Origin of the sequence: Moraxella sp. FZFQ2102 (genome assembly GCF_024137865.1) — a bacterium.
In the GTDB taxonomy this organism is placed as follows: domain Bacteria; phylum Pseudomonadota; class Gammaproteobacteria; order Pseudomonadales; family Moraxellaceae; genus Moraxella.
The window spans coordinates 1,614,801-1,730,143 of record NZ_CP099960.1; the positions used below are offsets into that span (position 1 = coordinate 1,614,801).

General features: G+C 47.3%; 112 protein-coding genes, 2 tRNA genes and 7 pseudogenes (2 of these 121 cut by a window edge). 68 read left to right on the forward strand and 53 right to left on the reverse strand.

The features are described from left to right. Positions 1–574, forward strand: the 3' portion of a protein-coding gene (locus tag NGM44_RS07585) for a bifunctional aconitate hydratase 2/2-methylisocitrate dehydratase (protein WP_078253240.1). The gene continues 2,051 nt to the left of window position 1, outside the view; only the last 574 of its 2,625 coding nucleotides appear in the window; the start codon falls outside the window, past its left edge; it ends in the stop codon at positions 572–574. 113 nt (positions 575–687) lie between these two features. Here NGM44_RS07585 and NGM44_RS07590 read toward each other — a convergent pair whose 3' ends face one another. The 6 genes from NGM44_RS07590 to NGM44_RS07615 form a co-directional block, all read right to left on the reverse strand. Beyond that, complete coding sequence (locus NGM44_RS07590) at positions 688–1,179, reverse strand: protein disulfide oxidoreductase (protein ID WP_253223094.1); 492 nt, start codon at positions 1,177–1,179, stop codon at positions 688–690. 64 nt (positions 1,180–1,243) lie between these two features. Further along, positions 1,244–2,647 carry an FAD-binding oxidoreductase gene (locus NGM44_RS07595; RefSeq protein ID WP_253224655.1) on the reverse strand — a complete coding sequence of 468 codons (1,404 nt, stop codon included), beginning with the start codon at positions 2,645–2,647 and terminating at the stop codon, positions 1,244–1,246. Positions 2,648–2,814: 167 nt separating this feature from the next. Beyond that, on the reverse strand, positions 2,815–4,332 hold the full coding sequence (locus tag NGM44_RS07600) for an aldehyde dehydrogenase family protein (RefSeq protein WP_253223095.1): 1,518 nt from the start codon (positions 4,330–4,332) through the stop codon (positions 2,815–2,817). 130 nt (positions 4,333–4,462) lie between these two features. Next, on the reverse strand, positions 4,463–5,824 hold the full coding sequence (locus tag NGM44_RS07605; protein ID WP_253223096.1) for a VOC family protein: 1,362 nt from the start codon (positions 5,822–5,824) through the stop codon (positions 4,463–4,465). Positions 5,825–5,881: 57 nt separating this feature from the next. Continuing rightward, on the reverse strand, positions 5,882–7,150 hold the full coding sequence (locus tag NGM44_RS07610) for an aspartate aminotransferase family protein (RefSeq protein ID WP_253223097.1): 1,269 nt from the start codon (positions 7,148–7,150) through the stop codon (positions 5,882–5,884). A gap of 133 nt (positions 7,151–7,283) precedes the next feature. Continuing rightward, positions 7,284–8,183: a LysR substrate-binding domain-containing protein gene (locus tag NGM44_RS07615; protein ID WP_253223098.1), complete on the reverse strand. Its 900-nt coding sequence runs from the start codon at positions 8,181–8,183 to the stop codon at positions 7,284–7,286. 281 nt (positions 8,184–8,464) lie between these two features. On the opposite strand from NGM44_RS07615, the gene NGM44_RS07620 reads away from it, so the two are divergent. Further along, on the forward strand, positions 8,465–9,847 hold the full coding sequence (locus tag NGM44_RS07620; protein WP_253223099.1) for an FAD-binding oxidoreductase: 1,383 nt from the start codon (positions 8,465–8,467) through the stop codon (positions 9,845–9,847). Between the two features lie 230 nt (positions 9,848–10,077). On the opposite strand, the gene NGM44_RS07625 is transcribed toward NGM44_RS07620, so the two are convergent. Both NGM44_RS07625 and epmB read right to left on the reverse strand, forming a co-directional pair. Next, positions 10,078–10,154: transfer RNA gene (locus NGM44_RS07625), tRNA-Val, on the reverse strand. A gap of 61 nt (positions 10,155–10,215) precedes the next feature. Beyond that, on the reverse strand, positions 10,216–11,271 hold the full coding sequence (epmB, locus tag NGM44_RS07630; protein ID WP_253223100.1) for an EF-P beta-lysylation protein EpmB: 1,056 nt from the start codon (positions 11,269–11,271) through the stop codon (positions 10,216–10,218). Positions 11,272–11,427: 156 nt separating this feature from the next. Here epmB and efp point away from each other — a divergent pair, with 156 nt between their 5' ends. Then, positions 11,428–12,003, forward strand: coding sequence for an elongation factor P (gene efp / locus NGM44_RS07635; protein WP_253223101.1), 576 nt, complete (start codon positions 11,428–11,430; stop codon positions 12,001–12,003). 235 nt (positions 12,004–12,238) lie between these two features. After that, the gene (gene lpxC, locus NGM44_RS07640) at positions 12,239–13,147 is read left to right on the forward strand and encodes a UDP-3-O-acyl-N-acetylglucosamine deacetylase (RefSeq protein WP_253223102.1); all 909 of its coding nucleotides are present in this window, start codon (positions 12,239–12,241) and stop codon (positions 13,145–13,147) included. 364 nt (positions 13,148–13,511) lie between these two features. Here lpxC and NGM44_RS07645 read toward each other — a convergent pair whose 3' ends face one another. After that, positions 13,512–14,033, reverse strand: coding sequence for a hypothetical protein (locus tag NGM44_RS07645; protein ID WP_253223103.1), 522 nt, complete (start codon positions 14,031–14,033; stop codon positions 13,512–13,514). A gap of 283 nt (positions 14,034–14,316) precedes the next feature. On the opposite strand from NGM44_RS07645, the gene NGM44_RS07650 reads away from it, so the two are divergent. Next, on the forward strand, positions 14,317–14,979 hold the full coding sequence (locus NGM44_RS07650; RefSeq protein ID WP_253223104.1) for a CHAP domain-containing protein: 663 nt from the start codon (positions 14,317–14,319) through the stop codon (positions 14,977–14,979). A 58-nt stretch (positions 14,980–15,037) separates the two neighbouring features. Here NGM44_RS07650 and NGM44_RS07655 read toward each other — a convergent pair whose 3' ends face one another. From NGM44_RS07655 to NGM44_RS07670, 4 genes are all read right to left on the reverse strand, one after another. After that, positions 15,038–15,505, reverse strand: coding sequence for a hypothetical protein (locus NGM44_RS07655; protein WP_253223105.1), 468 nt, complete (start codon positions 15,503–15,505; stop codon positions 15,038–15,040). A 151-nt stretch (positions 15,506–15,656) separates the two neighbouring features. Further along, positions 15,657–16,049 (reverse strand): DUF2147 domain-containing protein, encoded by a 393-nt coding sequence (locus NGM44_RS07660; protein ID WP_253223106.1) that lies wholly within the window; start codon positions 16,047–16,049, stop codon positions 15,657–15,659. A gap of 246 nt (positions 16,050–16,295) precedes the next feature. Beyond that, positions 16,296–16,577, reverse strand: a complete 282-nt coding sequence (locus NGM44_RS07665; RefSeq protein WP_253223107.1) for a hypothetical protein — start codon at positions 16,575–16,577, stop codon at positions 16,296–16,298. Positions 16,578–16,589: 12 nt separating this feature from the next. Beyond that, complete coding sequence (locus tag NGM44_RS07670) at positions 16,590–17,570, reverse strand: DNA/RNA non-specific endonuclease (protein WP_253223108.1); 981 nt, start codon at positions 17,568–17,570, stop codon at positions 16,590–16,592. A gap of 72 nt (positions 17,571–17,642) precedes the next feature. On the opposite strand from NGM44_RS07670, the gene mutY reads away from it, so the two are divergent. Then, complete coding sequence (gene mutY, locus NGM44_RS07675) at positions 17,643–18,836, forward strand: A/G-specific adenine glycosylase (protein ID WP_253223109.1); 1,194 nt, start codon at positions 17,643–17,645, stop codon at positions 18,834–18,836. Positions 18,837–18,863: 27 nt separating this feature from the next. On the opposite strand, the gene NGM44_RS07680 is transcribed toward mutY, so the two are convergent. From NGM44_RS07680 to rnr, 3 genes are read right to left on the reverse strand one after another with little or no spacing between them, the layout of a single operon-like run. Then, on the reverse strand, positions 18,864–19,808 hold the full coding sequence (locus NGM44_RS07680; protein ID WP_253223110.1) for a polyprenyl synthetase family protein: 945 nt from the start codon (positions 19,806–19,808) through the stop codon (positions 18,864–18,866). 1 nt (position 19,809) lies between these two features. Beyond that, positions 19,810–20,163: a hypothetical protein gene (locus NGM44_RS07685; protein ID WP_253223111.1), complete on the reverse strand. Its 354-nt coding sequence runs from the start codon at positions 20,161–20,163 to the stop codon at positions 19,810–19,812. A 34-nt stretch (positions 20,164–20,197) separates the two neighbouring features. Then, positions 20,198–22,501 (reverse strand): ribonuclease R, encoded by a 2,304-nt coding sequence (gene rnr / locus NGM44_RS07690; protein WP_253223112.1) that lies wholly within the window; start codon positions 22,499–22,501, stop codon positions 20,198–20,200. Positions 22,502–22,594: 93 nt separating this feature from the next. Between rnr and NGM44_RS07695 the strand changes: the two genes are divergently transcribed. Beyond that, on the forward strand, positions 22,595–23,086 hold the full coding sequence (locus NGM44_RS07695; protein WP_253223113.1) for a GNAT family N-acetyltransferase: 492 nt from the start codon (positions 22,595–22,597) through the stop codon (positions 23,084–23,086). 71 nt (positions 23,087–23,157) lie between these two features. Here NGM44_RS07695 and infC read toward each other — a convergent pair whose 3' ends face one another. Both infC and thrS read right to left on the reverse strand, forming a co-directional pair. Further along, positions 23,158–23,655 (reverse strand): translation initiation factor IF-3, encoded by a 498-nt coding sequence (infC, locus tag NGM44_RS07700; protein ID WP_253224656.1) that lies wholly within the window; start codon positions 23,653–23,655, stop codon positions 23,158–23,160. Positions 23,656–23,874: 219 nt separating this feature from the next. Next, complete coding sequence (thrS, locus tag NGM44_RS07705; RefSeq protein WP_253223114.1) at positions 23,875–25,818, reverse strand: threonine--tRNA ligase; 1,944 nt, start codon at positions 25,816–25,818, stop codon at positions 23,875–23,877. A gap of 146 nt (positions 25,819–25,964) precedes the next feature. Between thrS and NGM44_RS07710 the strand changes: the two genes are divergently transcribed. Next, complete coding sequence (locus tag NGM44_RS07710) at positions 25,965–26,261, forward strand: antibiotic biosynthesis monooxygenase (RefSeq protein ID WP_253223115.1); 297 nt, start codon at positions 25,965–25,967, stop codon at positions 26,259–26,261. Positions 26,262–26,277: 16 nt separating this feature from the next. Here NGM44_RS07710 and trmB read toward each other — a convergent pair whose 3' ends face one another. After that, complete coding sequence (gene trmB / locus NGM44_RS07715; protein WP_253223116.1) at positions 26,278–27,081, reverse strand: tRNA (guanosine(46)-N7)-methyltransferase TrmB; 804 nt, start codon at positions 27,079–27,081, stop codon at positions 26,278–26,280. 182 nt (positions 27,082–27,263) lie between these two features. On the opposite strand from trmB, the gene NGM44_RS07720 reads away from it, so the two are divergent. Both NGM44_RS07720 and NGM44_RS07725 read left to right on the forward strand, forming a co-directional pair. Then, positions 27,264–28,205, forward strand: coding sequence for a DUF2628 domain-containing protein (locus NGM44_RS07720; RefSeq protein ID WP_253223117.1), 942 nt, complete (start codon positions 27,264–27,266; stop codon positions 28,203–28,205). A gap of 3 nt (positions 28,206–28,208) precedes the next feature. Continuing rightward, positions 28,209–28,943 carry a TraX family protein gene (locus tag NGM44_RS07725; protein ID WP_253223118.1) on the forward strand — a complete coding sequence of 245 codons (735 nt, stop codon included), beginning with the start codon at positions 28,209–28,211 and terminating at the stop codon, positions 28,941–28,943. 34 nt (positions 28,944–28,977) lie between these two features. Here NGM44_RS07725 and NGM44_RS07730 read toward each other — a convergent pair whose 3' ends face one another. The 8 genes from NGM44_RS07730 to gmk form a co-directional block, all read right to left on the reverse strand. Continuing rightward, complete coding sequence (locus tag NGM44_RS07730) at positions 28,978–29,559, reverse strand: CatB-related O-acetyltransferase (protein ID WP_253223119.1); 582 nt, start codon at positions 29,557–29,559, stop codon at positions 28,978–28,980. Between the two features lie 60 nt (positions 29,560–29,619). Continuing rightward, the gene (locus NGM44_RS07735; protein WP_253223120.1) at positions 29,620–31,905 is read right to left on the reverse strand and encodes a primosomal protein N'; all 2,286 of its coding nucleotides are present in this window, start codon (positions 31,903–31,905) and stop codon (positions 29,620–29,622) included. 18 nt (positions 31,906–31,923) lie between these two features. Beyond that, positions 31,924–32,832: a Dyp-type peroxidase gene (locus NGM44_RS07740; RefSeq protein WP_253223121.1), complete on the reverse strand. Its 909-nt coding sequence runs from the start codon at positions 32,830–32,832 to the stop codon at positions 31,924–31,926. A 128-nt stretch (positions 32,833–32,960) separates the two neighbouring features. Beyond that, positions 32,961–33,341 (reverse strand): RidA family protein, encoded by a 381-nt coding sequence (locus NGM44_RS07745; protein WP_253223122.1) that lies wholly within the window; start codon positions 33,339–33,341, stop codon positions 32,961–32,963. Between the two features lie 44 nt (positions 33,342–33,385). Beyond that, on the reverse strand, positions 33,386–33,562 hold the full coding sequence (locus NGM44_RS07750) for a hypothetical protein (protein WP_253223123.1): 177 nt from the start codon (positions 33,560–33,562) through the stop codon (positions 33,386–33,388). A gap of 92 nt (positions 33,563–33,654) precedes the next feature. Next, positions 33,655–35,853 (reverse strand): bifunctional (p)ppGpp synthetase/guanosine-3',5'-bis(diphosphate) 3'-pyrophosphohydrolase, encoded by a 2,199-nt coding sequence (locus tag NGM44_RS07755; protein ID WP_253223124.1) that lies wholly within the window; start codon positions 35,851–35,853, stop codon positions 33,655–33,657. A gap of 262 nt (positions 35,854–36,115) precedes the next feature. Continuing rightward, a complete protein-coding gene (gene rpoZ / locus NGM44_RS07760; protein WP_253223125.1) occupies positions 36,116–36,385 on the reverse strand; it encodes a DNA-directed RNA polymerase subunit omega in 270 nt (89 codons plus the stop codon). A gap of 128 nt (positions 36,386–36,513) precedes the next feature. Beyond that, positions 36,514–37,128 carry a guanylate kinase gene (gene gmk, locus NGM44_RS07765; protein WP_253223126.1) on the reverse strand — a complete coding sequence of 205 codons (615 nt, stop codon included), beginning with the start codon at positions 37,126–37,128 and terminating at the stop codon, positions 36,514–36,516. 111 nt (positions 37,129–37,239) lie between these two features. Between gmk and ispH the strand changes: the two genes are divergently transcribed. Beyond that, positions 37,240–38,178 carry a 4-hydroxy-3-methylbut-2-enyl diphosphate reductase gene (gene ispH, locus NGM44_RS07770; RefSeq protein WP_253223127.1) on the forward strand — a complete coding sequence of 313 codons (939 nt, stop codon included), beginning with the start codon at positions 37,240–37,242 and terminating at the stop codon, positions 38,176–38,178. Between the two features lie 3 nt (positions 38,179–38,181). Further along, the gene (gene recJ, locus NGM44_RS07775) at positions 38,182–39,927 is read left to right on the forward strand and encodes a single-stranded-DNA-specific exonuclease RecJ (protein WP_253223128.1); all 1,746 of its coding nucleotides are present in this window, start codon (positions 38,182–38,184) and stop codon (positions 39,925–39,927) included. A gap of 109 nt (positions 39,928–40,036) precedes the next feature. On the opposite strand, the gene NGM44_RS07780 is transcribed toward recJ, so the two are convergent. Next, positions 40,037–41,728, reverse strand: a complete 1,692-nt coding sequence (locus NGM44_RS07780; RefSeq protein ID WP_253223129.1) for an NAD+ synthase — start codon at positions 41,726–41,728, stop codon at positions 40,037–40,039. 344 nt (positions 41,729–42,072) lie between these two features. On the opposite strand from NGM44_RS07780, the gene NGM44_RS07785 reads away from it, so the two are divergent. After that, the gene (locus NGM44_RS07785; RefSeq protein ID WP_253223130.1) at positions 42,073–42,288 is read left to right on the forward strand and encodes a hypothetical protein; all 216 of its coding nucleotides are present in this window, start codon (positions 42,073–42,075) and stop codon (positions 42,286–42,288) included. 80 nt (positions 42,289–42,368) lie between these two features. Here NGM44_RS07785 and NGM44_RS07790 read toward each other — a convergent pair whose 3' ends face one another. Together NGM44_RS07790 and NGM44_RS07795 are read right to left on the reverse strand one after the other, a co-directional pair. Next, positions 42,369–42,716, reverse strand: a complete 348-nt coding sequence (locus tag NGM44_RS07790) for a cell division protein ZapA (protein ID WP_253223131.1) — start codon at positions 42,714–42,716, stop codon at positions 42,369–42,371. 30 nt (positions 42,717–42,746) lie between these two features. Next, complete coding sequence (locus NGM44_RS07795) at positions 42,747–43,106, reverse strand: hypothetical protein (RefSeq protein WP_253223132.1); 360 nt, start codon at positions 43,104–43,106, stop codon at positions 42,747–42,749. A gap of 223 nt (positions 43,107–43,329) precedes the next feature. Here NGM44_RS07795 and NGM44_RS07800 point away from each other — a divergent pair, with 223 nt between their 5' ends. Continuing rightward, positions 43,330–43,968, forward strand: a complete 639-nt coding sequence (locus NGM44_RS07800) for a UPF0149 family protein (protein WP_253223133.1) — start codon at positions 43,330–43,332, stop codon at positions 43,966–43,968. Positions 43,969–43,974: 6 nt separating this feature from the next. Continuing rightward, a complete protein-coding gene (ribF, locus tag NGM44_RS07805) occupies positions 43,975–44,955 on the forward strand; it encodes a bifunctional riboflavin kinase/FAD synthetase (RefSeq protein ID WP_253223134.1) in 981 nt (326 codons plus the stop codon). Positions 44,956–45,082: 127 nt separating this feature from the next. Here the strand turns inward: ribF and NGM44_RS07810 are convergent, their stop codons facing one another. The 8 genes from NGM44_RS07810 to lgt form a co-directional block, all read right to left on the reverse strand. Next, complete coding sequence (locus NGM44_RS07810; RefSeq protein WP_253223135.1) at positions 45,083–45,319, reverse strand: DUF2789 domain-containing protein; 237 nt, start codon at positions 45,317–45,319, stop codon at positions 45,083–45,085. A gap of 434 nt (positions 45,320–45,753) precedes the next feature. Continuing rightward, positions 45,754–46,740: a malate dehydrogenase gene (locus NGM44_RS07815; RefSeq protein WP_253223136.1), complete on the reverse strand. Its 987-nt coding sequence runs from the start codon at positions 46,738–46,740 to the stop codon at positions 45,754–45,756. 177 nt (positions 46,741–46,917) lie between these two features. Further along, positions 46,918–48,123 (reverse strand): 5-demethoxyubiquinol-8 5-hydroxylase UbiM, encoded by a 1,206-nt coding sequence (gene ubiM / locus NGM44_RS07820; RefSeq protein ID WP_253223137.1) that lies wholly within the window; start codon positions 48,121–48,123, stop codon positions 46,918–46,920. A gap of 65 nt (positions 48,124–48,188) precedes the next feature. Beyond that, positions 48,189–48,614, reverse strand: coding sequence for a hypothetical protein (locus NGM44_RS07825; protein WP_253223138.1), 426 nt, complete (start codon positions 48,612–48,614; stop codon positions 48,189–48,191). A gap of 96 nt (positions 48,615–48,710) precedes the next feature. Continuing rightward, positions 48,711–49,757 (reverse strand): FAD:protein FMN transferase, encoded by a 1,047-nt coding sequence (locus NGM44_RS07830; RefSeq protein WP_253223139.1) that lies wholly within the window; start codon positions 49,755–49,757, stop codon positions 48,711–48,713. 33 nt (positions 49,758–49,790) lie between these two features. Beyond that, entirely contained in the window at positions 49,791–50,327 is a 537-nt protein-coding gene (locus tag NGM44_RS07835; RefSeq protein WP_253223140.1) for a dihydrofolate reductase, read from the reverse strand. Next, positions 50,328–51,170, reverse strand: a complete 843-nt coding sequence (locus NGM44_RS07840) for a thymidylate synthase (protein ID WP_253223141.1) — start codon at positions 51,168–51,170, stop codon at positions 50,328–50,330. Beyond that, complete coding sequence (gene lgt / locus NGM44_RS07845) at positions 51,170–52,045, reverse strand: prolipoprotein diacylglyceryl transferase (protein ID WP_253223142.1); 876 nt, start codon at positions 52,043–52,045, stop codon at positions 51,170–51,172. Before lgt ends, NGM44_RS07840 begins: the two co-directional genes overlap by 1 nt. A 219-nt stretch (positions 52,046–52,264) precedes the next feature. On the opposite strand from lgt, the gene smc reads away from it, so the two are divergent. The 12 genes from smc to NGM44_RS07905 all read left to right on the forward strand — a co-directional run bounded on the left by smc (position 52,265) and on the right by NGM44_RS07905 (position 68,219). Next, on the forward strand, positions 52,265–55,885 hold the full coding sequence (smc, locus tag NGM44_RS07850; RefSeq protein ID WP_253223143.1) for a chromosome segregation protein SMC: 3,621 nt from the start codon (positions 52,265–52,267) through the stop codon (positions 55,883–55,885). Positions 55,886–56,224: 339 nt separating this feature from the next. Then, positions 56,225–56,974 (forward strand): 30S ribosomal protein S2, encoded by a 750-nt coding sequence (gene rpsB, locus NGM44_RS07855; protein WP_253223144.1) that lies wholly within the window; start codon positions 56,225–56,227, stop codon positions 56,972–56,974. 123 nt (positions 56,975–57,097) lie between these two features. Continuing rightward, positions 57,098–57,976: a translation elongation factor Ts gene (gene tsf / locus NGM44_RS07860; protein ID WP_253223145.1), complete on the forward strand. Its 879-nt coding sequence runs from the start codon at positions 57,098–57,100 to the stop codon at positions 57,974–57,976. 241 nt (positions 57,977–58,217) lie between these two features. Further along, positions 58,218–58,871 (forward strand): orotate phosphoribosyltransferase, encoded by a 654-nt coding sequence (gene pyrE, locus NGM44_RS07865; RefSeq protein ID WP_253223146.1) that lies wholly within the window; start codon positions 58,218–58,220, stop codon positions 58,869–58,871. A 52-nt stretch (positions 58,872–58,923) separates the two neighbouring features. Next, entirely contained in the window at positions 58,924–59,886 is a 963-nt protein-coding gene (gshB, locus tag NGM44_RS07870; protein WP_253223147.1) for a glutathione synthase, read from the forward strand. Between the two features lie 125 nt (positions 59,887–60,011). Next, positions 60,012–61,106: an undecaprenyldiphospho-muramoylpentapeptide beta-N-acetylglucosaminyltransferase gene (gene murG / locus NGM44_RS07875; RefSeq protein ID WP_253223148.1), complete on the forward strand. Its 1,095-nt coding sequence runs from the start codon at positions 60,012–60,014 to the stop codon at positions 61,104–61,106. Between the two features lie 74 nt (positions 61,107–61,180). After that, positions 61,181–62,614: a UDP-N-acetylmuramate--L-alanine ligase gene (gene murC, locus NGM44_RS07880; RefSeq protein ID WP_371923477.1), complete on the forward strand. Its 1,434-nt coding sequence runs from the start codon at positions 61,181–61,183 to the stop codon at positions 62,612–62,614. A 38-nt stretch (positions 62,615–62,652) separates the two neighbouring features. Then, a complete protein-coding gene (locus NGM44_RS07885; RefSeq protein ID WP_253223149.1) occupies positions 62,653–63,564 on the forward strand; it encodes a D-alanine--D-alanine ligase in 912 nt (303 codons plus the stop codon). Positions 63,565–63,821: 257 nt separating this feature from the next. Then, complete coding sequence (locus NGM44_RS07890) at positions 63,822–64,544, forward strand: cell division protein FtsQ/DivIB (RefSeq protein ID WP_253223150.1); 723 nt, start codon at positions 63,822–63,824, stop codon at positions 64,542–64,544. An 85-nt stretch (positions 64,545–64,629) separates the two neighbouring features. After that, positions 64,630–65,925: a cell division protein FtsA gene (ftsA, locus tag NGM44_RS07895; RefSeq protein ID WP_253223151.1), complete on the forward strand. Its 1,296-nt coding sequence runs from the start codon at positions 64,630–64,632 to the stop codon at positions 65,923–65,925. A 191-nt stretch (positions 65,926–66,116) separates the two neighbouring features. Further along, complete coding sequence (gene ftsZ, locus NGM44_RS07900; RefSeq protein WP_253224658.1) at positions 66,117–67,250, forward strand: cell division protein FtsZ; 1,134 nt, start codon at positions 66,117–66,119, stop codon at positions 67,248–67,250. A 72-nt stretch (positions 67,251–67,322) separates the two neighbouring features. Then, entirely contained in the window at positions 67,323–68,219 is an 897-nt protein-coding gene (locus tag NGM44_RS07905; RefSeq protein WP_253223152.1) for a PHP domain-containing protein, read from the forward strand. 155 nt (positions 68,220–68,374) lie between these two features. On the opposite strand, the gene NGM44_RS07910 is transcribed toward NGM44_RS07905, so the two are convergent. Together NGM44_RS07910 and NGM44_RS07915 are read right to left on the reverse strand one after the other, a co-directional pair. Further along, on the reverse strand, positions 68,375–70,396 hold the full coding sequence (locus NGM44_RS07910; protein WP_253223153.1) for a lytic transglycosylase domain-containing protein: 2,022 nt from the start codon (positions 70,394–70,396) through the stop codon (positions 68,375–68,377). Between the two features lie 266 nt (positions 70,397–70,662). Further along, a complete protein-coding gene (locus NGM44_RS07915) occupies positions 70,663–70,914 on the reverse strand; it encodes a RodZ family helix-turn-helix domain-containing protein (RefSeq protein ID WP_253223154.1) in 252 nt (83 codons plus the stop codon). 173 nt (positions 70,915–71,087) lie between these two features. On the opposite strand from NGM44_RS07915, the gene NGM44_RS07920 reads away from it, so the two are divergent. From NGM44_RS07920 to gloA, 18 genes are all read left to right on the forward strand, one after another. Next, positions 71,088–71,981 (forward strand): YafY family protein, encoded by an 894-nt coding sequence (locus tag NGM44_RS07920; protein WP_253223155.1) that lies wholly within the window; start codon positions 71,088–71,090, stop codon positions 71,979–71,981. Positions 71,982–72,507: 526 nt separating this feature from the next. Then, positions 72,508–72,729: a hypothetical protein gene (locus tag NGM44_RS07925; RefSeq protein ID WP_253223156.1), complete on the forward strand. Its 222-nt coding sequence runs from the start codon at positions 72,508–72,510 to the stop codon at positions 72,727–72,729. Between the two features lie 26 nt (positions 72,730–72,755). Next, complete coding sequence (locus NGM44_RS07930) at positions 72,756–73,409, forward strand: IS1595-like element ISEc69 family transposase (RefSeq protein ID WP_253222824.1); 654 nt, start codon at positions 72,756–72,758, stop codon at positions 73,407–73,409. Positions 73,410–73,472: 63 nt separating this feature from the next. Then, positions 73,473–74,189 carry a hypothetical protein gene (locus NGM44_RS07935; RefSeq protein WP_253223157.1) on the forward strand — a complete coding sequence of 239 codons (717 nt, stop codon included), beginning with the start codon at positions 73,473–73,475 and terminating at the stop codon, positions 74,187–74,189. Between the two features lie 69 nt (positions 74,190–74,258). Then, the gene (locus tag NGM44_RS07940) at positions 74,259–74,654 is read left to right on the forward strand and encodes a hypothetical protein (RefSeq protein ID WP_078318085.1); all 396 of its coding nucleotides are present in this window, start codon (positions 74,259–74,261) and stop codon (positions 74,652–74,654) included. Next, the gene (locus tag NGM44_RS07945) at positions 74,623–74,907 is read left to right on the forward strand and encodes a YkgJ family cysteine cluster protein (RefSeq protein WP_253223158.1); all 285 of its coding nucleotides are present in this window, start codon (positions 74,623–74,625) and stop codon (positions 74,905–74,907) included. Before NGM44_RS07940 ends, NGM44_RS07945 begins: the two co-directional genes overlap by 32 nt. A 197-nt stretch (positions 74,908–75,104) precedes the next feature. Beyond that, a complete protein-coding gene (locus tag NGM44_RS07950; RefSeq protein ID WP_253223159.1) occupies positions 75,105–75,743 on the forward strand; it encodes a HEPN domain-containing protein in 639 nt (212 codons plus the stop codon). Positions 75,744–75,868: 125 nt separating this feature from the next. Next, positions 75,869–77,338: a tRNA (N6-isopentenyl adenosine(37)-C2)-methylthiotransferase MiaB gene (gene miaB, locus NGM44_RS07955; RefSeq protein ID WP_253223160.1), complete on the forward strand. Its 1,470-nt coding sequence runs from the start codon at positions 75,869–75,871 to the stop codon at positions 77,336–77,338. A gap of 40 nt (positions 77,339–77,378) precedes the next feature. Continuing rightward, positions 77,379–77,885 carry a GNAT family N-acetyltransferase gene (locus NGM44_RS07960; RefSeq protein WP_253223161.1) on the forward strand — a complete coding sequence of 169 codons (507 nt, stop codon included), beginning with the start codon at positions 77,379–77,381 and terminating at the stop codon, positions 77,883–77,885. Between the two features lie 3 nt (positions 77,886–77,888). Continuing rightward, positions 77,889–79,775, forward strand: coding sequence for a pilus assembly protein PilM (pilM, locus tag NGM44_RS07965; protein ID WP_253223162.1), 1,887 nt, complete (start codon positions 77,889–77,891; stop codon positions 79,773–79,775). Between the two features lie 3 nt (positions 79,776–79,778). Beyond that, complete coding sequence (locus NGM44_RS07970; protein WP_253223163.1) at positions 79,779–80,411, forward strand: type 4a pilus biogenesis protein PilO; 633 nt, start codon at positions 79,779–79,781, stop codon at positions 80,409–80,411. Next, positions 80,408–81,064 (forward strand): pilus assembly protein PilP, encoded by a 657-nt coding sequence (locus NGM44_RS07975; RefSeq protein WP_253223164.1) that lies wholly within the window; start codon positions 80,408–80,410, stop codon positions 81,062–81,064. The genes NGM44_RS07970 and NGM44_RS07975 overlap by 4 nt, the downstream gene beginning before the upstream one ends. A 64-nt stretch (positions 81,065–81,128) precedes the next feature. Further along, on the forward strand, positions 81,129–82,556 hold the full coding sequence (locus NGM44_RS07980; protein ID WP_253223165.1) for a type IV pilus secretin PilQ: 1,428 nt from the start codon (positions 81,129–81,131) through the stop codon (positions 82,554–82,556). A 104-nt stretch (positions 82,557–82,660) separates the two neighbouring features. Next, on the forward strand, positions 82,661–83,266 hold the full coding sequence (locus NGM44_RS07985; RefSeq protein WP_253223166.1) for a shikimate kinase: 606 nt from the start codon (positions 82,661–82,663) through the stop codon (positions 83,264–83,266). A gap of 71 nt (positions 83,267–83,337) precedes the next feature. Further along, complete coding sequence (aroB, locus tag NGM44_RS07990; protein WP_253223167.1) at positions 83,338–84,426, forward strand: 3-dehydroquinate synthase; 1,089 nt, start codon at positions 83,338–83,340, stop codon at positions 84,424–84,426. A 36-nt stretch (positions 84,427–84,462) separates the two neighbouring features. Then, on the forward strand, positions 84,463–85,458 hold the full coding sequence (locus tag NGM44_RS07995) for a hypothetical protein (protein ID WP_253223168.1): 996 nt from the start codon (positions 84,463–84,465) through the stop codon (positions 85,456–85,458). 27 nt (positions 85,459–85,485) lie between these two features. After that, entirely contained in the window at positions 85,486–86,115 is a 630-nt protein-coding gene (locus NGM44_RS08000; RefSeq protein ID WP_253223169.1) for a carbonic anhydrase, read from the forward strand. Between the two features lie 39 nt (positions 86,116–86,154). Next, positions 86,155–86,691, forward strand: a complete 537-nt coding sequence (gloA, locus tag NGM44_RS08005) for a lactoylglutathione lyase (RefSeq protein WP_253223170.1) — start codon at positions 86,155–86,157, stop codon at positions 86,689–86,691. A 41-nt stretch (positions 86,692–86,732) separates the two neighbouring features. Here gloA and NGM44_RS08010 read toward each other — a convergent pair. Further along, positions 86,733–86,809: transfer RNA gene (locus tag NGM44_RS08010), tRNA-Arg, on the reverse strand. A gap of 247 nt (positions 86,810–87,056) precedes the next feature. Between NGM44_RS08010 and NGM44_RS08015 the strand changes: the two genes are divergently transcribed. The 4 genes from NGM44_RS08015 to queF all read left to right on the forward strand — a co-directional run bounded on the left by NGM44_RS08015 (position 87,057) and on the right by queF (position 90,492). Then, positions 87,057–87,680 carry a cytochrome c5 family protein gene (locus tag NGM44_RS08015; RefSeq protein WP_253223171.1) on the forward strand — a complete coding sequence of 208 codons (624 nt, stop codon included), beginning with the start codon at positions 87,057–87,059 and terminating at the stop codon, positions 87,678–87,680. Between the two features lie 157 nt (positions 87,681–87,837). Next, positions 87,838–88,791 carry an ABC transporter ATP-binding protein gene (locus NGM44_RS08020; RefSeq protein WP_253223172.1) on the forward strand — a complete coding sequence of 318 codons (954 nt, stop codon included), beginning with the start codon at positions 87,838–87,840 and terminating at the stop codon, positions 88,789–88,791. Positions 88,792–88,813: 22 nt separating this feature from the next. Continuing rightward, the gene (locus tag NGM44_RS08025) at positions 88,814–89,587 is read left to right on the forward strand and encodes an ABC transporter permease (protein WP_253223173.1); all 774 of its coding nucleotides are present in this window, start codon (positions 88,814–88,816) and stop codon (positions 89,585–89,587) included. Between the two features lie 62 nt (positions 89,588–89,649). Then, entirely contained in the window at positions 89,650–90,492 is an 843-nt protein-coding gene (gene queF / locus NGM44_RS08030; RefSeq protein ID WP_253223174.1) for an NADPH-dependent 7-cyano-7-deazaguanine reductase QueF, read from the forward strand. Positions 90,493–90,575: 83 nt separating this feature from the next. Here the strand turns inward: queF and NGM44_RS08035 are convergent. Further along, positions 90,576–91,513: pseudogene (locus NGM44_RS08035) on the reverse strand (IS30 family transposase). Between the two features lie 114 nt (positions 91,514–91,627). Here NGM44_RS08035 and NGM44_RS10900 point away from each other — a divergent pair. Then, complete coding sequence (locus NGM44_RS10900) at positions 91,628–91,744, forward strand: hypothetical protein (RefSeq protein ID WP_236564378.1); 117 nt, start codon at positions 91,628–91,630, stop codon at positions 91,742–91,744. 207 nt (positions 91,745–91,951) lie between these two features. Here NGM44_RS10900 and NGM44_RS08040 read toward each other — a convergent pair whose 3' ends face one another. From NGM44_RS08040 to accB, 6 genes are all read right to left on the reverse strand, one after another. Continuing rightward, entirely contained in the window at positions 91,952–92,815 is an 864-nt protein-coding gene (locus tag NGM44_RS08040) for an IS3 family transposase (RefSeq protein ID WP_371923540.1), read from the reverse strand. Beyond that, positions 92,776–93,099, reverse strand: a complete 324-nt coding sequence (locus tag NGM44_RS08045; protein ID WP_253222813.1) for a transposase — start codon at positions 93,097–93,099, stop codon at positions 92,776–92,778. Before NGM44_RS08045 ends, NGM44_RS08040 begins: the two co-directional genes overlap by 40 nt. A 241-nt stretch (positions 93,100–93,340) precedes the next feature. Then, positions 93,341–94,075, reverse strand: coding sequence for a 23S ribosomal RNA methyltransferase Erm (erm, locus tag NGM44_RS08050; RefSeq protein WP_253223175.1), 735 nt, complete (start codon positions 94,073–94,075; stop codon positions 93,341–93,343). A 252-nt stretch (positions 94,076–94,327) separates the two neighbouring features. Continuing rightward, positions 94,328–95,257, reverse strand: coding sequence for an ROB family class A beta-lactamase (gene blaROB / locus NGM44_RS08055; protein ID WP_253223176.1), 930 nt, complete (start codon positions 95,255–95,257; stop codon positions 94,328–94,330). Between the two features lie 75 nt (positions 95,258–95,332). Continuing rightward, positions 95,333–95,440 carry a DUF5713 family protein gene (locus NGM44_RS08060; protein WP_228143791.1) on the reverse strand — a complete coding sequence of 36 codons (108 nt, stop codon included), beginning with the start codon at positions 95,438–95,440 and terminating at the stop codon, positions 95,333–95,335. A gap of 50 nt (positions 95,441–95,490) precedes the next feature. After that, a complete protein-coding gene (gene accB, locus NGM44_RS08065; protein WP_253223177.1) occupies positions 95,491–95,967 on the reverse strand; it encodes an acetyl-CoA carboxylase biotin carboxyl carrier protein in 477 nt (158 codons plus the stop codon). Positions 95,968–96,128: 161 nt separating this feature from the next. Here accB and NGM44_RS08070 point away from each other — a divergent pair, with 161 nt between their 5' ends. From NGM44_RS08070 to NGM44_RS08105, 8 genes and pseudogenes are all read left to right on the forward strand, one after another. Then, the gene (locus NGM44_RS08070; protein WP_080947400.1) at positions 96,129–96,719 is read left to right on the forward strand and encodes a RepB family plasmid replication initiator protein; all 591 of its coding nucleotides are present in this window, start codon (positions 96,129–96,131) and stop codon (positions 96,717–96,719) included. 1,093 nt (positions 96,720–97,812) lie between these two features. Then, positions 97,813–98,628: a sulfonamide-resistant dihydropteroate synthase Sul2 gene (gene sul2 / locus NGM44_RS08075; protein WP_001043260.1), complete on the forward strand. Its 816-nt coding sequence runs from the start codon at positions 97,813–97,815 to the stop codon at positions 98,626–98,628. Between the two features lie 113 nt (positions 98,629–98,741). Next, a pseudogene (locus NGM44_RS08080) lies at positions 98,742–99,020 on the forward strand (AAC(3) family N-acetyltransferase); the annotation flags it as partial. Further along, positions 99,011–99,298: pseudogene (locus NGM44_RS08085) on the forward strand (DUF3363 domain-containing protein); the annotation flags it as partial. The pseudogenes NGM44_RS08080 and NGM44_RS08085, both read left to right, overlap by 10 nt. A gap of 184 nt (positions 99,299–99,482) precedes the next feature. Continuing rightward, positions 99,483–100,697 (forward strand): chloramphenicol/florfenicol efflux MFS transporter FloR, encoded by a 1,215-nt coding sequence (gene floR, locus NGM44_RS08090; protein ID WP_253223178.1) that lies wholly within the window; start codon positions 99,483–99,485, stop codon positions 100,695–100,697. Between the two features lie 54 nt (positions 100,698–100,751). Beyond that, positions 100,752–100,952, forward strand: a complete 201-nt coding sequence (locus tag NGM44_RS08095; protein WP_253223179.1) for a LysR family transcriptional regulator — start codon at positions 100,752–100,754, stop codon at positions 100,950–100,952. Next, positions 100,877–101,551: pseudogene (locus NGM44_RS08100) on the forward strand (APH(3'') family aminoglycoside O-phosphotransferase); the annotation flags it as partial. The gene NGM44_RS08095 and the pseudogene NGM44_RS08100, both read left to right, overlap by 76 nt. Further along, positions 101,551–102,387, forward strand: a complete 837-nt coding sequence (locus NGM44_RS08105) for an APH(6)-I family aminoglycoside O-phosphotransferase (RefSeq protein ID WP_253223180.1) — start codon at positions 101,551–101,553, stop codon at positions 102,385–102,387. The pseudogene NGM44_RS08100 and the gene NGM44_RS08105, both read left to right, overlap by 1 nt. Positions 102,388–102,484: 97 nt before the next feature. On the opposite strand, the pseudogene NGM44_RS08110 reads toward NGM44_RS08105, so the two are convergent. After that, positions 102,485–102,586 (reverse strand): annotated as a pseudogene (locus tag NGM44_RS08110) (IS5/IS1182 family transposase); the annotation flags it as partial. A gap of 136 nt (positions 102,587–102,722) precedes the next feature. Between NGM44_RS08110 and NGM44_RS08115 the strand changes: the two are divergent. Beyond that, the gene (locus NGM44_RS08115) at positions 102,723–103,511 is read left to right on the forward strand and encodes an APH(3')-I family aminoglycoside O-phosphotransferase (RefSeq protein WP_253223181.1); all 789 of its coding nucleotides are present in this window, start codon (positions 102,723–102,725) and stop codon (positions 103,509–103,511) included. Positions 103,512–103,647: 136 nt separating this feature from the next. Here NGM44_RS08115 and NGM44_RS08120 read toward each other — a convergent pair whose 3' ends face one another. Further along, positions 103,648–104,049: a LysR substrate-binding domain-containing protein gene (locus tag NGM44_RS08120; RefSeq protein ID WP_001183556.1), complete on the reverse strand. Its 402-nt coding sequence runs from the start codon at positions 104,047–104,049 to the stop codon at positions 103,648–103,650. Positions 104,050–104,088: 39 nt separating this feature from the next. Continuing rightward, positions 104,089–104,793, reverse strand: coding sequence for an IS6-like element IS26 family transposase (locus NGM44_RS08125; RefSeq protein WP_001067855.1), 705 nt, complete (start codon positions 104,791–104,793; stop codon positions 104,089–104,091). 113 nt (positions 104,794–104,906) lie between these two features. On the opposite strand from NGM44_RS08125, the gene aac(3)-IVa reads away from it, so the two are divergent. Further along, positions 104,907–105,683, forward strand: coding sequence for an aminoglycoside N-acetyltransferase AAC(3)-IVa (gene aac(3)-IVa, locus NGM44_RS08130; protein ID WP_001199192.1), 777 nt, complete (start codon positions 104,907–104,909; stop codon positions 105,681–105,683). Between the two features lie 25 nt (positions 105,684–105,708). Continuing rightward, positions 105,709–106,068, forward strand: a pseudogene (locus NGM44_RS08135) (phosphotransferase); the annotation flags it as partial. A 211-nt stretch (positions 106,069–106,279) separates the two neighbouring features. Here the strand turns inward: NGM44_RS08135 and NGM44_RS08140 are convergent. Further along, positions 106,280–107,253 (reverse strand): annotated as a pseudogene (locus NGM44_RS08140) (IS30-like element ISApl1 family transposase). Positions 107,254–107,417: 164 nt separating this feature from the next. Continuing rightward, positions 107,418–109,136 (reverse strand): proline--tRNA ligase, encoded by a 1,719-nt coding sequence (locus NGM44_RS08145; protein ID WP_253223182.1) that lies wholly within the window; start codon positions 109,134–109,136, stop codon positions 107,418–107,420. A gap of 182 nt (positions 109,137–109,318) precedes the next feature. Between NGM44_RS08145 and NGM44_RS08150 the strand changes: the two genes are divergently transcribed. From NGM44_RS08150 to folC, 7 genes are all read left to right on the forward strand, one after another. After that, complete coding sequence (locus NGM44_RS08150) at positions 109,319–109,990, forward strand: DUF4230 domain-containing protein (protein ID WP_253223183.1); 672 nt, start codon at positions 109,319–109,321, stop codon at positions 109,988–109,990. Between the two features lie 86 nt (positions 109,991–110,076). Further along, the gene (locus tag NGM44_RS08155) at positions 110,077–110,748 is read left to right on the forward strand and encodes a phosphoribosylanthranilate isomerase (protein WP_253223184.1); all 672 of its coding nucleotides are present in this window, start codon (positions 110,077–110,079) and stop codon (positions 110,746–110,748) included. A 71-nt stretch (positions 110,749–110,819) separates the two neighbouring features. Continuing rightward, on the forward strand, positions 110,820–111,563 hold the full coding sequence (locus NGM44_RS08160) for an SDR family NAD(P)-dependent oxidoreductase (protein ID WP_253223185.1): 744 nt from the start codon (positions 110,820–110,822) through the stop codon (positions 111,561–111,563). A gap of 27 nt (positions 111,564–111,590) precedes the next feature. Continuing rightward, complete coding sequence (trpB, locus tag NGM44_RS08165; RefSeq protein ID WP_253223186.1) at positions 111,591–112,805, forward strand: tryptophan synthase subunit beta; 1,215 nt, start codon at positions 111,591–111,593, stop codon at positions 112,803–112,805. A gap of 52 nt (positions 112,806–112,857) precedes the next feature. Continuing rightward, the gene (gene trpA / locus NGM44_RS08170; RefSeq protein WP_253223187.1) at positions 112,858–113,688 is read left to right on the forward strand and encodes a tryptophan synthase subunit alpha; all 831 of its coding nucleotides are present in this window, start codon (positions 112,858–112,860) and stop codon (positions 113,686–113,688) included. 179 nt (positions 113,689–113,867) lie between these two features. Next, the gene (accD, locus tag NGM44_RS08175) at positions 113,868–114,752 is read left to right on the forward strand and encodes an acetyl-CoA carboxylase, carboxyltransferase subunit beta (protein WP_078318106.1); all 885 of its coding nucleotides are present in this window, start codon (positions 113,868–113,870) and stop codon (positions 114,750–114,752) included. 99 nt (positions 114,753–114,851) lie between these two features. After that, positions 114,852–115,343, forward strand: the beginning of a protein-coding gene (gene folC, locus NGM44_RS08180; protein ID WP_253223188.1) for a bifunctional tetrahydrofolate synthase/dihydrofolate synthase. Its footprint extends 825 nt past the window's final position; 492 of the gene's 1,317 nt are visible here — the first part of the coding sequence; it begins with the start codon at positions 114,852–114,854; its stop codon lies beyond the right edge, outside the window.

The window sequence follows — 115,343 nt, forward strand, 5'->3', positions numbered from 1 at the left end:
AATCAAAGAGCCAATCCTATGCTGCCCGAACGATCCAGACGATGCTAAGCTACTATCAGAAGTCGCTGGCGACAAGATCGATGAAGTATTCATCGGCTCGTGCATGACCAACATCGGTCACTTCCGTGCTGCAGGTAAGCTACTATCAGAAGTCCCTGCAGGCAGCCTATCTACTCGTATGTGGATTGCGCCACCAACCAAGATGGATGAGCGTCAATTGATGGATGAAGGTTACTATAACACCTACGCACAAGCAGGTGCTCGTACCGAGATGCCAGGCTGCTCACTATGTATGGGTAACCAAGCGCGTATCGCTCCAAACTCAACGGCTGTTTCGACTTCTACTCGTAACTTCCCGAACCGTCTAGGTCAAGGCGCAAATGTTTATCTAGCATCAGCTGAATTGGCATCTGTGGCTGCGGTACTTGGCAAGCTACCAACTGTTGAAGAATATCAGCAGTACGCAGGCAAGCTTGACAATATGCAAGCAGAAGTTTATAACTACCTAAACTTCGACCAAATGGCAGATTACACTGGCAAAGCAGACAAAATCAATGTCGCTCAGCTAAGCTAATCGACCTATTGGTCAAACAAACACCGCTATCGCTATGATGGCGGTGTTTTTGATTTTATGGGATGATGATTGGTGTTTTGGCTAATGGCAGATTGGATGAATAAATTAGCCGTTCAAATCATCGCCCACCATAGCCGTACTTTGAGTGACCATAATGGCGCAATGCCTGTAAATCGCTGAACGACTTGCCCGTCTTTGATGATGACAAATGATGGCGTCACTTGTCCTTGCCAAGCATCAAAAATCCGCCCATCCATATCATGCACCACTGCAAAATCATAGCCGTGATTTTTCATAAACTGATGCACTTCATCGGCTGTACCTGATTGGATGGCGATGGTCTGCACGGGGTGGGTTTGGCTGATGGCTTGGACATTGCCACTGGTGATACTGCACACACCGCACCATGTCGCCCAAAAATAGACAAGCACAGGCGTCTGATGGCTTTGCTGTAGCACGGCAGGCGAGATGCCAAGTGTCGTGGATGTCTCAAGCGTACTCACTTGGGATAGTGGCACGGATGTTGGTGCACGCCAATAATTCACCACTGTATAGATGATGGTAAAGATAAGTGCATAGCTAGCTAAGGTTTTAATCCATTTCATGATAAATCTGATGGCTCAATAAAACAAAAGCCCTGACGAGCAGAGCTTTTGGGGGTATACAAGATTAATCAAAAATCTTGCCCGGATTGATGATGTTGTTCGGGTCAAAGATGGCTTTGACCGCTTTCATATAAGCAATCTCGGCAGGCGTGCGAGTGTAGGTGAGATATGGTTTTTTGGTCATGCCGACACCGTGCTCTGCTGAGATTGAGCCTTTGTATTTTTTGACCGTGTCAAAGACATATTGGTTCACGGTTTGGCATTTTTCAAAGAATTCATCTTTGGTCAGATTGGCAGGCTTTAAGATATTTAGGTGCAAGTTGCCATCGCCGATATGTCCGAACCAACAGATTTCAAAGTCAGGGTAGTTGTCCTTGACAATCGTCTCAATATCACTGATAAAATCACCCAAGTGGCTAATCAGCACCGATACATCATTCTTGTATGGAGTGAATACTGAGATGGTCTCCGAGATAGACTCACGCAGTTTCCATAGCTCGTGCAGCTGACCGACGCTTTGGCTCATCACGCCATCGACAATCAAACCTTCTTCGGCACAAGTTTCAAAGACACTCATTGCAAGCTCAAGCACTTCATCGTTCAATGCTTCAAATTCAAGCAAGACATAAAACGACGTTTCGCTCTCAAACGGCGCTTTGGTATGACCTGCTTCGATGACTTTGGTCACGGCAATGTGGTCAAAAAATTCAAAGGCGGTTAAGTTTAATGCCTTGCCAAATTTATCAAGCAGTCCTGTAATGCTGTTAAAATCAGGCACGCCAAGCACCATCGCAGTCAGATTGACTGGTTGTTTTTCAAGTTTAATCAATGCCTTGGTGACAAAGCCAAGCGTACCTTCAGCACCGATAAATAGATGGCGAAAATCATAGCCGGTGGCATTTTTTAGCATACCGCCGTTTAGCTCAAGAATATCGCCTTTGCCGGTGACGACAGTTAAGCCAAGAATTTGGTTGCGAGTCATGCCATAGCGGATGACCTTGATGCCGCCAGCATTGGTGCCGATGTTGCCACCGATTTGGCTTGAGCCACTCGATGCAAAATCCACGGCATAATATAGGTCTTTTGATTCGGCGAACTCTTGTAGAGCTTTGGTGACGACACCTGCTTCGACTTCGACCATGCGGTCAGCTTCATAAAATGTACCGATTTGGTTCATCTTATCAAAGCTCACCACCACTTCACCATGTGCTGCCACCGCACCTGCTGACAGACCGGTGCGACCACCACTTGGCACCAGTGCTGTGCCGTGTTCATTGGCTAGGCGGACGATGGTGGCGACTTCTTCGGTGGTCTTTGGAAATAGCACAGCGGTGCAATCGACCGAAAAATGCACGGTCCAATCACGACCCCAATGGGCAGTGCTGTCGGTATCTGTTTTGATGGTAAGCGATGGCAATTCGCTGCTTAGGGCGGTCAAAAAAGCTTGTGTGCTCATGGGGCTTCCTATGTGACGGCTAGATGATTTGTGAAATTTGTTAATTATACCTTATCTATGGCAAATGGGGTAGCTTATCCCATCAAAATAATCTTAAATTCATCAAAGAAATGAGCACCGATTTGATGCTCATTGTTAATATTCATGCCGAATGATTGGCTACTAAAATTTATAAACAATCAATCAAACACAATACCCTGTGCCAACGGTAGCTCTGATGAATAGTTCACCGTGTTGGTTTGCCGACGCATATAGTTTTTCCAAGCGTCTGAGCCTGATTCACGACCACCGCCAGTTTCTTTTTCGCCACCAAAAGCACCACCGATTTCAGCACCGCTGGTGCCGATATTGACATTGGCGATACCGCAATCACTGCCGCTAGCACTCAAAAAATACTCCGCTTCTTTGACACTATCACTAAAGATACATGATGATAAGCCTTGTGGTGCATCGTTTTGAAGGGCAATGACTTCATCAAAATCGCTATATCCCATCACATACAAAATCGGTGCAAAGGTTTCGGTCTTGACCGCATCAGTTTGGCTTGGCATCTCAATGATGGCAGGCTTGACATAATAGGCATCAGGGTGAGTGTCCGCAAGCACTCGCTCGCCACCTGTCAGCACGCCACCTTCGGCAACGGCACGGCTGATGGCGTTTTGCATGGCATCAAAGCTGTCTTTGTCAATGAGCGGCCCAACGAGATTACCCTGCATTGGATTGCCGATACTCACGCTGGCATAAGATTTTTTGACACGCTCAAGCACCACATCTTTGATACTATTATGAACAAACAGACGGCGTAGCGTGGTGCAACGCTGACCCGCCGTACCCACTGCCGAGAACAAAATCGCACGCACCGCCAGCTCCAAATCCGCACTTGGGGTAACAATCATGGCATTATTGCCACCAAGCTCAAGCAAGCACTTGCCAAAACGTTCGGCAACTTTTGGCGCAACCAAGCGACCCATGCGTGTGCTACCTGTGGCACTCACCAAGGCGACATCATGGCTCTCCACCAATGCATTGCCCACATCGGTTTTGCCAAGTAGTAGTGCTGATAGGCCTTGTGGCGTAGCGATGCCTGTGCTTTGGGTGAATTTGGCGGCTGCTTTTTCAAACAATGCTTGGCAAGCAATGGCGGTTAGCGGTGTTTTTTCGGACGGTTTCCAGACCACTGAGTTACCACACACCCACGCAAGGGCGGCATTCCACGACCAGACCGCCACAGGGAAATTGAACGCAGAAATCACACCCACCACCCCAAGCGGATGCCATGTCTCACGCATATGATGGCTTGGGCGTTCGGATGCGATGGTCAAGCCATACAGCTGACGAGACAAGCCAACCGCAAAATCACAAATATCAATCATCTCTTGGACTTCGCCCAAGCCTTCGGCGGTGATTTTACCTGCTTCAATCGACACCAAGGCCCCCAAATCATCCTTATGCTCACGGAGTACTTCGCCTAAAATACGCACCAACTCGCCACGCTTGGGCGCGGGTATGGTTCGCCATGCGATAAAGGCAGCTTTGGACTGTGCGATAGCCGTGTGGGCATCATCGGTAGAATGCAGGGCGACTTTGGCAATTTCACTGCCATCAATCGGGCTGTGGACGGCATAATCACCGTTTAGATGGGTATCCAAGACGCCCATTTTGGCAAGTAGGGCTTGGGTTTGATTAGCTAAAGACATAAAAAACTCCTTGTAAGTTACGGTTCGCTTGATACGAATAACTTATCGTGTTTTGCATAAAAGTGCAACCGTGGATAATTCATACACTCATTCCTAGGTGGAATGGTAAAAGGGCATGAACTAAAAGCGTTTACAATCTCTGCAAACACTCTGCCAATGATTGATCCATCATCGCTTGATACAGCTGACATTCATCATAGACAGCTGCACCCAAATCACGCTCAAAGGCAGCTTGGTTGGATGCACCATCATAGCCTGATTTGGCATCATCGCCAAGATTGGACTGAAAAATCCCTGCTGCCGACACAGGCAAAAAGTCTTCATAGACAATCGGCTCAAGTCGCAATACGCCATTATTCAGTAGCGTTTGTACCGATTTATCGCCCACATCTTTGCTGGCAAAATCATCGCTTAGCTGATAATAAAAATACGCCAAACCCTCATCATACAGCGTCTGATAGTCGTCGGGAAATGCAGTGAAACTCTCTGATAGTGCCTTGTAATACGCATCAGGGTCTTTTTCAGGTGTCGTAGCAAGATTGGCTCGTGCCTTGGCAAGTAGTTCGTCGTACAGCGCGCGACCCTTCGGTGTCAAGGCAATGCCACGCTGTTCAATCTCGCCAAATCGTGCGGTATGACTGCCAGCTTCTTCACCGTCACCTGTAAAGGTAATCGCTTCATTGAGCGCCTTAAAGCTTGTTTGGCGTAGCAAAATCGGGCAGGCGCGGCGCGGTGGCCCTTCGATGATTTCTTTGGCAGTGATACCACGGCGACCCATCTCGTCTTGCACTTCGTCAATATCTAGTGTGCGTGGCGTTAGGTGGTTGATATGCGGACCATAAAAACCCACCACATCCGCAATCAGGCGATGTTGTGATAATAGCTGTTCATAAAACGCCTTTGAAATGGGCGATGTTTTGTGCCATTGAAAGGTTTTGATGGCTTCACTCACAAATTTTTCAGCATCATCGGCGTTCAGTCCGCCGTCTTGTTCGCATTGATCAATCAAAGCCAACACGCCATCGCTAAAAATTTGGCGGTTTTGCAAGGTTTGTAGGGCAGTAGCACGCAAGGCGTCATCATCAATGAGCTCTGGGCGTAGTAGCGAGCAAAACACCCGAAACGGACTCATCTGTAGCTCGCTACCATCAATGGCACGAAACGCCGTTGAATGTACAGGCACACCCGCAGGGGCAAGGTCATAATAGCCGACAGGATACATCCCCATCACTGCAAATAGACGACGCATGGTAGCAAGCTCGCTCGGTAGCCCCAAGCGAATCGCCCCATGTCGCTCCAAATCAATGCGAGACAGCTCGCCTGTATTGCTAAGGTGTTGTTTTAATTCACTATCTTTGGTAAGTGTGTCGGCATTGATGTCAGCAACCAAGTCCATTAGGTCTTTGTACAATGGCACTTCGGTTTGGTACATTTTTGACATTGCCAGTGAAAAGGCGTGGCGAATATCGGCTTTTGGGATAAATTGACTCATAAAAAAACTCCATTGATTGATTGGCTATTTTACAATCACAATGACAACTGGTGATAATTACTGAACAAACTCATCAGGAATACTTGCCAAGACTTCTTTTAAAATTGCCAAGCCTTCTTGCAGGGTATCCATCTTGATGGTCAAAGGTGGCAATAGACGGATAATGTGGCGATATTTACCACTTGGCATCAACAGCAAGCCTTTGTCTCTTGCGGTGGTGAGCACATAGTCCATGACCTTAGGATGAGTGCCGTATTTGGGATGCTTTAGGATGATGCCACGCATCGCACCAATGCCTGTCAAGCCTGCCAGCCAGTCGCTGATACCGTCTTGTTGCCAAGTGCTGATGGTCATCTCAAGCGTATCGGCATAGCACTTGGCATTTTGCCATAGCGTATCATCCGCCATAATCTCAAGCACCGCCATCGCCGCAGCGCACGCCACAGGGTTGCCCGAATAAGTCCCACCAAGACTGCCTTTAATCAGCCCTTGCATGAATTTATCCCGTCCAACGACCGCCCCAAGTGGCATACCGCCCGCCATACTTTTGGCAAGTAAGAGTATGTCAGGCTCAATGCCTAAATGACTAAAGGCAAACGGCGTGCCTGTACGCCCAAAGCCTGCTTGAATTTCATCAAAAATCAGCACAATGCCATGCGTATCACAAAACGCGCGCAGATACTGGGCAAACTTATGATCCATCACCGCAAAACCACCTTCGCCTTGCACAGGCTCGACGATTATTGCACCGATGTTTGCGATGTCCACTTCAACACTAATCAGCCGTTCAAGCGCTTCAATCGCCGTCTGACTGCTTACGCCTGTATCAGGACTGGCAAAGGGAATATGATAGATACCACTGGCAAGTAGCCCTAAGCCTGATTTATAGGGTGCAACTTTGCCATTGAGATTCACCGTGGCAAGTGTACGACCATGAAACGCCCCATCAAAGGCAATGACGCCTGCTTTGCCTGTGGTTTGGCGGACGATTTTTAGGGCATTTTCGACCGCTTCGGCACCGCTATTGGTGAGCATGACGGATAAATCATCATCAATTGGAATGATGTCGGTCAGTCGTTGAATGTAGTCTGTATAAAGGGTGTGATAAGTGGCATTGTAAGCGGCATGGGTAAGCTTGCTCGCCTGTGTGCTGATGGCATCAACGATGGCAGGGTGGCAGTGCCCAAAATTCAGCACGCCAATCCCACCAAAAAAATCAATATATGCCTTGCCGTCCGTGTCCCATACACGGGCATTGTTGCCATGACTTAGGGTGATGGGGTGGACAATGCCCATACCATCGGGCAGATGTGCTGGTGTTGCCATGATATTTCCTTATACAAATACACAAAAAATTCAATCATGATGAGTGTAATAAGGGTATTTTGGCAAGTTTGATTCAGTGCATCAAACGAATATTTGGCGGTGGGGTATTCTATTTTGTCATGACGACAAACACTTAGCCATCATGCGTATGTGCAAGATAATTATGAATCCAATCTAACATCGTCAGCACCTTATGACTATGACCAAGCTCCGTGCGATACACCATATAATAGGCGCCACGACCTGCCATCTGATAAGGATGGGCTTGGATGAGCTCGCCTTTGGCCAGCTGATCTTTGACAAATCGTAATGGCACCAATGCGACACCACAGCCTATCTTGGCGGCTTTGATGCAGGCATTGAATGTATCAAATCGCACACCGGCCAGGGCAGATTCGACAGGGTGATTTTGCTGGATAAAATAATCATACCAAGCACGGGGGCGGGTGCGGACTTGTAGCAGATGTGCCTTGGCAAGATCAGATAGGCTATTGATATTTTCTAAATAATCTGGTGCAGCTACCGCCACCGAACATTCATCAAACAGCTTCACCGACTCCATACCTGCCCACACGCCATCACCATACACAAAGCCCATATCGATATTATCACCAAGTAGGGCACTGGCTTGCTCGGCGATGTCTAGGTGGATGAGTGGATGTGCCTGACGAAAGCCCTTGAGTGCAGGAATAAGCCACTGTGCGCAAAAGGTGGCGTGAGAGATGATGTGTAGTGTGTCAGCTTCGACGCCGTGTGCCATCAGATTGAGTGTGGAGAGTTCAAGCTGCTGCAGGATGTTTTGGGCATCGTGGTAGTAGGCTTGACCAGCAGGTGTCAAAAACAGCCCCGAGCTTGAGCGATGAAACAGCGAAACAGCAAGCAGCTCTTCAAGCTGAGCGACCTGTTTGCTCACCGCACTTTGGGTCATGTGTAGCTCTTTACTGGCTCGAGTGAAGCTAAGATGACGCGCCGTGCACTCAAAGCACTGTAAAGCGGTGGTGGATGGATAACGGCGGTAATTGAGCTGGGTCATGGTCGATAACTGCTGATGCTAAGTGGCTTATTGTGAGTGATTTAATATAACATAAAATATACCATAAAATCAGCATTCTGCACCATGATCTATGCATGATCAGAATAGAAAATTTATTAAAATTGCACTTTTTTATGCATCAAATATCGGTGATAAACTGGATTCATCGGCACATTTGCGTTATAGTGATGCATCGGGATTATGATGCCGTTTATCATATAAATTTTATAAAATTATTATGTAAATCATATAAATAACTACGCACTTATTAAGGAATGATTATGTCACAGAACACACGATTTCACGACGCCATCACCGCGCTTTGTGAGCGATTCGGCGATCAGCTATCGACCAATCTCACCACGCGACAGCAGCACGCACATACCATGACTTGGCTGGATAACGAGCCTGCCGATGCGGTACTGATGGTGAAGGATAAATACGATGTGGCAGATGCGGTGAAGATTTGCCATGAGTATCAGATGCCAGTGATTGCCTTTGGGATTGGCTCATCATTAGAAGGGCAGGTGAATGCGCCACAGGGCGGTCTGTGTATTGATATGTCGCAGATGGATCAAGTGGTCGCAGTCAATGAAGAAGATCTGACCGCGACCGTGCAAGCAGGCGTGACGCGCGAAGCACTGAACCAGTATCTGCGCGCCACGGGGCTATTTTTCCCATTAGACCCAGGGGCGAATGCGACCATCGGTGGCATGGTGGCGACGCGCGCATCAGGCACAAATGCGGTACGCTATGGCACGATGAAAGATGTGACGCTTGCGCTGGAAGTCGTGCTGCCGACAGGTGAGATCTTCCATACCGGCACGCGCGCCAAGAAGTCATCGGCAGGCTATGATCTGACGCGTCTGATGGTCGGTGCAGAAGGGACGCTTGGCATCGTCACCGAGATTACGGTGCGTCTGTTCGGTCAGCCTGAATGTGTCGGCAGTGGTGTGTGTCATTTTCCAAGTATTGACATGGCGTGTCAGGCGACGATCGCGACCATTCAGCTGTGCTTGCCGATCGCGCGCATTGAGCTACTTGATCCGATGCAGATCCGTGCGTGTAACCAGTATTCAGGCTTGACGCTGCCTGAGCAGGCGACGCTGTTTGTTGAGTTTCATGGTACAGACAGTGAAGTGTCTGAGCAGGCGGCGCGATTTGGCGAGATCATCAGTGACTTTGGCGGTACGGATTTTGCGTGGGATAGTGATGAATCCGCGCGCAAAAAACTGTGGACAGCACGGCACAATGCCTATTTCGCGAGCTGTGCATTACGCCCTGATGCACGCGCCTTATCTACCGATGCTTGCGTGCCGATTTCGCGTCTGGCTGAGTGTGTGGTCGCGACCCAAGAAGACATCGCAAGCTTTGGGCTGCTTGCACCGATTGTCGGTCATGTCGGCGATGGTAATTTTCATGTGCTGCTTTTGATCGATACCAATAACCCAAGTGAGATGCAGGCGGCTGAGACCATTTTGGAACGCTTAGCAAATCGCGCAATCGAGATGGGTGGTACTTGTACGGGTGAGCATGGCATCGGACAGGGCAAGCGCAAATATATGCAAACTGAGCATGGCGCTGCCATCGAAGTTATGAAAGCCATCAAACGTGCCATCGATCCCAAAAATATCATGAATCCAGGGAAAATTTGGTTTGAGTGATGGGGTGGTTGATATGGTTGTTTAACCAAAATCCACCAAAACCGTTCGTCCTTAAGTCAGTCAAAGGATGAACGGTTTTTTGTTATGGTTTAACTTATCTCACCACGAGCGAAAAAACTTAAGATGATATATTTGAGTTTAATTGACTATAAAAAAGCAAGAAATTTATAAACACTTTTATCCAAACAACAAAAAACCCTTGAAATCATTGACTTCAAGGGCTTTAAATATGGTAGGCGTAAACGGACTCGAACCATCGACCCCCACCATGTCAAGGTGGTGCTCTAACCAACTGAGCTATACGCCTAAATAAGTGATGGCTATTATACCGAAGTTTTTGTCTTTTGCAAGCACTTTTTGCATAAATTTCATATTTTTTCGGCGGTGTGTGGATTGGGGCGGTATGCGTGAATATCGACAGGGGTTTTGTAAGGTTGATTGGGCAGTTCTTGCGCAAGCTTTGGCACAAGATAGCCAGATAAGTTTTCTAAAAGCTGCCAATAAATCGCCACCGCCTGCTCAATTGGCAGATCAAAATGCGCCGCGCCCGCCACTTTGTCCAAGATGTGCAGATAATAGGGCAAAATCCCTGCGTCAAATAACGCATGGCTGAGTGCGCATAAAGTCTTAGCGTCATCATTGATGCCTTTGAGTAGCACGGTTTGATTCAGTAAGGTTAAGCCCGATGCGCGCAGGGCTTGGCATTTGGCGATCAGATTGTCATCGATTTCATTGGTATGATTGATGTGCAGCACCATCACAAGCTTTTTTGGGAAAGAGGCAAATAAGCCAAGCAGCTCATCATCGATGCGATTGGGCAGCACCACAGGCAGGCGTGTGTGCAGGCGCACGGTGCGGACATGGGGGATGGTGGCAAGCTTTTCTAGCCACAGCGCAAGCCTTTTATTATTGACATTGAGCGGATCGCCGCCGCTTAATAGTACTTCATCGACATCGTCGCAGGCGTTGATATAATCAATCACCGCATCAATCTCGCGGCTGCTTGGCTGATTGGCAGCATAATCAAAATGCTGGCGAAAGCAATAACGGCAATGCACTGCACACGCCCCTGTGATGGTCAAAAGCACACGCGAGCGGTATTTGTGCAGCAGTCCCTTGATGGGATTGTGGTGATTTTCTGCCAAGGGATCGGTGCTGTAGCCATCGGTTGCCAAGCGTTCGGCATGGCTTGGCAGGACTTGGAGTAGCAGCGGATCATTGGCATCACCTTTTTTCATCTTGGCGATGAATGCGTGTGGCACGCGCAGGGCGAACTGCTTGGGTGCATATACATCACGCGGCGCAGGCAGCTCAAGCAAGCGATACAGCTCATCGACATCACTTACTGCCGCTGCCAATTCGCTTTGCCAATCGGTAAAAGTGGGCAGATCGGCATCACTGAAAAATTTTTTTGTAGAAATCATGGTTTATTTTTTGACAAAATTCAGTAAAACTTTATATAATGCAATGTTTGCAGCGAAAATTGCGTTTGTCGTCATTATAACGCATTTTTTGACCACGAATTGAAATTTTAACTGAGCATTGCTCGATTTTTTATTGATAAGTTGCAGGTAATTCCTATGGCAAGTTTTTCTACTAACGATTTTAAAGCTGGCTTGAAAGTCATGCTAGACGGCAACCCATGTTCAATCATCGAAAATGAATATGTGAAGCCAGGTAAGGGTCAAGCGTTCAACCGCGTAAAACTACGCAACCTACGCACAGGCAAAGTGCTTGAGCAAACCTTCAAATCAGGCGACACGCTAGAAGGCGCGGATGTTGTCGATACCGAAATGAACTATCTGTACAATGATGGCGAGTTTTGGCACTTCATGCACCCAGAGACTTTTGAGCAGCTACAAGCGGACAAAACTGCGATGGGTGACGCAGCACAATGGCTAAAAGAAAACTCAAATGCGCTATGCACCATCACGCTATTTAATGGCGCGCCTTTGTCAGTGACTGCACCAAACTTCGTTGAGCTTGAGATCGTTGAGACCGATCCAGGTGTACGCGGTGATACTTCAGGTGGCGGTGGTAAGCCTGCACGCCTAGAAACTGGCGCTGTGGTGCGCGTACCGCTATTCGTCCAACAAAATGAAGTTGTGCGTGTCGATACCCGTACTGGCGAATACCAAACGCGCGTGTCTGCGTAATTCTTGCATTTTATCATGCGAACAGGTGCTTGATCGGCACCTGTTTTTTTATTGTGTTTTGGGCTGAATTTTTATTGATAAAATCAAATATTTTCTAATGATTTATATAAATTACAAATCATAAAACAAATTAAACACAATTATTGATAAAGCCGTAAGTGCAACTGATGACAAAATCAGCAGTCGATGATAAACTATCATGACACATTTTGAAATATTTTGATCGAGAATGAGTATGACACAGCTAAATCAACGCACGGTTGCGCAAGCCATTACGGCGACAGGGATCGGTCTGCACAGTGGCAAAAAAGTGACGCTGACGCTAAAGCCTGCCGAACCTGATACAGGCATCGTGTTTGAGCGCACGGATCTGGGCGCAAGCGTACCGATGCAAGCGGATCTGGTGGTTGATACCATGATGTCATCGAATCTGGTGCAGGGCGATGCGCGCGTTGGTACGGTTGAGCATCTGCTGTCAGCGGTGGCGGCGTGTGGACTTGATAATCTGATCATCCAAGTGGATGCTGCAGAGATTCCGATCATGGATGGCAGTGCTGCGCCGTTTTTGTTCTTGATCGACCAAGCGGGTATCCAAGAGCAGGACGCACCCAAAAAATTCATCAAAATCATCAAGCCTGTGGAAGTGGGCGATGGCGATAAATGGGCGCGCCTTGAACCGTATGATAATGGCTTTTTGATGGATTTTGAGATTGATTTTAGCCATGCTGCCATCGCTGCCACCGAGCAGAGTACACGCCTTGATTTTAATACGGCGAATTTCGCCATCGAAGTGGGGCAGGCGCGTACTTTTGGTTTTTTAAAGGATTTAGAATATCTACAAAAGAACAATCTTGCCCTAGGCGGCAGCCTTGATAATGCCGTTGTGCTTGATGATGACAAAGTGGTCAATGAAGGCGGTCTGCGTTATCCAAATGAGTTCGTGCGCCATAAGATGCTTGATGCGGTGGGCGATCTGTATGTCATCGGTCATCAGCTGCTGGGTAAGTTTTCTGCGTACAAATCAGGTCATGCAGTTAATAATAACCTGATCCGTGCGGTTCTGGCTGATGAAAGTAGCTATGAAATTGTAACATTTTATGACAAAGATGATTGCCCAATCGTCTATGTCGATGCAGGCGAATAATGATGTACTGAGTGAACGGCTGTACCGATGCCAAAAATGGTATAGAAAACTGCCAGAAAGATTGTCATATTGACCGTAGCATCAATAAGTTTCGCAAAAAATACCAACAGTTGCATATATAGCACCGTTGGTATTTTTTTTTGTGGGTCCGAAAAACACTGATAATAGTAAGGGATTACAGTGGTGGCGGTAAGGGTTTGGAAAATAGTAACTGTGCAATGTTGTCGATAGCGATGGTGTGAAAAATCACAGCAAGATTGTAAATTTACAAAACTTTACAAAAACCATGTAACATCATAACAATTAATCAACACAATCAAATGACTTTGATCGTTAAGACAACCATCAAAGTCATATTAACAAATCACGGTTTGTCTTGGGCTAATTTAAGTAAAGCTGCACGCAAGCGTTCATTTTTCGTGACAAATTGCGCAGATTGTGCTATATTTTGCCTTGTGTTTTCGCTTAGGGTTCTATGTGAACTGTCTTGGCGAGCGTCTGATTGGATCGGCTTTGGGGCTAAAATTACCTTGAGCGACTGCAGATGACAAAAACACGAATCATAAGCGCGCAAAGCTTGAACACAATTCACCATCATATAGCGCGCATGATTCACCGCGGTGGCTGAGCTGAGTGAGATACACAGTTCGGTCGGCGACGCAGTAGCGACATAGCAGTCGGCAAGCACTGATTCGGGCAGTAGCTCTGATAATGCTTGGCGTACTATGATGGTCAGCTGATGCAGATGATGATACTGCCTTGATAAATTCGCAGGCAGTGCAGCGCCTGCAGCAGCATGATGCTCCAAGCGACTCGCCAGATGATTGGGCTTATTTGTTTTTGCCAATAAATCATTGATCGTTGTGGTTTTTGTAGAATCAGACATATCTCACCAGATAAAACTGTAGAACCTATGGACATGGTGTCCGCAGAGCAAGTGTATCACGCCTAAAGAGAAAAGTGGTAATTCTTCTGAAGAATGCCGCTTTTCTAGTACGCAAAGGAAGTGTGCTGCGTCCACGAGCTTTAAACAAAACCAACCAACAAAACACGCACAAGGCAACGCAAAGGGGCAGTCAAATCGCCGTATTAAGGTATCGGCAGGACACATCGGCACTCACCATTTTAGCTGATGAGCCAAGCAAGCCATGCGCGTGGGAGAAACCTAAATGAAACGAGTATTTTGGCTAATGTCAGCCGTTGGCTTGACCATTGCACAATCAAGTGCCGCACAAAGCACTTATGCAGCCGAAGAAGCTTATGTTGCCAGCGTGCCTGATGTTGAAATCGACATTGACAGCGCCATCAACAGCCTAATCGCGAGCAGCAACCAAAATCCGCGCAGTAATTTACTCACTCAAGCCACCACAAATTACAGCTCAAATTTCTCTTCTGCACTAAGCAGCGTCGCTGCTAAGCTGACCAGCAACAGCGCACCAAGTATCGCTGCCATGCAGGCATCACGCGCTGCATTGGGTCGCAGTATCGGTCGTTGCGCTTTGTATGTGCGCCGTGCACTACAAGCCGCTGGTTATGAATTCACCCCACAGCCATCTGCTTATCAATATGCCAACGGCACACTAGCAGGCGCAGGCTTTGTAAAAATCAGCAATGACAACTATCAGCCGCAAGTGGGCGATGTCGTGGTATTTAACCGTACCAGCAAAAACCCACACGGTCATATCCAAATCTATGATGGCAACCAATGGGTGTCAGATTTTCGTCAGCCGAATTTCAGCCCATATCGTCAGCACAATGGCTATACCGTATGGCGTGATGCGCGTTATATCGATGCATCTGCGAATACAGGCACTGTCTTGGCGATGAACTGATTTATAATCAGATGATAAAAACCCAGCTTATAGGCTGGGTTTTGTTTTGGGTAATGGCTTATAAACCATACAGCTGACACTCATTCATTAGGCTTATAAATGACTTGCCTTCGTAAATCTCATCAGTATTCCAAATGTCAGCAATCGCGTAACGGCTGCCAGTTTTAGTCAGTTGAAATTCTAATTTTTCTAAAGAACTGTGATTGCGGTAGCTGACCAACACATTGCCTTTTTTATTAGTGGTGAATTTTGGGTTTTTAATCATGGGATCAGAGCCGCCCATCATATCCCAAGGTTGGCAGTTCATCTCGCCATCAGGAGTGCGCACATTGTCATTGCGTACTGCGCGCTGAAAGGTAGGTGTGGCATTTTTTAAAATATTCGTACTGCGATGATTATTGAAGTTTTGGAAAACCTTTTTTACCACCGCGATTTTCTTACTGTTTTCTGTGCTGGTTTTGGCAAAGGTGATGTTCGGTGCAACTAAGCTTGCTGCAGCCAGTGTACAAATCAGCGTGCGTTTCATTATCTTTCCTTGAAAGTGGATTGAGTTTTTTATCATATCACAAATGATTATTTGCACAAAGCTATTTTTAGTAATTATTGTTAATAAAAAAGACAGTCAAAAAAAATACCCAAAGCGAACTTCGGGCATTTTTGATTATCAGGCGAGAAGCTTATTTTTTCTGCCAAGTTTGGCTGCGACCAACCACTTTACCTGCGATCTTGTAGCCGCCTTTTAGGTCAAGCTTTGAGCCTTTTAGCGTTGCGTTCAGATCATAGGTTTTACCATTGACAGGGTCGGTGATTTTACCGCCGCTATACTTGCCGCCGCCATCAGCCTTTAGGCCAGTGATGACTGTGCGACCGACATAAGTTTTGGCTTTGGCGGTATTGCCTTCGACGATTTTACCTGTGAAGGTATTGCCTGATTGGCTGATTTGTACGACGGCTTTTGGCTGACCATCTTCATAAGTTTGCCAGTGACCGACGATACCGTCGGCGGCGAATGCTGATGCTGATAGTGCAAGACCAGCGCCGATTGCCATCAACTTGCTAGAGAATTTCATAAAACACTCCTTGGTGAAACACCTGTGATTAAAATCATTAAGAAAACCGCTTAAATCAGCCCAAAAGCTTAGCTGGCAGTTTCAAGCTTGAATTCATTATAACCAAGCGATTTGAGAATTGCAAACTGTCTAGACAAAGTTTTGTTATGGTTTACGGCTGATTTTGTTACAACGAGTGAACGAGTGTTTCTTTTGGAGAAATTTTGCACAAAATATAAGCAATTCAATCACTTAGCTGTACGATTCTTAGGCAAATGGATTGTTAATCGTCTCTTTCGTCTGTACAGCATCGCCATCTGTGACCGATAAGTCATTTGTAGAATCACCAGCTGATGGGCGGTTAAGTCTGTCTGTAAGCTTTGTGACCAATACATCGGCAAAAGCTTGCAGTGCTTTGGCTTGGTTAAGCCCATCGGCATTGGGATAAATGGTCAAATCACCATAAATAGCAATGCCATCCAAGCCATTTTCGACGCTTAAGCCGCCAATACTCAGCGCTTCATGATCATTGTCAAAGGGGTGAATCATGTCATTTTCTCATTAAGATTTTCTTAAAAAATTCACAGCATAATCGATAAGTTCACCGCCAAAGGCAAGCCAAGTGTCTCGATTGTTTAGGATGATGGCATCGGCTTGTTTTTGGGTCATCGGTGCAGGCAGATTAAAGGCGTGATGCTTGACATCGCTTGATAAATTTGGCATAGCATCAATGCCAGTGCGGGCAGACAGCTCAGATAAGCTGATGACTTCATAGTTGGCAGATGCACTATTGGCAGAGAAATACACCCCAGCTTGATTGATGCTTGGTATGTAGATTGCCTTAAAAAAGTGACTCGGAACTAAGACGCGTCCGCCGATGCGCTCACTCGTCGTACCAATGAACGCCACGCCCGTGACTACATAGACATCGTTATATTTGCTGGTTAGTGTGCGCGTGGCATTTTCGATGTGTCGCCACAGGTTACGGTTATGCTCACCGTTTTGTGGGACAATGTTAGCAAGGCTAAAGCTTGCGTACTGCTCATCATTGGTCGCCATGTCGCCATTGGGTGCGATGTGTCCGCGGTCAAATCCAGAGCGGCGATAGTCAGCAAGCTCGGCACGGTGATTGGGTGCAAGGCGTTTTTCGGCGCGAAAATTATCCACGCGTGTCAGGCTGCGCGCTTGTACTACGCGCTTGCGGTCTAGGTGTGATGCTGACCAAAATGGCGTACGCGACACGCCAGAGTACAGCGTAGCAAAGCCATCAAAGCATAGGGCATACAGCGATTGATTCAGCTTTTGCCCTTTATCACCGACCAAGACAGGCGCGGTACGCTGATAAAACTGCCCATCACATTGGGCGAAATTATTAAATTTATCTTCAAAATTATAAGCAATAACTTTGGGCGTGCTGATGGTGGGCGTGCCGGTTTTGGCAGGTGGTGTGGGCGGCGTTTGTTCAATGCTGACGCTGCAGCCTGCAAGTAAAACAGCAGTGCTTAGGGCGATGGTATAAAATTTGTGAAAAACTTTGGACATGGTATAGCTTGTAATTATGGGGCTTGTCGGTATAATGATTCGCTAAATCCTTGATTGTAGCAGTTATCCGCCATGACCACAAGCCAAAAATCCACTGATGCGCTGTCTGCCAGCTTTGCACCGCGCCTACTGACTTGGTTTCATCAGTTTGGACGCCATGATTTGCCATGGCAATACCATCACAAGCCTGAAGCTGACATCTATGCGGTGTGGCTGTCGGAGATCATGCTGCAGCAGACGCAGGTGGCGACGGTGCTTGGTTATTTTGGGCGGTTTTTGGAGAAATTTCCGACTGTACAGGCATTGGCGGCAGCCGATTGGCAAGATGTGGCGACGCTGTGGGCAGGGCTTGGCTATTATGCACGCGCGCGTAATCTGCACGCAGGGGCAAAGCAAGTTGCTGATTTTATTGATAAAAATGGTCACTTTCCGCAGACGCTTGATGAGTGGCAGGCGGTGCGCGGTGTCGGACGATCCACCGCTGGGGCGATCGTGGCGATGGGTGTGCGCGACTTTGGCGTGATCTGTGATGGCAATGTCAAACGCGTACTGACACGCCATCGTGCCATCGGTGATGACATCACCAAAAGCGCGACCGACAAGGCATTGTGGGAGCTTGCGACCTTATTGACGCCACAAACCGACAGCGGTAAATATGCCCAAGCGATGATGGATTTGGGCGCGACCATCTGCACGCGCACACGCCCAAAGTGCGATATTTGCCCTGTGGCAAGCGACTGCCAAGCGCGGCAGCTGGGGCGACAGACCGATTTTCCTGTTAAGAAAAAAGCTGCCGCCAAGCCGCATCGCCACAGTCTTGTCATTTCACTGATTCATAATGATCGCACGCTGTGGCTACATCGGCACAATGACGGCGGCATTTGGGATGGGCTGTGGTGCTTGCCGATGATGGCTTTGGATTATGGCGGGGATGGTGAGTTGTCTGTAGAAAATCTACAAAATCTGCTAGAAAAAGCATGGCAAAATTCAGCGAATGACAGCACGCAGTCTGTAGCACAATCCTTGGCAGAATCTCAGCTGATGACCACGCTTGATCTGCCCATCATCACACAGCCAATCAAACGCATCAAGCATACTTTGACGCATTTTCATTGGCATTTGTACCATTTATCAATACGCATTGATGATGCTGTCACAGCGCAGATTGATGATAAATTACGCGCCATCCATGCTGAGTTTGTGTGGTGTGTGGGTAGCCAAACGCTTGCCAAACCTGCTGCAATGGTAAAGTTGCTACAAGGGTAGCAAGACTAGCTGTAGGATTTGATAAAATTAGAACGAGCGCGCCTGTAACCAATCGACAATTTGTACCAATAAATTCTGCTCGCCAAATCCGTTTACCGCCGTGCGCGCATCGTCAAACAGCTGATCGGCATAAGCTTTTGCGCCATCGACACCCAGCAGCTTGACATAAGTGGATTTTTCCAATTTTTCATCGCTGCCAGCAGGTTTGCCAAGTGTTTCGGTATCAGCGATGACATCAAGGACATCATCCTGCACCTGAAAGGCAAGTCCCACCGCGCGAGCGTATTGACCAAGCTTTAGCATCATTGCATCATCAGCATCAGCACAGATGCCACCCATCAGCACAGATGCTTCAATGAGTGCACCTGTCTTGTCGCGGTGAATGGCTTCTAGTTCAGCTTGGGTCAGTGTCTTATTCTCACCTTCAATATCCAACATCTGTCCTGCGACCATGCGGCGCGCGCGCGGGGCAAGTGTGCCAAGTAGCTGCAGCCCGATGTCATCATCAGATGGCGTATCAAATATTGACTGTAAATCCATGCTTAATAATTCAAAAGCAATGGATTGTAGTGCATCACCAGCAAGCAGGGCAGTGCCTTCACTATAGACCACATGGCAAGTCGGCTTACCGCGGCGCAGCTCATCATCATCCATACAAGGCAAATCATCATGCACAAGTGAGTAGCCATGTATCATCTCCACGGCTAGCATCGCACGCAAGGTCATTTGTGCTTGCATCTGTAAGTCAGTATTTTCAAGGTTTGCAAGGCTGATAAAAGTCGCTGCGGTCAATAAAGGACGCACGCGCTTACCGCCATTGTGGATGGCATAGCGACAAGCGGCATTGAGTGGTTCTGGCAGATTGACCGTATCAAAAACGGTATTCATCACCCGTTCAAGTTCGGCACTTTGCCATGATTGTAGCTGGTTTAGTGTGTTAATTTTGCACAAAGTTTCGGTGAGATGAGTCATTTTATTTCTTAAGTTTATTTTGATAATATCGTACAGTCAGCACCGCTTGGGTCATGCCAAGTACAATCATGAGTACAAACAGCTCATTAATCGGCTGGTCGGCGGTCTTGATTGCGGTGTGAATCAAAAGAGCGATATATACCGCAAGACCAAAAGCGTAAATTTTAAATTTGCCCTTTGGGAAGTTCACCATTAGCGTCAAAAGTATGATCAAGATGATCGCCGTGCCAAACAGCAACCACAATCCGCCACCACCGATGACGATGAGCAATACGCCAGCGAGCATATACGCGGTCAGCACATCGGTGATGCCTTCTAAAAAGTTATAGCGCGGTTTGGTCTTTGAAGTTGCCATTTCATGTCCTTATGAATCTTTGTGTTGTGCCGATTTATGATTTGCGGCGGCTTTTGGTTTTGCCCGAGTTGCCTGATTTACCTGCTTTGCCTGTTGATTTGGGTTTGTCGATGACTTTGGCAACCCCATCACTGCCCAATTGGCTCAGCTGTTCGACCAGCTTAAAGTCAATTTGCAATAAATCCATATTCACACCTGCCACTTGGATCAGTAGGCTGTCACCCAGTCCGAATTTTGAGCCTTTATCGCCGATGAGCTTTTGTTCTCGCTCATCATAATCAAAGTATTCATTGCCAAGCCCTGAGATGTGAATCAAGCCTTCGATAAACAGCTCATTGAGAGTTACAAACAGCCCAAAGCTTGTCACCGTGGCGACAGTTGCGGTAAATTCATCACCGATATGACGCTGCATATAGTGGCATTTTAGCCAGGTTTCGACATCACGAGAGGCTTCTTCGGCACGGCGTTCGGTGAGACTGGTTTGCTCGCCAGCTTCATCGAGCGAGCCGTATAGTGTATCGGCAGGTTGTTGGGCAGTGACCTTGTCCTTGATAGCACGATGCAGCATCAAATCTGGATAGCGACGGATTGGACTGGTGAAGTGGCTATATTCATCATATGCCAAACCAAAATGCCCAATATTATCAGGGCTATAATTCGCCTGCATCATCGAGCGAAGTAGCATACTGTGAATGCTCACCGCATCAGGGCGATCGGCAGTGGCTTTGATGATACGCTGATAATCTTCATGCGTTGGCGACTCGCTTGGGAATGATAGGCCAAAGCTTTTGACATACTCGTGCAGGCGAGCGGATTTTTCGTCATTGGGCTTATCGTGGTTGCGATACAGCACAGGCAATTCGTGCTTGAGCGCAAAGTTTGCCGCACAGGTATTGGCAAGTAGCATCATCTCTTCGATGAGCTTATGCGCATCACTACGAGTGCGAGCGACGATATCGACGATATCGCCATCTTTACCAAATTTGATATAAGTCTCAGCGGTCTCAAACGCCATCGCACCGCGCTCTTCACGGCGGGCATCTAGGATTTGGTACAGCTGATGCAGTGTGTCAATCGATTTGAGCACATCGCCATTACGCACCAAATCATCAGGTAGGGTTTCGTTGGTTGGGTCATTAAAATAGGCATTGACTTGATTATAAGTCAAGCGTGCCTGTGAGTGCATCACCGCAGGGTAGAACTCGTAGCCAGTCACCTTGCCGCCACGAGAGACCTTGATATCAGCGACCATGCACAGACGGTCAACCTTTGGGTTCAATGAACACAAGCCGTTGGATAGGGCTTCTGGTAGCATCGGAATGACTCGATGTGGGAAATATACCGAAGTACCACGCTCATAAGCATCGATATCGAGTGCCGATCGTGGTGTGACATAATGGCTGACATCAGCAATGGCGACGACGACACGGAAGTTGCCACCGGCACGCTTTTCGGCATAGACAGCATCGTCAAAGTCACGAGAATCTTCACCATCGATGGTCACCAGTGGCAGATGACGCAAATCGACACGGCCAGCAAAGTCCTTGTCAGATGGCTCATCGAAGCTTGCCGCCTGTTTGAGCGTCTCTTTGCTAAATTCATGCGGAATGCCATAATTATACAGCGTGGTCTCGATGATTAATTCGCGATCATTCAGGTTGCTCAGTAGTTCGGTGATTTTGCCGGTGGCGAACTCTTGATAAGTCGGCAAATCGATGATAGCAACTTTGACATCATCACCGATACCAGCATTCATCGCCATCACATTGTCATCGCTGACGGTGATGGGCTGATGGGCGTTAGCACCAGATAACTGCACAAAAAAGCCTTCGCCGTCATAAGCAAGCTTGCCAATGAACTCTAGTTGATGGCGGTGTGTCACTGTGGTGATGCGTGCTTCTGCTTTGCCACGGTATTCACTGGCGACCACTTCGACTGTATCGCCATCAAAGACCAATCGCATTTGTTTTTCGTGCAAAAACAAGTCAGGCATATCAGGCAACACCACAAAGCCAAAGCCTTTTGGGTTGGCGGATACTGTACCAGTCAAGATGGTCGGCAAGGGAGCGACACTAAAATGAATGCCATCGCTACGCTCAAGCTGAGAATCTCTGAGCATGGCCTTTAGGCGATTGGTCAGGGCAAAAAATTTATCTTCATCATCCAAGATACCAAAATGCATGGCAAGCGATTCTTGGGTGGCAGGATTGCCTTGGTTGGTGATGTCTGCCACTGTCTGCAGAATCAGCAGGCGTGACGGAATTGGGTTTTGGTATTTTGTTGCTTCGACCGCTGCATTTGGGTCATTCCATTTGGTTTTTTTTGTTTTGTTGGTCATAACTTACCTAAATTACTATCTTTCGTGTTTGTCAATATTGTATCATAAAGCAGTGTATCATAACGCAAGTAAAATGATAAAAACTGGGGAAATATGTTGATTGTTGAATTTGATCAGTTGCAAGCAGAGTTAAAAACAGGCGTGCTAGAACAGGTGGCGATGCTTGAGTGTCTGTGCTTGGCTGATGATCATTGGGAAGTGGCGGCGATTGCGTCGATGCTTGAGCAGTATGGTACTGGGCTATTATTGGCGGTGGATGACTTTGATGGTCTTCATGATGGTGATGTGCCGATCATCAAGGGTTATTGTCTGTATCAAATCGTCTTTGAGACTGCCGAAATCCATCGCATCGCCACCAATCCAAGCCATGCCCGCCAAGGTGTGGCACAGGCACTGATCACATCACTGATGGATAAGATGCGGGCGGTACAAAGCGATCATCTATTACTAGAAGTCCGCTCGGATAATCAGCCTGCGATTAGCTTGTATCAAAAAATGGGATTTGTGACCATTGATGTGCGTAAAGGCTACTACCAGCTGCCTGCAGGTGCAGTGGATGCGATGATCATGCAGTGGCAATCATAAAGCACAACACCGAAAATGCTCACGGCATTCACGGTGCTGATGAATGGGAAATCAGGCTGGATATGCCGTGCTTATTTTTTCTTGGCAGGGCCAAGTAGCATACCCATTTGGCGACCTTCGACCTTCGGCGCTTGCTCAACGCTTGCAATCTCGGCAGTATCGGCGATGATGCGTTCAAGCTGTGTTTTGCCGATTTCTTGGTGAGCCATCTCACGACCGCGGAAACGGATACTGACTTTCACCTTGTCTTTATCTTCGATAAACTCAACGATTTTACGAAGTTTGACTTGATAGTCGGCTTCTTCGGTACCTGGGCGTAGTTTGATTTCACGCACTTGGGTTTGTTTTTGGTTCTTTTTGGCTTCTTTGGCTTTTTGTTTTTGTTCGTACAAATAGCGCTTATAATCCATCACTTTGCACACAGGTGGCTTGGCATCAGGCACGATTTCTACCAAGTCTAGGCCATCATCAGCGGCGGTTTTTAGTGCGGTTTGGATATCTACCACGCCAAGCTGTTCGCCATCTTCTTTGACTAGGCGGACTTCTTTGGCACGGATTTCTTCGTTAATATTTAAACGGTTTGACGGTTTAATGGGTCTTACTCCAATCTAATTGCTCTTTTGTCAATCGCTGATGCTCTCTTGGCAATCACTCATTGACCTGTCTGCCAATACTTTGGCATTAAAGTGTCTATTATTAACCATTTGCTAAATTTTTGTCAAATGGTTTTATGTACTTTTAAAAAAATTTGCCCAATATTTGGGGTATTGGGCAAATTTCATCAAGGCTTATTTTTCAGCTTTTTCAGCAGTCTTTGCCACATAATTGCCTTTTTGGGCGACGGCGTCATTCAGTAGTGTGATAAAGGCATCCACTGGCATGCTGCCTAGGTTTGCACCTTCACGAGTACGCACATTGACTGTACCTTCTTCGACTTCTTTATCGCCAAGCACCAGCATAAACGGAATACGCTCAAGGGTGCGTTCACGAATCTTAAAGCCGATTTTTTCGTTACGCAAATCGCTCACCGCACGCAGGCCAGCGGCTTTTAGCTTGGCGACGACAGCATCACAGGCATCGGCTTGCTTGTCGGTGATGTTCATCACCACTGCTTGAGTAGGTGCAAGCCAAGGCGGCATCAGACCTGCGTATTCTTCGATCAAGATACCGATAAAGCGTTCAAACGAACCTAGAATCGCACGGTGTAGCATCACAGGACGCTCTTTGTCACCGTTTTCGTTGATAAAGTCAGCATCTAGGCGTTCTGGCAAGTTGAAATCTAGTTGTAGCGTACCACATTGCCACATACGGCCTAGGCAGTCTTTTAGGCTAAATTCAATCTTCGGACCATAAAACGCACCTTCACCTTCTTGTAGTTCCCAAGCAAGACCTGCGGTATCTAGTGCATCTGCCAAAGCTTTTTCGGCATCATCCCACAGATGATCAGCGCCGACACGCTTTTCTGGACGGGTTGATAGCTTCATCACGATGTCGCTAAAGCCAAAATCTTTATAAACATCCAAAGTCAGCTTAATAAAGGCTTGGGCTTCGTCACGGATTTGGGCGTGTGTACAGAAAATATGCGCATCGTCTTGGGTAAAGCCACGCACACGCATGATGCCATGTAGTGCACCTGATGGCTCGTTGCGATGGCATGAGCCAAATTCTGCTAGGCGTAGTGGCAAATCACGGTATGATTTTAGCCCTTGATTGAACACCTGCACATGGCAAGGGCAGTTCATCGGCTTGATGGCATAATCACGGTTTTCAGAACTGGTGGTAAACATATTTTCGGCATAGTTTTCCCAGTGACCTGATTTTTCCCATAGGCTACGATCGACGATTTGTGGGGTTTTGATTTCAAGATAGCCATTGTCCTGCTGTACTTTACGCATATACTGCTCAAGCACTTGATAAATCGTCCAGCCATTTGGATGCCAAAATACCATGCCAGGGGCTTGCTCTTGTAGATGGAACAAACCTAGCGCTTTACCGATCTTGCGATGGTCACGCTTTTCGGCTTCTTCGATACGCTGAATGTAGGCTTTGAGCTCTTTTTTGTCCGCCCAAGCAGTGCCATAAATACGCTGTAGCTGTTCGTTTTTGGCATCGCCACGCCAGTAAGCACCGCTCATTTTGGTCAGTTGGAACGCTTTTAGGAAGCGAGTATTTGGCACGTGTGGGCCGCGGCACATATCGATGTATTCTTGATGATAATACAGACCCATCGCTGTTTCATCAGGCATATCATCGATTAGGCGTAGTTTATAATCTTCGCCACGAGATTTAAAGATTTCGATGACTTCATCTCGTGGAGTCATTTTTTTGATGACATCATAGTCTTGGTCGATGAGCTGTTTCATACGCTCTTCGATGGCTTTCATGTCTTCGGGGGTGAATGGGCGTGGGCTGTAGATGTCATAATAAAAGCCGTCTTCGATGACAGGGCCGATGACCATTTTGACATCAGGGTATAGCTGTTTGACCGCATGGCCAAGCAAGTGAGCACATGAGTGGCGGATAATCTCAACGCCTTCTTGATCTTTGGCGGTGATGATTGATACGCTGGCATCAGCGGTAATTGGGTCGCAAGCATCTACCAATTTGCCATCGACACGACCTGCGATGGTGGCTTTGGCAAGTCCTGGACCGATATCTTGGGCGATTTGCATGACGGTGGTTTGGCCGTCAAATTGACGAACACTGCCATCTGGTAAGGTGATTGCAACCATAATAACTCCTAGTGTTGGCGTTGGTAGTGATGTTTGCTACTTTCAAACATATAACCGCTACCGATTGGGAAAAAGAAAATAATCCGACCATTTTAGCAAATTTTGCTACAATAAGCAAAAATCACCAAGCTGGGATTTGTTGCGTTATGATTAACGAATTTGCGTATTTGACCATCAAGACGGGTCAGGCAACAGAATTTGAAGCAGCCTTTGATAAAGCCAAACGCATCATCAGTCAGATGTCGGGATTTATCAGTCTGAATTTATACCGTCACCATGATGGCATGGGGCGTTATTTGCTCCATGTGGTGTGGCGGGATATCGCATCGCATCAAGATAGGTTTAGAAAATCTGCTGAATACGAGCAATGGCGAGCATTGCTGCATCATTTTTATGAGCCGTTTCCAGCGGTTGAGTATTTTGAGACGGCGGTGACGCTCTAAGCCACCGCTTGTTGGTTTATGCCTTGATATAAATCAAATCCCACACGCCATGACCATGGGTGATGCCACGCTGTTCAAATTTGGTCAATGGGCGATCGTCAGGACGAGGTGCAAAATTCCCCACGCCATGCGGATTGGTCAAGGTTGGCATGGTGTCAAGAACTTCTAGCATCCAAAAGGCATAATGCTCCCAATCGGTCGCTGCATGGAATTTGCCACCTGTATTCAGTACGCGTACGACTTTGTCCATGCGGTCATGGGTGACGAAGCGGCGTTTATAATGACGCTTTTTTTGCCATGGATCAGGGAAATATAATTGCACGGTATCCAGATGATTATCAGGCAGATTATCCAGTAGGGCGATGGCATCACCGTTGATAACTTTAAGGTTGGTGAGACCCATCTCATCTGCCAGTAGTGCTAAGCGACCGATACCCGGCTCATGCACTTCGATGCCGATGAAGTTGGTCTGTGGGGCGTTTTTTGCCATCTCAAGCAGGCTGTCACCCATCCCAAAGCCGATCTCAAGGGTAAGCGGCGCATCACTGCCATTTGGCGTATCGGCGAATAACGCACGCAAATCAGTGATGTGGCTGACATCGCCAAGCTTACCAAGCTCGCCTGTGCTATTGACATAAATATGCCCAAGACTGCCACCCACCAGCACTTGCTCGACCTGCTGGCTCATGTGGGTACGGCGTTTCATAAAGGTATTGATTTTGCGAAACTGCTCAGGTGTCTGTGCAAGCTTGGCAAGTCGTGTGCTGATTTCGTCGGTATCGATGACAGGGCTGTCTGCTTGGGTGGTTGAATTTGTCATAAAAGGGCGTAAAATGTTAGCTTAAAAATAGCCGTCATTATAATGTGTTTTGTGATTTTGAACAAGCGGACAAACTTGTCTGCGATGCAATCGGCTTTTGCTGTTTTGCGTGCGTCTGTTCTGATCTTTATTTTTGCCAAATTTGCCAATCCAATCCAAGCCAAATTAAGTTAAGCCAAGTTATGTTTCGTTTACCGTTTTTAGAAGATACCACGCCACCGCCATTTTATCAGGCGACCATCAATGCTGCCAAGCGTCGCAAGCTTGATCAGTGGTTTATCGGTCATCGCTCGCAGGCGTATTATTTGAAGCGATTTGATGAATTTGATCGGGCAGGCAAGCTACACGCGCGTTGGCATTGGGCGGCGTTTTTTATGACTTTTGGCTGGCTTTTGTATCGCAAACGCTACTTGGACTGTGTGGTGTATTGTGTCGCTGGTTGGTCATTTATCAAGGTGAATATTGCCATCATCTTGGCGGTGAGTGAGTTTGTGCTGATTGGGCATTTGCCTGATGCTTGGCAGGTGATGGCTCGTGTGGGGATTGGGCTCTTGGTATGGCTATTTTGGGCAGGCATGGTGGCGAGATGGGCGGATGCGTATTATTATCGCATGGCTCGGCGTGAGATCGCTGATGCGCTAGAGCTGTACCCTGATGATGACGAAGCACAGCGGGCGCATCTACAGTACGAAGGCGGAGTGAGCTTGGTGGGCTTGTCGGTGGCGTTTGTGATTTTTGGGATTTTGTTGTCGGTGATTGCGACGGTGTTTGTGCCGATGTATGCCAAGCACCAAGAGCAACAAGTCCTGCATGAAGTCTATACCGAAGCCAGCGCCATCGCCAAACAGGTCGATGTGGTGATGGCAAGCACAGGGCAATGTCCGACCGACCGTCAAGTCACAAGTAGCACGCATCGAGCCGAGATTCACATCACTAAGGCACCAGCTGGCATACGCACTGACTGTGCGGTGGTGGCAAGGATTACAGGGGCGTATTATCCGATTCGCTATCTAAATGGGCGGACGCTGACGATTTATCACGACAAAACTAGTGACGGCACTGTGCTGTGGCGATGCCAGTCGTCTTTATCCAAGAAACAATCACCAAAGCATTGTTTGGGCTAGTTGATGATCAAAGCAAATGCGTTGACGACTTATCAGCTAAAGCTGATGATGCTTGTGGCGATGGTGATTGACCATGTGGCATGGGCATTCGTCCCCACCGAGAGTCTCGCAGGCGAGCTGATGCACACCATCGGGCGGATGGTCGCACCGATGATGGCGTATTTTTTGGCAATGGGTTTTGCCAAAAGTCGTGATGTCATGCGTTATCTTGGACGGCTATTTGGCTTTGCTGTGATGTCACAGCCGGTGTTTATGTGGTTTCAGTACCAAATTGGTACGGTAGATGCCATCGGTGATGTCATGTGGGGCAATGTGTTGTTCTCACTTGGTACGGCACTGTTGGCACTGATGCTATGGCAGTCACGGCTTGACAAGTGGCTCAAGCTACTCGCTATGCTACCACTGATGCTCTTGGCAGATCTGAGCGAATACGGTATGGCGATGATACTGTGGGCGATGATATTTGATCGCTTGCGACTGCACAAAGCACAGATGCTCATCGTGTATCTGCTTAGCCTGCCTATTGCCTATATACTGATTTATGGTATCAATATCACCGCAGGACTGGGCGTGATGCATTTTGGCATGGCACTATCTGCGGCGCTGATTGCACTGCATAATGGGCAACAAGGGCGAGCGATACCCTTATGGCTTGGTGGTCGATACTTGTTTTATGGCTTTTATCCTGTGCATTTGGCAGTGATTGCATGGATTGTGTCTTATGTTGATTGTTGCTAAAGATTTCATTCGATCAGCCTGCATTACCCAACCGTCAATCCGAACGATATTGCCGAAGTAGTTCTGAGAGTGTATGAGCAGTTGGACTTTGGCAGAGTGTTGGGGCAATCTGTTTGATGATATCAATGGGTAATTCCCACCATTTTAGCTGTAGTAATAATTCAATAATCTCCTCACTAAAGCGTGGTTTGATGATTTGTGCAGGATTGCCACCGACAATATGATAAGGGGCGACATCTTTGATGACGTGGGCATTTGCACCAATGATTGCTCCATCGCCAATTTGCACGCCTGACATGATGGTTGCACCAGTTGCAATCCACACATCATGACCAACGATAACATCACCGCGTGTGGTAGGATGTCCTGTGATATCCATCCCTCCTAGGTCGTCTTGATAGATATGTCCAAAGGGAAAAGTACTAATCCAATCAGCACGATGATTACCGCCCAAAAAGATGTTGATATTTTTTGCCAATGAGCAAAATGAACCAATTTGCAGTTGAGCACCCTCATCCCATTGATGAATGGATAAATTTTCTATGCCATAGGTATAGCGACCAATGCTGATTGGGCTGTTGCCGATTTTTCCTGTACGAATTTGACCGACGCTCATATGTTTCCTTGTTGATTTGATTGGTAAATGTATTAAAGGCGGGCATGGATTTGGTCTATATCACCACCCCACAGGATCGACATCAATACTCATCCGTACCGCCTTGGTGCTAGGCAGTGCCTGCACCGCTCCCCACCAAGTATCCAAAAAACTGTGCAAGCTTGGTCTGTGTTTGGCAAGAATGAGCATCTGCACTTGATAGCGGTTGTTCTTCTTGGTCATCGGCGCATCAATCGGGCCATTGATGGCAAAAGGATGCGGATTTGGCAGGCAGGCTTTGGCATCGCTAATGGCAGCTTTGGCGCGCGCATAGTGCGTGCTTTCGGCGCGGATCAGCACCGCATGGCTGTAGGGCGGCAGTCCCAATTTGGCACGCTCGCTAAGCAGATCTTGGGCAAAGCTGCCATAGCCATCACGCACCAGATGTACAAGCAGCGGATTGTGTGGCTGCATGGTCTGAATGAATACTTGACCTTGTTTTTGCGCGCGTCCAGCACGACCTGCCACTTGGATGATCTGCTGTGCGGTATGCTCAGGCGAGCGAAAATCGGGCGATAAAAAGCCCAAATCCGCATTGGCAATGACTACAAGCGTGACATTGGGGAAATGATGCCCCTTGGCGATCATCTGCGTGCCGACCAAGATCGCAGGGCGGTCGGTGTGAATCTGCGCGCCTAGGGCGTCCCATGCGCCTTTTTTGCGCATGGTGTCGCGATCGATTTGCAAGATAGGATAAACGGTACTGCTGACCTGTGGATTGGCAAATAAAGCGTGCAAATGCTCAACAAGGCGTGTCGTTCCTGTACCGACGCTATCAAGATTGCTGCTGTTACATTCAGGGCAGTGGCTTGGCAGTGGTGTGATGTAGCCGCAGTGATGGCAGCGCAGGGTGCTGTACATCGGCTGTAGATTGTTCTTATGCACAGTTAGGTGTGCATCACAGTTTGGGCAGTCGGCTTGATGACCGCAGGCGGCACAGATCAGAATCGGCGCATAGCCACGGCGATTGATAAAGACCAGCACCTGCTCGCCTTTGGCAAGCGTATCACGCATCGCGCGCACTGTCTCGGGCGAAAATGTGGTATCGCTAAGCTTGCCATCGGTGTGCATGATGGCTTGGCTGCCCAGTCGCATATCAATCAGTCGTAGTTTGGCTTGGTTGGCATTACCTGCTCTATTATGTAGTTTTAACAAACTAAGCTTGGCATCATTAACCAGCTTTAGATGCTCAAGGCTTGGGGTGGCTGTACCAAGCAGTACAGGGATTTTGGCAAACATCGCGCGTACCATCGCCACATCGCAGGCGTGATAGCGCAGGTGGTCTTGCTGTTTATATGAACTGTCGTGTGCTTCATCGATGATGATCAGACCCAGATGATCAAAAGGATATAGCACGCTTGAGCGCGTGCCGATGATAATCTGCGCTGCGCCTGTCTGACACGCACGCCATCCTGCCAAGCGTTCGCTGTCACTCAGATTAGAATGCAGCACACAAATGGCAGCGGTGAAGCGATTAGCAAAGCGTGATTTGGTCTGTGGGGTAAGCCCAATCTCAGGCACCAAAATCAGCACCTGCTTGCCTTGTGATAGCACATGAGCCATCGCCTGCAGATACACTTCAGTTTTGCCCGAGCCTGTCACACCATCGAGCAAAAACCCCTGATACTGACCGCGATCACAAGCAGAAGTAATCGTATCAATGGCGTGCTGCTGCTCATCATTGGCGGGCAGATGCGACTGTTTGAGCTGTGCTTTTGGTGGGATGGTGGTGGGGGTGATTTGCTCGGTTTGGCTGATTAAGCCCTTATCCAGTAAGGCTTTGAGCGTCTGCCGACTTGCGCCGATGGCGGTGAGTGCGGATAAGTCCATACCGTTATCATGCTGGGCAAGTGCGCTTAATAGTTGGCGTTGTTTTTTGGCAGTTTTGGGCAAGTGCTGTAGTAGCGTATCGATCGGTGTGCTTGGGTCAATCCGATAGACTGTCGATGGCGTGCTGATGGGCTTGCCTTGATTGATAAGTGTCAGCAGCATCACGCTATAGACATCACCCAATGGATGATGATAATACTTGCCAAGCCACTGCGCCAAGCGAATCAGATCATCGCCGATGATGGGCGCGGTATCGATGATATTACTGATGGCTTTGAGCTTATCGGCAGGCACTTGGCTGTCTTGTCGTGCGATGTGTGCAGTGACGATGCCGATTAGCTGCCGTCTGCCAAAGGGTGCGATGACGCGGCTACCGATGGCAGGTAGGGCGAAATTTTTTGGACATAAATAATCAAAAAAATCCCCCACAGGTACCGCCAAAGCGACTTGGATCAGCGTGTCATGAGTGCTTGTCATGGGGGATTGCCGTCTGATTTAGGCATCTAGCTGCGATAAGCGCTCGAGCGATGGTGCGAAATAATACGCCCCTGTCATTGCGGTGGTGACATTTTTAAGCAGTAAGTCAGTCTTACCATCAGTCTCACCAAACATCGATAGCAGCTGCGCTTCGATATTCCACAGGCGCGCAGCATAAGCGATGAACAGTAGGCCGTGCTCACCTGTCACCGTGCCATAAGGCAGGCTGCGGCGGACGATTTCAAGGGTTTTGCCGTCTTCTTTTAAATTGGTACGGCCTAAATGTGAATCAGGCAAGCGATCAGCTTTATCAAATTCGATGTTGTCCGTCTTAGAGCGGCCGATGCACGCTTCTTGCTCGCTGATGCTCATCTTGTCCCATTTTGGCAGATCGTGGCGGTATTTTTGCACCATCACATAGCTGCCGCCTGCATCCACGCCATCATTGATGACGGCGACCGAATTGATGTTTTCGCCTTGTGGGTTTTCTGTGCCATCGACGAAGCCTTCTAGGCCGCGATCTTCGATGTAGCGAAAGCCGTGCGTCTCACGCTCAATACTGGCAAGACCTGCAAAAGCCGCGACCACTTCACTGCCAAGCTTAAAGTTCACATCAGGGCGCAAAGACTGGATGTGAAATAGCAAATCGGCTTGTGTGGCAGGGGCAAGACCACCGCCCAAAGGACGAAATGGCTTAAGCTGACTGCCTTCGCCATCTTTGGCAATCTTCGCCCACAGATCCACCCCAAAGCCGATGGTTAGACCCAATTGTTCATTGGGAAATTTGTCCTGCAGTGCTTGTAAGCTTGTCAAAGCAGCACGGCAAGCGGCGGCAAGTTTGCCAAGATCGCTGTCGGTGATGGCTGCTTCCATGACGATGCTGGCACGGCAATGATCAGGAATGATGGCTGATTGGGGAGTTGGCATGAAGTATCCTTATGGGGTTAATTATCTTAAATAACTGATCTATTATAGCAAATTTTTAACAAATACCCAAAAACAAAAGCCCTTGAAAGTCAAGAGCTTATGCTGTATGTCTTAAGCTTTGGTGAGCATTAGGCGATGTGTAAAATCGCTTCAATCTCAACCACGCCACCTTTTGGCAAAGCGGCTACTTGCACAGCTGCACGCGCAGGATAAGGGGCTGATAGCTGCTCTTCAAAGACGGTATTTAGCAGAGCAAAATCTGCCAAATCGGTCAATGATACATTGAATTTCACCGTGTCGTTCAGGCTGCCACCAGCGGCTTTGGCGATGGCTGCAAGGTTATCAAACGCTTGGCGCGCTTGTGCTTCAAAGCCTTCTTTTAACTCCATTGTCTTAGGATCAAGACCTAGCTGACCTGAGATATAGACAGTGTTGCCAACTTTGATGGCTTGTGAATAAGTACCGACAGCCGCAGGTGCATCGTCAGTGTGAATGACTTGTTTTGACATATAAAATCCTAGAGTAATGCAAGCGCGCTATTTTAAGCTTCTGCTTAAGCTTTTTTGGCCTGGAAATAAGCGCGCAGCTTATCGAACAGGCTAACCGCCGTGCCTGTGTATTCAATGTTCGGCGCAACATTGTCTGCAGTTTTTGGCAAAAGTGTTGGCTCTACTTTGCCAAGAAAATGCGCAGCGTCTTTTTGGTTACTTAAATCAATTTTACAACACATGGCAGCCTCCTTAGCTTGTGGGGTTTGCCTTTATAATAAAACAAATCAGGGCGTAATTTCAAGTGCTTTTGTGCAGATTTGGCGACTTGTGATCACTGGTATAGGCGCATGATGTTCGGATAGCCAAGCAGTGGGCGTAATTTCTCAATCCCTTCGGCGAGATGTGAGCGCGAACGCACCACGATGTGCAGCGTGGTTGTGCCGATTTTATCATTTTTATCCGCTTTACCATCTGCCTTGACATGAGTGTACTCAACGCCGATATTGATCGCGCGCAGCTCATAGATGACTTGGCTGATCTGCTCTTCATTGAGCATCGCGTAGATTCGCAGCATGGCAGGAAAGCGCAGTGAGTTAGGCTGTTTTTCTAGGGCGCTGGCAGGTTTCCAGTTGAGCTGAATGACCTGATATGGGTTCTCGGCGCGGACATTTTGTAGCGAATAGCACTTATGGCGGTGCACGACCAAGCCTTGACGCGATAGATGTCCGACGATGTGATCACCATAGATCGGATTGCAGCAGCGCGCAAAATCAACTTCCACGCCCTTAATACCGGCAAGCAAATGCTTGGTCTGGGTGATTTCATTATCATCGGCATAATCGACTTCTTCGCTAAATAGGCGCGAGACGACCAACTGCGGCAACAAAATCCCTGTGGATATCTGCATGAACAGCTCATCATTGCTCTTGATGCCGCGCCATTGCAGGATGTCTGCCCAGTCGGCATCACTAAGATCATTGATGGATTTGCCATAAGTCTGTAGGGCGCGATCCAGTGCTTGTTTGCCGTATTGGATTTTTTGATCTTCGGGCAAGTGTTTTAGGAATTTTAAAATCTCACTGCGTGCTTTGTTGGTTGCGACAAAGCCAAGCCATTCAGCGCGTGGTGTGGCATTCTTATCCGTATCAATGCTGACGGTATCGCCATCGGCAAGCACCAAGCCCAGTTTACCATGTTCATTATTGATGTCGGCACCCGTGGCGATGTTACCAATCGCAGGACCGACAGCATAAGCAAAGTCAAGCGCTGTCGAACCGCGCGGCAACTCATAAGCGCGACCTTGCGGGCTGTAGCAGACGATTTTGCGCTCGTGCAGATAGCTGATCAGCTCTTCGATGATGGCGATGTGTGCATCGTCATCGCTGGCAGCGTCGATGGCTTCGGTATTGGCAAGATCTTGCATATTGCGAAGACTTGCTTGGATCACCGACTGGCTGATGTCGTTATGATCATTACTGATGATACCTAGGCGCGCTGCATCCTGCATACGGCGAGTCATTAGGGTTACTTTAATATGATTATAATCACGCTCATAAATCAGCGTCAATGACTGATTGCCACCTGCTAGGGGTTTGCGGATATGATCTTGGATATTGCGATCGCCGATTTGATATTTTTGGATTAGATAACTGGCAAGCTTATCACACGCTTCAATGGTATCAAGCACGACATCGAAATCGTATTGACGAATGAGCTGATTAATCTGTCCGCGGTTTTTGAAAAATTGACGGTACATCGATGCGCGATTATCCAATACTTGTACATGACCTTGTAAGTTTAGATGAACAAGTAGCTGCTGCAAATAGGTGCTGATTTCGGTTTTTTGGAAATTACGCCCAAGTCCGTGCTGTAGCAGCTTGTCGGTAAATTTATTGTACATCACAGGGTTTAGGTTGCGATAGCACAATAGCTCAATATAATCAGCAATGTTATTCAGACCCATCAAGCGCGCGAACGGCACATAAAAATCCAAAGTCTCACGCGCGGTGCGTTTTTGTTTCTCTTCACTCACCGCATCTAGCGTGGACATATTGTGCAGGCGGTCGGATAGCTTGACGATCAGCACACGCGGATCGATGAGTGTCGCAGTGAGAATCTTATGAAAAGTCGCCGCTTGGCTTTGCTGCTTGCTCATGCCTGATGATTTTAGCTTAGTCACGCCATCGACCAGACGCGCCACCGTCTCACCAAATTCAGCGGTGACAAGCTCTTCGGTAACTTCGGTATCTTCGACAGTATCATGCAAGATGGCGGCGATGATGGTGTCGCGATCTAGGCGAAACCCTGCCAAAATCTCCGCCACCGCGATCGGGTGCGTGATATAAGGCTCGCCCGATTTGCGTTTATCCTTGATGTGCGCCACATCGCCAAAATGACACGCGCGCAGCACATCTTGGCGTTCATTGGGCTTAAGATAGGCGACAGCGCGCATCAAACTGTCACGAGCATCGTCCACGAGCGGATGGCTTAAGTGTGTCGGAATATCGTGTGGATGATAGCTGTCTAACATAATGGCTCTCAAGGTTTGGTGGTTGGTGGGTAAAAATAACCGCAGTGCGGCTTTGGTTTACAGACTTATAAACACTACAAAATGCCATCAGTTGATTGGCATCAAATAATACAATCAGAATGTATAATAAAACACCGATTGGCTCGATTGTCAATATCTGACGATGAATTTTGTCTTTGGTTGTGTAAATGCAGCATCAAAGCACGCGAAAATAAAAAGCCACACATCAAAATGCATGGCTTATAAATGTACTTCGAGCTGATTACAGCTGATTACCCAATGACTCTGGGGTGATTTCGTAATTTTGTGGCTTGGCGAACAAATCGTCATCTGGCTCGTCTAGGATGTCGCGATTGACATTGCCAGCGGCGATTTCGCGTAGGGCAAGCACGGTTGGCTTGTCGTTATCGACGGTTACGGTCGGATCGACTTTGCCGTTTGCCAATTGGCGAGCACGCTTACTTGCCACCAAAATCAGCTCAAAACGATTATCAACATTTACAAGACAATCTTCAATGGTTACTCGTGCCATAGCTTACTCTCAATTAAAAAGGGAAAAATCAGATAATCGCTTATTATAGCAAGCTTTTTGTGCTTTTTTAAGTGATTTTTGCGTGATTTGCCAAAATTTTACCGATTTTACCCAATTGACCAAAACCATCAATCCGCCAACAAATCCGCGATCAAAGCTTGATTGCGCGTGGCTTGTACCGCTAGGCTTAGGCGATGGCTTTTGATGATGGTTTGTAAATCGCTCAAGGCATCGGCAAAATCATCATTGATGACGACATAATCGAATTTATCATATTGGCGCATTTCAGTGATTGAGCCTGCCAAGCGTTTTTCGATGACTTCATCACTGTCTTGACCGCGATTTGATAAACGAGAGCGCAGGGCATCGCGGCTTGGTGGTAGAATAAAAATCATCACCGCATCGCCAAATTGCTCTTTGACTTGCAGCGCGCCTTGCCAATCGATCTCCAAAATCACATCCATGCCTTTAGTAAGCAGATCGCTCACCGCTTGCTTGGATGTGCCATAATAATTGTCAAATACTTGCGCGTATTCTAAGAATGCAGATTGGCTGATCAAAGTTTCAAATTCATCTTTATTAACAAAATGATAATGTACGCCGTTTTCTTCACCTGGGCGTGGGCTGCGCGTGGTGTGCGAGACGCTGACGGTGAGATTGTCGGTATTGGCAAGCAGCTCTTTGACTAGGCTGGTTTTGCCTGTGCCTGATGCAGCGGTGATGATGAATAATTTGCCAGTCATGGTGGTTTTCCTGTAATTTTCTTCGGTTGTCAAATAACAATATTTTAGCACAAATTGGCTGAAATTTGCTAAAATAGATCAGATTGATTATGAGAGATTATTGAGAAAAATATGAAAATTTTATTAGCCAATCCCCGTGGTTTTTGTGCAGGTGTCGATCGTGCCATCGCCATTGTCAATGAAGCCTTGCGTCGATTCAGTCCGCCGATTTATGTGCGTCATGAAGTGGTGCATAATAAATTTGTTGTTGAAGATTTGGCGCGTCGTGGGGCAGTGTTTGTCGAAGAGCTGGATGAAGTGCCTGATGGGGCGATTGTGATTTTTTCGGCACATGGCGTATCCAAGGCAGTCGAAGATGAAGCGGCGCGCCGTGATTTGACCGTGTTTGATGCCACTTGCCCACTGGTGACCAAGGTGCATATCGAAGTGGGGAAATTTGCCAAAGAAGGCATGGATGCGATTTTGATCGGGCACGCAGGACATCCTGAAGTCGAAGGTACGATGGGGCGATTTGATACCAGCTTTGGCGGCCGTATTCATCTGGTCGAAGATGCTGATGATGTGGCAAAGCTTGATTTGGATAAAGAAAACTTGGCATTCGTCACCCAAACGACGCTGTCAATGGACGATACTGCGGTGGTCATCGATGCGCTCAAAAATAAATACCCAAGCATCAATGCCCCACGCAAAGATGACATCTGCTATGCCACCCAAAATCGTCAAGATGCTGTTAAGCTACTCTCAAAAGAGTGCGATGTGGTGCTCGTGGTCGGTAGCCCCAATTCAAGCAACTCAAATCGCCTAAGAGAGCTGGCCGAGCGTATGGGTAAGCGTGCGTATCTGATTGATAATGCAGGACAAATGGATAGGGCATGGTTCGATGGCGTCAGTCATGTTGGAGTGACGGCAGGTGCATCTGCTCCTGAAGTGCTGATCCAAGAAGTGCTTGAGACTTTACAATCTTGGGGTGCGGAGCCGCCTGTAGAATTAAGTGGTATTGAAGAGAATGTTACATTTAGCTTGCCAAAGTCATTGACAAAGGCAGGCTAACAGATGAATCGGCTGACACTTACGCCTCGTATGACCGATGAAGTCTCGCCAAGTCTTGTGCAGGCGTTGGGCTATCCAAGCCTTGCGCGCGTGCTGCAGGCGCGGCAGGTGGCGAGCGTCGATGAGCTGGATATGGCGATCGGTAAGCTGATCGCTGCTGATGGCTTGATGGGCATTGACCAGGCGATTGCCATCATTGATCAGGCGATCGATCATCATGATCAAATTTTGATCATCGGGGACTTTGACTGTGATGGTGCGACCAGTACCGCGCTGATGCTGCGTGCCTTGCGGCAGATGGGTGCGAAGGTGGAGTTCTTGGTACCTGATCGTTTTAAATTCGGCTATGGCTTGACGCCTGAGATCGTCAGCTATGGCGCGGCAGAGTATGACCCAAAGCTGATCATCACGGTCGATAATGGCATCTCAAGCCATGAAGGGGTGGCACAGGCGCATAAGCTTGGCATACGGGTGGTGATTACCGATCATCATTTGACAACCAAGCCATCGCCGCCTGCCGATGCGGTGGTCAATCCCAATCAGCTGGGCTGTAGCTTTGATAGCAAATGGTTGGTCGGTGTCGGTGTGGCGTTTTATGTCATGGGGCGTCTTGCCAAGCACCGCCGCGCACTTGGCAAGTCATCGGCAAATGTCGCGCGGTTTTTGGATCTGGTCGCGCTGGGGACGATTGCTGATCTGGGCGTGCTTGATCGCAATAATCGCATCTTGGTCAGTCATGGACTGATGCAGATTCGCGCGGGTAAGGCGTGCGCAGGCATCTATGCCATCTTGGAGCAGGCAGGGCGCGCGTATCAGAGCATCACCAGTGAAGATTTTGGCTTTGCCATCGCGCCACGCATCAACGCCGCTGGTCGTATGGACAATATGCGAATCGGCGTGGAGTGCTTGATTACCGATGATTGGGGTGAAGCGCATCGACTTGCCATTGAGCTTAATAAACTCAACCACTCGCGCCGCAGTGTCGAGATGGCGATGAAAGATGAAGCGGTGGCAATCATCGACAGCTTACCTGAGCTTGGCGCTGATGACAGCCCAAAATCCATCGTGCTGTACCAAGACAACTGGCATCAAGGTGTGATCGGTATCGTCGCAGGCAGGCTAAAAGAAAAGCTGTACCGTCCAAGTATCATCTTTGCCCCTGCTGATGTCAGCGAAACGGGCGATGATGATATGATCAAAGGCTCAGCGCGCTCGATCGCAGGCGTGCATATTCGCGATGTTATCGAAGCGGTGGCGGTGGATGAGCCGTCGCTGATTGAGCATTTTGGTGGTCATGCGATGGCGGCAGGGCTGACGATCAAAAAAGGCAATTTTGAGCGATTTGCCAAAGCGTTCGAAGATAAGATGGTAGGCTTTGATGCGTCGGTGTTTTGTGAAGAAAAATTCACCGATGGCAGTCTTTTGCCACAAGAGTTTAGCTTGCATTTTGTTGATACTCTAAAGAATTTAAGCGTCTGGGGTAATGGCTTTGCTGTACCAAGCTTCGATGGTGAATTTGAAGTGCTGAACCATCGCGTGCTAAAAGACAAACATCTCAAGCTCACCCTGAAGCTATCTGGCGTGCAGTATCCGATTGATGCGATTTGGTTTAATTATAATCCTGCGGTATGGGATTATCGCGCAAGTGGCGTGCATATTTTATACACCCTTGATATTAACGAGTGGCAGGGCAATCAAAGCCTGCAGCTGATCGTCAAAGACTTGGCGGTGTGTCAGGTGATGGGGTGATTTATCAGTCTAATTTTATTGTTTTATTTAATAAATTTTATCAAAAAAAACCGCCCAATTAAACATTGAGCGGTTTTTGTTTTGGTTCGATGGATTGATCTAGTGCCAATCAGCCCTTAATCGACCAACCATTGACCAATGGATAACGGCGTTCGCGACCGAAAGATTTCTTGGTGATCTTCGTGCCGATTGCCCCTTGGCGGCGTTTGTACTCAGCGCGATCGACCAAGCCCAGTACTTTTTCAACCGTCGCAGGATCAAAGCCTGCCGCACAGATTGCCTTGTAGCCCAAATCTTCGTCGATGTACATTTTTAGAATGCTATCAAGCAAGTCATAATCAGGTAGGCTATCTTGGTCTTTTTGGTCAGGACGCAGCTCAGCCGATGGTGCGCGCGTGATGACGCGTTCTGGGATGACTGGATTATCTTCTAGGCGGTTGCGGTAATTGGCAAGGCGATAGACATCGGTTTTGTACACATCTTTTAGCACATCGAAGCCGCCTACCATATCACCGTATAGCGTCGCATAACCGACCGCGTTTTCAGATTTATTGCCCGTTGAGATGACCATATGACCGAATTTATTTGACAATGCCATTAAGATCGTGCCGCGAGCGCGCGCTTGCAGATTCTCTTCGGTGACATCAGGCTCACTATTAGCAAGCAGTGGTGCAAGGGCTGAACGCAAGCCTGCCACTGCATCGTGGATTGGGCAGACGGTGTATGAGACATTCAGGCGTGCCGCTTGCGCTTCGGCATCATCTAGGCTGATTTGCGCGGTGTATTCGTACGGCATCATCACCGCATACACACGATCTGAGCCCAATGCATCGACGGCAATGCACAGCGTCAAGGCACTGTCGATACCGCCTGATAAGCCAACGATCACACCCTTAAAGCCTGAACGATTGACATAATCACGCAGACCCACGACTAATGCCTGATACATCTCAGATTCTTCAGACAACACAAGCGGTGCTTTGGCTTGGGTGTCAAATTGACGGCTTGCCACATCGTACTGTGCCATCATCAGTTGGTTCAAAAAGCGCGAACCTTCGTGCGCAATCGTACCATCTGCTTGCATGATGAGCGAACCGCCATCAAAGACGATGTCATCTTGCGCCCCGACGGTATTGACATAGATAATCGGCAAGTCATAAGTAGCTGACTGCTTGGTTAATAGCTCTTTGCGCGCGGCTTGTTTGCCGATTTCAAACGGCGATGCGTTGATCACCACGACCATGTCCGCACCTTCTTCTTTGAGTGCTTTGATCGGTGCATCGTGCCAAATATCTTCACAGATTAATAAGCCAATCGTTGCGCCTTTGTAATCGAACAGCACTTGATTGCGGCCTTTTTGGAAATAGCGGCGTTCATCGAAGATGCCATAATTTGGCAAGCATTGCTTATGATAAAAGCCTTTTTGGCTGCCGCCTTGCAAGATGGCTGCTGAGTTGAAGGTGCCATGTTGATCAATGTGTGGATAGCCTAGGATGATCACAATACCTTCGATCTCGGCAAGCTGCGCCATCGCACCGCGCACACGCTCGCCTAAGGTTGGGCGCAGTAGCAAATCTTCTGGCGGATAGCCGACTAAGGATAATTCTGGGAAAACCACGATGTCTGCGCCGCGATTTTTGGCATCGATGGCAAGCGCGTGCATTTTTTTGACATTGCCTGCGATGTCACCGACCCAAAAATTGGTCTGAATCAGTGCAAAAGTAATCTTGCCAGCGGCAGAATTGGCGGTGTGTAAAGTCGTCTCGACGCTCGCTGCGTCCTGTTGTTTGGTTCTTGGCATTTTTTATAATCCTAAAAAAGTTCATGCCTTGTGCTTCATGCTCAAGGGCATTGCATTTGTTTGTTATCGCCGAAATAGGGCGGTTTTGTGGGCAGAGCAAACTTCACTGTTTGCCGCCGATCTTGGGCAAAAATGACCCCAAATGATATGGTTTATCAAGATTTTGATAAACCTATTTAATAGTATAGCACAAAATCGGATGGGTTGTGGTATAGTATGGCAAGTGAATTAAAAAAACTCTCAAGTTCATTTGTTTAACGCATTAACTTTAAAATTTTCTTATGTTTGCATTTATTTTAAATATCATCATCATCGTAATCATCATGTGGTTTTTTTTCAAATTTATGTACCCAAAGCCACCCAAAGCTTTTTTTCCTAAAGATGGCGATGACACCACGCTGCGCACCTGCCACCACTGCGGCAATCAGCTTGCCACTTATCGTGGGCATTTGTTCCACGAAAAAGCCGAGAACGAACGCTTTTTTTGTAATGATGAGCATCTGGCGGTATATGCAGCAGCGCATCCAGAAGAAGATCTGCCTATGAATATAGAAAAATAGGATCTATAAAACCTAAAAAACAATAAGGGCGACATTCATCGCCCTTAATTTATGCTATAATTTTAAGAAAATCTATAAAATCACAGCATTGAGCGTGCTTGCTTATTGATCTTTTCGATCATTTCAGAGATTTGTTTTTGTTCAGCGGCATTGGCTGCCACTTGGTTTTGTAGTCCTTGGATTTGGTCGTACAAATCTAGGCAGACCAGCACCAAAAACTCTTCATTGCTCGGGGTTTTGTGCTTGATCTCACGGCGCAGATCGCGGATTTTTTGGTTGATGAATTCTGCACCATTTTCCAGATTTTTGATTTCATCGACAGGGCAGACGATGCGATGTGGTGTACCTGCGATGCTGATATCGACAGGGCGGAATTCTTCTTTAGCGATGATCGCCGACTGTGGGTTGGTGGTGGTTTCTTGACTCATGATAAATCCTTGATAATGATATGCTCAGCCTTAGCTTTGACGGTCGATTTTGCCCAACCAATCGCGAATCACTTCAGCGCGCGAAATCGCCAAAGCGTTTTTGTCTTTTAGATCTTGATTTTGTTGAATCAGCGTCTGATTGGCTTGATACAGTTCTTCTACTTGCTTTTGCAGGGCATTGCGCGTGTGCTCTAAGCTGTCCACTTGTTCGCAGTAGTTGTCAATTTCTTGGTTGGCTTTGTTTAGCTGTGCTTGTAAATCACTGATTTGTCTTGGGCTGTCGTCATTGGCAAGGCGTTGCTTAAGATTGGCAAGTTCGGTCGCGGTGACGGCATATTGTTTTTTCATCGCGATGATGGATTGTTCCAAAGCTTGAAGTTGGGCTAGCATAAGAAATCCTGTAAAAGTCATCAATAAAAAGTGTCCTATGCTAATCTTATCACGGTGCGGTGTATTGTCAAATATTTTTTCGGCTTTGGCGGTATTTTGGGCATAAGTTTGGCGAAATGTCGTATCTTTGCACGCTTTGCCCTTGTGATTTTGTATTTTGCACGCATTAAACCGTGTGAATATGGTATAATCCAAAGTTTGTTCAAAAACACAAGGCTAAACAATGACAACCGATTATTTATCAGGCTGGGACGACTGGACAAAGGCATTTGAACACTGGACAGATGTATCAATCAGTGAGCTGCACGGCATCATGACAGGCGTGATGACCGCGTGCAACGCCACAGACAGCGAAGGCTGGGCGCAGCTGTTAGAAGAGCTGAGCTTTGAAGTGCCTGATGAAGACGCGCTTGAGCTATTGACTGAGTATGCCGAAGATGTCAGCTTTGCACTAAAAGATAAAGACGACGCCTATGGCTACGAGCCGCTTGTGCCAGATGATGAGCATGAGCTGTATGAGCGCGTGCTTGCGCTCAAAGATTGGGCAGGGGGCTTTATCACTGGCATTGGCGTGACGGGCATTGCGCTGAGTGCTGATGAAAATGAGCTGATTCGCACACTGATGGAGATCGCCGCCATTCGCCTAGAAGACGATGAAAATCTGGAAGGCGGCGAAGAGATGTGGCTACATCTGTTCGAATTTGCGCGCATGGTGCCTGTGCATCTGGCGACGCGTAAACGCATGGATGTTAAGCAATTGCCACTATTAAAGGGCTTATCACCTGATGCCAAGACCGCCAAAGAAATCGCCGAAACCAAGCTTGCCGTCCCTGTCATTGATGCCATGGCAAAAAAGCAATAAAATCCTATGCAGCTAATTCATCTTACTCTTGATAATCTACCGTCCTTGCCGCCGCTTGCCTTGACCATCGGCAATTATGATGGCGTGCATCTGGGGCATCAAGCGCTATTATTGGCATTGGATCGTGATGCCAAGCAGATGGGCTATCAGTCGGCGGTGATGGTCTTTGAGCCGCAGCCGCGCGAGTTTTTTACGCCTGATGATCCGCCTGCACGCCTAACAAGCCTTGCCGAAAAAGCTAAGTACATCGGCGATCTTGGCGTGGATTATCTGATCGTTGCAAGCTTTGATCAAGCCTTTCGCTCATTGTCGGCGCAGGATTTCGCCACGCTATTACAGGGCTTGAATGTCCGTCATTTGGTGCTGGGTGATGATTTTCGCTTTGGGCATGATCGTGTGGGGGATAAGGCATTTTTGGCGGCGGCAGGCTTTGGTGTTGATAGCCTGCACAGCGTGCTACAAGATGGCGAGCGTATCAGCTCATCATTGGTGCGTAAGGCGTTGGCGGCAGGGGATTTGGCAAGTGCCAAAAGCCTGCTTGGGCGCGCGTATGCCATCACAGGGCAGGTGGAGCATGGTGATAAGATTGGGCGTACGCTTGATTTTCCGACGGCAAATATCGCCATCAATCGCATCAAGCCTGCTTTACACGGCGTGTATGGCGCGGATGTCATAGGCTTTGTCGATGGTCGGCAGATTGATTTGGCAAGTCTTGGCAAAGATGGACAAACAGGCGTAGCAGGTATAGCGCAAGGTAGTCTATTTGGTGCGGTGAGTGTCGGCAAGCGTCCATCGGTTAATGGGCAAGATTGGCGCGTGGAAGTGCATTTGCCACAGTTCGCAGGTGATTTGTACGGTATTGAGCTGCAAGTGACTTTCACCCATTATCTGCATGGCGAGCGTAAATATGATGGCTTGGATGCCTTAAAAGCAGGCATCAGTGATGATGTCGCGCAGCTGTTAAAATGGCGAGATGCGCAAGGGTGATTTTGTCAATCGTCAGAGCAAGCCAAGAAAAATCACCCATAAAAAAGAAGCTGAACTCACCATAAATTCAGCTTCTTTTACGAGTATTGGCTTGTGTTTTCGCGATCGCAAACCAACAGATGCTCAATCACTCACCATGCAATCGAGCGTTTAATTCATCTAAAATCAGTGACCAAACGGCGTCTTTGCGCCATTCCTCACGGATAAATCCTTGCTGTGCGTCATTCCAAAATGGTGCATTGTCAAGCTGCGTGTCTTCATCCAGCTGATGGGTGGCGATGAATTGCTCAATGGCAGCATCACTGTTATCAAGTCCCAATTGGGCAAACAGATCATTCATCGTGTATTCAATATTTCCAAGCATAATCAAATCCTTTGTTGTGGATTAGGGTCTATAAAATTCAAAATAATACAGCGCTGGCTTGTCTTGCTGTACTACTTGTACTACCTGCGACTCGCCGCCTAGTCTTATTTTGTTTTTATACGACCACAAGATGGTTTTGGATTTGGATACATCATTTCAAAACCATGACTTGATTGTAACAGCTTAGACTTAGGCAATCCCTACACAAGTGTATTGGCTGTGTAAATTTTAGTCTGCCAACTTTGAAATAATCCTGCGTCAAACTCACTCACAGTACTACTTGTGCAGCTTCACTCGTTTTCCTTGTCTTATTTTAAATTTGTTTGACTATATAAACTTATGTCGCTTTAATCTTAACATAGCTTATCATTAAGCACAAAAAATGCCCAATTCCTAAGAATTGGGCATTTTGCTTAAGTGTTTACACTTAAAGATTATGCAAACAGATGGTCGATCGCTGCGCGCTCTTCTTCCAGCTCATTTAGCGTGATGTTGATACGCTCTTGGCTGAATTCGTCAATTTCTAGACCTTGTACGATCTTGTATTCGCCGTTTTCGGTGGTTACAGGGAAGCCGAACATGACACCTTCTGGGATGCCGTATGAGCCATCAGATGGGATGCCCATCGTTACCCATTCACCGTTTGAGCCTAGCGCCCAGTCACGCATATGGTCGATCGCTGCGTTCGCTGCTGATGCTGCAGAAGACAGACCGCGCGCTTCGATGATCGCTGCACCGCGCTTACCAACGGTAGGTAGGAATACATTGGCATTCCATTCTTGGTCATTGATCATCTCTTTGACTGATTCGCCATTGATGGTCGCGAAACGGTAGTCGGCGTACATGGTTGGGCTGTGGTTGCCCCATACGGTTAGATTTTTGATGTCTTTGACAGCTTTGCCAGTTTTCTTCGCGACTTGGGTTAGTGCGCGGTTGTGGTCTAGGCGTAGCATGGCGGTGAAGTTTTTCGCTGGCAGATCTGGTGCTGACTTCATCGCGATGTAAGCGTTGGTGTTCGCTGGGTTACCGACGACCAGAACTTTCACATCACGGCTTGCTACATCGTTCAGTGCTTTACCTTGAACAGTGAAGATCTTCGCGTTTTCTTGTAGTAGGTCAGCGCGCTCCATGCCAGGGCCGCGTGGGCGTGCACCTACCAATAGGGCGTAGTCTGCGTCTTTGAACGCGACATTTGGATCGTCGGTACCGATCACATCGACCAATAGTGGGAATGCACAGTCATCCAGTTCCATGATGACGCCTTGTAGAGCTTGTTGTGCTTTTTCAACAGGGATTTCAAGTAGCTGTAGGATAACAGGCTGATCCTTGCCAAGCATTTCGCCAGAAGCGATGCGGAATAGTAGGCTGTAGCCGATTTGACCAGCAGCGCCAGTAACAGCAACACGAACAGGTTGTTTCATGGGTAAATCCTTCTTTGTTGGGGTTGTTAAGGTATGGAAAAACTTGTGCGATGACCCAAAAAAATGCCATCAGCACAATCACAGGCTAGTTTAGCACTTTTACACTCAAAATACAAAGCCAAAAATCGAAAAATCCAAATCGCCGATAGGATGATTTGGATTTTGCATAATGAATTTTCAGCCAACCAACTGCTTAGCGATCCAGTGCTTGACAGGGGGTAGATTGTTACTTAGGCGCAGTGCTGCATCGCGTAAGATACGCACAGGCTTGCGATCATTGGTAAATAGGCTTACCATCGCATTGGTGCCGTGATACAGTGGGCGCGTGTGTGCTTGATGGCGGCGATTATAAGTGCTAAGAAGTCGCTCGCTGCCGATATCACGCCCAGTACGGTGCGCATCGATAATCAGTGGCGCAAGGGTATTTGCGCTCAATAGACCCAAATTATACCCATGCGCTGTCACAGGATGCATACCGACTGCTGCATCACCGATGAGTGCAGCGCGCTTGGCATAGAAGCGGTGCGCGTGTACGCCCATCAGCGGATAATGATGCACGCTGCCTGCGATGGTGAACGCGCCAAATTGATCGCCGAACATCCGCTGCGCTTCGTGGGCAAGTGCTTGTGGTGATAGGCTTAATAGCTCATCGGCTTGGGTATTATCCAGCGTGATGACGCAGTTGGTCATGGTGTCATTGAGCGGTAATAGGGCAAGCGTGCGACCGTACAAGAAGCACTCTTGGGCGGTTGCGCTATTTGATAAAGGATGAGTGACACGAAAAACAATCACCGTACGCCCAAAATCATGCATATCCGCACCAATGCCAAGCATACGGCGCACATTCGATAAGCGAGAATCAGCCGCAATGACAAGACTTGCCGTCAAAACCTGCCCATCGGCAAGGCTGACGGTTGCGCTATTATCATCGGTCTTGACATCAGTAACGCCAACATCAGTGATGAGCGTGACATTGTCCATCGCCGCCACTTCATCATACACGGCTTTACGAATATTGTGATTAGAAATCAGATTGCCCAAGCGATCCAGTGAGCGCATTGATTTCATCAGGCTTGGCACTTGAAAATGCAAGGCATAATCAAGCTTGCCGCTATATACTTTGGCATCAACCAATGGGTAAATCTCATCGGTCGCGAATCGTTGCCATACGCCTAAGTTTTGTAAGATTTCTTTAGAAGTATTAGTAAGGGCGATTTCACGACCATCATAGGCAGGATTTTCGATGGCAGTAAGCGGTGCTTTTTCGATGATGGTGATCTTAAGCTCACTGCCCTTAAAAAACCGAGCAAAAGCCAATCCTGCAGGGCCTGCGCCGACGATGATGATGTCGCTGTGGGTGCTGTGCTTGGTGCTTATGCTCATAGTACTGCCTTTTTATTATTGTAATTAATTAAAAATCCTAATTATATCAATTAGTTAGGATTGTATCATTGGCGCTGAAAATTCGCCATTTCATTACGCACGGTGGTCGCCACCCATGCTTTTAGTTCTTGATTTAGCTGCGCCATGTGTTCTTTTAAAAACTCATCTACTTGACGGCTTAGATCTTGGGTTAGGCGCGCTTCTAGGACTTGTAAATCAGGGGTGTCTAGCGAATCTTTGGCATCGTCGATGAGCTGCGTGGTATCGATCGGATGCACCAAACGCATCGCTTCACCGTTTGAGCCTGCTTGCATATGCGCAGCCAGCGTAGCATTAAAATCACTGTGGCGAAAGCGAAATTCTGACAATGGCGCTTGGCTGTCCAATAGCTCAATGATGTCGTCCAATTCTTCATAAATCGCACGGCGTGCATCACTCGGTGCGCCAAGCCAACGGCGCGCAAACTGAATGCTTGGTGAGAAATTAGCCATAAAATTCCCTTAATAATCAAATTTGTCTATCAATAAAACTTTGCCTTATTGTAAAGCAAAAACCTAAGCCTGACAATCACCCAATCGGATAACTGCTCACTGTCCAAATTTGGCAATTATCGCATCGGTCTTGACGATGTCAAAGCCGGTTTTGCTTGCATTTTCGATGACGAAGATTGCTTGGATGTTTTGGGCGTTGGCAAGCTTGAGCGCATCATCATAAGGCAGAGCGGTCAGTGCTGTCGCCCAACCATCTGCCAAAGAGACGGTATCATGCAGGACGGTCACGCTTGGGGCGTTGCCTGCGACAGGATTGCCAGTATTGGGATTGATGGTATGGCTGTAGCGCACGCCGTTATATTCTACCGAATTGCGATAGCCGCCTGATGTGGCGATGTGCAGCGTGCCATCTTTGGGCTGAGTGAGTGTGGTGATGGTGCTGCGATTGCTCACTGAGCTGTCGATCACGGGCGCATCGATGGCGAGTGTCCATGGCTGTGATTTGTCATTGCTGCCGCTGGTGGCGACTTCACCACCGATTTCCACCATATAATTGGTAATGCCGTAGTTGTCCCTGAGTGTGTTTGCGATGACATCGACCGCATAGCCTTTGGCGATGGCAGAAAAGTCTAAGCCCACGCCATCGACCGATTTACTAAGCTGATTGCCATTTAAGCTGACCTTATCCAAGCCGATCAACGCCTTGGCAGCGGTGATCTCATCACTGCTTGGCGGGGCTTGTAGTCGCTCAACGCTCATCTTACCACCAAAGCCCCATAACTCCACCAAAGGCAGCACCGTCGGATCAAAGGCATGGTTCGATGCCTGAAAAATCGCTTGGCTGTCGCTTAGCACCTTGATAAAATCAGCATCAATCTCAAGCGGCGTGGCAGATGGCAGGCGGTTGAACTTGCTGATGGTGCTATCATCAATATAGGTGGACATACTGGCGTTGATGTCGTTCAGTCGCTTGTCAATATCGGCTTGGATGGCGGCTTGTGAAATGCTGGCATCAGGGTGTTGATAGCTGATGTGGTAGCTTGTCCCCATGGTTTCGCCTGAGATTTTTTGATAAGCAGGTTTATCTGCGCAGGCACTGATGATGACTGCGCTACAGACCATGGCAAGTGGGGCGTATTTCATGAAGCGTCCTAAGGTTAAGAATTTTTTAAACAACTATCGTTTTTTATAAGTGGTAAAGCGAAATGTTAAGCCGCTTTTTTCGCAAGTTTGCGTATCGCTTTGATTGGTCTTGATAAATTCATCGCCAATCACAGGATAAAACGCATCGCCATCGATGATGATATCGACTTCGGTGATCTCAAGGTGATCAGCCATCGCAAGCGACTGCGCATAAATCTCACCACCGCCAATGATATAGATGGCAGATTGTCCGCGCGCTTTGGCATCGGCACAAGCTTTATTGATCGCATCATCTAGGCTGTGCGACACTGTCACGCCATCGTAGTGAAAATTCGTATCGCGCGTGATCACATGATGGCTGCGATTGGGCAATAGACGACCTAATGACTCTAAGGTCTTTCGCCCCATGACGATCACACCGCCTGTGGTGATATTTTTAAAATGTGCCAAATCTGCAGGAATGTGCCACAGCAGCTGATTGTCCTTACCGATACAGCGGTTGGTACTGATGGCGACCACTTGCACGATTTCGATGTGATCGGCGGCTGATGTCTGAGTGCTGTTTGTCATTTATACCGCCACTTCTGCTTTGATCGCTGGGTGCGATTGATAATTTTCAATCATAATATCTTCAAATGTAAATTCAAAAATATCGCGTACATCAGGGTTGAGTTTCAGAGTGCAAAGCGGCAGCGGCTCGCGGCTTAGCTGTAGCTTGGCTTGTTCAAAATGATTGCTGTACAGATGCGTATCACCGCCCGTCCATACAAACTCACCCACGCCAAGATCACATACTTGCGCGATCATGTGGGTCAATAGCGCATAGCTTGCGATATTAAAAGGCACGCCCAAGAACACATCAGCACTACGCTGGTACAGCTGACAGGATAGCTTGCCATCCATGACGAAAAACTGAAACAGCGTATGGCAAGGCGGTAGGGCGACAGCACCCGCTTCAGACGGATTCCAGCCGCTGACGATCAGGCGGCGCGAGTTTGGGTTGGTCTTGATTTCATTGATCAGCCATGTGATCTGATCAAAGCCATCATTGCGATAATGACCATCATTATCTTTGGTCGCGCCAAAATTACGCCACTGATGACCATAGACAGGGCCAAGATCACCTGCCGATCGCCCAAAGCGCGCGGTCTGCTCAGCAGTCGCCCATTCATCCCAAATGGTTACGCCGCGCTCTTGCAGATAGGCGACATCGGTATCGCCTTTTAAGAACCAAAGCAGCTCGTGGATAATGGATTTCATGTGGACTTTTTTGGTGGTCAATAACGGAAAGCCTTGTGATAAATCAAAGCGCATCTGATGACCAAAGACCGAACGGGTACCAGTACCAGTGCGGTCACCTTTATCACCACCTGTTTGTAAAATGCGTGTCAGCAGCTCGTGATATTGTTTCATTAGGCTTTTTTCCAATCATAAATATTCTTTTGATATGCTATCACCATTAAGATAATGCCAATAATGATCATTGGTAAACTGTACAATTGACCCTTACTCATCCAACCAAAAATCAGCTCATAGCCGACATCAGGCTGACGGAAAAACTCGGTGCTAAAGCGGCTGATGCCATAGCCCAATAGGAACAGCGCAGAGACAGCATAGCGTGGGCGCGGCTTGGCAGAGAACCACCACAGCAGGATAAATAGCAGCACGCCTTCGGTGGCAGCTTGGTACAGCTGCGATGGGTGGCGTGGCAGTAGCATATAGCCGCCGATGTTGCTGGCGATGCTTTGTAGGCTTGGGTCCAGCTGTAGCAGTTCAAAATCGGCATTTGCCGCTTGGGGAAAATACATCAAATGCGACAAATCCGAGCTTGAGACGCGACCCCACAGCTCGCCATTGATGAAGTTGCCCATACGACCGAACAGCAAGCCTGTCGGCACACACGGCGCGATAAAATCCAGCACAGTAAATGGCGCGGTCTTATATTTGCGCGCAAAATACCACATGGCAAGCAGTACACCAATAAAGCCACCATGAAAACTCATGCCGCCTTCCCAGACGCGGAACAGATACATCGGATCGGCAAGTAATTCGCTAAAATTATACAGCAGCACATAGCCGATGCGACCACCCAAAATCACCCCAACTGAGCCGAAAAATACCAAATCAGACACCATCTCGGTGGTGAAATCATCACGCGACTTGGCGCGCATCCATGCCAAAAAATACGCCATACCAAAGGCAAGCAGATACATCAAGCCATACCAATGCAGCTCAATCACGCCCAAATCTAGGGCGACAGGGTTAAATTGTGGGTGTACGATAGCCATGTTATCCTCTTTTTTTATTCAATTAAATACCGACTATTATAGCCGATTTTGACCGATTTTAACATCAATCAATTGCGCGCGTATCATTTGCATGGATTATCAGGGTAAAGTGGGCGGATTTTAACCATTAATGATTTGGCACAAATACACACATTGCGATTAAAAATTTGCTAAAATACCCACCTTTGACCCTAATTTTATCCAAGTTACAAACACCCAATGCGACTAAAATCCCTAAAACTAGCCGGCTTTAAATCTTTTGCCAATCCAACCACTTTTACTTTCAAGCATGACATCACCGCCATCGTCGGGCCTAATGGCTGTGGCAAATCCAATGTCATTGATGCCATCCGCTGGGTGCTGGGTGAGACTTCTGCCAAGCAGCTGCGTGGTGGGGCGATGAGTGATGTCATCTTTGCTGGTGTGGAAGGGCGTGCCGCCAAAAGCCTTGCCAGTGTTGAGTTGGTGTTTGAACACACCCAAGATGAGACGCACGGCATCCGCCATGAGCTAAACCTGTACCAAGAACTGAGCCTACGCCGACAAGTCACCAAAGATGGCAAATCGGATTATTTCATCAATGGTCAGCGAGTGCGTCGCCGTGATGTGGTGGATGTGTTTTTGGGTACGGGTCTGGGCGCGCGCAGCTATGCGGTGATTGAGCAGGGAATGATTGGGCGCATCGTAGAATCCAGCCCCATGCAGCTGCGTGAGTTCATCGAAGAAGGTGCGGGCGTCTCTCGCTATCAAGTACGCAGAGCCGATACCGAAAAAAAACTTGCCGAGACGCGCGATAATCTTGAACGCCTATCCGATCTTCAAGGTGAACTAAAAAAACAACAAAAAACTTTGATCCGCCAAGCCGAATCTGCCAAGCAATATGAAGTGCTCAATGATAAGCTTAATCAGCTACATTGGAATGATTTAATGCGTCGCTTGTTCGAGTCGTGGCAGTATCATGAGCTGAAAAAAGGCGAGCATGGCAAATCCGCCGAAAAGCTTGCCGAGCTTGAACAAAATGTCACCAAAGTCCGCCGTGAACTCGATGAGCTGTCGGCGCGTGTCGCGGAAGCGCAGTGGATGAAAGACGATGCACGTGATAAATTTCACAACGCGCAGATGGCAGAACAGACCGCGCAGCACAATTTTTATACCGTCAATAGTCAGCTTGCACAAAATGATGAGAAAATCGCACGGCTGACAGCGCAGCATCAAGAAGCGCTTGCCAATATCGAGCACGCCACCGCCGAGCTTGCCGAGATTGACAGCCAGCTTGCTACCATCACACCTGACACGATGGCACTAGAGCAGGCACTCACTGATGCCAAACAGGTGCTTGCCGATGCTCAAGATGCATGGCAAAAACAGCGTGATGAGCTATCTGTCATCACCCAAGACAAAAATAATCTGGATAACCGCAAAAAACTTGCCGAATCCCAGATCGCCCGCCTAAAAGATGCTGAGCAAAAATGGCAAAAACGCAGCGATGCACTCGATGCGGAGCAGGCAGGCTTTGTTGATGCCCAGCAAGACCAAGCCGAGCAAAAAACTTATCAAGAGCAGATTGCCAATCTTAAACTTAAGCTTGATAATCTATCAGATCATGATGAGCTCAAATCTCGCTATGATACACTCAGTGAGACTGTCAAGACGCTACAAGCAAGCACCCAATCCCAAGAAAAACGCCATGCCGTCCTGATGGGTGAGTATGATATTTTGCACAAGCTTGTACATACGCCAATCGCTCAACAATATAGCACATCGAGTGATGATCAAGCGGATTTGCAAGCTTTGCCAAGCCTTGAGCATGGTTTGATGCCGAGCAGTACGGGGCATCAATATGCCAAAGTACTGGATCAGTTTTTGGGATTTTGGCTGGATGCCAAAGTGACTGCTCAGCTTAATATGGCGACCGCCTTGACCACACCTACCAAAGATGGTGTGAATTTATTATTAAAATCTGGTAAAAAAAGCGATACTGCCATCACGACAAGCGCCATCGCAGCCAGTGATGCCATTGCCAAGTTGCCCAAGCAGATTGGTGAGCAGCTGATTCGCTTGGATCAGTTATTTAGCACACCGACTTTGGAGATTTTTGGGCGCACCTTTTTATATACGGGCGATGATTCGCTTGATGAGATGGATACAAGCGCATTGATTGGCGTGATGATTTTGACCAAGACAGGCTGGCTGATTGGCAGTTTTGGCATGGTGCATATCAGCCGTTTTGGTGAGACAGGCAGTCAATTTCTTGCCCAAAAACAAGCACATATCGAGCGATTGGCTGTGCTAGAAGAAGAGTTGAACACCCTAGAAGATGCACTGAGTGCCGACCAAAAACAGCTGAAAAATCAGCTGAATCTACTTGAGCAAACCAAAGTTGAGCTTGAAGAAGTCATCGCCCAAAAAACCGCCACCACCGCACAGCTGCACAGTGCCGAAAAAGCACTGACAGCACTCACTGCCAAGCTGGATGCGGATAAAATCCGCCGTGACAACCATGCCAAAAACCGTCAAGCGCTCGATGAAGAAAAACAAGACCGCCAAAAAGAGCTTGATGAGTTGACCGTACAGCTTGATGAATATCATACAAAGCTTGGCGAGTTTGCCCCACGCTTTGAGATGGCGAATCAAGCGATGACCGTGCTGACGGCTCGCATTGATGAAGCTAATGGACTGGTTAAGACCAAAAATGAGACCTATCAAGCCATGCAGCTCAAATTTGGCACGCTAAGCCAAAGCAAAACCCACGCCGAACGCCTGCTTGATATGGCAAAAAACAGCGCCACGCAGACAATAGCAGACATCGAAGTTACCAAAAAACACCAAGAAACCCTACAAGAAAAATTACCAAAGCTTGAAGAAATATTCAAAGCTGCCAAGATGAGCAGTCATGAACTCAAAATCTCAAGCGATGAATATGAAGCGGCTGCCAAAGCACTGCAAATCGCCCAAACCAAGCTACAAGATGAGCTGACTGAAGCACACGGCAAATTTGCCACCGCCCAAGCACAGTCTGCCCAAATCAGTGCTGATGCGGCAGTGGGTGAGAGTCGGATGCAGGATTTGGGCGATGAGCTGTTGCGATTTGATGAGACGTTTAATCTGCCTGCGACCTTGGCAGAGTTTAGAGCCAACCCTAATCAGCAGTTCATTGACCATAGCCAAAAGCGAGAGGATATCAAAGCGCAAATCGCCAAACTCGGTGCGGTGAACTTAGCTGCTGCTGCTGAGCTTGCCGAGATTGAGGCGCGTGTATCGCCGATGGATGAGCAAATCCAAGACATCACCGACAGTATGAAAAAACTTGAAGATGCCATCAAAGCGATCGATGAGAAGACCAAATCGCTGTTTTTGACAGCGCTCAATGCGGTGAATAAAGAGCTCAATGCTTTGTTCTCAAAAGTATTTGGCGGTGGTCAGGCAAGCTTAAGTCTGATGGAAGATGAAACCTTGTCCAAGGCGGACAAATGGCGTGCAGGACTTGTGCTGATGGCACAGCCAAAGGGCAAGAAAAACTCGCGGCTTGCTGTGCTGTCGGGCGGTGAGAAGACCTTGACGGCGTTGAGTTTGATTTTTGCGATTTTCAAGCAGCATCCTGCGCCGTTTTGTGTGCTGGATGAAGTTGATGCGCCACTGGATGATGCCAATGTTGGGCGCTTTACAGGGCTGATTCATGAGTTGGCTGACGATGTGCAGTTTATCTTTATTAGTCATAATAAGCTTGCCATGCAAATTGCCGATGAGCTCAAAGGCATCACTATGCCGACGGCGGGGATTTCAAGTCTGGTCACAGTCAATTTAGAAGAGGCGGAACAGTATTTGAAGCCGACGGCATAGAATGATTTGTTGTGGTGGCTGCCAATATACTGCGATACTGTGAAGTAGTTGTTGTTCTTATTTAGGCAAAGATTCAGAGTGAGCGGTGTTATTCATGACAAATATCTTGGCTTTGTGTGTAATTTTTGCTATAATAATGCGTCCATTTTTATAAATGGGCGTATTTTTTAATTTAACTTTACACTACACACACGAAATTTACAGCGTAGGCTTACGGTGTTTTTGGAATATCGGGGTGTCTATCAGTTTGAATAATTTGACCTGATGGTCAGATGCGTGCTGATGGATTCGGTATTTTTGATTTCGTGGAGGCGTAACCCAAACTTTTTAGGAACTCTTATGTCAGACAAGAACCCAACTCAAATCTCAATGCGTGACTTGCTAGAAGCAGGTGCTCACTTCGGTCACCAAACTCGTTTTTGGAACCCAAAAATGAGCCAATACATCTTTGGTGCTCGTAACCGCATTCACATCATCAACCTTGAGCACACTGTTAAGCAGTTCAACGAAGCGCTAACTTTCGTGAACAAGCAAGCTGCTGCACGCAACAAGATTTTGTTCGTTGGTACTAAGCGCGCTGCATCTGCAGTGATCCGTGAGCAAGCGACTCGTGCAGGCATGCCGTATGTTGATCATCGTTGGTTGGGCGGTATGCTTACCAACTGGAAAACACTACGCCAGTCAATCACTCGCCTAAAAGAGCTTGAAAAGCAAGCTGAAGACGGTACTTTTGCTAAGCTTACTAAGCGTGAAGCACTTGAGCGTACTCGCCAAATGGAAAAACTAGAGCGCGCTCTAGGTGGTATCAAAGACATGGGCGGTCTTCCAGACGCGCTATTTGTTGTCGATGTTGACCACGAAGCGATCGCGATCAAAGAAGCGAAAAACCTTGGTATTCCTGTTATCGGTATCGTTGATACCAACTCAAACCCAGACAATGTTGATTATGTCATCGCAGCAAACGACGACGCAATCCGCGCTGTAAGCCTATATGTAACTGCTATGGCTGATGCAATCATCGCTGGTAAAGAGTACGCAAAAACTCAAGGTGGCGCACAAGAGCAAGCGGTAGAAGCAGCTGCTGAATAAGTTTTTATCATTCATTGAATGGTCATAAAACTGTGCTATGATGGTTTATGTTTGGGTCGTGCTTTATGATTTGACATAAGCCATCATTCAAATAAATTTTAAAAAAATTCAAAGGTAATCCAAATGACTCAAGTTTCTGCAAAGCTTGTAAAAGAGCTGCGTGACCGTACTGGTCTTGGTATGATGGAGTGCAAAAAAGCACTAGAAGAAGCAAACGGCGACATCGAGCTTGCGATTGACAACCTACGCAAATCAGGTCAAGCAAAAGCTGCTAAGAAAGCTGGTAACATCGCTGCTGACGGTGCAATCATCATCGCTCAAGGCGAAGGCAAAGCACTGCTTCTAGAAGTAAACTGCCAAACTGACTTCGTTGCTAAAGACGAAAACTTCACTGTATTTGCAAACAAAGTCGCTGAGCTTGCTTTGGCAAATAACACCACTGATGTGGCTGCAATCTCTGCACTACCATATGGCGACGGCGCAACTGTAGAAGAAGCGCGTATCGCATTGGTACAAAAAATCGGTGAAAACATCCAAGTTCGCCGTGCAGAAGTCATTGAAGGTGCGAACCTTGCTGCATACCGCCACGGTCTGCGTATCGGTGTTGTCGTATCACTAGAAGGCGGCAACGAAGAAGTGGGTAAAGCAGTTGCAATGCAAGTTGCAGCATTCAACCCGCTAGCAGTAAACGAAGCTGATGTACCTGCTGACATCCTAGCACGCGAAAAAGACATCATCGAAGCCAAAGCTAAAGAATCTGGCAAGCCAGAAGCTGTGGTTGAGAAGATGATCACTGGCGGCCTACAAAAGTACCTAAACGAAGTGACTTTGGTTAACCAACCATATGTCATGGACAACGAAAAGAAAGTTGGCGATGTACTTAAAGCTGAAGGCGCAACCGTACTAAGCTTCAAGCGTCTTGAAGTGGGCGAAGGCATCGAGAAGAAGCAAGAAGACTTCGCTGCTGAAGTTGCTGCCGCTCAAGCTGCTGCAAAAGCTTAATAGTATAATTATTGATTTTTCATACAATCAAGTTAAGCTTGCTTAAAGATTGATGAATTAATAATTATCAAAAAATAAAAACCGTTATTGATTGAGCCGTGTTGGCTTGATGAATGGCGGTTTTTATTTTTTGGGCAATGTTGGCAAAAATTTAGGGAAAATAAGCAAATTGTAAATTGTAAAAAAACCACTGACAGAGTACAATAGACAAAGTTTGGCTAAAAATTATTAAGGAATTGCGATGTCATCGTTCGACCCACAAGCATTCATCGAAGTTGCGTTAAAAAATGGCGTGCTAAAATTTGGCGAATTCACCCTAAAATCAGGCCGTGTCAGCCCCTATTTTTTCAATGCAGGGCTGCTTTCGACTGGTGAATTATTAAGCGTGCTTGCCACAGGTTATGCCGATACATTGGCTGCCAATGCTGATCGTGATGATTTGGTGATTTTTGGTGCGGCGTATAAAGGTATCCCATTTGTGGCAGCGACTGCGCAAGCCCTGTGGACACAGCACAATATCAATGCTAATTGGGGCTATAACCGCAAAGAAGCCAAAGATCATGGTGAAGGCGGTATGCTCGTTGGTGCAGATTTATCAGGCAAAAAAGTATGGGTGATTGACGATGTGATGACCGCAGGTACAGCGATGCGTGAAGTGGTAGGTATCCTAGATAATGCAGGCGCAAGCGTTGCAGGTATCATCGTTGCACTTGACCGCAAAGAAAAAGGGCAAGGCGATAAATCCGCCATCCAAGAGCTTGCCGATACCCTTGGCGTGCCTGTGCTTGCCTTGGTGACGATGGATGACATCACCGATTATGTCGCCAAAAACGGTACCGAACAAGAGCTTGCCGCGATGAAAGCATATCGCGCGCAGTACGGCATTTGTGAATAATAACCGCATCAAATATTGCGTCAATAAAACAACAAAAACAATAGGTAAGGCTATGAAAAAACTCAACTTTTTGATTGTTATGGATGAGATCAGCAAGATCAATTATAAAAAAGACACATCACTTGCGATGGCGTGGGCAATCAGTGAGCGCGGTCATGGCTTAAGCTATTGTAAAATCGATGATCTATGGCTAGATCAAGGTGTGCTAAAAATTGACGCGCAGCCATTGTCGGTATTTCGCGATCCTGATCATTTTTATGAGCTTGGCGATGTGGCGACGGTGGCTGTGACCGAGTTTGATGTAATTTTGATGCGTAAGGATCCGCCATTTGACATGAATTTCTTGTATGCTTTGCATTTATTGGACTATGCCAAGCGTGCAGGCGTGTGGGTGGTCAACGATCCCTTGTCGGTCAAGGACTGCAACGAAAAGCTATTCGCCACGCAGTTCAGCGACTTGATGAGTCCGACGATTGTCACCAATAAACAAGCGCATATCCGCGAATTTATCAAGACGCATGGCGATGTGATTGTCAAGCCGCTGGATGGTATGGGTGGCATGGGGATTTTTCGCTTGACCGCAGACAGCCCAAATATTGGCTCGACACTTGAGATGCTGACACAGCTTGGCACAACGCCAATCATGGCACAAAAATTCATCCCTGCCATTACAGAAGGCGATAAGCGCGTGCTAATCGTGGGTGGTAAGCCTGTCGATTATTGCTTGGCGCGCATTCCAAGCACGGGTGAGACGCGCGGGAATTTGGCGGCGGGCGGTCGTGGTGTTGCCATGCCGTTATCTGAGCGTGAAAGACAGCTTGCTGAGACGATTGTACCGATTTTACTGGAAAAAGGCTTGTATTTTGTCGGTTTGGATGTTATTGGCGGCTTAATTACCGAGATCAATGTCACAAGCCCAACTTGCGTGCGTGAGATTGATGATCAATGTGGCACGCAGATTGCGGTGGATTTTATTGAATTTATCGAAAATAACATCGCGACCAAAGCGGCGTAAATGCTGCCCGATGACACTTGCCAACAATTTTTATTGACAAAAATCTAAACAAATTGTGCTTGAGTTTGGCAAAGAAGTCATTGAAAATAGATGCTTTTTTAGACAGTTAGACAGCTGGAATGGTTATGACAAAACAACTTAATGTCCTTATGATGGCGGCAGGTACAGGCGGTCATGTGTTTCCTGCCTTGGCGGTAGCCGATGAGCTGGCACGCCGTGGTGCGACGATTCACTGGCTTGGCACGCCAACTGGCATGGAAAATGATCTGGTGGCAAAGCATGGCTATCAGATGCACCACATAGAGATGCAAGGACTGCGCGGTAAGGGCTTGGCGCGCATGGTGAAATTACCATTTATGCTGTTTAAAGCAGTGATGCAAGCGCGTAAAATCATTCAAGAATATAACATCGATGTCGCGGTGGGTTTTGGCGGCTATGTCACCGCACCAGGTGGTCTTGCGGCAAAATTATCAAAAAAACCGCTGATCATCCATGAACAAAATGCCATCGTCGGTATGAGTAATAAAAACCTTGCGCGCCATGCTGATAAGGTGCTGCAAGCGTTCGATGGTGCGTTTGGGGCAGAATTTGCCAATAAGCTATTGACTGTGGGCAACCCTGTGCGCGATGCCATTGCCCAAATCGCATCACCTGATGTGCGCTATGTCGATGGCGATGAGTCACCGCTGAAAGTCTTGGTGGTGGGTGGTTCACTGGGCGCGATGGCGATTAACCAAGCCATCGTTGAGATGCTTGATAAGATCAATCGCCCAATCAGTCTACGCCATCAATGCGGCAAGGACAATCACGAGCAGATGCTGGTGGCGTATTCACAAGCTGACATTGACCCGAATAAACACATCGTTGAACTAAAGCCATTTATCGATGATATGGCGGCAGCTTATGCGTGGGCGGATGTCATCGTCTGCCGTGCAGGTGCGCTGACGGTGACCGAGATTCAGACTGCAGGAGTGGCGGCAATTTTTGTGCCATTGCCACACGCGGTCGATGATCACCAAACTGCCAATGCCAAGGTATTGGTCGATGCAGGCGCAGCAATCTTAATGCCGCAATCGACACTCAGCGGTGAGCTATTAGCCCAGACTTTAGATGGATTGGATCGCAATAAATGCAAGCAAATGGCACAAATCGCGCGTACACAAGCCAAAGCAGATATTGCGCAGAATATTGCTGATTTGATCGAACAATCGGTTCGTTGATTGTTAAAAAGTTTTAATAATCAAATGATATTTATTAAGTAATTAAACTTATTGTCAAACCCCAAGGAAACATCATGTCCACCAATAAAACCTTACCAAAACGCCTGATTGAAATCCCAGAAATGCGCCGCATTGAGACCATTCACTTTGTCGGTATCGGTGGTGCAGGGATGTGTGGTATCGCTGAAGTGCTTGCCAATCAGGGCTATAAGGTGACGGGTTCGGACATTAAGGCAAGCGTGGTGACTGAGCGTTTGGTGAGCCTTGGGGTGATTGTCTATATCGGACATAACGCCAGTAACATCGAGCAGGCGGATGTGGTCGTGGTGTCATCGGCGATTGACAAGACCAATCCAGAGATTCAAGCGGCATTGGCGGCGCGTCTGCCTGTGGTACGCCGTGCCGATATGCTGGGTGAGTTGATGCGTTATCGCCACAGTATCGCGGTCGCTGGCGCGCATGGCAAGACCACGACCACCAGTATGCTGACGATGATGCTGACCGAAGCAGGTCTTGATCCGACTTATGTGATTGGTGGTAAGCTGAATGCATCGGGCAAAAATGCTGCCCTTGGTCAGTCTCGTTATTTGGTGGCTGAAGCAGATGAGTCGGATGCGTCATTCTTATCATTGCGTCCAATGGCGGCGATCGTCACCAACATCGACGAAGACCACATGGATACTTATGAAGGCAGCTTTGAAAAACTTAAGCAAGCCTATATTCAGTTTTTACAAAATATGCCATTTTATGGCTTGGCGGCGATTTGTGGTGATGATGAAGTGCTGTTTGGCATGATTGATGCCATTGCTCGTCCTGTGCTGACTTTCGGTCTAAAAGAGCATAACGATGTGCGCGCTGTCGATTTGTCAGTCGAAGGTACAAAGACGCACTTTACCGTCCTGCGTAAAGATCGTGAGCCACTTACCTTGACTTTGAATATCCCTGGTGAGCATAATGTTTATAATGCTTTGGCTGCCATCACTTTGGCGACCGATGAAGGGGTGGATGACGCTGCCATCATTCGTGCGCTTGAGAAATTTGCTGGCGTGGGCCGCCGTTTTGAAAAACAAGCACAAGTAGCGATCGATGATGGGGATGTGCTATTGATTGATGACTATGGACACCATCCAACAGAAGTAGCAGCGACGATTAAGGCGGCGCGCCAAAGCTATCCAGATCGCCGCTTGGTGATGATGTTCCAGCCGCATCGCTACAGCCGTACGCGCGATTGCTTTGATGACTTTGTCGCGGTGCTGTCAGGTGTCGATGAGCTACTACTCTTGGATGTGTATTCAGCAGGAGAAGAGCCGATCGTTGGTGCTGATTCTAAGGCATTGGCGCGCAGTATTCGCCATCGCGGTCAAGTGGAGCCGACTTTGGTGGATAAGGCGGAGTTGTCTGCGACCATGCAGCGCGTGCTAAAAGCCAATGATTTATTGATCACCCAAGGCGCGGGTAATGTCGGTCAGATCTGCCTAGAGCTTCGCGATAATAATTTATATCTATAATTTTGATAAATTTAAAATTCATTAATTGAGAGCATAACATGAGCATTGATGTAAAACAATTTGGCAAGGTAGCGGTCGTTTGTGGCGGTTTTAGCAGTGAGCGCGAAGTCTCGCTCAATAGTGGCAAGGCTGTTCTAGCGGCACTACTTGCCAAGGGTGTGGATGCGCATCATTTTGACCCACAAGAAACCGACATCTCAAAGCTGCGTGAATATGACCGTGTGTTCAATGTGCTACATGGCACCTTTGGCGAAGATGGTAGCCTACAAGGCGTGCTGGATGGTTTTAATATTCCTTATACGGGCTGTGGCGTGTTGGCGTCTGCCATTGCGATGGATAAGTTTCGCTGCCGCTTGATCTGGCAAGGTTTTAATCTACCAAATGTGCCATATGTGGTGCTAGACGATGACAGTGATTTTGATGCGGTGGAGCGTGAATTCGGCTTACCATTGTTTGTTAAGCCTGCTGCAGAAGGCTCAAGCGTGGGCGTGGTGATGGTCGAAGAAGCAGGCGGTCTTGCTAAGGTCTATCCGACGCTCAAGCAGTATCATGGCGCGATCTTGGCCGAACCTGCGATCACAGGTGGTGAGTATGCGTGCTCGCTATTGGGTGATGAAGCTTTGCCAAGCATTCGCATCATTCCAACAGGTAAGTTTTATGACTATGAAGCCAAATACCTGCGCAATGACACCACTTATCAATGCCCATCAGATCTGACCGCTGAGCAAGAGCGCGAGATGCAAGACATTGCCAAGCGTGCCTTTGCTGCCATCGGCGGTCGTGGCTGGTCGCGTGTGGATTTCCTAAAAAGTGATGATGGCAAGCTGTATTTATTGGAGCTGAACACCGTACCAGGTATGACTGATCACAGCCTTGTGCCAATGGCAGCAAAAGCGCGCGGTATTGATTTTGAAAGCTTGTGCGTTGAGATTTTGGCACAGACTTTATAATCTAAAATTTTAATCAGTTTATAGATTATTATTAATAAAACCCATCATTGTGCAGCGATGATGGGTTTTTTTGTGCAAAATGGGCAATTAAAATGTAACTTGATGTAAAATCTAGATTTATTTGATGAATTTTTTGCCTTTATCGCTTTTACTTATAAGCAAAATTGGGTATCATATGCTAATTTTCCCTAAGAATTTTGTTGCCTGACTGTGGCGCGCCATTCGCAGCAACTATAATGTAGTTAAGCTTAAATTTCATGATCGATTTTCCTACAAAAACAGCACAAATCAAAGCTTGGCAATGGCAAGTTTTCGCTGTATTTTGTACTGCAGCGGTGGTTGCGGCATTGATCTATTTGGCAACCACCGCCAAGCCGAATTATATCCGTGTCAATCCTGAAGGCTTGAGCGCATCTGAAGTGGCGTCACTACAGGCGCAAGTCGATCAGTTGGGTGCGGTGCGATTTTTTGGTGCGAATTTATCCAGTATTCACCAAGCGGTCAGTCAGCTGTCTTGGATCGATAGCGCAAGCGTCTATCGCGACTGGAATCAAGGCATCATGGTCAGTGCCAAGCCGCGCATCGCAGTAGCGAACTTCGGCAGTGAGCAGATGCTCGATGGCAATGGCGTGGTGTTCACCCCTGCCGATCCTAAGGCGGTGATGAATAAAGATCTTGCCAATCTGTACAGCCGTCCGAGCGAAGCGCCTGATGTGATCAAAAAAATGCGCCGTATCAATCTGTGGTTTGCGCCGCTTGGACTGCACGCGGTGGATTTGATTTTGACGCCGCGTCAGACTTGGGTCGTGGTTTTTGATAATGGGATGCGTGTCGTGGTCGATCATGATAATGCCGAACAAAAAATCTACAACTTATCTGTGCAGCTTGCGACGAATTTAAAAGATGAGATTGGTAAAATCGCATCGGTGGATCTGCGTTACAAGAACGGCTTTAGCGTTGCTTATCGTCATCGCGGTTAAGTGCAGCGATTGGTTGATAAGAGTGATGCCAATTTGTGTGAATTTTTAAACATTTTGTGCGATTATATTTGAGAAACGAATAACTATGTCAAACTTGCAAGCGGTCATACACATCAGCTCATCTGCTGTATGCACCGTGATTGGTCAAATCGAGCATACCAGTGATGGCAATCGCCCAAAGATCATGGCGGTGGGGCTTGCGCATACGGATGCCTTTAGCCAAGGTCAAATCGTCCATCGAGAGCATCTGCGCCAAGCGGTGCATAAGTCGCTACAAGAAGCGATGGATATGTCAGGCACAAAGATTTATACGCCGATTGTATCATATGCCACGCCGCTGATGGTGGCAGAAAATGATATGCGCCAAATCACCATCGAGCACAGCGAAGGCATTATCCACGCCCAAGATCTGTACCGCGCCCAAGCTGAAGTCAAGCAAGCGCTTCATGAACAAGATCGAGCCATGCTCCAAAGCTGTCAGCAGATGGTCTGCCTTGAAAATGATGAGCAGGTACTTGATCCGATCGGTCTGCGCTCAAAGCACATCCGAGTATTTAGCCATGTGATGAGCGTGCCGACGACCGCACAGCAGCAGATCATGGATCTATTGATTGGTAATGACATCGAAGATGCGATCACGGTATTTGATGGTGTGGCGGGTACGCATTATACCTTAACCGAGAACGAAAAGCGCCAAGGCGTGTGCTATATCGACATCGGCGCGACCATGACTAAGGTGTGCGTATATCACGAAGGTCTATTGGTGTTCAGTGACTGTATCGCGGTCGGTGGTCAGTCGGTGGATTTGGACATTGCCAAAGAATGTGGTGTCGCACTTGGTGATGCTGACAGCTTCAAGCGTCAAGAAGGCACGCTCAATAGCGAACGCCACAGCCCTGGTTCTCATGTGATTTATAAAAAAGGCAGTAAGCACGAAAAAACCATGCTGCGCCGTGAGTTAAACCAAGTCATCGAAGCGCGCTATTATGCGATCTTTAGCGAAGTGTTCGACCGTGTGACCAAGGCAGGATTGTTCCATCTGATCGATGCGGGCGTGGTACTGGCAGGCGGCGCGACGCAGATGGATGGCTTGACTGGATTTTTGCGCGCACAGTTTGGTGTGCTTGCGCGTCGTGTTACTGCACCGACCAATATTGCCTTTGACCCAAATCATCTGAGCGATGATATTATTCAGTTGATTAAGAAGCACTTGGCGGATAATACCATGCATTCAGCGATTGGTTTGTTGATGTTCAGCGGTAGTGATCAGTTCGCGCGCGATCAGCAAATTGATTTGGTGGTTGATGATGCACCGCCGATTTGGGAGTCTTGGCTGAAGACTTGTAAGCGATGGCTTGCGGTGTTAAAAAAATTTTCTTAATTAAATTGCCAAATTGTCTATCAAATGCGATAATTGTCGTATGAGAATATGTCAGGCGGTTATTGATTGATTAGCTTGTATAAATATTGTACACCAAGGCTGGTGACAATGGGCAAGATGGTCAAAGTGGCGCAAAACTTTGTTTTTATAATCGGATTTATCAAATATCGGAGTAGCTTATGAAATTTGGAATGGCAGATGAGTTTCAGCCAGACTTGGGCAATGGTCAAGCACGCATCATCGTATTCGGTGTTGGCGGTGGCGGTGGTAATGCCGTTGAGCACATGGTTAATCAAAATGTCAAAGGCATCACCTTTGTGTGTGCCAACACTGATTTACAGGCATTGAATGCATTATCAGCACCAAACAAAATCCAAATCGGTGCAGAATTGACTGGCGGCTTGGGCGCGGGTGCTGATCCTGAAGTGGGTCGCAGTTCTGCTGAGAGCAATGAAGATGAAATCCGCTCAATGCTACAAGGTTACAACATGGTATTCATCACCGCAGGTATGGGCGGTGGTACAGGTACAGGTGCAGCACCAGTGGTTGCGCGTATTGCCAAAGAAATGGGCATCTTGACCGTCGCTGTCGTGACCACGCCATTTACTTTTGAAGGTAAGCGCCGTGCAGCAGCAGCAAAGAGTGGTATTGATGCTTTGTCTCAATATGTTGATTCGATCATTACCATCCCTAATGACAAGCTGACTCAAGCTTTCCGTAATCTATCAATGCGTGACGCATTCAAAAAAGCAGACGATGTCTTGCTATACGCGGTAAACGGTTTGACAGAAACCATCATCAACCCAGGTTTGATTAACATCGACTTTAACGATGTTAAGACAGCGATGACTGCTAAGGGTCATGCGATGATGGGTATTGGTCGTGCTAGCGGTAACGATCGTGCTGCCGAAGCGATGGAAAAAGCCATCCGCTCTCCACTACTTGACGATCTAAACCTGCGCAATGCACAGGGCTTGATCATCAACATCATCGGTAATGGTGTCAGTATGGATGAAGTGATGGCGATCGTTGCCAAAGGTGAAGAGATGATGGCGGACGATGCGCATGTCTTCTATGGTTATGTGGACGATCCAGAGATGGAAGATGAAATCCATGTGACTGTGGTGGCGACTGGCTTGACTGTCAATGCGCGCCCAGCAGCGGCGCAGCCTGCAGCACAAGCTCAGCAAGCACAGCAGCTTGCCAGCCATACCAGCGCATTGGCACAACAAGCTGCCGCGCCAGAACAAGCGCGTCCGGGTGCACCAAAGCCAATCAGCGTCGGTAGCTACCTACAGCAACAACAGCAATTGAAAAACAACTGATTTTTCAAAGAAAAACAGGGCTCTACCAACAAGGTGGGGCTTTGTTTTTTTTTTGATGGGATAAATGCAGCTATGCAAAAATACGATTTACATGCGCACAGTACTTGTTCTGATGGTACGAATACGCCCACTGAACTTTTGCATAAGGTCAAGACAGCAGGCATTGATGTCTTTGCATTGACCGATCATGACACTGTTGCAGGGCTAGATGAAGCGCGCGCGGCGGCTGATGCATTGGGTGTGCGCTTGATTCATGGTGTTGAGATCAGTTGTGCGCACAGTCTAAGCGGTGGCTATGGCATTCATCGCGAAATTGATAAGGTGATCCATGTCGTGGCACTGGACTTTGATGATACCGATAAAATGCACACGGCATTACAAGTACTGCAAGACAGTCGCCATACGCGTGGTGCACAGATGGTGGCAAAGCTTGCTGCACTACTGAGCCATGACGATACTGATACATCGGCATTACAAGACAAGCTGTGGCAAGCGGTGCTAGAAAAGGCAGGGGGTAATGCGCGAGCAGTTGGGCGTGCGCACATCGGTCAGGTGCTGTATGAGCTTGGCTTTGTGCCGAGCGTGCAAGCGGCATTTGATAAATATTTGGCAGATAATAAGCCTGCCTATGTCGCGATCGAGACCATCAGTATGGCAGATACCATCAAGCTGATCCATGACTGCGGCGGACTTGCGGTGTTGGCACATCCGACGCGCTATAAGCTATCATCGACACGCACCCAAAGGCTGATCAGTGATTTTGCGCTGCTTGGTGGCGATGCTTGCGAGCTGCCAAATAACGAGCCACTCAGCACAATTGATATGGTATCACGCGCCATTGCCAAGCATGATCTTTTGGTCTCGGTGGGTAGTGATTTTCACGGTAGTAATATGCCGTGGCGCAAGCTTGGGGCGACCAGTAGCTTGCGCAGTGGACAGGTGGGTGTTTGGTCAAGATTTCGTGAGTAGTTTAAAAGCGGTTTTGACTTTACCAAGTTATGATTATTTTACCAACTTGACCAATAAGACATTTAACCATTTAACCAGTTAATAAGTTTAAAAAAATCGCCACAGCATCAAACCGTGGCGATTTTTCTTTGGATTTAACCAGTCAATTTCACTGATCAATACTGCGGATGTACCGTACCCATGCGCTGAGTGATTGGTGTGGATTGACCAAGTAGCACGCTGTAGATGGTGGCGTTTTCCATCACATGCTTGACATAGGTGCGTGTCTCAGCGTATGGAATGGCTTCGACATATTGATCGGCGCTGATACTGCCATGCTTTGGCAGCCATTTGCGCGCTGCACCAGGTCCTGCGTTATAGCCAGCGGTGGCGACAGCGATTTGACCGCCTGCTTTATTGGCAAGGTCGTTCAAGAACCAAGTACCATAGCGGATATTGGTATCAGGATCGCTCATGCTGCCTGCGCTTTCGCCCATGCCACGAGCGATTTGGTTGGCTGTACCAGGGATGATCTGCATGAGACCACCCGCACCTGCACCTGACTGTGCCGATGGCTGAAAGCGACTTTCTTGGCGCATGATGCCGTACGCCCATGCAGGATCGATACCGACAGTGCGACTGTGGCGGATGGTGCTGTCATAATACGGCATAGGATGCGATAGGGCGGCGTTACGCAGATTATCCGTGGTCTCGATGGCTTGGATGCTGCGATGATAGTAGCCTAAGTTATGCGCCTTGGCCGCTGCCGCTAAAATCAGTGCCGTATCGCCTGATTCGCGCGCCTTACGCACTGCCCAGTTCCATTCGCGGTTGATATGCTCAAGGCTCGCGTTATTTTGCATCAGTAGGTACGCGCGTGCAAAGTAATCGTTATTCATCACGCGTTCGGCGTCTTTTGGTGTGACGGTTGGTAGTACATTACCGCCGATGTCAGATAGGGTGAGTTTTTTGCCCAAACGGTCTTTGGCAAGTAAGCCATAATAATCAATGCCGCTTGATAAATTGCCATAAATGCGCTTGGCATCAGCAGATTTGCCCGTTTGTTCATAGGCGCGTGCTAGCCAATATTGCCACACGCGCTCTTGCTGATTGACCGCACTCATTGTGCCGATGGCGTTGATGACATCTTGCCATTGGCTAAAATAAATCGCCGCCTGTGCGTAGTCTTCTGCTTCTTCAAAGTTAAACGGCTCGCCTAGGCTATTACGAAAATAAGTCACTGCTTCGGCATTGAACCCTTCATCGGTATTGACATTCATGCGTTTGACCGCGATGCTGCGCCATGCATAACGGCGCGCCATCTCAGAGATTAGTGGCTGTGCGCGCTGATTGTCTTGGTTGATATCGTAGTTTAGCTGTGTGGCAGCTTCCCAATGTGACTTAAGCGCAAGCTGACTGATGGCGTAGATGTACAGATATTGATTAGCATCGCTATAAGGTTCTTGTTGGAATCTTGTCAAAAATGCATTGGGATTACTGCGAATCTCATTAATTGTCTGATAACTGATTGGTAGGTTCAGCTGATTAACAAGCGCCATGATGTCGCCTGTTTTATCCAGTGGTGGCTGACGGCTTGATAATTGGCGGCTGTCGATACGCAGCATACGCACCAGTTGTTCGTGCTTGTCGGTGTCGGTGATGCGTGGGTTGCTGCTCATTTCGGTGGCAAGCTTATCACACAGTGATTGTTTGATTTGGGTGTTGAGCCAGACATTGGGTTTTTGGAGTAGGGCGCGTGTCGGATCGCTGCTTTGGTTGAAGCCTAGGGCGATGGCGCAAGCTTCAGACTGGTCAGGATTTTCGATGCTATCAGCGACAGCACGCACTGAGACATAATCGCCTTGACGCGCTTTGGTCTCAGCATAGTCGGCGGCAAGCTTTTCGCTGATGACATTGCTTGGATATTGGCGCACAAAGCCATTGACGGTGTCAGGGCTTTGGTTGGATAGATCGGCGTTCAGTCGCCAGTAGGTCGGATACATACCAAATAAAGTGCCGCGCATACTTTGTTCATAATCATACATGGCGCTGGTGCTGGATTTTTGGCGGTCAGCGTCTAAAAACTGATAAATACTGCCGTCATTGGCATTGCCCTGTGCGCAAGCGACTTGGGTGATCGCGCCGATGGCACATAATAGAGTTGCGCAGTGAAGTCTGGTAATCTTAAAATTTTTCATAACTCATCTAAAAGTCAAAATGATGGATAAAGGTTTGACTAGGGTATCAAATCAAGGTTGCTTGGATGTATAAAAGTTGTAATTTTTAATCAGGGAGCTTTCAATACTTACTGATTTATCTGGAAAAATTTGCAAAGTGGTTTGTTGATGTGAGTGGATCGGCAAATACTTGACACGCTATTTATTTATTTATTTATTTATTTATTTATTTATTTATTTATTTATTATGATGTGACACCACCTGTCAAATTGCTTTGCTAAACTACCTATTCAGACAGTGATTGTACTTGATGAATCAAGTCAATACCGTCTTGTGGGTTTAGCCCCAAGGCTTGGCAATACCACACAAATTCAACAACATCGAGTCTGCGATCACCTTCTTCGATGCGTTGGACGAATGAGTGGGGTCGATCAAGCTTTTGGGCAAGCTCACGCATGGTGAGGCCTAGGCGTAGGCGTTCGCTACGCAGCCAGCTGCGGACGGCGATCATTTCGGGGCTGTAGATACTTTTGGTCATATGTCTATTTACTACATCTTGACCGAATTACTCAAATTGAGTACAATTCGCCTGAATAATGCCGATTATCGCCAAGTCCTATATCGGTCGGTCAGGCGCTGTCTGCTGTGCTATGATAAGGGTGATACTGGGTCTGCCAGTCAATTTAATGAAATCACAAGGAATTTTCTCGTATGAGTGATTCTCCACACGAAAAACTGGCGTATCGGCTATCCGACATGATCACCATGCTTAATGGTGGTGAGACGCTCAATATCGCTGACTTGACCGAAAAATACCAAGTCAGTCGCCGTACCATGCTTCGAGATATCGAAGATCGTCTAGGATTTTTACCACTCCAAAAAACCACCCAAGGTTATAAGCTTGAGCCAAGTTATCTAGGACAGCTTAGTTACAAGGATATACGCACCTTTGCCCAAATCTCAGGCATCTCAGGACTGTATCCCAATCTTGATACGGCATTTTTGCGAGAGATTTTGGATCATCGTGCGAGCCAAGTGTATTCGGTTAAGGGTTACACCTTTGAAGATGCGAAGCAATTTGAGCCGATGATGAGTCAGCTCAAATCCGCCATCAAATCCTGTCGGATGGTGGCGTTCATTTATAAAGATAAATCCCGCCTGGTTGCGCCTTATAAGATCATTCATCATCGCGGCTGCTGGTATTTGGCAGGTGTGCAGGATGGTGAGCTCAAGGCATATCGTATGAGTCGCATCAGTGAGTTTTGCTTTGATGATATGCCAAGCTTTGCCATGGATAAGGCTATCGTTGATCGCATCAACCAAGATGAGAGCATCTGGTACGGTCAGGAAAAGGTGGAAGTGGTGCTCAAAGTCAGTGCCGATGTGGCGTCGCACTTCGTTCAAAGACAACTACTGCCTGAGCAACAACTGATCAAAGAGCTCGATGATGGTGGACTGCTGCTGTCAAGCCATGTGGTGAGTGCCAAGCAAATCCTGCCACTTGTGCGGTACTGGATACCGCATATCAAGATTGTTAGCCCTGAAGGGTGGCAAAATGTGTTAGAAGAAGAGCTGAAGCACTATATTTCATTTCAGAAAAAATAAAGTTAATTTACTCAAAATCAGGAGATTAATATGGTTATGAAGCCATTAAGCAGTTTTAAAAAGTTTAAGTGTGAAAAATGTGGAAAGATCTATGTAGAGGAAGTCTTTGGCTCTATGACCTCCCCATTATTTGATTTATTCTCTCGAACAATAAATGGTATAAAAACCAAGGGTCTGTGCGATGATTGCAGGGGGTATAAAATATCAAATGTTAAAAACATTGCAGTGTACTAAGGTGAGGTAAGTGATAAGCATATTTATGCAAAAAATCAATATCTTGGTTGGTAAAAACAGGAACTCATATCAAGGCAAATGTTTGCGCTTGTGTTATAGAGTAATGTAAAGGTTTTTTATTGTAATCCGGGGTTGGTACACCTCGGTGCATTTGTGATGAGCTTATAGCAAATATAAGCCGATATATTTATCCAAAGATTGATAAATGAATCCAAAGATGGACTCTGGGCGAGGTCTGTCAGCAGGTTTCTAATTTTCTCGCCTAAATTTTTTTAATTAAAAGGAGGGTGTTATGCCAATACCATTTATCATTGGTGCTGTAGCTATTGCTGCAGGTGCGGTGGGCGTTGCTGCTGGCTTGTCAGCAAAAGAACAATGGGAGAAAGCTAAAGATATTTCAGATAGAGCAACGCGCAGACATGACAGAGCAAAGAGTGGATTTTCGGCGTTGGCCGAATCTGTGCAATCTGAGTTTGAAAATCTTGGTCAAATAAAGATTGAGGGGCTGTACTAGATTAGCAACAATGCTATACTAGTTTTATGAAGATAACCCGTTGTAAATTAAGTAAAAAAGTTCAAGTTAAACTGCTTGAATTTTTTGTGCTTGAAGTCACCGCAAGATCAGCTGCTGATTTGTTAGAGATACATCATAATTCAGCTGCTTTGTTTTATCATAAAATTCGCTTGGTGATTGAATATCGCTTAAACCTTGAAGCTTGTGAATTATTTGACGGTGAAGTAGAATTGGATGAAAGCTATTTCGGTGGCATTCGTAAAGGCAAGCGTGGACGGGGTGCTGCTGGCAAAGTTGCCGTATTTGGTCTTTTAAAACGCAATGGTAAGGTTTATACTGCCTGTGTTAAAGATACCAAAGCTAAGACATTAATGCCTATTATTGCCAGTAAAATCAAACCTGATAGCGTGGTTTATACAGATAGCTATCGAAGTTATAATGCTTTAGATGTGAGTGATTTTAAACACTTTAGAATTAATCATTCCAAAGAATTTGCAAACAATCATAATCATATTAACGGCATTGAAAACTTTTGGTCGCAATCCAAACGCATTCTAAGAAAATATAACGGTATTGACAAAAAGCATTTTCATTTATTTATCAAAGAATGCGAGTTTAGATTTAACTATGGCACACCATCCAATCAATTAAGATTGTTAAGAAAATGGTGTGGGGTTTAGGGATTTATCTAGTACAGCCCCAAGATTGATATTTTTCATAACCAGATTGCTCATATTGTAGAAGTGCTAAGCCGCGTTTATAATAAATCATCAAGTTCTCAAATTTCGGGTTTTGAAAATACCTTAACAGCTGAAGATTTAAAACAGTTGCAGCATGATTTAAAAGAATTGGATGCTCTTGAATTGACAACGGGAGCTGGGACAGGGTTGGCTGCTGGTGCATTGGCGGCATTTGGTGCATACGGCTCAGTTGGTATGTTTGCGGCAGCAAGCACAGGTACAGCCATTAGTAGTTTGGCTGGAGCAGCTGCCACAAATGCAACACTTGCTTGGTTGGGTGGAGGTGCCGTGGGTTCGGGCGCGGCTGCTTTTGGTATGGCAGGTGGCGCTGTCGTATTGGGCAGTATCGTTGCCGCCCCTGCCATTTTGGTAGCAGGTGTATTTATGGAAAGTAAAGCATCGGAGGCACTTACGGAGGCTGAAGCGTACGCTGCCAAAGTTGATATTGAAATAGTTAAAATTGAGCAAGCGATGGCAGTATTGGAAGCCATTCAATTGAACGCACAAGAGATGAGTGATACACTTGGCAAGCTGGCTGAACGCTTTGATAATGTAAAAGTTTACGATAACTCAAATGAAGTTAAATTCGAGCAAATGTTAATGATTGGCAAGGCATTAAAAGAGGCGTTGCACACCCCACTCGTTACGAATGATGGTGAAGCTGAATTAGGTATTAGCGTAAAATGCTCAGGCTTGCTAGAAGCAACGCAACATATCTAATTAAAGACTGGCAAGAAATAAGCACGCATCTTAAATTAAGAATGGGTGCTTGACTTCTAAGGAAAAGTTATGAGTAAAAAACCACAGATGCCTTCAGGGTCGCCTGCTGATATACTAAAGTCTATTGAAATGGTAACAGGGGCAATCGAAAGATGTAAAACAGTCACAGAGCAGGAGCAGACAAAAAGAGAGGCTATTCGAGCTCATAGAGATATAGAGTTAAACAAACTTCAAGTTCAGAAAGAGAATTTTCAAAAATATATTGAAGTTGTATTTCAGGAGAGAAGCAAAAACTTTGATGAGTTTTTTACAAGATTGGATACTGCTATTGAGACAGGTGATATGCAACTGGCTAATCTGGTAATGACAGGTATTATTAATCAAATAAAGTCATCACCATTACAAGGTGTTAAAGAAATCATGATGCAAGCTAATGATTCAGACTGTAAACATATTGAATTTTAAGGCATTCCCATGCACGTCCTGCGGTAAATGCTGTCGCCGTGTCAATCTAAGTAGTACAACTGCATACTTGGATCGTGGCGATGGCATTTGTCGTCATTTTGATATTGATACGAATCTTTGTACGATTTATCATGATAGACCGCTTGTGTGCCGAGTGGAGGATTATTATAAAATGTATTTGTCAGACAAAATGGATTGGGATGATTTTGTTCGGCTTAATCTTAGTATTTGCGATCGGTTGCAAAAGGAATAGCTATGGCTGTGCCATCAAACCAATTCTTGATCTGCACCGTTTGCCGATATCGAGTTTTTCGTAGGCATTCATCCGATGTTCGCACGCCGGGGGATAGACAATGCCCGCAATGTGGTGCTAATATGATACCGTATTCGCCGAGATCGGTTTTTGATCGGTTGCGACAAATATTTCGTAAATCATGAATTGGGATACTTATGCATCCACTCCACCACCGCTACCAAGCCCTAAAACCCACCATGCCAGATGCCGTGCGTCTGCGTGTGCATCGTGCCTTAAGCTGGCTTGAACAGGCGGATCAGACGACAGATTTGGATACACGATTTATCTTCTTATGGATTGCGTTTAATGCCATCTATGCCAAAGATTTCTCAGGTGTGCGTGGTGCGGATAAGGGCTTATTTACTGAATTTTTACACCGTATTAGTCAGCTAGATAGTGAGCAGCGGCTGTATGATTTGGTTTGGCAGACTTATTCGGGCAGTATCCGTATTTTACTCGATAATCGCTATACTTTTCAACCGTTTTGGGATTATCATAATGGCGTGATCAGCGAAGCAGATTGGCAGGCGAGTTTTGAGCAAAATAAGCAAAGGGCACTTACTGCCTTGGCGGATAAAAACACCGTTGCTATCTTAAATGCGGTCTTTGCACATCTGTATACACTACGCAACCAAATCGTACATGGTGGGGCGACACATGGCAGTTCGGTAAACCGAGCTCAGCTTAAGGATGCGTGCCGTATTCTTGGTGATATTTTGCCAGCGATGATTGAGATTGTGATGATGAACGCAGATCAAGAATGGGGCAAACCGTTTTATCCTGTGGTGGATTAATTATTTGGCTGAAAAAATTGGCAGGACGGTATTGTGATTGTGGTAGGACTACAATTACCCTACCACAACCCACACCAATTATGCTAAAATAACCCGTTTATTTTGTCATTTTGGAAAACCCCGTCATGAAAGTCGCCACGTTTGACCCAAAAGCCCACCAAAGCACCACCGCTAATAGTATCCACAATCGCATTCACGATTTGCCTGTACAAAATGTCGCCGACATCAGCGACAAAAAGACCAAAAAAGTCTATATCGTCACCCAAGGCTGTCAGATGAATGAATACGATTCTGAGAAAATGGGCGATGTATTGGGTCAATCGCATGGTATGGTCGTCACCAATGACATCAACGAAGCTGATGTACTGCTGATGAACACCTGCTCCATCCGTGAAAAGGCACAAGAAAAAGTCTTTAGCGAACTTGGTAGATGGCGTAAACTCAAAGAAAAAAACCCAAATCTTGTCATCGGTGTCGGTGGCTGTGTGGCATCCCAAGAAGGCGACAATATCCAAAAACGCGCGCCGTATGTGGATATGGTCTTTGGGCCACAGACCTTGCACCGCTTGCCTGAGCTGTACGAGCAATCCACCAAGCAGCATAATGAGTTGCCAAAAAACCGGATCGGTGTTGTCGATGTGTCCTTCCCTAGTATCGAAAAATTTGATTTCTTGCCTGAGCCAAAGGTCGAAGGCTACAAGGCGTTCGTCTCCATCATGGAAGGCTGTTCAAAATACTGCTCATTCTGTGTTGTGCCTTATACTCGTGGCGAAGAGCTGTCTCGTCCGCTGGATGATGTGCTGGCTGAGATTGCGTCATTGGCAGAGCAGGGCGTGCGTGAGATTAATTTGCTTGGTCAAAATGTCAATGGCTATCGTGGTGAAAAAGATGACGGCACGATTTGTCGCTTTAGCGAGTTACTCCACTATGTTGCGCATATTGATGGCATCGAGCGTATTCGCTACACCACAAGCCATCCGCTAGAATTCACTGATGACATTATCGATGCGTATAAGAGTATCGATAAGCTGGTGTCGCACCTGCACCTACCTGTTCAAAGTGGCTCAAATAATATCCTAGCTGCGATGAAACGCAACCACACGATTGATGTGTATATCAATCAGATCAATAAACTTAAGGCAATTCGTCCTGATTTGCACTTATCGAGTGATTTTATCATCGGTTTCCCTGGTGAGACTGATCGTGATTTTAATGACACGCTACAGCTTGCCAAGGACTTGGATTTTGACCACTCGTACAGCTTTATTTATTCAAAACGCCCAGGTACGCCAGCGTCTGAGCTGCCTGATGATGTTAGCTTTGAGACCAAAAAGGCGCGCTTAGCTGAGTTCCAAGAAGTCATCAAAGAATCCACCTTTGCCAAAACCCGTGCGATGGTCGGTCAAGTGGTGCGTGTGCTGGTCGAAGAGCCTGCCAATCGCTACGAAGGCTATCTGCACGGTTCGGCGGACAATACCCGTTCGGTGGTATTTGCCGGCGATGAGTCATTACTTGGTCAATTTGTCATGGTCAAAATCACCGCTGCCAAAAGTATGCACTTGGTGGAAGGTGAGCTGGTCGAAGTTATTGGCTGAGCGTGAGCGAGTAAGACACAAATAGGCACAAGGAAGACAGATGCAAAAGCCGCACATTCGCTTGGCGACGCGTGATGATTTGCCCAGATTGGTGGCGATTTTTAATGAAACGGTCGATGACAAGATCGCGCACGCGAGCCTTGCGCCGTATACGGTTGCCGATCGTACGGCGTGGTTTGATACGCACAATGACGACACGCGCCCGATTTATGTAGTGTGCGATGATGATGGTCAGATCGTCGCATGGGCAAGTTTTAGTGATTTGTACAGCTTGCCCGCTTATCACATCAGCGCTGAGATCAGCTTATACATCACCAAGCCATATCATCACAAGGGTTTGGGCAAGCTATTAGTGGCATTCATGCTCAAAGTCGCACCACAGCACGGCATCAAAAATGTCGTGGCACTGATTTTCCGGCACAATCTGCCAAGTTTATCATTATTTGCACAGTTTGAATTCGTCGAATGGGGTGTGCTGCCGAACATCTGTGATATGGATGGGTTTTTGGCAGATACGGTGCTGATGGGTCGGTGCTTGCACGAGTAGGGTATGTCAGTGGTTTCAATGCGTGCGCGACTGCAGGCTTGGCTGGGTCGGCAAGCGGATCAAGCGCCCATCGCAGGCGTGGTCTTTAGTGATACGGCGGTGAGCGTTGCGGTGATGAGTGCGCATCATGGGCGCATGGATTTATTAGACTTTGCTGTCAGTCCGTGCGTTGATGCCATCGATCAAGGCAAAATCGTGGATAAATCGGCTTTGGCAAATGCACTAAGTACCGCGATGAGTCAGCTTAGTATTTTGCCAAGTCATGCTGCCTGTAGCGTGGTAGAAGAGCTTGTCATGCATCGCATGATTGAGCTGCCTGTGTGGCTTGATGATACAGCAATCGAAGCGGCGATTTTGCTGGATGCAGAGCAATACATCGGTCAGTCGCTCGATGATGTGTATATTGACTTTACTTGTCTTGAGATTGTTGGTGAGATACAGCGCATTCGCCTGACTATTGCTCATCGCCAAGCGGTCGATGATTGTACTGAAGTGCTGGCGATGGCAGGGCTGCAGACGGTCGCCATCGAGACGGGTGCGCTAAGTTGGGCGCGGGCGCTGTCGATATTTATGCCGATGACAGAGTCTGTGGCATTGGTGGAGATTGGGCGTGATCAAAGCGCGCTTACGATCATTGATGGGGAGAAAATTACGCATCGCACGCTTGAATTTTTTGGCACGGACACTGTTAAGGTAGCTGAACATCAAGCAGAGAATGCAGCAACTGATCAGCCAATCGATGAGATGATAAGTGATGATAAGCCTGCTGCGACACTGGATTTTTATGCATTTTTAAATAATACCAAAACGCAAACAGATACCGAGCAAGCGACAGTCACGCAGTCATCAGCTGATACTAAGTCCACCAATGAACACGCTGCTGATCATCAATCAACCGATACCGATCCATCTAATTTTATAACGGCAACGACCACTGAGCCCTATACCATCAGCTTTGATGATGCAGTGATAACTCATCCATCTGATGTGCGCCAAAACATTGATCAAACCATGCTTGATGATGTGCCGAATGATCATACAATCAATCAGCTACAGGCCCAAATCACAGCCATGCTGAATACTTACCAAACGCATCAAGCAGCACTGCCCAAGCGCATCATCATCGCCGGTGTCTCACAAGCATACTTGGCATTGATTGATAAACTGAACGCCCAAACTGACAGCACGGTGATGTTCGCTGCTGCACCGCAGATTGCCATGCCGATGCAGGCACAAGCGGTTGTACCCTTGCTACTGCCTGCGATGGCACTGTCGTTACACCATTCACCGCTCAATACACATAAGGCGATCAATCTACTACCTTGGCGTGATGAAGCGCGCGCCTTACAAGATCAAACCTTTAAGAAAAAGTTTACATTGATACTCATCACTGCTGCAGCTGTATTACTTGGCGTGTTCGCTGTGTTGGTATATTTGACCCATCAGCAGACAGCGGTGAATGATGTCATCGGTACGCGCATTGAGCAGAATAAAGACAAGCTTCGCGCCATCAAGCAGCTAGAGCAACAAAATCGCACCGCCAAAGCACAGCTTGCTGCTATGAATCTGTGGGGGCGGGATCATCAGACACTTGGTATTTGGCAAAACTTGCCAAACCTTGTGCCAACAGGGGTGTATCTCGATGGACTGCGCCAGACAAATGATGAGATCACGATACAGGGCATGGCAAAGGATGCGACGCAGGTATCTGTTTTCGCCAGTCAGCTTGAGATGTCAGGGCAATTCACCCAAGTGCTTGTTACCGCTATCCAAAGCGTCGATACCGTGGTGCGTTTTACGATGACTGCCAAGCACAGCACGCCTGTGATGGATGCATTATCTGATGAGAATACGCCATCAGATAATGATGTTATTGATAAGGAAAACTGATCAATGAAGTGGCATCATCAGGCATCAATGGCAGAATTTTGGCAAAAGCTCAATCAGGTCAATCGCCATAACATCGCCCAAGCACCCAAATCGGTGCAGACGGTGGTGCTGATGCTGATCATCGCGGTGCTTGCCATATTTGCATGGCTTGTGCTGATCTCGCCGCAGTATGATAGATTGACCGCTGCACACAGCCAGCAGCTGCGCTTGATCGATGAATTTGCCCAAAGTCATCGACAGCTTGGGCAGTTCGATGCGACCAGACAGCGACTGATTGACGAAAATACCAAGTTGCAAGCACGGCTTTCACAGCTGCCTGTGAGCGCACCGATGACACAGATTGTCAGCGAATTACAAAGCCAAGCGGCCATGCATCAGGTGCGGATCCAAAGCGCGAGTGTGCAAGCGATGCGCATGACGCCCAATGTTACTGAGCGACCGATCGCTGTGGTGGCAACAGGCAGTTATCATGATTTGGGTCAATGGCTGTTCGCACTGACGCAGCTGCCATTTTTGCTTGCGGTGTCGGATTTTGAGATCACTGCTGAGCAGGGCGGTCGGCTGCGTCTTACGATGACGGTGCTGACTTTCCAAGCCAATCCTAAGGCGCAAGATACGCAGGCTAAGGGGCAATGATGAAAATTTACCGTGCGTTATTTGCCTTGATTTTGCCAGTGCTACTGAGCGCGTGTGCAGAAGATGCCGAACAGACAGCCGATGAGAAATTGTCCGCCATCACAAGTCAGCCGAGCGCACCGCAAGTGATGCCCCTGCCGACAGGCGCACCTGTGATCGGCGTTTATCAAGCGGGTAAAGATCCTTTTGCCAATCCTTGGCGCACGCAAGCAAAGACCGAACCTGTCAATGACACCGCAAGCACCCAAGTGAGCAAAGCAGAAAGTAGAGCAAGCGATCAAAAGCGCGATAAAAATACTGACGATACATCGCCAAAACCTGTGCTGAATGAACCTAAAGCAGATACTAAACCTATCCCAAAAATACTCGGCAAAATTATCAGTATCGATGATACACGAGTGCGCGAACCGCTTGAAAATTATGAACTTAGCCAGCTGATTTATCAAGGGCGGATCAGCGATCACACGCGACAAATTGCTTTGGTACGAAGCCCTGATGGCTTTGTGCATCAGCTGAGCGTTGGGCGTTATATCGGGCGGCATCATGGACTCGTCACACAGATTACACCTACGCAGATAGCTATCACAGAAGCGGTGCTTGGTGATGATGGGCGATATTATGAGCGGCAGAGCATGATGTCATTTGCCAAATGATCATTGTGGTATTTTTATCAATTTTACAAATTTATCAATAAAATCAATCGAGTATAAATCAAGCATGAAACACTTAAGCAACTGGATGATGGCGCTTTTGCCTTTGTGTGCGATGACGGCATATGCCAATGACGCAGCTGATACACCCACTGTCAATCCAAGTGCTGCGCAGGGCTACACGGGTGCGCCGATTAGCCTTGAGTTTGCAGATATGCCAGTTCGCGCGGTGCTTGATGTGCTTGCAAGCTTTACAGGTATCAATATCATCACCGATGACAGCGTGACAGGCAACATGACCATCAGGCTCACCCAAGTACCATGGGATCAGGCGTTCGATGTGGTGATGCAGATGCGCAATTTATCTGTGCTAAAAAACGGCAATGTTTGGCTTGTCAGCTCAAAATCCATTCAGCCCAATCAGCCGATCATCACCGATTATGTCAGGCTCAATTACGCCATGGCAAGCGACATCGCCGCACTGATCATGGGACAAAAAACCGAACGCGGTAACATCAACCGCAGTAGTAGAAATGAGAATTTGCACAGTATCTTGCCCACGGTGCGCGTGCAGAATTCTGATGAAGTCATCACCACCAGTGAGCGCGGCAGTCTATTATCTGAAAAAGGAACAGTCACGGTCGATCAGCGCACCAACACCTTAATTATCCAAGACACCGCGCAAAGCATCGCCAACTTACGGCAGATGATCGCACAGCTGGATATTCCTGTTGAGCAGGTGATGATCGAAGCGCGCATCGTCTCAGCGAACCAAAGCTTCGGCAGGCAACTGGGTGCGCGACTGGGTGCGCAGGCGCGGATCGGCAATGTGCAAGTCGGCGGCTCACAAAATGCCCTATGGGAAGCGCGTCGCTTGGGCGCAGGCGGTGGCGAGTTTTACCCTGATTATCAAGCGGTGAATCTGGGCGTGGATAATGCCTTGGGACGCATTGCATTTGGCTTATTAAACCTGCCTGATGGCGTATTGGATTTGGAATTATCCGCGATGCAAGCTGAAAATAAGGGCGAAGTCATCTCCACGCCAAGCGTGCTCACCGCCGATAAACAAATGGCGCGCATCTCATCGGGCGTGCAGATTCCCTATCAAGAAACGACTTTTTCGGGGGCGACCACGACCACCTTTAAAGAAGCGGCGCTCTTGCTTGAAGCCACGCCATCGATTACCCCTGATGGTAAAATCGTGCTTAAATTGGTCATCAAAAATGGCAATCCAGTCAGTACCTTTGGCAGTATCGCCATCCAAGAAGATGCCATCGAGACCAATGTCATCGTCGAAAATGGACAAACGGTGGTGCTTGGTGGCATCTATCGTCACAGTGACCAAAACCAAAATAACAAAGTACCACTGCTGGGCGAAATCCCTGTGTTGGGTCGTCTGTTTCGCTATGATGAGAAGGGCAATGACAAATCTGAGCTCTTGATTTTCATCACCCCAAAGTTGCTCGCAGCACCGCCAAGCCAAGGCAAAATATAGCATGAGCGCAGATCTGAACAAAACTACAAATAAAAATAGTGGCAAGAACCTGCCAAAACTTGTATCATAGGCTATTTATAAAAGATTTTATTGGAAACGATAATATGCAAGATGCGGACTCGGCAATCATCGAAGAAGTGGTGGTTGAAAAAACCAATACGGCACTCGCCAAGCAATTGCCGTCCATTTATTTAGTAGGGCCGATGGGCGCAGGCAAGACCACGATTGGTAAGCTGCTTGCCAAGCATTTGGGCCGCCAGTTCATTGATTGTGATTGGTATATCGTCGATCAGACAGGGGCGGACATTCCGTGGATTTTTGAAAAAGAAGGCGAAACAGGCTTTCGTGAACGCGAAACGCGCGCTTTGATGGAGCTGACCGCGATGCCCAATCTTGTTATGGCGACAGGCGGCGGCGCGGTAGGTCGCAGCGAAAATCGCGAGCTATTAAAGCAAGGCTTGGTGATTTATCTGGACGCTACAGTCGATACACAGCTGATCCGCACCAAAAAAGACAAAAACCGTCCCTTGCTGCAGTCGGACAATCCGCGCGCTGTACTTGAGAAATTATACGCCGAGCGCAATCCCTTATACCGTGAAGTGGCGGATATCATCGTGCCGACTGGGCGTGCTTACCCCAAGCAGATGGTACACGATATTTTAGAAATTTTAAAAAATTATCATGAAGAATGTCGTCAATTGACATCATAAAAAGGTAAAAATACAAATTTGAGTTGATTGGTATTTATTAGCATTACAAGAAATAAAGGATAAGTGTCACCATGTCAAGCAGTACTTTATTGGTTCATACCCAAAGCCATGATTACCCGATTTTTATTTGTGCAAGTCATGGCACGCCTGATCTTGCCACCAAGCTTGTGCCATATATTAAGGGTAAACAGGTGCTGATTGTCAGCAATGATGTGGTCGCACCTTTGTATTTGGACGGTCTAAAAAGCGCGCTTGTGGCTCAAGGCTTTATCGCTCATAGCGTGGTGCTGCCTGATGGTGAAGCGCACAAGAACCAAGACAGTATCAATGCCATTTATGATACGCTGCTTGAGCAGCATTTTGCGCGCGATTGCACTTTGGTCGCTCTGGGCGGCGGTGTCATCGGTGATATGACAGGCTTTGCGGCGGCAAGCTTTATGCGCGGGGTGGATTTCATCCAGGTACCAACGACTTTGCTTGCCCAGGTAGATTCTAGTGTCGGCGGCAAAACAGGCATCAATCACCCGCGTGGCAAAAATATGATCGGTGCATTTTGGCAGCCGCAATGCGTGCTGGCTGATATGGCGACTTTTAAGACCTTGCCAAAGCGTGAGTTTGCCGCAGGTATGGCAGAAGTTATTAAGTATGCCTTAATTATGGATGCTGATTTTCTGACTTGGCTAGAAGACAATGCTGATGCCATCACTGCCCAAGATGGTGCGATTTTGGGCGAGATGGTGCATCGCTGCTGCGACTTTAAAGCGCAAGTGGTCGCCGAAGATGAGCGCGAAGCCGGCAGGCGCGCACTTTTGAATTTCGGTCATACTTTTGGCCATGTCATCGAAGCACATCAAGGCTATGGCGCATGGCTGCATGGGGAAGCGGTGGCGGTCGGTATGGTGCAAGCGGCGCAGATGTCATTTAAGCTAGGCTTAATCAGTGCGGACGATGTCGCGCGTATCATTCGTGTGATTGAGCGATTTGATTTACCAACCACGCCGCCACAAATCGCGGTCGATGAAGCATTAGATCTGATGGGTCATGATAAGAAAGTGCAGCAAGGCAAAATTCGCTTGGTACTACTACGAGCCATCGGTGATGCGTTTGTGACGGCGGATTTTGAGTTATCGACACTAGAATCGGTATTGGCAGGCGCATAAAGATTTATTTGTTTATTTAATTTCAAGGTTAAGATTATGTCGCAAAATCAAGCGATGAGTTCACAATATTTTCGACGCCAATCTAAGCTGTGGCTGATTGGCGCAGGCGTGATTGCGGTGGCTTGGCTGCTAGTGTGGCTAACTTCTACCGCGCCAACGATCATCAAAAAACCCGCCCAAGCCGATGAAGTGGTTCAGGCGGCATTGCCAAAGCGCATCGATCATCTGCGTGACCTTGAAAAAGAAGTCAAGCCGATCGATTTTTCAACCTTGATCCGCGATATGCGCACCTATCCGGCTGAGTTTCGCGATAAGATTTTCTTTGAAAATGTCGCGAACAAATACACAGTTCAGCTGATGGATGTCGCCGAAAATCAGGTGATCGTCGATTATCTTGACAGCCAAGAAAATCGTGATAAATACGCGTATTTTCGCTATCTGGACGCCAACAAAAAACCGCACTATATCTTGACCTTTGGGCAGTTTGCCAGCATGGATGAAGCCAATGCCGCGCTGAAGACGCAGGATTTTGGTTTACCAAGCAGTCTTGCACCAAAGGCGGTGAAAGCAGGTGATTATTTAACCATTATTGATAATTATATGCGCGCTGACTCGATCAGCGATATGGCAAGTACACAGCCGCGCCGCATCAATCTGCAAGCGACACGCAGCGAAATCCCTGTGCAGGCAGCCACGCGCGCCGATCAGGATTTGGCACGCCGCAGTATTGAGCAAGCACAAGCACGCGCCCAAGAAGCACAAGCCAATGAACGCCGTCGCCAAGAGCGAGAATTGGCACGCGCACAGCTGAATAATGAAGCAGGTGCAGTGCAAGGTGAGATCTCGCGCAATTATGCACCAAGCAATGAGCCGCGTGCCGCTGAAACACCGACGCCACCTGTGCTGACGCCACCACAGGCAGAATCTGCACCAAAGCCTGAGCTAAAACCTGAAGCTAAGCCAGAGCCAAAAGCAGAGACGCCAGCGCCAGCGCCGACAGCTCAGCCTGATGCCAATGCCGATACGCAATAATTTAGTAAAATTAAACGAGAATACTCCATGACTCCACAAACGCAAGCACAGGCAGTGCTCGAGTTATTAAAAGCAGGCAACGAGCGTTATGTGTCCAATCTTGCCAGCACTGAAGATCTCCGCATTCCACCGCCGACTTTGGTCAAGGAGCAAAATCCGCGCGCCATCATCTTGGGTTGTTCGGATGCGCGTGTGCCTGTTGAGCTGATTTTTGATCAGGGTTTGGGTGATTTGTTTGTGATTCGCGTGGCGGGCAATGTCGTTGCGCCTAGCCAAATCGGCTCGATTGAATTTGCCGCTGAGAAATTCGGCACGCGCCTTGTGGTGGTGATGGGGCATTCGCACTGTGGCGCGGTGACAGCGTGTATCGAAGCTTTGGTCAATCCTGATCAATACTACTCACCGAACTTACAATCCATCGTCGATCGCATTCGCCCAAGCGTGCTGAACCTGCATGAGATCGCCACGGCATCAGGTGATGATGTGGATATGGATGAGCTGATCGATCGCTCGATTCGCGCCAATGTGCGAATGTCGGTCGCGCAGCTGCGTCACGGCTCGCGTATATTAGAAGATATGGTTGAAGCGGGTGATCTGCTCATCGTCGGCGCCGAATACGATGTGGCGACTGGGCGTGTGAAATTTTTTGAAAATTAATTCAAATTAATAAATTTAGACTAAGTACAAAGGTGAATTATGACTATTAAACAACCAAGCAACTCACTGACCGCAAATGGTGTCAAAGATATTCCTGTACAATCTGAAGGTTATATTTATAATCACACCATGCTACGCGTAAAAGATCCTGTGAAATCACTGGAGTTTTATACAGGTGTGCTTGGCATGAGTTTATTAAAGCATCGCCAATTTCCAGATGCGCAATTTGATTTGTACTTTTTAGCCAAACTAACCGTAGAAGAGCGTGCCAATCTGCCTGCAGGCGATGAGCTAAAAGACTTTGTTTCGCGTCAGCGCAGCATTCTTGAGCTGACGCACAATTATGGCACAGAAAACGATGAGAACTTCAGCTATCATGATGGCAACAGCGACCCGCGCGGCTTTGGGCATATTTGCTTTAGCGTGCCAAGCTTGGCTGATGCGGTGGCGTGGTTTGATGCCAATGGCGTTGAGTTCAAAAAACGCCCAGAAGAAGGCAGCATGAAAGACATCGCCTTTATCAAAGATCCAGATGGCTACTGGATTGAGATCATCGAGATCAATAACAATCGCTGATCGCAGGCAAAGAAAAACCCATCGCAAAGATGGGTGAGAAATGGCGCACCCAGCCAGAATCGAACTGGCGACCTTCAGCTTCGGAGGCTGACACTCTATCCAACTGAGCTATGGGTGCGTAAAGCTTGCAAATTCTAGCAAGTTTTTGTGAAAATTGCTAGATTTGACGCCAAAATATTGGCAATTAATACCAAATTTGTGCAAATCTTACTTAATTTTAACAGATTTGATAAAAAATATAGCATTTTACCTGCTTTTTCCCTTATAATAGTAGGGAAAAATTTTGTATCGTTGCAATGGCAAATTGACAGGTTGTTGAATTGCCATTTGACATCCCCAGAGCATAGGCTCACGGCCAAAACGAGATGATGACAATGAAAAAAGCTGTAATGTTCTCTGTTGCTACCTTGTTAGCAGCGACAACCATGGCAACTCAAGCACAAGAAGCCAAGCCTGCTGATGCACCTGTTGCGGATGCGGCAGTTTCAGCTGAAGCAGCGCCAGCAGATCAAGCTACTGCCGATGCTGCACCAGCAGACGCGGCGACAGCGGATGCAGCTGCGACAGATGCAGCAGCACAACCTGCTAAGCCTGCTGAAGAAGCACCAAAAGATTCTCCACAAGTGGCAAAATTGGTCGCGATGTATCCAAAGCTGATCGCACGCATTGAGCCATTTGGTAAAGTGTGCTTTGACGGTGAAGAGTGCGATATCAATATCGTTGCGCTACCACCTGCGGTAGAAGGTCAAGCGCGTGATGGTGATGTCTTGTACAAGGCGATCTGTTCTACTTGTCATGATGCTGGTCTGGTCGGTGCACCGAAATTTGGTAATGCAGGCGACTGGGGTCCGCGTATCGGTAAAGGCAAAGAAACACTTTATAACCACGCGATCAATGGTTTCAACGCCATGCCTGCTCGTGGTGGCGCTGACCTTTCTGATGATGAAGTTAAAAACGCAGTTAATTACATCATCGAGCATTCAAGCTAATCACTGCTTTGTGATGTCAGTATCAATCCCAAGCTTGACGGCTTGGGATTTTGCTTTGATGGATTTACTGTAGTATATCAAGGCGTGCTTTGCTTGAAAATGGCATTGATCAGCCTTATTTATTATAAGTAATAATAACCTATTCCAGAGAATAACTATGACCGATAGTGTGCCCGCGCTCAAGATTACAGGGCTGACCAAGACTTATCCCAATGGCTTTACTGCATTAAAAGGTATTGATTTGACTGTGCCACAGGGCGGTTTTTTCGCGCTTTTGGGGCCAAATGGTGCGGGTAAATCAACTACCATTGGCATTGTCAGCTCTCTATTTCCACCGTCGGCAGGGACGGTTGAGATTTTTGGGGTGGATTTGTTCAAAAATCCTGCCAAAGCCAAAGAGTTCCTAGGTGTCGTTCCCCAAGAATTTAACTTCATGCAGTTTGAAAATGTCCAAGATATTTTGATTAATCAAGCAGGGTATTTTGGCATTACTGCTCGTGATGCTCGCCCCCGTGCCGAAAAACTATTGAAGGCGCTGGGTCTGTGGGATAAAAAAGATACCAAGGCGCGTATGCTGTCAGGTGGTATGAAGCGTCGCTTGATGATTGCTCGTGCATTGATGCATAAGCCAAAACTGCTCATCTTGGATGAGCCGACTGCAGGTGTGGATATTGAGCTACGCCGTTCGATGTGGGAGTTTATGGAATACATCAACCGCGAAGAGCAGACGACGATTATTCTGACCACGCATTATCTAGAAGAGGCTGAACAGCTGTGTAAGCACATCGCCATCTTGGATAAGGGTGAGATTCGCATCAATACAGATATGAAAAGTTTGTTGGCAAGCCTTGATATCGAAAGTTTTATTTTGGATTTTGCCAAACCGTTTGATGGGCAAATCCATCTAACCAATGTCGTCAAATTTCAACAAATCGATGAGCTAAGCCTTGAAGTCACACTCAAAAAAGGCGAAAGTTTGAATGATGTCTTTGCTCAATTATCCACCCAAGGCGTGCAAATCGCCAGTATGCGAAACAAATCCAATCGCTTAGAAGAGCTGTTTATGAGCTTGGTTGAAAATAATCTGACCGAAAAACTCTCCAATGACTAAATAATAACAACAAGAGTATCTTATGAATTTTGGCAAGCAATGGGTGGCATTCACCACCATTTTAATCAAAGAAATCAAGCGGATATTACGCATCTGGCCGCAGACGCTTTTGCCACCTGTCATCACGATGACGCTGTATTTTGTGATTTTTGGTCAGATGATTGGTAGTCGTGTCGGTGAGATGGGCGGGGTGAGCTATATGCAGTTCATCGTGCCAGGTTTGATCATGATGGCGGTGATTACCAACAGTTATTCTAATGTCGTTTCAAGCTTTTTTAGCATGAAATTTCAAGGCAGTATCGAAGAGCTTTTGGTGTCGCCGATTTCTAAGCATACGATTTTGTTCGGCTATGTGGCGGGCGGTGTGTTTCGCGGACTTGCCATCGCGGCGATTGTGACCGTGGTCGCGCTATTTTTTACCAAGCTTGGTGTGGCGCATCTTGGCGTGATGCTGACGACCATTGTCGGTACTTCTGTGCTGTTTAGCCTTGGCGGTCTCATCAATGCGGTGTTTGCGCGTTCGTTTGATGATATTTCGATCATTCCAAGCTTTGTGCTGACGCCATTGACCTACCTAGGCGGTGTATTTTATTCTTTAGAAAATCTATCAGGTTTTTGGCAGACTTTATCTTTGCTAAACCCGATTGTCTATATGGTCAACGCCTTTCGTTATGGTATCCTAGGCTACTCAGATGTCAATGTTTGGTGGTCGTTGGTGGCGATTTTGGGCTTTTGTATGGTGCTCTATGTCATCTCGTATCGCTTGCTTGCCAATGGTTCAAGATTGCGGTTGTGATTGATGATTTGCCATCGACGTGTCAGATGGTGATGGATGATTTGTTTTATTAAGAGAAAATTATGAGTATTCACGGTGTCTTGGGCGAGAGTACCAGCTATCCCCAAAGCTATGACAACAGTGTGCTGTTTGCCATCAGCCGCACGATTGGTCGAGATGAGATTTTGGCGAAGTCGGGTGTATCGGCAGAGCATCTGATGGCAGGCGTTGATGTGTGGCAGGCATTTGAGTTGTCGTGGCTAAATCCACAAGGCATCTCAAAAGTCGCCATCGCTCGCATCACTATCCCTGCTGACTCACCAAATATCGTTGAGTCAAAATCACTCAAGCTCTACCTAAATAGTCTGAATTTCACCCAGTTTGATGATGTGTCTGCTGTCAAGCAGACCATTGAGCGTGACTTGACAGCGTGTGTGGGGGCATCGGTCACGGTTTTGATCAGCTCGCTTGATGGGGCTGATTTTGCAGTGGTGCGACCTGTGGGCGAGTGTATCGATGCCGTGCTTGATGGGGGTGATGCGGTCGCTGTCGTTGATGATGTCGATGCGTCGCTACTTGGCACAGCAGTTGATGGCGTGGTGCAAACCTTTCAATTTCATACCAATCTGCTTCGCTCAAACTGCCCTGTGACCAATCAGCCAGACTGGGGTACGCTGTCGGTGTCTATCACGACCACCAAGCAGGTGGAGTATGCCAAGGTGCTGGCGTATGTGCTGAGTTTCCGTAAGCATAATGGCTTTCATGAGCAGTGCGTCGAGCAGATTTTTGCTGATTTATTGACGGTCTATGCACCGACAAGTCTGATGGTGCAAGCCAACTACACTCGCCGCGGTGGCATTGACATCAATCCTGTACGAGTGCTGAGCCATCCGATGCCAAGCATTGGGCGATTGGTGCGTCAATAAAGCCAAAAATTTATTGCATCAAAACGGTTGTAGGTGTACCCCACACCATCAAAAAAAACCAATAGAAATTATCCCTTGAATTGTCAAACCAAGTGCAACGTTTTTTTGAAGTAAACTTCATAAGGTGTTTTCCAACCTAAACATTTACGCGGACGTAAATTCAGTTTATTGACCACCTGTTGAATATCAATATCGCTCCACTGATTGATGTCTTGTTGCTTCGGGAAATATTCACGAAGTAACCCATTTGTGTTTTCATTCGTTCCCCGTGTCCACGGTTGATGCGGCTCGGGGAAGTAAAATTCTACACCCAGTGCTTCTGTTACCAAACGATGTTGGGCAAATTCTTTACCACGGTCTGGCGTAATTGACCGCAATATATGTGAATCAAGCAATTCAATCATAGCTTTTTGGACAGCTTCGGCTTTTTTGGCAGGAATTTTCTTCACCAACTCAAAACGACTTTTGCGTTCCGTCAGCGTCAGCAAACAAGCTCCACCCGCTTTACCCAGTACGGTATCGGCTTCCCAATGTCCAAAGCGACTGCGATTTTGCGCCGAAATGGGACGGTCGTTCAAATGGTTGGATATCTGAATTTTGCCACGTTTTTCATGATGATTTTTTGTATGCCGTGTTTTGCCTTTGTGGCGCAGTTTGCGACTGGCTTTGCGTTCGCCTATATCAAACAACCCTGAATAAATACCACGATAAATGGTTGAATAACTAATGGATAATTCAGATTTTTCCAATTTTAATCGTGCGCTGATTTGTTCGGGCGACCAGTTTTCTGTCAGAAACTTTTCTTGCACCAAATTGAAATATTCAGGCTGCTCTAATTTGCGCTGTGCTTTGCTATTTTGACGATGCTTCAAATAGCTGTTTTGTGCGTTCGTTGCACTATGGTGCTGGAGCTACGTCCCAGTGCTTTGGCAATTTCTGCTTGTTTTTTGCCCTGTGCGAGTAAAATCATTATCTTTTCTCGCTCGTTTATTGTAAGATGTTGATAGGAAGTACTCATCATTTGGAAGTGGTTTTTGTGTGGAAACAAAATTATATTCTAGTTGATGAGTACTTCTTTTTTTGTTGCACTTGGATTGTAAATTCAGCGCATTTAAAAGATTTTGCTGATTATTGTATGTCTGACCGAGCTCCTGCTGGTTGGTTCGAATTGCTAACAGAGAGGAATACTCTTTTTATAAAAGAGTACATAAAATCGAATTGGCAAAAAGAAAACCAAGTTTATAAAGAGTGAGGAATTAAATAAAAAATATGCCCCTGCTGAAAAGCCAAGGGGGTTATTTTTTTGTGTTTTAAGAGTTGGATTACATGAGCCAACTCTTTGTTTTTTGTATCAGCTAATTGCACCATAAGGGTGCGCTGATACTCGGCTCAAAAGAGCCGACAGAGCCGTCTGCAAGACCCCTCGGCGAGCCCACCTTTACGAGTATGTAGTGGTCAACTAATTCAACAGTCCCTGATAAGTTGATTTTGCTGGAACTGGTGCCAGACCTTGATTGTATTGATGTGGACGAATGTGATTATAATACATCACATAGTCTTTGACATCATTCATTGCACTTTCAACATCACGATAACCGCCTTTTGGCATCCACTCATGTTTAAAACTACGAAACCATCGCTCCATTGGGGCATTATCCCAACAATTGCCTCGGCGACTCATGCTTTGGACTAGCTTGTGTCTGTTTACACAAGCTGTAAACTTGTCACTGCCATAAATACTGCCTTGATCGGAGTGAAAGATCATGTTTGGTGTGTGTTTGATGTTTAGCATGGCATGGTTTAATGCATCAATCACTAAATTTGCATCATGACGATTACCAAGCTTCCAGCCCACTACTTGACGATTGGATAAATTAATAACCACTGCCAAATAATGCCACACGCCGTTAACCTTCAGATAGGTTGTATCACCACAAAGCACCGTTATATGAGGCTTAGGACTAAACTGTCGCTCCAGAATATTGTCAAATATTTGGCCATTGTCTTTGTCTTGATAACGCCATTTTTGCGGTTGTTTGCTAAATAAGCCTTGCTGCTTCATAAGCTTACGCACTAAATACAAGCCAACTGTGATACCTTTTGCTTGCAATCGTGCTTTGATACTGCGTTTACCTGCTGAGCCTCTGCTTTCGTCAAAAATGGCTTTTATGTGAGTGGCGATACCAACATGCTTAGCTGGTTTATTAGCCTGTCGTAACTGGGTATAGTAAGCACTTTCACTGACGCCAAATAACTTACATAAACGCTTGATGCCGTGCGATTTTAATGTCTTAATTGCTTGGTATTTTTGCTCTCGAGAGATATTAAAATCGCTGTAGCCTTTTTTAGAATCAGCTTGTCCTCTTCTAGCACTCTGATTCTATCTTCTAGCTCACGAATACGTTGTTGATCAGGACTGATTGGTTTTGAGCCTGCAAGTACATAGCCTTGATGTTCTGCTTTGACTTGGCTTAACCAGCGTCTAAATGATGTTTCACCAACATCCAATTCCTGACAAGCCTGGGATATGCTGTAGCCTTTGTCTGTGACTAATTTTACTGCTTCTAATTTAAACTCTGCACTAAAGCTTCGTCTTGGTCGTCTCATGGTTTATCCTCATTTTTATGATATTGTACCACTTATTGAGGACTGCGGGATTAGTGTACCACTACAGTAAAGTATAGTGGGTTATACTTTACATGGAAGTAATTGCCGGAAATAGTGAAAATGCCTCACATTTGTGCCACCTAAAAAGGAGCGATTTACATATGAGTTATGCAGTTTACGGGCCAAGATTGTTTAAGCAAAATAAGATAAGTTAAGGGATGCAGTTTATGCACCCCTTAACTTATCTATTAAATAATTTATAGCTATTGAAAAGAGACAAGAATTGTTCAAAGCTAATATTGTTTAAATCGTCAATTCTTGCATATTTTAAGGCTTGATAAAATTGGTTTTTGGAAAATAGTTTTATGTATTCTTTGTTAACCCATTTCATAACAAAATTTTCATATTGTTTTCTATCTTTGAGTGATATTTTTGAAGGGTGTCTTTTTAATACAATTAACGAGCTATTAACTCTAGGTTTTGGATGAAAGTATTCTCTAGGGATTTTACTTAATATGGATATATCAACTTCTGTCATTAAAAATAGTGCTAGTGAACGATTTGTATTTAGCAACCTTTTAGCAAATCCATATTCCACTATTAAATAACTTTCTGTAGCTGTGCTTTCAAAAACAATTTTTCGAATTATATCTGTACTGATGTTGTAAGGTATATTTCCAAATATCTTATATGACTTATTTTTAGGAAACTTAAATTTTAATATATCTTTATTGATAACCTGGAAGTTCTCATAATCAATAAGCTTGTTTTTAGTTGTCCTACACAATTTAGGGTCTATTTCAATGGCGGTTACATAATTACACCTTTTAGCTAATTCAAGCGTGAAATGACCTTTACCTGAACCTATCTCAATAATATTATCATTTGTATTTAAACGTATATTTCTCAATATTTTATTTATATGATACTTGGATGTAATAAAGTTTTGACTATCTTGTATATTTACTTTGTTCATTATAACTCACTCCAATGCGGTTATAATGAATGTTTATATTAACAATCCATTATAACCACTTTATGAAATTAGAATAATTATAGCACAAGCTCTGATAAATAATAACATGATGAACGACTGTTAAATTTATACTGCAATTGGGCCCTATTGTTGAATAAAGATACGAGAGATTTCTCTTGTATCTTTTTTATTTTTGAGTGGTAACGAAAGCATCCCCCCTTAATTTTCACTTTTTCTAACAAAATGAATTTGTTAGTTGAGCTGTAAAGTATGAAATACTTGCTTTGCTGCATCTTCTACTAATTTATTGTTGAATTTGGCTTCTTCGGTAAATTGCGTACTCATGATTGCCATCACAATCGGTTTGCGATTTGGTATGCGAACCACCGCAATATCATTGCGTACACCATATTTACCCGCCCCGCTTTTATCGTACACTTTCCACGATGTTGGCGTAGCAGCGCGAATCAATAGATTGCCTGTTGCGTTATTGTCCAACCAATTCCACAAAATCGTTTTTTGCGATTCGGTTAATGTGTTGCCCAATAAATACGCATTTAAATTCATCGCCATTTGTTTGGGTGTACTCGTATCACGAATATCGTTGGGTTTGGCTTGATTTAAATCGGGTTCTAGCCGATTGGCATGGGTTACGTTATCGCCTAATTGTCGCAAAATACGTTGATATTGTTCCACGCCACCCAATTCTTTGAGCAGCAAATTGGCCGCGGTGTTGTCGCCAAACCGCACGGCTGCTTCACATAATTGGGCAATCGTCATGCCTTTGCCAACGTATTTTTGGGTTTCGGGAGAATAACTAACCAAATCTTTTTGGCTATATGAAATGGTACGATTTAAATCTTTTTCAGGCAGCGATTGCAACACCGCCCCAGCCAACAACGCCTTGAAAGTGGACGCATAAGCAAAGCGTTCATCTGCACGATAAGACAAAGAATGTCCCGTTTCTGTATCCCATACATAAACGCCAATTCGGGCTTGATACTGCTGTTCCAAATTCGCCAAAGCCTGTTGAAAGGTGGCTTGTGTGGCTGATTGTTGCACAGGCGCACTAGCAGGCTGCGGATTAGACGTTACCGAATGAACAGAATTGGGCGAACAAGCCGTTAATGAAGCCGTTAATGTCAGCAATAATAATGTGCCGATTTTTAACTTATTTAACATAAATTATCCTTTGATTTTACTAAATAAATTTCTTTTCAGGCAGCCTGAAAAATTCAGGCAGCCTGAAAAATAATTTTACCAATCACGCGGGGATTTATCAACCAAAAAATTGGGAAAATAGCCGTCATCATACATTCCACGCAGAAAATCGTATGATTGAATTTGCGGATTTTGAATGTTCATCTTGTTTCCTTATTTTATGGGTTATGAATGTTCAGGCAGCCTGAAACGTATTATTCAATAATAAACAAAGGTTCGCCAAATTCCACAGGCTGACCGTTTTCCACCAAAATTTCTTTAATCACGCCTGATTTTTCGGCTTCAATTTCATTCATCAATTTCATGGCTTCAATAATGCACAGCGTGTCGCCCGCTTTAACCGTTGCGCCCACTTCCACAAACGCAGGTGCGCTTGGGCTTGGTGCGCGGTAGAACGTGCCAACCATAGGCGATTTTTGCGCTTGGCTCAAATCACGCGCAGCAGGGGCTGACGGTGCAGCCGCCGCAGCAACAGGCGCAGCCGCTACGGGTGCAGGGGCTGGCGCGACAGGTGCAGCCATTGGCGCAGTCGCATAAATGGTTTGAGCAGGTGCTGGCGCAGCCACGGTGCGCGTAATGCGGACTTTTTCTTCGCCTTCGGTAACTTCAATCTCGGCAATTCCTGATTCTTCAACCAAATCAATCAGTTTTTTTAATTTGTGTAAATCCATTTTCAATATTTCCTATTAACAGGGTTTTGTGTGGGGCGCAACGCATTTCAGGCAGCCTGAAACGTACATTGCGCGGAAATTCGGATAATTTGTTTGCAGAACAAAAAAACAGATTTTAGCGAATTTAACGGTAAAAGTCTAGCAATTTATGCCTTGAAATTATGCCATTATTAAGCGACTTAAAAGCAAGTTTTACCCAGTTTTTAGCCCAAGATGTTGCAGAATTTAGTAGTATTTACACTTATCGTATTTATCCATTGTTAAGACAGTATCTCAATAAGGATACTGGCAAGGGTTGGACACAGATTGATTTTGATGATTTGCGTTATATGCTAATGTTGCTTGACAAATACCCTGCAACCAAAGATTTAAGAGTTAATGTAATTGATGTTGCCATTAAAGAAATTAACGAAAAATCGCCATTAAAAGCTCAATATGAACTTATCAAAAAAGGGCGTAAGTTTGTGGCAGTCAAATTTACTTTTGAGTTGAAAGAAAAAGCTAAAAAGACAAAAGAAAATAAAATTCGAGACCCTAACACAGTTGATATGCTTGCCCCAATCAAGATGACCGACAAGCAACGCCAAACCTTTGCTAGCAAATTGGCAGAGCTTAGAGAACTTGGCGACTATGCACCAATCGGAATGAGTATGAAAGAATACGCCAAAAAGATTGAGAACGACCTATTAGACCCACAAAAAGCCGAATTTTACCGCCCATACTTGGCAAAAGTTGGTTTTACTATCAAATAAAAAACAATACCCAAAAACCATCAGACTTCAATATAACGCAAATTCTAATCTATTGTCATCAGAACGGTATCATAGGTTAAAAATCCCTTTTTGGTACGACTGCTCCAACACTAATTGTCAGAAGTGGTTCACCAAAAAGGGGGGTTATTTTATCATTCCATAAAATTTATAAACTTTCACGGCTTTAGCCTATCCTGCACTCACACTATACCCACGCTAAACACTCTAAAAATAAACCAAAATAGAACTCAAAATACAATCAATCCATGCCTTGAGCCAATCTAAACCCTTTACCGCTTGTTTTAACGTCTTGCTTGTTTTCCATTGTTTTAAAATGTTTTAAGATGTTTTCAATTGTTTTAAAAATCTCTTATCAGTTAGGTTCGGATGTTTTCAAATGTTTTAAAATGTTTTCAATTGTTTTAAAAGTCAGTCGGCTATATTTTTTAGATGTTTTAAAATGTTTTAAGATGTTTTAAAAGTTGAAAATCTCTCATGTCATGGTTGAGAATGGTTTAATTTAGTTGAAACTGTTGAAAATAGTTTAAAACGTTTTAAAACAGAACTTATAGCGGTTCTTTGACTCTCTCAAAATAGGGGGAGTAGTTTATCAACGTATTTAAGCCGTTAGTTCAATGTTTTCCTTTTTGTGCTACCCTAGGGATTATCACCTTTACCACGCCACATAATAGCAAAGCCTGTAACAGGGCTGGGATTATCTCTTTGGCGACAACTGAACATTTGGGTTCGGCACAAACCCCTGCTTTATTGCTATCCCTAACCGTTCTTAAACCCTGTGTACCATTTAAAGTATCAGTCCCCACTTTATATTTACCTGCCCCATATTTTTCGTCCAAAGCTTGCTGAACAGTTTGAATACGTTCTAAGGTTTTAGGTTGAAGTTAGGCTAGATTCTTCAAAGTCAATTAGCCCCATAGATATTAAAAAACTCCTGGCTTTGCTTCCAGATGTATGCTATTCTGCTCCTGCAGCTAATGGATCACCGCAAACAGGTTACTCGCCTGGGGATTCCCTTTCGACCCGAGCATCCGTATGAGACTCATGCTCGATTATTATTATTATAGAAGCCACCATGAATAAATCGCTCATCATTTTCGGCATCGTCAACATAACCTCGGACAGTTTCTCCGATGGAGGCCGGTATCTGGCGCCAGACGCAGCCATTGCGCAGGCGCGTAAGCTGATGGCCGAGGGGGCAGATGTGATCGACCTCGGTCCGGCATCCAGCAATCCCGACGCCGCGCCTGTTTCGTCCGACACAGAAATCGCGCGTATCGCGCCGGTGCTGGACGCGCTCAAGGCAGATGGCATTCCCGTCTCGCTCGACAGTTATCAACCCGCGACGCAAGCCTATGCCTTGTCGCGTGGTGTGGCCTATCTCAATGATATTCGCGGTTTTCCAGACGCTGCGTTCTATCCGCAATTGGCGAAATCATCTGCCAAACTCGTCGTTATGCATTCGGTGCAAGACGGGCAGGCAGATCGGCGCGAGGCACCCGCTGGCGACATCATGGATCACATTGCGGCGTTCTTTGACGCGCGCATCGCGGCGCTGACGGGTGCCGGTATCAAACGCAACCGCCTTGTCCTTGATCCCGGCATGGGGTTTTTTCTGGGGGCTGCTCCCGAAACCTCGCTCTCGGTGCTGGCGCGGTTCGATGAATTGCGGCTGCGCTTCGATTTGCCGGTGCTTCTGTCTGTTTCGCGCAAATCCTTTCTGCGCGCGCTCACAGGCCGTGGTCCGGGGGATGTCGGGGCCGCGACACTCGCTGCAGAGCTTGCCGCCGCCGCAGGTGGAGCTGACTTCATCCGCACACACGAGCCGCGCCCCTTGCGCGACGGGCTGGCGGTATTGGCGGCGCTGAAAGAAACCGCAAGAATTCGTTAACTGCACATTTATGGTTTTTGATGACTATTAATCGACAGACTAATGATAGCAAATGAAATGTAATTAGCTAAAATCAACGCAAGCTATAACTTAGACTTAGAGGAGATATCGCGATGCATACGCGGAAGGCAATAACGGAGGCGCTTCAAAAACTCGGAGTCCAAACCGGTGACCTCTTGATGGTGCATGCCTCACTTAAAGCGATTGGTCCGGTCGAAGGAGGAGCGGAGACGGTCGTTGCCGCGTTACGCTCCGCGGTTGGGCCGACTGGCACTGTGATGGGATACGCGTCGTGGGACCGATCACCCTACGAGGAGACTCTGAATGGCGCTCGGCTGGATGACGAAGCCCGCCGTACCTGGCTGCCGTTCGATCCCGCAACAGCCGGGACAGCCGCGTCTTCTACCGGCGCAACCTTCTCGCCATCCTGCGGGAGCGCGAGGTAGCCGGCGTCGGATCGGATATGGCTTTGAGTAAGGGCCTGCCGTTCCGCGCCGCCACGGACGGCGAGAGCGTCAGCGGCAAGTTTACCGGAACCGTGCATCTATCGAGCGGCAAGTTCGCCGTGGTCGAGAAATCCCATGAGTTCACCCTTGTCCCGTGGCGGCCGATCATCGACCGCCAACTCGGCCGCGAGGTTATGGTTGCGAAGCAAAAGATAATCGGATAAAATGTAGCAATTCATATTCGTAAGCGTGGAGTAATCAGATGGGAAATTCCAAGTCAGCAGACAAGTAAGCCGCAACAACCAGTATTGTTGTTGCGGCGCTCTGTAAGGCTAGTCTCATCTGATTGCTGACGAGCAGACGTCGCCCGGTATTCCTTAAATTCCTTAATCGAGAGGTTGATTCGTCATGACCACCACACGCCCCGCGTGGGCCTATACGCTGCCGGCAGCACTGCTGCTGATGGCTCCTTTCGACATCCTCGCTTCACTGGCGATGGATATGTATCTCCCTGTCGTTCCAGCGATGCCCGGCATCCTGAACACGACGCCCGCTATGATCCAACTCACGTTGAGCCTCTATATGGTGATGCTCGGTGTGGGCCAAGTGATCTTTGGGCCACTCTCCGATCGCGTCGGGCGACGGCCGATCCTGCTTGTAGGCGCAACGGCTTTCGTTGCTGCGTCTCTGGGAGCAGCTTGGTCTTCAACTGCACCGGCCTTTGTTGCGTTTCGTCTACTTCAAGCAGTGGGCGCGTCGGCCATGATGGTGGCGACGTTCGCGACGGTTCGCGACGTATATGCCAATCGTCCCGAAGGTGCCGTCATCTACGGCCTTTTCAGTTCGATTCTGGCGTTCGTGCCTGCGCTCGGCCCTATCGCCGGAGCATTGATCGGCGAGTTCTTGGGATGGCAGGCGATATTCATTACTTTGGCTATACTGGCGATGCTCGCACTCCTAAATGCGGGTTTCAGGTGGCACGAAACCCGCCCTCTGGATCAAGTCAAGACGCGCCGATCTGTCTTGCTGATCTTCGCGAGTCCGGCTTTTTGGGTTTACACTGTCGGCTTTAGCGCCGGTATAGGCACCTTCTTCGTCTTCTTCTCGACGGCTCCCCGTGTGCTCATAGGCCAAGCGGAATATTCCGAGATCGGATTCAGCTTTGCCTTCGCCACTGTCGCGCTTGTAATGATCGTGACAACCCGTTTCGCGAAGTCCTTTGTCGCCAGATGGGGCATCGCAGGATGCGTGGCGCGTGGGATGGCGTTGCTTGTTTGCGGAGCGGTCCTGTTGGGGATCGGCGAACTTTACGGCTCGCCGTCATTCCTCACCTTCATCCTACCGATGTGGGTTGTCGCGGTCGGTATTGTCTTCACGGTGTCCGTTACCGCGAACGGCGCTTTGGCAGAGTTCGACGACATCGCGGGATCAGCGGTCGCGTTCTACTTCTGCGTTCAAAGCCTGATAGTCAGCATTGTCGGGACATTGGCGGTGGCACTTTTAAACGGTGACACAGCGTGGCCCGTGATCTGTTACGCCACGGCGATGGCGGTACTGGTTTCGTTGGGGCTGGTGCTCCTTCGGCTCCGTGGGGCTGCCACCGAGAAGTCGCCAGTCGTCTAACCGACGACTGGTAGCAGGCCCGCTCCGATGCGGCGCACTAACCATCGAAACCTCGTGAATGTCGGTATCCTGTCTGGCAGGATACCGCTCATTTCCCTTGTTCAGTTCATCGCCGTCGCCGAGCATCTGAATTTTCGGCATGCGGCCAAGGCACTTGGTATCAGCCAGTCGAGCGTCAGCGCGCGTGTGAAAGCGCTGGAGAGCGTGACCGCCTCATTTGGCTCAAAGGTCGAGGTGTGGCTTGCCCCGAGGTGATCAACTGGCAGGAGGAACAGGAGGGTGCATGCTTGGTGATAACGGCAATTCCGGGAGTACCGGCGGCTGATCTGTCTGGAGCGGATTTGCTCAAAGCGTGGCCGTCAATGGGGCAGCAACTTGGCGCTGTTCACAGCCTATCGGTTGATCAATGTCCGTTTGAGCGCAGGCTGTCGCGAATGTTCGGACGCGCCGTTGATGTGGTGTCCCGCAATGCCGTCAATCCCGACTTCTTACCGGACGAGGACAAGAGTACGCCGCAGCTCGATCTTTTGGCTCGTGTCGAACGAGAGCTACCGGTGCGGCTCGACCAAGAGCGCACCGATATGGTTGTTTGCCATGGTGATCCCTGCATGCCGAACTTCATGGTGGACCCTAAAACTCTTCAATGCACGGGTCTGATCGACCTTGGGCGGCTCGGAACAGCAGATCGCTATGCCGATTTGGCACTCATGATTGCTAACGCCGAAGAGAACTGGGCAGCGCCAGATGAAGCAGAGCGCGCCTTCGCTGTCCTATTCAATGTATTGGGGATCGAAGCCCCCGACCGCGAACGCCTTGCCTTCTATCTGCGATTGGACCCTCTGACTTGGGGTTGATGTTCATGCCGACTGTTTTTCCTGCTCATTGGCACGTTTCGCAACCTGTTCTCATTGCGGACACCTTTTCCAGCCTCGTTTGGAAAGTTTCATTGCCAGACGGGACTCCTGCAATCGTCAAGGGATTGAAACCTATAGAAGACATTGCTGATGAACTGCGCGGGGCCGACTATCTGGTATGGCGCAATGGGAGGGGAGCAGTCCGGTTGCTCGGTCGTGAGAACAATCTGATGTTGCTCGAATATGCCGGGGAGCGAATGCTCTCTCACATCGTTGCCGAGCACGGCGACTACCAGGCGACCGAAATTGCAGCGGAACTGATGGCGAAGCTGTATGCCGCATCTGAGGAACCCCTGCCTTCTGCCCTTCTCCCGATCCGGGATCGCTTTGCAGCTTTGTTTCAGCGGGCGCGCGATGATCAAAACGCAGGTTGTCAAACTGACTACGTCCACGCGGCGATTATAGCCGATCAAATGATGAGCAATGCCTCGGAACTGCGTGGGCTACATGGCGATCTGCATCATGAAAACATCATGTTCTCCAGTCGCGGCTGGCTGGTGATAGATCCCGTCGGTCTGGTCGGTGAAGTGGGCTTTGGCGCCGCCAATATGTTCTACGATCCGGCTGACAGAGACGACCTTTGTCTCGATCCTAGACGCATTGCACAGATGGCGGACGCATTCTCTCGTGCGCTGGACGTCGATCCGCGTCGCCTGCTCGACCAGGCGTACGCTTATGGGTGCCTTTCCGCAGCTTGGAACGCGGATGGAGAAGAGGAGCAACGCGATCTAGCTATCGCGGCCGCGATCAAGCAGGTGCGACAGACGTCATACTAGATATCAAGCGACTTCTCCTATCCCCTGGGAACACATCAATCTTACCGGAGAATATCGTTGGCCAAAGCCTTAGCGTAGGATTTCGCCCTCTCCCGCAAACGACCCCTTTATTGTAGGTGGGCCAGTTGGTGATTTTGAACTTTTGCTTTGCCACGGAACGGTCTGCGTTGTCGGGAAGATGCGTGATCTGATCCTTCAACTCAGCAAAAGTTCGATTTATTCAACAAATCCACGTTGTGTCTCAAAATCTCTTATGTTATACTGCACAAGATAAAAATATATCATCATGAACAATAAAACTGTCTGCTTACATAAACAGTAATACAAGGGGTGTTATGAGCCATATTCAACTAAATTCCAACCTGGATGCTGATTTATATGGGTATAAATGGGCTCGCGATAATGTCGGGCAATCAGGTGCGACAATCTATCGATTGTATGGGAAGCCCGATGCGCCAGAGTTGTTTCTGAAACATGGCAAAGGTAGCGTTGCCAATGATGTTACAGATGAGATGGTCAGACTAAACTGGCTGACGGCATTTATGCCTCTTCCGACCATCAAGCATTTTATCCGTACTCCTGATGATGCATGGTTACTCACCACTGCGCTCCCCGGGAAAACAGCATTCCAGGTATTAGAAGAATATCCTGATTCAGGTGAAAATATTGTTGATGCGCTGGCAGCGTTCCTGCGCCGGTTGCATTCGATTCCTGTTAGTAATTGTCCTTTTAACAGCGATCGCGTATTTCGTCTCGCTCAGGCGCAATCACGAATGAATAACGGTTTGGTTGATGCGAGTGATTTTGATGACGAGCGTAATGGCTGGCCTGTTGAACAAGTCTGGAAAGAAATGCATAAGCTTTTGCCATTCTCACCGGATTCAGTCGTCACTCATGGTGATTTCTCACTTGATAACCTTATTTTTGACGAGGGGAAATTAATAGGTTGTATTGATGTTGGACGAGTCGGAATCGCAGACCGATACCAGGATCTTGCCATCCTATGGAACTGCCTCGGTGAATTTTCTCCTTCATTACAGAAACGGCTTTTTCAAAAATATGGTATTGATAATCCTGATATGAATAAATTGCAGTTTCATTTGATGCTCGATGAGTTTTTCTAATCAGAATTGGTTAATTGGTTGTAACACTGGCAGAGCATTACGCTGACTTGACGGGACGGCGCTTCCCTACCCTCATGGCCGCCTCCCAGGAATCGACCCAGGTGCTTATCGTGGACATAATCCTTTACTCATAAATTTATCTTATTCCATTATTGTACCTGTCACGCAAAACTTGCAGAAAAGCCATAAACGCAGGAGAATCCTGTCGGCGGTGAGGATAATAAATATGGTAGCCGTCAAAATATGGACACCACTCGGTCAGAACAGCAATCAGCTTGCCGCTTTTGATATATCCATCTGCAACATACTCGGGAATATAGGCAATCCCCAGCCCGTCTAATGCTGCATCGAGCTGATGAATCGTGCTGTTCGCAATATATTGCCCTTTGACTTTCAGACTGAATTTCTGAGCATCTTTCTCGAATTCCCAGGCGTACAATCCACTCGTATCAGAATAGCGGACGTTAATGCAGTTGTGGTTCAAAAGATCCTGCGGCTTCCTGGGCTTAGCATAACGCTTAAAATGGCACTGTTGCAAAGTTAGCGATGAGGCAGCCTTTTGTCTTATTCAAAGGCCTTACATTTCAAAAACTCTGCTTACCAGGCGCATTTCGCCCAGGGGATCACCATAATAAAATGCTGAGGCCTGGCCTTTGCGTAGTGCACGCATCACCTCAATACCTTTGATGGTGGCGTAAGCCGTCTTCATGGATTTAAATCCCAGCGTGGCGCCGATTATCCGTTTCAGTTTGCCATGATCGCATTCAATCACGTTGTTCCGGTACTTAATCTGTCGGTGTTCAACGTCAGACGGGCACCGGCCTTCGCGTTTGAGCAGAGCAAGCGCGCGACCATAGGCGGGCGCTTTATCCGTGTTGATGAATCGCGGGATCTGCCACTTCTTCACGTTGTTGAGGATTTTACCCAGAAACCGGTATGCAGCTTTGCTGTTACGACGGGAGGAGAGATAAAAATCGACAGTGCGGCCCCGGCTGTCGACGGCCCGGTACAGATACGCCCAGCGGCCATTGACCTTCACGTAGGTTTCATCCATGTGCCACGGGCAAAGATCGGAAGGGTTACGCCAGTACCAGCGCAGCCGTTTTTCCATTTCAGGCGCATAACGCTGAACCCAGCGGTAAATCGTGGAGTGATCGACATTCACTCCGCGTTCAGCCAGCATCTCCTGCAGCTCACGGTAACTGATGCCGTATTTGCAGTACCAGCGTACGGCCCACAGAATGATGTCACGCTGAAAATGCCGGCCTTTGAATGGGTTCATGTGCAGCTCCATCAGCAAAAGGGGATGATAAGTTTATCACCACCGACTATTTGCAACAGTGCCGTTGATCGTGCTATAATCGACTGATGTCATCAGCGGTGGAGTGCAATGTCGTGCAATACGAATGGCGAAAAGCCGAGCTCATCGGTCAGCTTCTCAACCTTGGGGTTACCCCCGGCGGTGTGCTGCTGGTCCACAGCTCCTTCCGTAGCGTCCGGCCCCTCGAAGATGGGCCACTTGGACTGATCGAGGCCCTGCGTGCTGCGCTGGGTCCGGGAGGGACGCTCGTCATGCCCTCGTGGTCAGGTCTGGACGACGAGCCGTTCGATCCTGCCACGTCGCCCGTTACACCGGACCTTGGAGTTGTCTCTGACACATTCTGGCGCCTGCCAAATGTAAAGCGCAGCGCCCATCCATTTGCCTTTGCGGCAGCGGGGCCACAGGCAGAGCAGATCATCTCTGATCCATTGCCCCTGCCACCTCACTCGCCTGCAAGCCCGGTCGCCCGTGTCCATGAACTCGATGGGCAGGTACTTCTCCTCGGCGTGGGACACGATGCCAACACGACGCTGCATCTTGCCGAGTTGATGGCAAAGGTTCCCTATGGGGTGCCGAGACACTGCACCATTCTTCAGGATGGCAAGTTGGTACGCGTCGATTATCTCGAGAATGACCACTGCTGTGAGCGCTTTGCCTTGGCGGACAGGTGGCTCAAGGAGAAGAGCCTTCAGAAGGAAGGTCCAGTCGGTCATGCCTTTGCTCGGTTGATCCGCTCCCGCGACATTGTGGCGACAGCCCTGGGTCAACTGGGCCGAGATCCGTTGATCTTCCTGCATCCGCCAGAGGCGGGATGCGAAGAATGCGATGCCGCTCGCCAGTCGATTGGCTGAGCTCATGAGCGGAGAACGAGATGAGCAATCACGAATGAATAACGGTTTGGTTGATGCGAGTGATTTTGATGACGAGCGTAATGGCTGGCCTGTTGAACAAGTCTGGAAAGAAATGCATAAGCTTTTGCCATTCTCACCGGATTCAGTCGTCACTCATGGTGATTTCTCACTTGATAACCTTATTTTTGACGAGGGGAAATTAATAGGTTGTATTGATGTTGGACGAGTCGGAATCGCAGACCGATACCAGGATCTTGCCATCCTATGGAACTGCCTCGGTGAGTTTTCTCCTTCATTACAGAAACGGCTTTTTCAAAAATATGGTATTGATAATCCTGATATGAATAAATTGCAGTTTCATTTGATGCTCGATGAGTTTTTCTGATAGTTAGTCTTTGTAGAGACACAAACCTGAAATTCCGGACACCGCGCTTCAGGACATCTCCCTGGACGCCGATATCTGGCAGTATCCGGACGGTACTATCGAACGCCGGGCCAACGGTACTCCCCTGCCCTTTATGACTGACGACCGGCTATTTCACCCACGCACTTCTCCATGAAATTTAGCATCGTCGCGGTTAATGTCGCTTGAATTGTCAAACCAAGTGCAACGATTTTTTGAAGTAAACTTCATAAGGTGTTTTCCAACCTAAACATTTACGCGGTCGTAAATTCAGTTTATTGATCACCTGTTGAATATCAACTTCGCTCCACTGATTGATGTCTTGGTGCTTCGGAAAGTATTCACGAAGTAACCCATTTGTATTTTCATTCGTTCCCCGTGTCCACGGTTGATGTGGTTCGGGGAAGTAAAATTCTACGCCTAGTGCTTCTGTTACCAAACGATGTTGGGCAAATTCTTTACCACGGTCTGGCGTAATTGACCGCAATATATGTGAATCAAGCAATTCAATCATAGCTTTTTGGACAGCTTCGGCTTTTTTGGCAGGAATTTTCTTCACCAACTCAAAACGACTTTTGCGTTCCGTCAGCGTCAGCAAACAAGCTCCACCCGCTTTACCCAGTACGGTATCGGCTTCCCAATGTCCAAAGCGACTGCGATTTTGCGCCGAAATGGGACGGTCGTTCAAATGGTTGGATATCTGAATTTTGCCACGTTTTTCATGATGATTTTTTGTATGCCGTGTTTTGCCTTTGTGGCGCAGTTTGCGACTGGCTTTGCGTTCGCCTATATCAAACAACCCTGAATAAATACCACGATAAATGGTTGAATAACTAATGGATAATTCAGATTTTTCCAATTTTAATCGTGCGCTGATTTGTTCGGGCGACCAGTTTTCTGTCAGAAACTTTTCTTGCACCAAATTGAAATATTCAGGCTGCTCTAATTTGCGCTGTGCTTTGCTATTTTGACGATGCTTCAAATAGCTGTTTTGTGCGTTCGTTGCACTGTAGCTTTCTAGAGCGTGTCGTTTCAGCTCGCGAGAAATGGTGCTGGAGCTACGTCCAGTGCTTTGGCAATTTCTGCTTGTTTTTTGCCCTGTGCGAGTAAAATCATTATCTTTTCTCGCTCGTTTATTGTAAGATGTCGGTAGGAAGTACTCATCATTTGGAAGTGGTTTTTGTGTGGAAACAAAATTATATTCTAGTTGATGAGTACTTCTTTTTTTGTTGCACTTGGATTGTAAATTCAGCCCCAAAAAACACCCCAAAAGCTGGCAACCCAGTCCAACTTTTGGGGTGTGATTTATATTAGCCAAACTGGCCTGGTGATTAAAACTTCGCCAAGACTTCTTCAAGATCCAGCATCACTTTTTCGCCATTGGCACGATTGACATATTCGTATTTGCCTTCGGCAAGATTGCGTTCAGAGACGACGATGCGATGTGGGATACCAATGAGCTCAAGATCAGCGAACTTCACGCCTGGACGCTCATCACGGTCATCCAGCAGTACATTGACACCACAAGCCTTGAGCGTTTGGTACAACTCATCGGCTTTTTGTTCGGCTTGACCGTCTTTTGATTTCATCGGCACGATAGCGACATAAAACGGTGCGATGCTATCGGCTTTGTCTTGTGGCTCAGCCCAGATGATGCCATTGTCATCATGGTTTTGTTCGATGGCGGCAGCGATGATACGGCTCACCCCGATACCATAACAACCCATCATCAAGGTTACAGGCTTACCTTCTTTGCCAAGTACCGAGCAGTTCAGGGCTTTTGAGTATTTATCACCCAATTGGAAAATATGACCAACTTCGATACCGCGTTTGATAGACAGCACGCCTTTACCATCTGGTGATGGGTCGCCATCGACGACATTGCGGATATCGACGATTTCGGTGATGGCGGCATCACGCTCCCAGTTCATACCCGTGGTGTGCTTATGCTCGACATTGGCACCTGAGACGAAGTCAGATAGTGCAGCGGCGGCACGATCGACATAGACAGGGATGGTGAGATCGACACTGATATAGCCTTTGATTAGACCGGCGGCTTTGATTTCTTCTTCGCTCGCCATGGTTAGTGGTGCATGAACGGCAGCGATTTTTTCGGCTTTGATTTCGTTCAATGTGTGATCGCCACGCAATACGAGCGCCACAAGTTTTGGTGCATCAGGATTTTCTTCGCTATACGCACCTTTGACAATCAAGGTCTTGACCGTCTGAGTCAGGGCGATGCCCAGATGCTCTGCCACTGCTTCACAAGTTGGCATATTTGGCGTATCGACATCTTGGCGTGCTTGGCTTGGCGCTTGGCGGACATCGGTGCAGATAGCTTCGGCAAGCTCGACATTGGCGGCATACTCTGATTCGCTTGAGAAGGCGATATCATCTTCACCGCTGTCAGCTAGGACATGAAACTCATGCGATGCAAAGCCACCGATAGAGCCTGTGTCCGCTTGTACCGCACGGAACTTGAGCCCCAGACGGCTAAAGACACGGCTATAGGCATCGTACATATCTTGATAAGTCTGTGCCAGTGATTCTTTGTCAATGTGGAAAGAATAGGCGTCTTTCATGGTAAATTCACGAGCGCGCATCACCCCAAAGCGTGGGCGGATTTCGTCACGGAATTTGGTTTGTACTTGATAAAAAGTAACCGGTAGCTGTTTGTAGCTCTTAAGCTCATTGCGAGCGATGTCGGTGATGACTTCTTCGTGCGTCGGGCCAAGCACAAAATCACGCTGATGGCGGTCCTTAAAGCGTAGCAATTCTGCGCCATAATCTTCCCAGCGGCCAGACTCATGCCACAGCTCACCCGGCTGAGTGACGGTCATAAGTAGCTCTTGGCTACCGATGCCGTCCATCTCTTCACGCACGATACGCTCCACACGCTTGAGCACTCTTAGACCCATTGGCATCCATACATACAGACCTGATGCAAGCTTACGAATCAGACCGGCACGCACCATCAGCTGACTTGAGACGATGTCGGCATCGTTTGGCGTTTCTTTTAATGTGGCGAATAAAAATTGACTGGCTTTCATGGCTAACCTTATAAAATCTAATGATAATTAGTAAATATGGTAAATAATAAAATTTACAAAAGATAACCTGTCTATCTTACGGCAAAAAATGCCATTTATGCAACTAAATTTCCGCAATTTTTACACAATTTGTCAGGCTTTTGTGGTATTTTAATCCTAAACGATTGATTAGGTGAATACTGATGCAAATTCCCCAAAGCAAACAAACAGGCAATGCACTCGTCTATGTACTACTCATCTTAGTGATGGTGGCGATTTTGGCGATGGCAGGGTTTTGGCTTGTCAATAAATCAGATAACTATATCAGTACCATCACCAAAGACGGTATCATCACCGAAATCCAAACGCTGTCACGCTTACAGACGGTCGCTTATAGCGTCGATACCATTGTGACGGCGGACAAGGCAGGCACTTGGCAAAATCTGTGGCAGGATAAGCAAAAAGGGCTATTCATCATCAAAGGGCGAGTGCTGGCAGGTGTGGATTTGAGCGGTATCAGCGCTGAGATGGTGCAGCTTAGCCAAACCAAGAATGACAAGGGCGAGACGGTGGATGTGGTACATATCACGCTGCCACCATCGCAGGTGTTTGAAGTGTTTTTGGATGACATCGAAGTCTATGACTGGCAAACAGGGCTATTTGGCACGGTGGCAGGTGACCCCAAGCTATTCGCCCAAGTGCAGACGGATGCCAAAGCCGAAGTGCTTGCCAAAGCTTGCCAAGGCGATGTGCTAAACCTTGCGATGACGAGCGCCGCCGAGCAAATCAAAAGTCTGTTTATGCTGACAGGTAGCGTGGTCGAAGTCAGCACCCAAGGCACAGGGGCGTGCAAGCTTGCAACCAAGACAAAATAAGCCATAACAAACCAAACTCGTGCCAAATTGATTGGCTGATTTGGCATTTTTTTCAATGTATTTATAAAACAAAACTAAGCAACATCATGAAAAAACTTAAATATTGCGGATTGACTCGCCGTGAAGACATCCAGCAAGCAGTGGCACTCGGCGTTGATGCCATTGGCTTGGTCTTTTATCCGCCAAGCCCAAGAGCGGTCAGTATTGAACAGGCAAAACAGCTTGCCCAAGCAGTGCCTGCTTTTACCAGTCTTGTGGCACTCGTGGTGAATATCAGTGATGATGAGCTGATGACGATTGCCAAGGGTGTGGCGGTTGATGTCATTCAGTTTCATGGCGATGAGTCGCCTGATGAGTGTCAGCGTCAAGGTAGTCTTGTCAATAAACGCTGGATTAAGGCGCTGCGTATCGATGCCACACGCCACACGCCGACGAGCATCTTGGCACTCATCCGTGAGTATCAGATGGCGGGGGCGAGCTCGATTTTGCTGGATGCTTATCATGCGGATAAATTTGGTGGTACGGGTGAGCGATTTGATTGGTCGCTGATTCCTACCGATTCGCCTTTGCCGATTATTTTGGCAGGGGGATTGACGCCTGACAATGTCGCGATGACAGCGGATTTACCTGTGTATGCCTTGGATGTCAGCGGTGGTATTGAGTCTGCCAAGGGCATCAAGGATGCACACAAGATGGCAGAATTTGCTAAGAATGCCAATGGCATATCCGCCAATAAAAATGCGTCAAAAAATTGCTAAAAGTACATTTTATCGGTACAATGAACGTTGGTTTGTTAAATTAATTTTATCCAAATAAAAAGGAATAGATCATGAACATCATCGTCACAGGGGCGACGGCAGGATTTGGCGAACAAATCGCCCGTGATTTTGTATCAGCAGGACATACCGTCTATGGCACTGGCAGACGCATGGATAAGCTAGACGCCTTGCGTGCTGAGCTTGGTGAGCGATTTGTGCCACTATGCTTTGATGTGTCAGATGCTAAAGCGGTGCAGGCAAGCTTATCAGCGATTGATTTGGCAAGCATTGATGTACTGGTGAATAATGCAGGGCTTGCTTTGGGGCTTGAGCCTGCTCATCGAGCGGATTTGGGTGATTGGCAGACGATGATTGATGTCAATGTCAAAGGGCTTGTGACGGTGACCCAGCTGGTGCTGCCGTTTATGGTGGCAAATAATGCCGGTACAGTGATTAATATTGGCTCAACGGCGGGCAATCATCCGTATTTTGGTGCCAATGTCTATGGTGCAAGTAAGGCATTTGTCAAGCAGTTTAGCAATAATCTGCGCGCTGACTTGATTGGCACTCGTGTGCGAGTGACCAACATCGAACCTGGAATGTGCGGTGGTACAGAGTTTAGCAATGTCCGCTTTAAGGGTGATGATGATAAAGCGGCAGCCGTCTATACGGGTGTGGAATATTTGACCGCCAAAGATATTAGCAATACTGTACAATGGGTGGTTGCTCAGCCATGGCACGTCAATATCAACTCGATTGAGATGATGCCGACAGCACAGACTTATGCAGGCTTGGCAGTGGCTCGAGATATTTAATTTTCTTTTAATGATAAGGCAAATGTAATGACAGATGTAGTGAATTATAATAACTATCCTGATGCTGATGGGCATTTTGGTGTGCATGGTGGCCGTTTTGTGTCTGAGACCTTGATGAAAGCTTTGGAAGAGCTGGAAGTCTTGTATCATCAAGCCAAAGCCAATCCTGAATTTTGGGCGCAGTTTATGGCGGATTTGACCGATTATGTGGGTCGTCCGACACCGCTGTATCATGCTCGCCGTCTGTCGGATGAGATTGGTGGGGCGCAGATTTATTTTAAGCGTGAAGATTTGAACCACACAGGTGCGCACAAAGTAAATAACACCATCGGTCAAGCACTACTTGCCAAAATGAGTGGCAAAAAACGCATCATCGCCGAGACTGGTGCAGGTCAGCATGGCGTGGCGACGGCGACGATTGCGGCACGATTGGGGCTTGAATGTATCGTCTATATGGGTGCTGATGATGTCGAACGCCAAAAGATGAATGTCTATCGGATGCGTCTTTTGGGTGCAACGGTTGTGCCTGTGACCAGTGGCTCTCGCACGCTCAAAGATGCGATGAATGAAGCGATGCGTGACTGGGTCGCCAATGTTGATAGCACCTATTATATCATCGGCACAGTAGCAGGGCCGCATCCGTATCCGCTGTTGGTGCGTGATTTTCAGGCGATCATCGGCCGCGAAGCTCGTGTCCAGCATCTAGAAAAAACAGGCAAACTGCCTGATGCACTCGTGGCGTGCGTCGGTGGCGGTAGTAATGCCATTGGTCTATTTTATGATTTCTTAAATGATACTGAAGTGGCGATGTATGGTGTCGAAGCCAATGGACTAGGTATCGATACACCGCATCATGCCGCACCGCTACAAGCAGGTCGCATCGGTGTGCTGCATGGCAATCGTACCTATCTGATGTGTGATGACGAAGGACAAATCCTAGGCACGCACTCGATCTCAGCAGGGCTGGATTATCCAGGTGTTGGCCCTGAGCATAGTTTTTTAAAGGACATGAACCGTGTGAACTATGTTGGTGCAACCGATGAAGAAGCCCTGCACGCATTTCGTGAAGTCACCCGCAAAGAAGGTATCATCCCAGCGCTCGAAAGCTCGCACGCAGTGGCATACGGCATGAAGCTGGCTGCAACGATGCGTCCTGATCAGTCCATCATCGTCAATATGTCAGGCCGTGGCGATAAAGATCTGCACACAGTGATGAAAGTAGATGGGATTAATGTGGATTGATCGGCTTTACGATTAATATAGTTTGGATAACATAGATTAGATTGGAATAATAATGAAAACCCGTATCGAAACAACCTTTGAGAATCTCAAAGCCCAAAATAAAAAAGCCCTAATTCCCTATATCATGGCAGGTGATCCACACCCTCTGGTGACGGTGGATTTGATGCACAAGCTTGTAGCACATGGGGCGGATATTATCGAAGTTGGTTTGCCATTTAGCGATCCGATGGCAGATGGTCCTGTGATTGCTCACGCGGCTGAGCGCGCCTTGGCAGCAGGCACAAGCACCCGTGATGCCATCGAGATGGTGCGAGAATTTCGCAAGACCAACACCACCACACCTGTGCTTGTGATGGGCTATCTAAACCCTGTTGAAATCATTGGCTATGATGCCTTTAGCGATCTATGTGCTGATGCTGGTGTGGATGCGATTTTGATGGTGGATCTGCCACCAAAAGAAGCAGGCGATTTTCCAAAGAAACTCACCGCACGCACTGATAATCCAATGAATCAAATTTTCCTGCTGTCACCGACCACCGAAGCGGCTCGCCGTGCCAAAGTGATCGAGGACTGTAGCGGATTTATCTATTATGTCTCGCTAAAAGGCGTCACAGGCTCAGCAAGTCTGGATGTGGCAGCGGTCTCTGAACAAGTCCAAAAAATCAAAGCCGAAACTGACATCCCTGTGTGTGTCGGCTTTGGTATTCGTGATGGCGCATCTGCCAAGGCGTTGGGTGCGGTGGCGGATGGGGTGATTGTCGGCAGTGAGCTTGTTAAAAACTTTGCCAAAATCGATGCATCCGATGAGCAAGCAGTTGCCGCCGCCATTGATCAGCTACTTGCCAAGATGGATGAGCTAAAATCGGCACTGGCAGAAGTGTAATCGATTTATTCAGCTTGTCTGAGCTATCAAAAGATGGCTGATTGTGTGATTTTTGCAAATTTACCCAAAAATTTACCATCTTTTGCAAAATCACTTTGCCAAAATCGATTTACAAGTGTAAACTATATGACAATCATTGGGTACGCCCAATTTGACACTATAGTAAAAAGGAAAATCACATGAGCCAAAGCGAAACTGCCACCGAGCCAACCATCTGGCTAAAGCGCGCTGTCCCTGGTATCAAACAAACCACTGTACCGACTTTGACAGCGGTAGAGACTGAGCCATCGACTGAGTGCCCTGAGTGCCATTCTCTGACCACTAATACAGCACTGATTTTGAATCAATATGTCTGCCCTGAGTGCGATCATCATCTGACCATGACGGCTCGTAAGCGTTTGGAGTGGTTCTTTGATAGTGTGGATGCTGAGCTGGGTCAAGAGTTCACTGCAGGCAACCCGCTAAACTTCGTCGATTCCAAGCCTTATCCTGAGCGTATGAAAGAAGCGCAGACCAAGACAGGTGAGTCTGAGGGCTTAGTGGTGATGGCAGGTAAGCTTAAGAATCTGGATGTCATTGCTTGTGCGTTTGATTTTCGCTTTATGGGTGGTTCGATGGGCTCAGTGGTGGGTGATCGATTTGTCCAAGCTGCCGAAAAAGCCTTGGCAGAGCGTAAGCCACTGGTCTGTTTTGCTGCATCAGGTGGTGCGCGTATGCAAGAGGGCTTATTATCGCTCATGCAGATGGCGCGCACCAGTGCTGCGATTGAGCGTCTAAGATTGGCTGGCGTGCCTTATGTGGTAATCCTAACTAATCCAGTCTATGGCGGGGTGACAGCAAGTCTTGCCATGCTTGGTGATGTCCATATCGCTGAGCCTAAGGCGATGATTGGCTTTGCAGGTAAGCGAGTGATCGAACAGACGGTGCGTGAAGTGCTTGATGAGCCGTTCCAGCGTGCTGAATTTTTGCTCGAAAAAGGCACGGTGGATATGGTGGTGCACCGTCATCAGCTGATTGATACCACGCATCGCATTTTGGCAAAATTATCCAAAGCCGCTGCATAAGCTTAGCAATACAACACCCAAGACCGATGGTTTTGGGTGTTTTGTTGTGTTTGGGCGAGGATAAGTTTACAATATGCCAAAATTTTTGGAAAAATTCACATGAGTACAAAAAATCTTAGCCAATGGCTCACCTATATGGGCAGTATCCATGTATCCGCCATCGATATGGGGCTTGAGCGGGTATTGCCAGTTGCCAAGCGATTGGGTGTGTTAAAGGCAGATTTAAAAAAGAAGCCAACGATCTTTACTGTCGCAGGCACTAACGGCAAAGGCTCAACCACAGCGACCATCGCCGCCATCTGCCAAAGCGCAGGGCTAAAGACCGCCTTGTATCAATCACCGCATTTGGTGTCGTTCACAGAGCGAGTGCGGATTGATGGCATTGAGGCGAGTGATGAGGCGCTGATTTTGGCATTTGAAGCGGTGGAGTCGGCTCGTCTGGCTGAGGGCTTGTCATTGTCGTTTTTTGAGATGACAACTTTGGCGGCGTTTTGGCTGTTCAAGCAGGCGGACTGTGATGTTTGGGTGCTTGAGATTGGGCTAGGCGGACGATTGGATGTGGTCAATATCATCGATCCTGATGTGGCGGTG

Bases quoted from the DNA above. Each gene is read 5' to 3' on its own strand.
- NGM44_RS07590 (WP_253223094.1), bottom strand. From the start codon at position 1,179: ATGAAATGGATTAAAACCTTAGCTAGCTATGCACTTATCTTTACCATC.
- NGM44_RS07600 (WP_253223095.1), bottom strand. From the start codon at position 4,332: ATGTCTTTAGCTAATCAAACCCAAGCCCTACTTGCCAAAATGGGCGTC.
- NGM44_RS07605 (WP_253223096.1), bottom strand. From the start codon at position 5,824: ATGAGTCAATTTATCCCAAAAGCCGATATTCGCCACGCCTTTTCACTG.
- NGM44_RS07610 (WP_253223097.1), bottom strand. From the start codon at position 7,150: ATGGCAACACCAGCACATCTGCCCGATGGTATGGGCATTGTCCACCCC.
- NGM44_RS07615 (WP_253223098.1), bottom strand. From the start codon at position 8,183: ATGACCCAGCTCAATTACCGCCGTTATCCATCCACCACCGCTTTACAG.
- NGM44_RS07620 (WP_253223099.1), top strand. From the start codon at position 8,465: ATGTCACAGAACACACGATTTCACGACGCCATCACCGCGCTTTGTGAG.
- epmB (WP_253223100.1), bottom strand. From the start codon at position 11,271: ATGATTTCTACAAAAAAATTTTTCAGTGATGCCGATCTGCCCACTTTT.
- efp (WP_253223101.1), top strand. From the start codon at position 11,428: ATGGCAAGTTTTTCTACTAACGATTTTAAAGCTGGCTTGAAAGTCATG.
- lpxC (WP_253223102.1), top strand. From the start codon at position 12,239: ATGACACAGCTAAATCAACGCACGGTTGCGCAAGCCATTACGGCGACA.
- NGM44_RS07645 (WP_253223103.1), bottom strand. From the start codon at position 14,033: ATGTCTGATTCTACAAAAACCACAACGATCAATGATTTATTGGCAAAA.
- NGM44_RS07650 (WP_253223104.1), top strand. From the start codon at position 14,317: ATGAAACGAGTATTTTGGCTAATGTCAGCCGTTGGCTTGACCATTGCA.
- NGM44_RS07655 (WP_253223105.1), bottom strand. From the start codon at position 15,505: ATGAAACGCACGCTGATTTGTACACTGGCTGCAGCAAGCTTAGTTGCA.
- NGM44_RS07660 (WP_253223106.1), bottom strand. From the start codon at position 16,049: ATGAAATTCTCTAGCAAGTTGATGGCAATCGGCGCTGGTCTTGCACTA.
- NGM44_RS07665 (WP_253223107.1), bottom strand. From the start codon at position 16,577: ATGATTCACCCCTTTGACAATGATCATGAAGCGCTGAGTATTGGCGGC.
- NGM44_RS07670 (WP_253223108.1), bottom strand. From the start codon at position 17,570: ATGTCCAAAGTTTTTCACAAATTTTATACCATCGCCCTAAGCACTGCT.
- mutY (WP_253223109.1), top strand. From the start codon at position 17,643: ATGACCACAAGCCAAAAATCCACTGATGCGCTGTCTGCCAGCTTTGCA.
- NGM44_RS07680 (WP_253223110.1), bottom strand. From the start codon at position 19,808: ATGACTCATCTCACCGAAACTTTGTGCAAAATTAACACACTAAACCAG.
- NGM44_RS07685 (WP_253223111.1), bottom strand. From the start codon at position 20,163: ATGGCAACTTCAAAGACCAAACCGCGCTATAACTTTTTAGAAGGCATC.
- rnr (WP_253223112.1), bottom strand. From the start codon at position 22,501: ATGACCAACAAAACAAAAAAAACCAAATGGAATGACCCAAATGCAGCG.
- NGM44_RS07695 (WP_253223113.1), top strand. From the start codon at position 22,595: ATGTTGATTGTTGAATTTGATCAGTTGCAAGCAGAGTTAAAAACAGGC.
- thrS (WP_253223114.1), bottom strand. From the start codon at position 25,818: ATGGTTGCAATCACCTTACCAGATGGCAGTGTTCGTCAATTTGACGGC.
- NGM44_RS07710 (WP_253223115.1), top strand. From the start codon at position 25,965: ATGATTAACGAATTTGCGTATTTGACCATCAAGACGGGTCAGGCAACA.
- trmB (WP_253223116.1), bottom strand. From the start codon at position 27,081: ATGACAAATTCAACCACCCAAGCAGACAGCCCTGTCATCGATACCGAC.
- NGM44_RS07720 (WP_253223117.1), top strand. From the start codon at position 27,264: ATGTTTCGTTTACCGTTTTTAGAAGATACCACGCCACCGCCATTTTAT.
- NGM44_RS07725 (WP_253223118.1), top strand. From the start codon at position 28,209: ATGATCAAAGCAAATGCGTTGACGACTTATCAGCTAAAGCTGATGATG.
- NGM44_RS07730 (WP_253223119.1), bottom strand. From the start codon at position 29,559: ATGAGCGTCGGTCAAATTCGTACAGGAAAAATCGGCAACAGCCCAATC.
- NGM44_RS07735 (WP_253223120.1), bottom strand. From the start codon at position 31,905: ATGACAAGCACTCATGACACGCTGATCCAAGTCGCTTTGGCGGTACCT.
- NGM44_RS07740 (WP_253223121.1), bottom strand. From the start codon at position 32,832: ATGCCAACTCCCCAATCAGCCATCATTCCTGATCATTGCCGTGCCAGC.
- NGM44_RS07745 (WP_253223122.1), bottom strand. From the start codon at position 33,341: ATGTCAAAACAAGTCATTCACACTGACGATGCACCTGCGGCTGTCGGT.
- NGM44_RS07750 (WP_253223123.1), bottom strand. From the start codon at position 33,562: ATGTGTTGTAAAATTGATTTAAGTAACCAAAAAGACGCTGCGCATTTT.
- NGM44_RS07755 (WP_253223124.1), bottom strand. From the start codon at position 35,853: ATGTTAGACAGCTATCATCCACACGATATTCCGACACACTTAAGCCAT.
- rpoZ (WP_253223125.1), bottom strand. From the start codon at position 36,385: ATGGCACGAGTAACCATTGAAGATTGTCTTGTAAATGTTGATAATCGT.
- gmk (WP_253223126.1), bottom strand. From the start codon at position 37,128: ATGACTGGCAAATTATTCATCATCACCGCTGCATCAGGCACAGGCAAA.
- ispH (WP_253223127.1), top strand. From the start codon at position 37,240: ATGAAAATTTTATTAGCCAATCCCCGTGGTTTTTGTGCAGGTGTCGAT.
- recJ (WP_253223128.1), top strand. From the start codon at position 38,182: ATGAATCGGCTGACACTTACGCCTCGTATGACCGATGAAGTCTCGCCA.
- NGM44_RS07780 (WP_253223129.1), bottom strand. From the start codon at position 41,728: ATGCCAAGAACCAAACAACAGGACGCAGCGAGCGTCGAGACGACTTTA.
- NGM44_RS07785 (WP_253223130.1), top strand. From the start codon at position 42,073: ATGTACCCAAAGCCACCCAAAGCTTTTTTTCCTAAAGATGGCGATGAC.
- NGM44_RS07790 (WP_253223131.1), bottom strand. From the start codon at position 42,716: ATGAGTCAAGAAACCACCACCAACCCACAGTCGGCGATCATCGCTAAA.
- NGM44_RS07795 (WP_253223132.1), bottom strand. From the start codon at position 43,106: ATGCTAGCCCAACTTCAAGCTTTGGAACAATCCATCATCGCGATGAAA.
- NGM44_RS07800 (WP_253223133.1), top strand. From the start codon at position 43,330: ATGACAACCGATTATTTATCAGGCTGGGACGACTGGACAAAGGCATTT.
- ribF (WP_253223134.1), top strand. From the start codon at position 43,975: ATGCAGCTAATTCATCTTACTCTTGATAATCTACCGTCCTTGCCGCCG.
- NGM44_RS07810 (WP_253223135.1), bottom strand. From the start codon at position 45,319: ATGCTTGGAAATATTGAATACACGATGAATGATCTGTTTGCCCAATTG.
- NGM44_RS07815 (WP_253223136.1), bottom strand. From the start codon at position 46,740: ATGAAACAACCTGTTCGTGTTGCTGTTACTGGCGCTGCTGGTCAAATC.
- ubiM (WP_253223137.1), bottom strand. From the start codon at position 48,123: ATGAGCATAAGCACCAAGCACAGCACCCACAGCGACATCATCATCGTC.
- NGM44_RS07825 (WP_253223138.1), bottom strand. From the start codon at position 48,614: ATGGCTAATTTCTCACCAAGCATTCAGTTTGCGCGCCGTTGGCTTGGC.
- NGM44_RS07830 (WP_253223139.1), bottom strand. From the start codon at position 49,757: ATGAAATACGCCCCACTTGCCATGGTCTGTAGCGCAGTCATCATCAGT.
- NGM44_RS07835 (WP_253223140.1), bottom strand. From the start codon at position 50,327: ATGACAAACAGCACTCAGACATCAGCCGCCGATCACATCGAAATCGTG.
- NGM44_RS07840 (WP_253223141.1), bottom strand. From the start codon at position 51,170: ATGAAACAATATCACGAGCTGCTGACACGCATTTTACAAACAGGTGGT.
- lgt (WP_253223142.1), bottom strand. From the start codon at position 52,045: ATGGCTATCGTACACCCACAATTTAACCCTGTCGCCCTAGATTTGGGC.
- smc (WP_253223143.1), top strand. From the start codon at position 52,265: ATGCGACTAAAATCCCTAAAACTAGCCGGCTTTAAATCTTTTGCCAAT.
- rpsB (WP_253223144.1), top strand. From the start codon at position 56,225: ATGTCAGACAAGAACCCAACTCAAATCTCAATGCGTGACTTGCTAGAA.
- tsf (WP_253223145.1), top strand. From the start codon at position 57,098: ATGACTCAAGTTTCTGCAAAGCTTGTAAAAGAGCTGCGTGACCGTACT.
- pyrE (WP_253223146.1), top strand. From the start codon at position 58,218: ATGTCATCGTTCGACCCACAAGCATTCATCGAAGTTGCGTTAAAAAAT.
- gshB (WP_253223147.1), top strand. From the start codon at position 58,924: ATGAAAAAACTCAACTTTTTGATTGTTATGGATGAGATCAGCAAGATC.
- murG (WP_253223148.1), top strand. From the start codon at position 60,012: ATGACAAAACAACTTAATGTCCTTATGATGGCGGCAGGTACAGGCGGT.
- murC (WP_371923477.1), top strand. From the start codon at position 61,181: ATGTCCACCAATAAAACCTTACCAAAACGCCTGATTGAAATCCCAGAA.
- NGM44_RS07885 (WP_253223149.1), top strand. From the start codon at position 62,653: ATGAGCATTGATGTAAAACAATTTGGCAAGGTAGCGGTCGTTTGTGGC.
- NGM44_RS07890 (WP_253223150.1), top strand. From the start codon at position 63,822: ATGATCGATTTTCCTACAAAAACAGCACAAATCAAAGCTTGGCAATGG.
- ftsA (WP_253223151.1), top strand. From the start codon at position 64,630: ATGTCAAACTTGCAAGCGGTCATACACATCAGCTCATCTGCTGTATGC.
- ftsZ (WP_253224658.1), top strand. From the start codon at position 66,117: ATGGCAGATGAGTTTCAGCCAGACTTGGGCAATGGTCAAGCACGCATC.
- NGM44_RS07905 (WP_253223152.1), top strand. From the start codon at position 67,323: ATGCAAAAATACGATTTACATGCGCACAGTACTTGTTCTGATGGTACG.
- NGM44_RS07910 (WP_253223153.1), bottom strand. From the start codon at position 70,396: ATGAAAAATTTTAAGATTACCAGACTTCACTGCGCAACTCTATTATGT.
- NGM44_RS07915 (WP_253223154.1), bottom strand. From the start codon at position 70,914: ATGACCAAAAGTATCTACAGCCCCGAAATGATCGCCGTCCGCAGCTGG.
- NGM44_RS07920 (WP_253223155.1), top strand. From the start codon at position 71,088: ATGAGTGATTCTCCACACGAAAAACTGGCGTATCGGCTATCCGACATG.
- NGM44_RS07925 (WP_253223156.1), top strand. From the start codon at position 72,508: ATGCCAATACCATTTATCATTGGTGCTGTAGCTATTGCTGCAGGTGCG.
- NGM44_RS07930 (WP_253222824.1), top strand. From the start codon at position 72,756: ATGAAGATAACCCGTTGTAAATTAAGTAAAAAAGTTCAAGTTAAACTG.
- NGM44_RS07940 (WP_078318085.1), top strand. From the start codon at position 74,259: ATGAGTAAAAAACCACAGATGCCTTCAGGGTCGCCTGCTGATATACTA.
- NGM44_RS07945 (WP_253223158.1), top strand. From the start codon at position 74,623: ATGATTCAGACTGTAAACATATTGAATTTTAAGGCATTCCCATGCACG.
- NGM44_RS07950 (WP_253223159.1), top strand. From the start codon at position 75,105: ATGCATCCACTCCACCACCGCTACCAAGCCCTAAAACCCACCATGCCA.
- miaB (WP_253223160.1), top strand. From the start codon at position 75,869: ATGAAAGTCGCCACGTTTGACCCAAAAGCCCACCAAAGCACCACCGCT.
- NGM44_RS07960 (WP_253223161.1), top strand. From the start codon at position 77,379: ATGCAAAAGCCGCACATTCGCTTGGCGACGCGTGATGATTTGCCCAGA.
- pilM (WP_253223162.1), top strand. From the start codon at position 77,889: ATGTCAGTGGTTTCAATGCGTGCGCGACTGCAGGCTTGGCTGGGTCGG.
- NGM44_RS07970 (WP_253223163.1), top strand. From the start codon at position 79,779: ATGAAGTGGCATCATCAGGCATCAATGGCAGAATTTTGGCAAAAGCTC.
- NGM44_RS07975 (WP_253223164.1), top strand. From the start codon at position 80,408: ATGATGAAAATTTACCGTGCGTTATTTGCCTTGATTTTGCCAGTGCTA.
- NGM44_RS07980 (WP_253223165.1), top strand. From the start codon at position 81,129: ATGAAACACTTAAGCAACTGGATGATGGCGCTTTTGCCTTTGTGTGCG.
- NGM44_RS07985 (WP_253223166.1), top strand. From the start codon at position 82,661: ATGCAAGATGCGGACTCGGCAATCATCGAAGAAGTGGTGGTTGAAAAA.
- aroB (WP_253223167.1), top strand. From the start codon at position 83,338: ATGTCAAGCAGTACTTTATTGGTTCATACCCAAAGCCATGATTACCCG.
- NGM44_RS07995 (WP_253223168.1), top strand. From the start codon at position 84,463: ATGTCGCAAAATCAAGCGATGAGTTCACAATATTTTCGACGCCAATCT.
- NGM44_RS08000 (WP_253223169.1), top strand. From the start codon at position 85,486: ATGACTCCACAAACGCAAGCACAGGCAGTGCTCGAGTTATTAAAAGCA.
- gloA (WP_253223170.1), top strand. From the start codon at position 86,155: ATGACTATTAAACAACCAAGCAACTCACTGACCGCAAATGGTGTCAAA.
- NGM44_RS08015 (WP_253223171.1), top strand. From the start codon at position 87,057: ATGATGACAATGAAAAAAGCTGTAATGTTCTCTGTTGCTACCTTGTTA.
- NGM44_RS08020 (WP_253223172.1), top strand. From the start codon at position 87,838: ATGACCGATAGTGTGCCCGCGCTCAAGATTACAGGGCTGACCAAGACT.
- NGM44_RS08025 (WP_253223173.1), top strand. From the start codon at position 88,814: ATGAATTTTGGCAAGCAATGGGTGGCATTCACCACCATTTTAATCAAA.
- queF (WP_253223174.1), top strand. From the start codon at position 89,650: ATGAGTATTCACGGTGTCTTGGGCGAGAGTACCAGCTATCCCCAAAGC.
- NGM44_RS10900 (WP_236564378.1), top strand. From the start codon at position 91,628: ATGTCTGACCGAGCTCCTGCTGGTTGGTTCGAATTGCTAACAGAGAGG.
- NGM44_RS08045 (WP_253222813.1), bottom strand. From the start codon at position 93,099: ATGAGACGACCAAGACGAAGCTTTAGTGCAGAGTTTAAATTAGAAGCA.
- erm (WP_253223175.1), bottom strand. From the start codon at position 94,075: ATGAACAAAGTAAATATACAAGATAGTCAAAACTTTATTACATCCAAG.
- blaROB (WP_253223176.1), bottom strand. From the start codon at position 95,257: ATGTTAAATAAGTTAAAAATCGGCACATTATTATTGCTGACATTAACG.
- NGM44_RS08060 (WP_228143791.1), bottom strand. From the start codon at position 95,440: ATGAACATTCAAAATCCGCAAATTCAATCATACGATTTTCTGCGTGGA.
- accB (WP_253223177.1), bottom strand. From the start codon at position 95,967: ATGGATTTACACAAATTAAAAAAACTGATTGATTTGGTTGAAGAATCA.
- NGM44_RS08070 (WP_080947400.1), top strand. From the start codon at position 96,129: ATGCCATTATTAAGCGACTTAAAAGCAAGTTTTACCCAGTTTTTAGCC.
- sul2 (WP_001043260.1), top strand. From the start codon at position 97,813: ATGAATAAATCGCTCATCATTTTCGGCATCGTCAACATAACCTCGGAC.
- floR (WP_253223178.1), top strand. From the start codon at position 99,483: ATGACCACCACACGCCCCGCGTGGGCCTATACGCTGCCGGCAGCACTG.
- NGM44_RS08105 (WP_253223180.1), top strand. From the start codon at position 101,551: ATGTTCATGCCGACTGTTTTTCCTGCTCATTGGCACGTTTCGCAACCT.
- NGM44_RS08115 (WP_253223181.1), top strand. From the start codon at position 102,723: ATGAGCCATATTCAACTAAATTCCAACCTGGATGCTGATTTATATGGG.
- NGM44_RS08125 (WP_001067855.1), bottom strand. From the start codon at position 104,793: ATGAACCCATTCAAAGGCCGGCATTTTCAGCGTGACATCATTCTGTGG.
- NGM44_RS08145 (WP_253223182.1), bottom strand. From the start codon at position 109,136: ATGAAAGCCAGTCAATTTTTATTCGCCACATTAAAAGAAACGCCAAAC.
- NGM44_RS08150 (WP_253223183.1), top strand. From the start codon at position 109,319: ATGCAAATTCCCCAAAGCAAACAAACAGGCAATGCACTCGTCTATGTA.
- NGM44_RS08155 (WP_253223184.1), top strand. From the start codon at position 110,077: ATGAAAAAACTTAAATATTGCGGATTGACTCGCCGTGAAGACATCCAG.
- NGM44_RS08160 (WP_253223185.1), top strand. From the start codon at position 110,820: ATGAACATCATCGTCACAGGGGCGACGGCAGGATTTGGCGAACAAATC.
- trpB (WP_253223186.1), top strand. From the start codon at position 111,591: ATGACAGATGTAGTGAATTATAATAACTATCCTGATGCTGATGGGCAT.
- trpA (WP_253223187.1), top strand. From the start codon at position 112,858: ATGAAAACCCGTATCGAAACAACCTTTGAGAATCTCAAAGCCCAAAAT.
- accD (WP_078318106.1), top strand. From the start codon at position 113,868: ATGAGCCAAAGCGAAACTGCCACCGAGCCAACCATCTGGCTAAAGCGC.